The sequence below is a fragment of the Paenibacillus sp. J22R67 genome (genome assembly GCF_059692175.1).
In genome coordinates this window covers 1-106,747 of sequence record NZ_JCAUAX010000016.1, presented here as the reverse complement: position 1 = coordinate 106,747, position 106,747 = coordinate 1, and the positions used below count along the sequence as shown (strand labels likewise).

Genomic DNA, 106,747 nt, shown 5'->3' with positions numbered 1-106,747 from the left:
CCATTCTGATACCTTTGAATGGCCTTCAATTTCTCATCTAAACTGAAATTAGACAAAAAAACTGCACCTCCATTGTTAGTGGTGTCTAACAAATGGGGTGCAGTTCATTGCAGGCTGCCTTTGTTGTTGTATTTATCACCTATACCTGGGTATATAGTCAAAATAGGATAAAAGAAGTAAACTCAAACGTATCTTTTGCGAATGGGATTAGCTTCTTTATATTCTTGAAGGAGCGCTATCCAGTCATTCCCACTCATTACGGGTGGATTTGTATTTTGCTCAGTAAGATATAAATGCCATAATTCTTTCCGCGCATGAAACTGCATTCTATGTTGATCAAGTAGATTCGAAAGCACAACATTTCTGTTTGCTTCAAGTGCTACTATTCCAGCAAATTCTTCACGTTTATACCTATTCCAAGGTTTCTCTAACTTCTTAAGAACTCAGCCATTTTTGACTTTGGCATTTCTTTATTTAGCAGGCTAGTAATGACTTCATCTTTTGTCCACATAATAGAACCTTCTCCTTGTTTTCAATTATTGCTAGCTTCGTCTATTTATCTAGGTTTTAAACAAGGAGGGCTAGTCTTGTATTCTATTTTCAGTCTTGCGAACAGGATCCTGCATATTTTTTGCTTTTGTCACCTTTTATTTAAATATCCTCATATGTTCAAACCATAGTCTTTGCTTATCAAATCTTTTTCAACACTCACATGTACAATGTGTTCCCTTCCAACATTCCATAATTCCGCTAATCTTCCCTTGTTAGCACTTCCACCGCAGATATGTTTGCATCTCATAATGTTAAACTCTATCCCCTCATTATAAAAAACATGAATATCCTCGCTCTTTGTTAATTTGTTTAATTTTCCAACTACGTAATATAGAAAATCATTTCCTTTACAAATAAATGTTGTTATGGGGTTTCCATCCGTGCCAAAGCTACCAGTAAAGGCATCCTCGTTTTTACCCAATTCAGTAAAATTATCTATAATCAAATGGTATATAACAAAATAATTTGACCTGTCCACCTCATAATCAACTTCATGAACCTCAATTGTTTTCGTTTTGATTCCATTTATGAGCTGTTTTAGTATAATTTCCTTAGTCCAATAAAATGGCAGCTCCATATCTTCCCCGTATTCCTCTTGAATTGCTTTTTGCATAGCCTGACTCCATGTAAATTCTTCTTCCTCTTTTTCTTTATAGTCCACTGCTTTACGAAAAACATCAACAGACCTATCATTTAAACTTTGGTTATTACCAATAATTTTATGCTTTTGAAGTTCATCTCGAAATTGTTCTACTGTTCCTCTTTTTTGGCCTGTTATTTCTACGATCTCGTTTACCGTTGGCATTTGTATATCCCCCTCTAGTTAACTCGGATTGGACTTTGATCAGACTATACAAACTCGGATTGGACTTTGATCAGAGTACATCTAGATTATATACTAAAAAAATACTGGTAACAAGTCCCACAAAAAATTCAATTGTTACAGTTTTATATCTCATGGAAAAGGACTATATTGTTGTCGCAATAATATTCACGACAACAATATAGTCCTTTTCATCATTGCAGCGGCGCTTAAATTAAACGGAAATCAACAACTTAAACAAAGCTGAATTTCTACAATTTATAAAGAATTTAAAAATAGAGCCTCTATGGAAAATGTTCCGGACCTCTTTATAATACGCAATAGCCTTAATTTTTCGGCGCGTAAGATCGATCGATGAACGTCTAACTCAGTCACACCAGGTACTTCCTCTAAAACGCTGGCTACTGCCTCGGAAAGTGAAACATTATCTTCTGACATACTACTCAATAACATCATAATGCAGAACTCATCAATCGATAATCCACGGTCTAAAAATAACTGAAAAACATCAATTTCAGGAGGTTTTATCAATTCAACTCCTCACCTCACTTTCACTTATTTTAAAAACCGTATTCCTAGGATATAATATGGGAACATGCTTTCGTATATGGGTGGTGATTAGTTTTGTATGGAATAACTCATCGAGAAACAGCGGAATATGTCGCTCGTTATTATAAGGATCGATACGGTCTAACTATGACCGGTGAGGATTTTTTGCGTAGGTACCCCTGGCACGAAATAGTCTGGGAAAAATTCTTAGCTTACGCCTACTACAAGGTAAAGGACTATTACGAAAGCTGGGATGACGTTCCCACACCTATTGAGGGGATGTGCGTAAATATAATCTCTTACGAATTGCTTGAACATTATCAATATCGCGGCAGCCGATGGATGAACCTAGGATCGGTAACAGCTGTTTGCTGGAAGGAATAAACGAAAGCCCCCTAGTCTTTTAAGGCAAGGGGATTTTTTGGATGCTGCATGAATTTATTATAATCTTTCTTTTATTGTCCAGCGACACAAATATACTCTAGTAGTTCAAATTCACAGTATAGCTATCGCCCTAATTCAGTCCGTAATAAAACCCTCTCCATTCTGAATACAATGCATCTACTTCCATAGGAGATAATTTAGAAAACCTTTTTTTATCCATAAGTTTAACAATAATCAACCACTCTAAAAATAAATGATCCTCTTTTGAAAAAACCAAAAGCATCTACAACTCCTTATTATCATGCTCAGACCAACATTCATCACAAGCAATATAAATTTTCTCACTACCCTCTATAGGATGTTCATAATAAGTGGCAGTTTTTTCATTGCAACTGTAGCAAATACCAACGTCGCAAGGCATGCGAACTGGAATATACAAACGGACACCTCTCTTCATTTTGATAACTAAAATTTTCTTGCAAACTTAGCCATCATTTCACGAATTTCTTTGTTTCGCTTACGTTCTTCCTCACTTAGCTTCTCGTCGTTAACATCCCATGCTCCTGCTTCTGCATGGTCTTGATATAACCCACAAAGAAAATTAATTGCTTCAAAATCTAGCGGCGAAATGTACTTCATTTGCCCCTTTCGCACATGTACACCACCTATTCACTTGATATATCTTCCAGGTCATCCTCAAAAACCAAATCATCGTACCATCCTGATTCAATTTTTTCTTGCGAATCTCCCTCAGAGCCTCTACTTGATTTACCCAAAACAGACACCCCTTTTTATTTTGTTACCTTAGTTGTAATCACCAGTGGTTCTTTGCGTTTAAAGAATGCCCAATGCAAATCATTCGTTACACATATTTTCACCATTCACTATAAGCAATGAAGGGGAAAAACAAACAGTACATTTCATTATAGACAACACCACCCCTATTAACAGGAAAAAAATACCGTTATATATATCATACAATAATTACATACTATTGTAAATAATATTACATACTAAAGTTTAGACGTTTATAGCAATTCTTTATAAGAATATCACTATCATCGCCTTCTCCTGCAAAGTAAAAGCAAAGTTTAAGACGGTGCTCATATGAATTATTTAGCGAATGTTTTCACGGCAACAACAATCGAACATAGATATTTCATAAACGCCATGGGGCTTGCCACGGGATTGTCGATTGGAGTCATAAGGTATAAAGAAATCTTTCCGGAAAAAACAGTGAGAAAAGTGAAAATCATATCTGGATGCTGCATTGCGGTAAGCGCGGCGGTCATCTTATTTTCTTATGTTCCACCGCAACCGTAGTATTAGATCGAGCCAACAAAATGCCATGAATATGATTAAACACCAAAAAGCTCGGGGATATCTACCCTCGGGCTTTTGTTTTGACCACTGTTCTGAACTGTGCGATTTCATTTCCTCAATTCAAGCTGCTGCTTCCAGGCAAAAACCATCATCGGAATGTAACCCTTATCCACCGATAATTTTATCTTGCCACCTGTAAAGTGTAAGGTTCGATTGGCCACATCAAAACGTACAACATGATGTAAACTAGCAATTCCACTCTTTCCTGCCGGGCAAAACCATATATCCCCTGCTTTGGTGGGCTTATCAATTGTGGCCAGAAGTGCAGCCAACAATTGACCGTTTTCTATACTACTATAATCGTTATATTCCATAGTTTCTGCCCCCATCCAATAACTAATTTCTCTTCATCTACCATCTTCATAAATGAGAATATCTCCCAGCGATTCATAAGTGATCCCAGGAGTCATAACTAAGTACTGCAGTTATCGCACTTTTAGAAACTCCATACTTTGCTGCAAGCTTACGGTGCGACCATCCGACTTCCATTACATAAATCCTCCTTATTTCTCGCACTTGCTCTGTATTCAAGACAGCTCTAGAAGCACGTTCGCCGCTCATTTTTAGCTTCCTATCTTCCGAAAACTTCTTACCTTTTCTTGCAATACTCAAACTAACACGATGATTTGTCGATAATTTTTTGCCTAAGTGCGCAGCTCTTATTTTTTCGATAACTTCTAATGACCGTTTACGGCCCATAAGAGAGAGTCTTATTTTTTCTTTTACTATTTCCGATCTTACCCTGCCGTGCGCCGATGTACTAATTTTTGCTGCCCACTCGGAGGTGATAACTCTGCCCTTTAGCGCTTTGCTTAATTTTATCCTAGTTTCCTTAGTTACTACTCTGCCCTTTAAAGCTTCACTTTTCCTTTTTTTTGTTTCATCACTATCTTTTGATCCCATACGACTTCTGCTGATCTTCGCCTTTGATTCTTCACTATGTTGTTTCCCTTTCATGGTAAATCTCCCTTCACGGACAAAGGAAATTAAAAAAGCTAAGATCCCCTCTTCGGTTCACCTAGCTTTTGAATGTATGAATTATTACAGCTTCAGCACTTCGCCATCAGGCCCAATCCTGCTTTGTTCAATCATGGTTCAAGAAACATGGCTCGCTTATCCGTTCTAACTATTTACAATTTTATAGGATATACTTCAATTTGACAAGGCTCATTTCTATTTAATAAATCCTTATGTCAGAAATGCTAAAACGGAAAAGGCAACTTGCGGATGTCTCTTCTGTTTAGGCTCACCTCATATAACACATGTTATATTGATAACCCACTCCGTTATCACAGTAAATCTATGAGATCCACTCGTAAACTCGATCCGTTTGATTAATCGAAATAACCTTACACCTGCTTGTATGTATATATGACTCGATGTACCAACATACCGGTACATAAATTTTTGGTTTCTCAGTTATAAACCTCGCGTCACTGGTTAATCCATCTCTTATCAAAAGTTCACAAATGATTCTTGCGCTTTGAACACCGCTTTGGAGATAAGACAATACAGCTTTTTTAGAAGCGTCTGATAATTCTTCGACTACACTCCTCTCTGACTCCTCCGAATGATTTTCTTTGTAAGTGAACAGATCAACCTCATTTTTTTTTCCTTTTGCTTTTTTAATCGGCGGGACAGTAATTCGACTTTCAAACACGTCTGAGGCTCGTTGCTGATTAGTTTGATATTCAGCGATTAATCTCCTAATTCTTGCAATTTGTCTGTTCAAAAGCGGCAACTGCAAATCTACGTGTTGTTGAATTTCATGTGGCAGCTCTATATTTGAAAGCGAAGGTAACATAGCATCATCCAAAGTCCATTGTTCTTCAATTTTAATCAGTAGTTCATCCAGCTCCAGATCGATTTTTGAAAAACCATTACGTATTTCTGCGACTGTTTTAGCATCGATGCCAGTATGAAGCTCTAAATGATCAATACCGAATTTACGCTCTTCTCCACTTTGCTTGTTGATTACATGATACTGGTATCTTAGACTTCTCCCACATTCGCATTTTAGATCGGATGAAACCACTCCGCCATCTACATAACCAATGAGAACCCATGAGTCCACAAGATGTTCAATATCTTCAAACGATGCGTTATCTGGCACTGATAGTCCCTTTTGAGTAGCAATGGTATTAGCAAAAACAGTTCTTCTACCTCTTTTTAACCCATCTTTTAAAAACAGCACTTGTTCGTTATTTATCGTCTCAAAAATAGAATCGCGTTCTTCTTCTGTTAGCTTCAAATCTTCATCTCCTAAGCAACTTTTTCACTAACATTAACATTCAACGAAATGTGCTTATATCCTTGAATATTCGACAAAATCATTTTATTAACAAATGGATTCCTAAGCTATCGCAACTAAAATACTTGCATTATCGATTACTCAAACAAGTAACTTTATTTGTGTTTTATTTTTTTTATCTGTTTGTTTAAATTCATAATGAACATGAATAATATATGAATAGTTTCACCAAGATTTGGTCATAGTTAGTATAGACGACAGTTAATTTATGCCGTTAATTATTTGCCAGTGGGTTGTAAATTCATCTTCTCATATCGCTTTACTATAGGTAATAAAGGAATAAAGTAATCAACCCCAACATATGATCTTACTAGCATATCATTTATAAATTGGCTACTTCTATGACAAAATTCCCATTCGTGTTATTTAATATAGGCAATTGCATATATTAATACAAAGAGCACTAATCATAGTTTTAAGAGAGGAGGTGGTTCCTATGAATGCAAAATATACAAATAAGGAGGTGACACAAAAATGGATTTTGATGATATCGTAGAATGGCTATCGGAGAAAGCAGACACTGTAAATAAGGTTGCCAGTTACATGAAATTCTACAACGCTACACGAGACCTCATATCTCCTAAAAAGAAAAAAGAAAAGCCCTCTCAGCAAAGCCAAGTGGACTCTTCCTCTTCCGATAATAACAGAGCTTCTTAATCTGGCTTCGACTCCAGGATCAAGAAACTAACTCACCGCCCTGATAGCTGTAGGAGGCTATTGGGGTGGCTTTTCATTCATTATAGTTGGCATTTACCGGCTTTGCTATACACTTGATAACCATTATATGAGCAGGTTTTTCCCAATATAACCATTCAAAACACTTTATTCCCGCGCATGCGCAACTTAACAAAACACGTGTTACATCCACCACCAAGTCAAAATATTCAACTCCATCCTTCTTAACAGTGTGACCTCAATATATTTCGGGAGTGTATAACTTAAATGGTACAGAACTCCTCAAATTTTGGTGATCTAAGTTTACCATCTTTAGTAAAGCATTGTATTTTCACCTTACAACTTATTAGCGGATCAAGAAACACCCAATCCTTATTTTGTCCTTTTATAAGCTGCTTTGAGATTTTATTGAAGGCTCTTATTGCATCAGAATTAGGCGGGAATTCCAATATCCCAACATACTCTCCATTCATTGACAAACCCCAGCCAAAAGGACCCTTTCGACGCATTGAAAATATCTGACAGACCGCAAATTGATACGCCTTGACCTTGTATATGACATTTTTTTGAGGCCTCTCATTTAGATAGTAGAATGCGTCATTATTGTACTGTACTATCCCCTCCATACCCATCTGCTTCGCTTTTCTAAACAAATCTTCACCGTCTTTATACAACGGAGTGACGGATAGCTCGTCAGAGTTTTTAACAACAGCATTTAGCTTATCTCTTCGCTCTATAAAGCTCTTCTTAAGCAAAGATTGACCATCCAGATACAATATGTCCCACAAAGGAAAATGCGCTCTTAAAGTCATTGAGATTCGTTTAACAGCTGCAACATTTTTTGTATTAAATCGAGACATTGAATCTTCCCACCATAATCTGCGTGGTTGTTGATCATCTGGCTGCATTGGCTGCTTTAAATCAAATACGATACACTCGCCATCAAACGTCCCCGTTTTAATAGGAAGATTAATTTGCATAAGCTCAGGAAATCTGTCCGTAACCTCTGTCCCATGCCTGGTGAATGCTCTTACCTTTCCATGATCATAATGTATAATTATCCTAAATCCATCCCATTTCAAGGAGCTAGAATAATCTTTTTTAATTTCAGAAGGAAGTAATGGCTGTAATAACATTGGTTTTATCGGCTGATTTAGCATAGGTATAACCCTCCATTACGACCTTACCATGGAAAGTCCGTAATAGGTATAGGGAAACAGTGGACGTATTGAGAATTATCTACAATACCATGAACATACATAAGCTATTATAAAAAGAAAGAACCGTCGAACACCTTCAGGTACTCGACGGTAATTGAATAGACTGCCTCATTTTCCAACACGCTCACGATTCCAGTTAATTGTACCAAAAATTTGAGGTATTTCACTTTGGCGGTAAATAATATCGATGATTTCAGATCTTAATTCTGCTGTAATCGGCGTCGATTCTTTATGGTTAAATAATTCAATTTCATACAAGTATCCGAGTGATGAAAGGTAGACTTCATAAGAGCGGTATCCATTTTTTCCTCTTTTGAGAAAAAATACGATGACAAAATCTTGTCTGATCGGATTCTCTACTCTACAAAATGCATACAATATACGGTTTTTTTTATGTAGTTTAGCAAGTACTTCGACATCATCACTATGTTTCACTAGCATGTTAAGTCTCAACCCCGCCTTTACATACATTCCTATTCCTTTAATCTCGGCCTGTTAAGGTTGACATTAGGATCTGTCTTCCAGTCCCACGGCCTCCAATCGACCTTATCTTCGTGATATTCTTCCACCAAATCTTTAAGTAGGAATAAGAAGTTTGTTGCATTTTCAAAATTTCCTGTCAAGCAACCTGCAGAAAATTGGTGACAATTATCAAATAATAAGTTATATTCCCTTTCTTGGTAACGCCGTTTGAAGTGTACACGATCAGAAGCTCTCCCGAATGCGACTGGGAAAGCAATCGCCCAATCTTTCTTTGAGTAGCAAGGAACATATATCTCATGATTGAACGTCGTAATATGATCGGTAAATTCAGGCAGACTTACCTCTTCTATTTGACCTTCACCATTCAGATGTATGACTGCATCGAGTCCGGTGTAGATTCCTGAGTGTTCCATACTGCCAAAGCCCAATTCAGTATACACAACTGATCCCACTTGAGGAGCAACGTGTTTCTTTTTATTAAAAAACATTTTATAGACTCACCCACTCGGGTAGTATTTAATTCCGCACTTGCCAAAATATGTTTTCTTAAAAGCCGTGAATCGCAATCAGTCTTTAAAAGGATTATGGAGCGAAGTATGCTAGTGTCACCTGGCGAATAATTAGAAGTTTTGAGAAGTAATGGGATACGGTTCCCTACTTCGCTAAGAACACGCGGTATTACTGTATATGTAACAGTTGTTTAATATACAGCACTAGCATTGCTGATCCTGCACTTGATACAAAATTAATTACCTTATCAATTACAATCTTCCTTACCTCGCTAGGTCTATCTGGGTCCTTAATATCCGTTAAAAGACCGATTACTTCATTAGATATTTTATCATCAAGTCCTTCTTCTTTAACAATCTTTTCAATTTCATCTTTAATAGAGTCCCAATCTCTGATTAAAACTGCTATCTGTCCACCCTCTATTGTTGAGTCATTCGCTACGAAATCGCTATCTTCAGTTAGGGCAAGATCTGCACCAATTTCGCCACCTTTGACTTGCGTGCCATTAAGCTCAATTTCTTGTTTGCCACTAGCCTTGATTCCGATTTTGCCTCCCACAAGCCCACCACCATGAAACTTATACGCCATAATTCCAACTCCTTCCTTTTTATCTAAATATAATCTTCTGGTAGAAAAATAGATAGAGATAACTACGAGCTCACCCTTAATATTCCATATGTTAAATCAGACCTTCGTTTTTCAGACGTTCTTCAAATCCTTCCTTACCAAGCTTCTTTTGCAGGATGGCGATGCAGGTTTCATTTATTTTTTCGATCCTAGTTACACTTTCTGGATCAATGGTAGCAGTTATCTTTAAAGCTTCGAGCTGCTGACGTTTCAAAAACAAATATTGTAGCTCTTTAATCTCAACTTCCCAATAGAGAGCTGCAATACGATCATTATTTGATTCAAAGTCATCAAACAATGCTTCTCGTTCTCTTTTCATCGTGCTAATCTCTTCCAATTTCGACTCCATTTGTTGCTTTAACATATCCATAAAACACGCTCCCCACGGTCATTTTTGCTCCCTCTTCCTTTTCGCCTGTTCTTGCAGAACACGATTCACAATCATGTATTTTTTAATAAACAAACTTCTCATTTCTGTCAATGTCGTCAATAGCTTCTTGGAGAAGGGGATACTTCCGATCAACATAAAAATAATGATCGATATAGTAACCAATCTGTTCCGGTTGTGCATTTTGTATAACTGTAATATCGTACCCTTTATGCCTATATACCACTACATGATTCGGCATCCTTATGGACTCCCCTTCCGTATTGTCATCGCGGCGGATTATTATCTCTGCAATTGTTTAACAAACTCAATAGCACTAGCCGCTTTCTTTGGCACAAAACCATCCGCTGCTAAGTGTTTAAAAGTTTTCTCTTCATACATTGAGGTGATGTAGAATTTCGCTTTCGGGAAATGGTGATCGATAGTTTTTCGTGATTCTAAATCTAGATCTATGAGTAACATACCACTTACAAGTAGAATATCAATATCTTCCTTACCGTTCAATTCAAACGCTTCCTCAATAGAACCAACATAGAAAGCGGAAATGACACTCGGATCGATAATCGCTTTCCAAAGTCCTCCTTCAAGAGCATTATTCTTCTTTTCAACGATTAGCAAATTAAGCAACTATAATAGCCCCCTTTCCTATTTTTAACTGAATTGTCCAAATACCTCATGTACAAGACGGCTAGATATGTCAAAGAGCAAATAATCATATCCAAAGATCCAAGTAACAAAAATTGCGACAATCGCAAGCAATATAGCAAGCAATACTATTCCCCATATTTGCTTCACAAAATTATCTTTTGCAAATTCCCACATCACATTTACCCCCTCTTCACAACGTTTAAAGCCCCTAATTTGCACTCAGCTGCCCCGCTATTTAAAGATGTTATGTAAAACTTTCCAAGCAACATCTTCCGTATCGCGATGCGAACTATTCACTTCTATTTTTATTTCAACACTATCGTACAAAGGTTGTCCATCATTCGGATCAATAAACCTCATTAGATATCACAGTCGTCAGTGTCATTATCATAGTTAAATCATACATTAAGTATAGCCTTTTGTAAATAATTTTATATACATAACCATTCTGTCCAGCGCTGCTAAATAAAAAAAATGCGTCCGTTTGAAACTGATTTCATCCGTCAATACTAGATTTATATAATAAAAGAATGCGAAGTGATATGAATGAGATTGACATATATAGAGCAACTAGTTGAAGGTTATATAACAGAAATTCCTCGATTTGAAAAACTGCCAGATGATGCGATCCAGTCGCTAAATGACGTGCCCATTGAGCGCAGAGAACAGTTCATAAAGACACTAAACTATATGGCAATGAAATGTGATGCCTGGGCGAATCATTGGAGAGAGATCAGTCAACTCGTTGAGTCGCAATCTCTTATTCGGCGTGTTAAATAAACCGCATTGACAGGCCCAGACATTTATTTCGTGATTGGGGGAAGTTCACATGGAATGTACAGACTGTAACAAAGAAATTAAGAAGATAGTAAATGATTTCAATTTATGTACAAGCTGCTACAGAAAATTCGAGAAAAAGTGGGTGAAGCAAGCTTTCACTTACATGGACAAATGTAGTAAGAAAAAGATTAAATCACACTCTCATTCATAGCGCATCTTTCCGTTTTCAGTAACAGGATATACTCGGTATTTTTCATTTTTGTTGAAACGATTTTGAAGTCTCATCACATACTCCGCTGAATTAATTGCTGACTTTGTTATGTAATCGACCAACTCAGACTTACTCATTTCACAACTTGTCGCGAGCTTTTCCAGCTTTACATCCGTATCATAACTAACACTAATACTAAATCTGGCCCCTCTCTTCTCGTCCATCTTTTTAACTGCTGGCATTATTCACTCGCCTCCCAAGAAATTTATATGCGGTTCAGTGAACCACTACACCACTACATCATATGCAGGGTGGGGGAAGGCTATCACTCGAAATTACCTTAAACAGAAAACGAGCAGGCTAATTATTTCACTAATTAGTCCGCTCGTTTATTGGTTACGTCTGCACACAAATTACTACTTCTGACGATTATAAATCCAATGAACAGCCCAAAAGAAATCGCCAATATGACAATCCCCATAATTATCCGCTCGTTCATTTAAACTTCTCCACAAACCATTATTCTAAGCACTTGCGGGACAAAGACTTCAATAGTTGAGCTGTACTATTGTATTTGCTCCATAACACATGTTATAAATTCAACCTACCTGGTCAAATACAATAAGTTTAACCTTTCCATTTTCGTCTCTAAGGACTTTAGACTGGAACTGACCATAAGGATTCACATAATAATTAGCGTTTGCTACAGAGTCCTCCTTGATCCTCTCCAGCTGAATCATTTCGCAACCCTTGGATGCTTTTGCAACTCCATTATCGTTTTCATAACAATGCTGATTTTTTAGATACCCATAGAATCCTTTTTTATTGACTCCAGTTCGTATATATATGGATACATTATCAAAAAGTGTAATTGCCCCCGTTGATTCCGTAATTTGAAATCCATTGACTTTAACCCCATCAAATGATCCGTATTTAACATCCGCTAATTCATCAGTTTTCTTGTTAACAGCAGCACATGCCTGAAGCAATATAAGTAAAATTAATCCAATAAATAATACTCTAACCTTCTTCATACCCATCCCCCTAAACTACAGCCCGTTTTCTGTAAACAGCCATACGATACATTCCTTTTCCTATGTATAGCGGCGGTTCAAACAATTCTTTAACCCGGTCGTTACGTTTGAATAATCCTCCAATAATGGTTTCAGATGAAGACTCAGCATAGTTAAGAAGAAAACCCAGCCCCCTTACCATTACATTATTAAATTGCAAGCTTAGAAACCTTCGCTTATAAGCATCAATAACGATACAACCGCCTTCCGAAAGAACCTCAGCATACTTAAGAAGTGCAAATTCAAGAGCCTGACTTCTGGATTTCATCAACATTTTTCCCGCGACATGATGCCATAAGAATCCTTTAATGTCCCATATCACATTAACCTGAGATATGCCTTTATCTTTCAGAAGCAAATCGATTTCTGCTGCATCGACACCAGGATCATACGAAAAAGTTAAATTGGACTTACCTTGTAAATTTTCAGTTGAAACTAGGGATACGGAAGAAATGTCTGAACAAATAAAGTTATATTTAATATTTTCATTAGCCGAAAGCTGATCGGCCATATAAACTTCATACTCACAAGCATTTGCAGAAGGACTTGCTACAATTAGTTCACCTTTTACGTCCCGAAATACTGAACCGTCTTGTACAAGATTTTGGACAACACGATCAATCCATTTCTTCCGCTTGTTAAATCTACGAGTAGCCTTGCTCCACTTTGATAGACGGCCCCAGCGTTCATAATCAAGCCCTAATAAATAATCCTTAATAGGACGTATAGCTTTAGCTTGTCTCGTCAACGTATGTACGATGAAGTCAAATTGCATGAGAAAAACAAGAAAAATCATAAAGAATACCGAAATATTCGAGAAGACTGTATACTGGCTAAACCAATAATAGATTGACTCACTAGGCTCTCCAATTGCAATTAGACGAAACGTAACAATCATAGTCAAAAGAAGATAAAAAAGTATAATAAGCCAGCAGCAAACTCGGCTGCTTATGCCTGTGAGGATTTTAAATGTCTTATGCAGCTGGTGATGCGGCAACGCATAAACAAATACTCTATTCAAGATGATCGAAAGAACAAAGCCCGCTAGTAAAGGCCATTTAAAACTCAAAAAAGTATTAATCATTAAATCATTCCCGTTCAAAAAAATCCTCCTTTAGTTTTCTAGCTCCCCTTCTCCACCGTCAACGAGTGGAATTAACTCAGGGTTACTAATCATTTCTCTGGACAATACAGGCAATCGATACGCTAACTTCAAATATTTTGCATATTGTGCGCTCTCTAACAAGGCTGGAGAAAACAGAAATCTCCGGCGTACTACACTACTTTCAGGCAACAAAAATGTCACCCCATCAATCATCGTTCCTAAAATAACGGCAGATCTCCGCGAGATATCAAGTAATTCCTCCATTTGACGAGATGAAATCCAGCTTTTCTCCATAAACAAATTCATGCATTCTTCTCTCGTCTGAGGATGAAGATCCCCATAACGCAAACTCATACGATCAACCTGGAGGGCTTGCTTGCAATTCTCATATTTCCGATAAGTTGTATCTCGAAATGGTTTATCAAACTCAAAATTTTTAAGGCTTACATGCTTTTGCTCATAAGTCAGATCACACTTCTGAATAAGAAAATCCACTAAATCCTCAGCTTTGATATACAACCGGTCACGCGGAGCGGATAGCTGTTCCTGACCATTTTCCTTAACTCGGGAGAACTGAATGTCATAATGAACAAGACCATGTTTGAGAAACTTGTTCTCTACTGTCGGCCGCGTAAGATCCAAATGCTCACCAACACTGCGAACCGTAACAATCGGCTCATGGTTAAATTGCTCCTTAATTAACCCCAAATATTTATTTAAGCGGCGATCCGTGATCTCCCCAGTTTCTTCCTTGAATATATTAACGGTTTCCATGTCGATTTTCTTTACAAGACGATTCATAAAATCCCTTCCTTTCTGAAGATATTATATACAATATTATGTATATAAGATAGAAGGAAGACAAAGAATTATAACGCGTGTTATAGTTCCTTGTTATAATCGAAAACTCCATAGTTAAATTGAACCTGGCCACCGTCTGCAGAAGAAGCTAAAACGTAACCATCATCAAAACGAACACCTTTATACGATTGTTCATCCATCGTAAATTGAACTTCCTTAAGAGCAACACCTTTAACTCTCAATAGCTCATTTAATTCATCTAGTAAAGACTGAATCCGATCATTGATAACCGTTTCAAATTCAGCAGATAACGGCAAATTGTTTGGTTTAGTCATTTGTATAAAACCTCCATAATTTTAGAATTAGTAGGGAATCGATCCGGTCCGCAGTCACATTTCTTTGGCATAATCAATAAAACATTTGCACCCGTTTAATGCCCCACTTCCGGGCTTGATTCACTAGGTACATCAAAGTGAATGCAAATACACATATAGCAAAAGAAGATTTCCATTCGAAAATACTATAAAAAACAGTTTCCAAAAGACCATATATAACGGCAATAGGTATAAGGGATAACAAGGCTTTGCAAGCTGCTATCAAGAACTCCAGTACAATTATTAATATACGTTTACTCATTATCAATCTCTTCCATCGCTTTCATTTGGATTTTCATAAGTACTTCACGATGCTTCCTCTGCTGCTCCTTAATCATAAGCAATTGCTCAGCGTCTGTATTATCCTCAATAAAATCTGTGATGATCTGTTGCAGCTCCAGTGGCGGCAAGGCATCAAGCTCCCATGAATCCATACCATATGCTTCAATGTATCCCGATGCACGCGGATCATCTAATTTCGCTGGATTCGGCGGTAGGTTACAAGCTTGTATCTGGTCCATCGTAAGCGCACATCCCTGTACTCTCACGTGCTTGAATTGATAGTCATTTCGCATAATATTTTCGATTGCTTCAGGAATCTGCTTCCCACTAGGATCATGATCTCCAAAATATAAAATGATGACATTTTCAATATAATCATGTTCTTTAATGGAGTCTAGAATCTTATTCGCCTGTTCAAATAAAGAAGAAGTCGATGGGTAGCCGCGGCATATAAACAACGGTAGATCATATTCGTCAGTAACCGGCTTGAAAACAGAACGCAGGGCTTCCTTCTCAATCCATACTTCTAAGTAAACAGACTGGTTTGTTCTAGTATTTAAAAAGTAACCCGATGGATCCAATTGATTATGTACAAAATCCCTTACATTATTGGCATACGAATTGCGATAAGAATACCGATTATCAGCAAATTCATCTAACTCTAAAACGTTGTGTTCTCTCATTCCGCCTGTGATTGTAATAATATTTTTATATTCACGTTCATTATTTGAAATTTCATTCTTGGATACCATCTGGTAATAGAGCTGCCGCAGCGTAAGTTTAATATTGTGCTTCTTGTACGCTTCTGTAATTTGAATGATCTTCAGCTGCTTAATAATCTTTAAAGCAACCTTCTTGCCTTTTGCAAATTGGCGGAAAGCTCGATCCGTGTACTCTAAAAAAGCTGAATTAATCGTTTGATAATCAAACCCTACTTTAACTAGCCCCGTGTAATTTTGGTCATTAAACTCCACCATGACTAATGCAATCATAATCATTCTATAGTAGGATCTATGGCTTCCTTTCATTCCATTTTCGTACGGGATGTAGTAATTTCCCTTCAACAAGTCACATGAAAGAACAATATCTAGAAGGTTTTGGTCAAACTTATAACTTTCCTTTTGATGCTGCATAAAAAGATTTCTCATTACTGCCACATAGAGCTCATTGTTACAATTACAAGCATCATATAAACTAAGCGCAAGTTGTTTGAATGAAACAGCAACTTTATTCTGAAGCTCGATGAATTTTAAGCTCACACGGCTCTTTTCAGCGTTATTAATCACACTCACCTCTCTACTATTCTCCCATATTTACTGGTGTTTGACCAACCTGGAAGCAATAAGACTATGCCACGCTAAGAACCGGTGCAAGTCCCGAAATTACTTCTGCTCAGCTCCTACGCCATTGAAATAAGTATAACATAGTGTACTCATTTTGTAAATATTATTATATACAAAATAACAAATAAAAAACCACCTAATTAATAGATGGTTTGGACGTGACTAATTGTTCTTCGTACCACTTCCCATAATGTTGACCGCTTTGGCCGCTATGTAATTCGATAGGGAAATTGGTTAGCGTTGCTCGTTCAGTAATTACGTAATGGTTAAAAATGTTCTTGGCTGTTAATGTAATATCACGGTGCTGTTGGATCTCGAAATTAAAATTTGTAGTTAGGGAAAAGCTTTTAATTGGTACGTGTCTACTAAAACGCTGTTCTGTAGAGAAAAAGCGTCCTGTTGGGCTTGTAAATTGAAATTGCAGCTGGATTCTGTGTTCAATGATAATACTCTCATCGATGCACCATCGAAGTAAAATCGGCAGTTCGTCGGGAAAAACCTCCTGTGGTCCAGCAAGTGGATAAAACCCGTAGCCACTTTTGGTTCTACCCTTCTTTAGTCCCGCAACATAAATACGCTTATTGGTATAAGGTGTCGATACAACTAACGAAGCTGGTACTGGGATACCCTCAATGCTGAGAGTTACCTTTTTACCGATCAGATCATCCGGTACTTGAAGTTTAGGGAATAAATGAAAAATAAAGCTGTCCTGCTCAATATCTGTTAGACCCCCAAACTCTCTCATCATGTACTCATGATAGCCTTTAGCAAGCCGATTTGAATGTCTCGGAACTACGAACAGTGCAGCAGCTTCCTCCACCGTATAACCCGAATGGAAAAATTTCATTACTGATATTCCCGGCAACGCAAGCTGTCCTTGTTCAATGAGACTGTAGGTTAGCTGCTCGTTATACGTTTTATACTCTGCAGAAAAATGATCCGTTAAATAGATTGTTAAGGATAATATCCCTTCATTTGTTAAAGAAAATCTCCTGCCTCGATCTGTCATCTCTAGAAGAGTAATGTAATCTTTGTTTAATGCCTCATCGATTAGAGTATGAATCGCGATCGATTGATTTTGATAAATGTTCAAACCCTTTGCAATGATTTCTTCTTTAGTCTTCCCTACACGTTCGGACTTGCAGTTTCTTAGCACAATATCGGCCAAGAGATGTTCATGTAACGTGCCAAACGAGTGCATGATTTTAAGCAAATAGCCCATTGCCGGCTCCATAGTTCCCCTCCTACTTAGATATGACAATTCGATGAATGGATGATTTCCTATTAAAATCCACGTCACTAAACAAACGAATTTCAGAACCGGACTCTCCAATGGCATAGTTTTCAAATTGCTTAGGTGAAATGGTGCTTACTTCTTGCTTCGTAATATTCAATTTGTCATCGACAGAAAAGAACTTAAGCCTCCTGTCTTTATCTTGATACACATAACGCATTTCACCTTTAATAAAGGTTCCCACTGCTTGCGTGCTAGGAGCAAGCTGCGTTGTTTTGTCCTTGCCATCCTTATCGTAAATAAGGTCGCCAGAATTAATATTGAGCTGCTTCACAATATTTCGTTGATACAAATTCAGTAGTCCATTCTGTCTATCTAGGACATACTTCGCATCCACATTTGGCCGCAAAAGGATCTGATTTAAATCTTTAATATCTATGGTGGATACAGATGCAGTCGTACTTTCGTTATTGTCTAAATAAACTTTCAAACCTTCTTTATCGCCAAATAGCACTCCATTTTCTTTTGTTGAGTAGACTTGGCTTAAAACCTCCGGATTTCTTACCGCTCCAGGATATGTCGAAACGCCGCGGCTAACAATATATCTTTCGTTTGTTACAATTCCTTCGCTATTGATCTTGAGCTGCTTCACACCTTGCATATCGCGCCAGTAAATATTGTTCTCTGAAATTAGGGATAAGTTTTGGATTTTTGTATCTTTTGGAAACGTCCGGATAAGCTTTCTTTTAAACATCCATTTACCGTCCTTGGCAACGGAAACATAGAAATTAGTCGTATTATAACTAACTGTTGGTGACTTTACCGTTTGGTTCTGGCTCCAGATCACATACAGATAACCATCTATTTCCGAAATGGAAGGCTTGGACTTTCCTAGAAGATCCGAGTAATTTTCAGGATCATAACTTTCATCGCCAATTTGTGGTGACTCTGAATACAGCTCCAAGCCCTTCTGAATGGCAATCCTATAGTTAGTTGCGTCCCACGTCACTCGTTTACCTGTAGCCTCACTTATGAACCGTAAAGGCACCATGGTATTTCCATCAATAATAGCTGGAGCAACTTCAAGCTTATAGGCAATGCCATCCACCGTTGCATTAAGGCTTCCTATTTGCAATTGGATTTTGGAATTACCTTTGGTCCCGACAATTCGTTTTAGTGCTGGATCCCAGGTTATCTCTAAGCCCATCTTTTCAAAAATTGGACGGAACTGAACCAGCGTGTTCCCGTTATCAATGATGGGATCGACATCAAATTTCATTGCTGTACCATAATAATTCACTTCAATTTTCTTCTCTTCCGCCGCGACTACCGCACCTGGGAGCAATCCCGCTAGTAAACTTAAACCCAAAACCACTTTAAACATTTTCAAAACACGTCATCCTCCTAAAATTAACTCTATCTCTTTGCCCTTTGATATAACACGCGTTATACACGCTTACACTCAAATAGATTTGCGTCTCACTCTGAAAACAAATGAATACATAATCTCGACCAATAGCGAGATCAGGACCACAATTAGAATTAAGTGATATGCACGCTCAACGCCTGGTGTCATAAGATTTCGAAACACGTAATTGCCAATGGCGACAAACATTAACCAAATACGGATGCTACGAAAAATCATAGTTTCATAAAAGTACTTATCTCTCGTCATCGTTGCCCAACCGGTATTCCGAGGTGCCTTCGTCCATTGAAAAGTAGCATAGAAAATATTGAAGAATGAAAATAAAATGACGAACATCACAAAAAATTGCATCGGGTATCCCCCTGTCTAATTTAACATACAGAATCTAATTTGTAGGTATATCAATCTATGAATCTGGTAATACTTCATAGTAAGAACTGGATAAGTGGGCAACCAATCCAAAGCTAATGATGAAACTGCCGAAACATTGTAAACCCGGGACAAGCGGCAGCAAGTAATCAGAACCAAGGAAAGGCTCAGAAATGAGGCTCATGATGAAGGTTTATATACAAAGTGCGCGCGCTCATGTATTACATATTGGCTATTTCATGGATATAAGAGGCTCAATGGTCGATAGGAGATAGCTAGAGAGGGAGTTACACCTCTCTGGCTATTTGTGCTGCCATAACACATGTTATACGCTTATTGGAAGCTCAGATTTCTCAATGCGTCTTCCATTTGAGAGATATACATATTTGGTTCCAACTTTTCGAACATCGATGAGCTTATCATTTAAGCAGATCTTGTCCATGTAATAGATTTTTCCCTCTTCACGCTCATAAACAGGGGAGACGGCCGGCAAGTCGTTTTCATACTTCATTGATAATCGGTGGAGCTGCGAAGTACTTCCATATTTAATCCCAAATTGACCAAGAAGCTCAGACAATAAACTGTGTTTTTCAGGATATTCTTTACTACTCTGAATGTACCCAAATAAGCGGTAAACCAGCTCATAGTCAATGGCTATGGAATAATATCTTTTTCCCTTTCTAACTGCCGCATAATGCGCCACAATACGTTTGAACTCCATGTTTGTCTCCAGCAATCGATCAAAACAATCATTTTCATCTTGTATCCGAATGGCCTCTCGGATTTGGTCAATGCGGTTTGTTGAACAATACAGTGGTTTTGTAAAAGAAGTAATAAAGGCATCGTCGTTACATTTATGTTCATTCAGAACCATTTGCGCTTGCCATATTTCATCTTCTTCTTCTTTTGTAGTAAAACACCGCCACTGGCTCCCCAGCTGCTTCTGCCAAACTGAACGACATTCATAACCATCCGCATAACGTTGAATGATCAACTTATGAAAAGATTCAAGTTTTCGGATTGAAGTCAACTTGTCGCGATCACGAAGCTCATGTCTTTCCTCTAGATGGGCATCTCGAAGTCGTTTAAAGTACATCCATATTTGTTCGAGCACGATATTGGTAGGCGTATAACCAAAACTTTGTTTTAAACTTCTCTTAATTGATTCGGTGTCTGATTTATCCGTCAATCGTATGGTAGTGTACAATCGATCAAATTGATCTTTACCCGATGCTATGAAATAAGATTCCATTCCATAATAATAAGTGTCGCATTCATATTTCGTTGATACGTAGTCAGCAATGGTAATATTTCTAAATGTCCATTTTCCACGAATATCTACAAATGAAATCTCCCCACTAAATTCCTGTTCGTATGCATTACTTCTAAGATGACTTTTTGAAAGAAAGGAAGAGCGAAGCCTCCTAGTCCCATGCTTAAGATATCGGCCTGTTTTGGGATGATAATGCAGCAAAACGTAATCAGCAACATCACGATAAATGATCCTAACTAATCGTCCATCCTGAGTTTTGATATCTAAACAATGACCAGAAGACTTAACTTCACAAGGTATAGGGAAATTGGTTTCATCTGAGTATTCAACAATAGTGAATACGCCTAGCATTTTTTTGACGACTTGAACGGGATCTTTTCCATTATTCAATGCTAAATGCAAGCTAGAAGTGAACACCTCGCCTCCAGCTCTAACAACACACGAATGAATAATCCATCTTCTTTCTTCTGGTGTTAATTGGTTTTTTGTCATAGTGCAGGAATGACCTCCGGAAAGTACACATGCACCACATCGGTCCTGGGAATCGGAAAAGGCTCTTCCTTTGGTTTAGAACCAACGATTTTTTCAATAATCAATTCATTATCTTTGCAGTCGATCACCGCAAATAATTCCCATTTCTTATTTCGGATGACAACATGACAGCCAGTATAAACCAAGTCTCCAATGACTCTAAGAGGGGGTTTTTCCGTCTTTTCCATCCCATCGAGACGAACTTTGAAGTCATAAAAGCTCGATACCTTGCAGCCGGGGAAACCAAAAATTTCTCTTGTTTGATCCAGGACAATAGTTGCTATCCTCTTGTTCTTTTCCGAATCGATCCAGCGAATGTAACCCGATTTATCACCATATTGAACATGATCACCGATTCTTAGCCGCTTGCTAGAACTTTGCCTTATGTCTTGGCTGGGATCAGGAGAAAGAAAACCAACTCTTTCAATCGCCTTTTCAAATCCAGTTAGTCGAACTTTCTCCTTACGCTTGCGATCTAAGCTCGACTTTACCCTAGATCCATGCTTGAGATACCGGCCAGAAGAAATGAGATAGCTCGTGAGAATATGCTGTACAACTTCATCATATGAAATCACTGACTGAAGCCCATTCATTTCAACATGAATACCTTTTGCATTAACACGAATAGATGCCTCATGGTACTGTAAAAAATCCGAAGGTAAATTAAAATTGCCTGTGAGGAACCCATTAATCCTAAACTGCCCAAAATGCTGCTTGATTTCATTAGCGGCATTCTTCCCACTTTTGGACGACCTAGCTGCACATTCTAAAATCTCCACAAGTCGGACCTCCAATAAGCAGCGATGAATAATCCCCGTTTTATATTCACTTGAGATATTAGAAAGGCTCATCATCAAGATTCACATCCAACTAAAAAATCTTCATCCTGTAGAGAAGTCACATCATCAACGTCCCCAGTTGGCACAAATGAAGGAAGATCATCAATCGCGAAACAATCATGTTGTCGTATTCTCATTATTTGGTAACCTCCAAACTAATCATATTCAATTTAATTATAATATACTTATGTTAAACTGTAAATAATAATATATACAAAATAGCGAACAATAAACGTGTGTTAAAATAGAGAGTGTTTCTTTTGAAAAGCACTCTCCATGCATAACATGTGTTATAAATTAATGTACCATTTGAATCTCCGTCAGCTCTTCAAACCCTTCAGGCTGTACCCATACATCCGTGTGACTTGTCGCGTAATAACCAATACTGTTTCCCATTAGGGCTACTAGCATGACCTCGGCCATAGCCTGAGCCGCTTTGGGTGGAACCGCATTTCCAATGTACTCGCGCGCCTTTTGATCAGAACACTTCTCCAGTTCAAACGGTCTTCCGTCTGGTAAGTACTGTGGAAACGATTGAATTTGGCTATTCTCATATGTAGTAAGCGGCCTGTGAATAGTCCCATCCAAAGCTAAGATATAAAACACACCGCGTTCCTCATCTTCTGGGATTCTTGGGTCTGCCACGGCTGCCGCCGCCGCATGAATATCACCACTACCGATTATGGTTTTACTCGGCTCATCCCATCGCTGAACCCCCATAGTGCCCGATCTTGGCTTACACGTTAATCTTGCATCCGCGATTAGTGGAGCACCACTTTGAACATCCGCCGCGCTTGTGATCGTGCAAGCTGCCTCATCCATAGATTGCATTTTGAATTTATCTGTATACCTCCCAGGACGCTCCGCGATACTCGGATCTGAGATAGCCGCGCTTAATCTTTGATCTGCCACACACAAAGCTCCACTTCCAAACCTTGTTCCCGTAATCGTTGGACTCGTTTCATTACTAGCAACAACCTGACAAATTCCCGGATGTCTTGAGGAACGATCTTTCATTCTTGGATCACCGATACAAACGGCACCGTTTGACGGGCCAGCTGCCCCAGTTAAACAAAAGGCAGGCTCATCATATTTCTGCACCCTGTAAAGATTAGCCTTTCCTTGCTTCTCTCTTATGTTAAGTCGGGGATCAGCCACCGCAGAAGCTCCGCTGCTTCCTGTAATTTTTGAATTACCGATGATTGTATAAGAGGGATTGTTCCAATCCTGAACCCCATAAGCCCCTCCGCCTCTCGGCTGAAAAGTAATCCGATACTGGGTATGATCGATGTTGTTCAAGTCCCTCCAGTCTCCGCCAGCTGGTATCAACGCCAAACGCACCCATGTTTTCCATTGCAGATTCATCATTCGATGCATTTTTCCACCATTCACAATATCACCCGGCAATGGAAGATCGTTTAGAACCTCACCAATTGTTTTTAATTTCTTCTTCTCTGGCCGATAGACAATGGCGCCCATTTTTTCTAAGTTACGGGCAATCAGGAGGAACCTTTTTCTTCCTTGCCCAAGTCCGCCTATTTCACCACAGCAATGAGATTCACGTTGCACCGCATAGCCAGCTGCGATTAGCATGGCCTCGATCTTCTCAAGAATCTTCTTTCCTCGCGTCATTATTCTAGGAACATTTTCCAAAAGCAGAAGACTTGGAAGGTCATGAGAAAATGCTTCGAGCATTAGTTTAACGCCTCTCATTGTTAATTCATTTAACGCTTGGTACTTCGCTGTTTTAGACGTTGCTTCTGGTAGAAGTCCCGAGAACCCTTTGCATGGCGGACTTAGAAATCCAACGTCCGGTACCTCATAGTTACAAGCACGCAGGATATCATCCGCATTGGCTTCTCGCCAATCTGCAGGAGGCTCATGGCCGTGAAATTTAACGTACTGGCTTCTAGAAAAGAGATCCATGCACACCGCTTGATCCCGGGTAATATTTTCATAATTATGGCATGCAACCGGATCATAATCGATGGATGCAAGTGTTCGAAAACGTCCTACTTTTCCAAGTAATTCTCCCCTAGCCCATGAAAAACCAAGTGATCCGCCCCCAATTCCTCCAAAAAGATGAATAACTGTAAACACTTTCCTCATTCCAAAAACTTTATTTTTAACGTCTTCCCCAGCATCAAACTGTGAAATCTTCTTGCTGCTTCTAGGTAAATCTGAGTAATAAGCTGTCTTCATCGGATTCATTACTTGCCGCACCACCCTGTATGTTTTCGAACTTCCTTATGAATTAATAATATCATAAATTTGTTACTTTGTAAATAATTTTATATACAGATATGCAAAATAAAAACCGACTATTTTAAGTCGGCTTTATCTTTTTTCTTTATTAGTATGTACGTTCCGTAGCTTATTGCACCTATCACAAAACAATTTGCAGCACCTGACCAATCCTTATTCCAAGCATTGGCGACACCAAAACCAAAAAGCACAACTAAGCAGGAAGGATAAATCGCATTGTAAAATTTACTGTACTTCTTTTTAAAATCATGCATATCCATGGGTGCTCAATCCTCCTAAGAAAACATGGATTATATTATTTAGGTATCCCCAGGCTTTAGATGCAAAGATTCAATTATTGTATCCTGATCGGTGTTTTTATATAATTCGATAACGGCACTTGGATTAATTAAAAGGTCGCTGCCGTCCGATTTACTTATCTTGATAAATCCTTTTTCATACTTTGGCTCATTCGGCAAAAGCCAATACTCCCCATCCCTGTCTTCGTGCAAGTTAACAATCATGTACTGGTCAGGTGATCTCTCATTAAATACCCGCTCATATCCTTGCCTTAGCAAAGTTAAAATAGCAACAACGGAAATTACGGCAATGACATAAGACCATTTTTTGCTAAAAATCATTGAGCAATTCCCTCCAAAAGCTTTTGAACATACTCACTTTGTTGATTACTATCATCAATTGAGGGGGTTGCTAAACTAATTCCTACTATGAGAATTACCGCTATCATGAGAACAATTGAAAGAAGAAATACAGTACTATTTTTCCCTTTGTAGAAAATACTAATCTCAAAATTAATTATTGATTTGAAACTATGCGAATGATTTAATTCTTTTTCACTTCTACTGTCTTCTCGGCCTAACTCATAAAAAAAAGCGTTAGAAAGCCAGCTCATATGAAAACCCCCTTACGCTCTTCTTCATTGATGTTCTATCTTTATTATCCATGATAATGCTCCATTTTCCAACTATTAAGAATCAACAGCGAGCGATAAAAATGTTATATCACTACTTTTCACTTTTGGTCGGCATTTCCGGACTCTCGGCTGGTTGCGAACATTCACATTCAATTATTCCGCAAACATCGCATTTGAACAATTCCATAAGCTCAAGCTCATCGGAGCACAATTTACTTAATGCCCTTTCATATTCAGCTTCTGTCATTGCTGTCTCTTCTGCGTATTCCTCAAACGTCATTACTGTTCCGCTAACAATAACCATCCTATTTAACCCCCATTTCTACAGACGGTTTCCGAACATGTACCACATCACCACAAGGAAAACGATAGAAAGAATTGTTACCATGAAGGATTGACCTGCTTTTTTAAAGTTATTCTGTCCGAATGCAACGATAGTAGCAAATAAAAAAAAGATCGCTAGGATGAGGATGAGTCCCAAAATAATGTTTTCAAAGGTTGAACCTGAGTAGAAGTTAAGCATAATGCACCTCGTATGATTAAGTGTTTTTGAATCAGCTCAGTCGGAATGTCTTTCAATAGATAATGCGCCCGAAACTCTTCATAATCCAGAGCAGCATCCAAGCATTGTTGAAATGCCTCTTTTCCTTGCGTAGTAATAAGCTCAGCTGCATCTAGGCCAAGCGGTAATAAAACAACCTTCACTTTATACCCTAGCTTCACCAAAAGCTCCCCTACGCGAAATGCGGCCGTCTGTCCCTGCCCTAATGAATCAGGATCGAAAATTAAACGAATACACTTTGGATTGATCCGTTTAACAGCAAGAATATGTCGTGCTCCGAACCGTGTACATCCACCAGTAGCAATTCCATCAGGGAAGCCAGCACTTTCCGTAACCAGCTTATTGATAATGGATTCGTAAAAATCTAGATATTCGGCTCCTTCGACTATATCTTCATCCCCGTAAGAAATGGGCGCGGTATCATGGTTTAAATGCTTGCTACTGTCGCCGTCGTCAGTTCTTCTCGTATAAAATCCATAAACAAATTGCCTATCACCGCTTTTTCTCATCAGCGGAACTATAATACGCTGAAAATAGCGATCTTTATATTTGTTGTTCAAAAATTGGTGTTGAAAAACGGTTTCTTGATTATATCCTTTTTTAATCAGGTGATTTTTGAGCCGATCAAAACCTGGCGCGTAGCCAATCCGCCTTTTCTGGATCACTTCCTCAGAAACGCCTCGCTGCACTAGATAATTGGAGTCTTTAGCGCACTTTTCGTAATAGAGCATCACTTCCCAAAATAGCCGGAACTTATTTTTCTCCTCTGCGGTAAATTCAGCTTTGGGGAGCTCGATGCCTTTTAACGGTGCTAAGAATTCAATAGCATCAGCTAGTGAAAAATTGTAAACAGCTTGCAACAAATTAATTGGCTTTCCCTTAAAATCCTTACCTAGTGCATCACATCGCCAGCACTTGAAAAAATTCCGTTCTAGGTCCATTTTTCCGTTATCAAAATCCCCACCGCAAAATGGACAAGCGAAGCCGTTTCCTTGGACACGAATTCCGACTGCTCCCATTGCCAGATTGATCGGATACGTGTTAATTTGCTCTTGGATTTCAGGTGAATAAAAAGGCATTAACCAGACACGCCCCCTAGCACTTCGGCAAGCAGTCCTTGCAAAATAACAAGGGCATCCCTGACGTCATTCGGCACCTGTACCACCCTTTTAATTTCCCTTTGTTGTAGTTCTTCTAAGAAATTGGCAGGAGTAAATTTCTCAGGACGAATCGTCAACTCGTCAATAAAGTCTAAAATGGCCATATTCATTGGAAACACGATTCTTCCATAAAGGGCTTGCGCAATCGTCGCGTCATCACCTTTAGCCAAGACTCGCAGCTCTTCATATTCGGACTTTTCATTCTTCAGAAAATCGTATACATCTTGTGGAGTGGTCAACTCTAGAGGCGGATTTATATATTTAAATGCCCTAACGGTAAACCGATATCCTAAAAATGCCATGCCTGATATCCTTCTTTCTTATCTGTAAAATTAATAACACATGTTATAGAGGAGAAAGTCGAGCGGATTCGCTCGACTTATATCGCCATGGATTTTCTTAATTTATGATCAGCTAGGCTTATTACCTGTTCCGCTGTATGAACATGTTGGTGTAGTAAAGCCCGTACATATTCACTAGCATCTTGAAAATCACTATTTTCTACTAAACTAATCAGTGCATATTCTACATCGATCGGCAGATCAAAAGATAGTTCAATACGAGAGCTGCTCGAAGAATGGGTACGAGCTTCATCGATGGTAACAGCATTAAAATCTTCGAAAGCTCCTTCTTCGTCAAGTTCTTGGATAGCCCGATATCTTTCAACCAACTCATTACGTTTTGTCATAAAATCATTATCGGTATAAAGCCCCGAATATGTAAGAAATCCTACACACGACACGGAGAGTTCTTTAAATGCTTTTTCCTCTAATCCACCCTCTCGCTTTTCACCCATTTGTTCAGAGAATTCCCGTAAAGATTCTATTTCTTTAGTCATCTTCACCCTAACTAAACCTAGCTCTGGATCACGATCACTAGCTTGCTCCTGGATCTCGATTACCTCGTCATCCCCTACAACTTCTACATATTTCACATCGATCTCAACGGGAACTAAACGCCCCTCTCGCATAATTCTCACAATGACCGAACAGTGATTATTAGTAAAACCTTCAATTAGAGCAACAAGCTTTCTTTTTGGTGTGTTCAAGTTTGTGGTGGCCTCCAGCGGATCTGGAAATCGAACCTTCTGATCTATAGTAAGTACAGGTGCAGCACTAACTACTTGAACAATTTCGTACTCTTTTACTTCATAGGTAACATTATTTCTATTACCGACATACACAGGACTATCCTTCTTTATTAACCATTCAATCCGAACAATCGGACCTGTTTGAAGCATAACGGTATCCCCTAAGCGGTATCCATTGGGTGATAGATATTGTTCTTTCGTCGCGTCTGGCGAAATTGGAATATCTTTCTTTTGTCTTATCGCCGCGGCAGCTTCTTTATCAGCCATCTTCCGACTTTCTAGGCAACTATGATGATACGGGCCTTTACTAGCACTATCATATTCAACGTCATCATTTAATTTTTCCCAGCAGTAAATACATTCCTTTTCGTCAGGCATGAAATACAACGTTTCATACTCTTCTCGCAAAACATCAGCCTGTTGAATAGTGGCAATTAATGCAGCATGATCCTGTTCCTTTGGTACGCTGTCTCTGAACGCAGCTGCACGTTTCTGATAGTCTAATAGCGCCATACCCTTTTTTGTTTTAAGTCCTGCATGAGAAGCCGTAAGAACAGCACGCTCGATCACGCTACGAACAGAATGGAGTAACATATCTCTTTTCTCTTTAAGTTCTTCAAGCTCTTTGTCATCCAGCGAAATTAGTAAATTTATGAGTAAGAGACTGGCCTTTTCTTTTTCCGTTTTATACAAGTTAAGAACCGGCAATAACTCACCATTATCTTTTACTCTCTGAGTAAGCTTGTACTTAGACATCATTGAATCCAGCGTTTCGCCTCTTCTCTCTAATCTCAAGTCAAAATCGGAAGACTGAAAAGACATGGTTGGTAAGCTCTCAAGGGAAAGTTTAAAGTCCTCCTCCGATGGAAAATGTAGCAATCCCCAAATTGTTTTGTAAACGTCAATAGTATGATTTTGCAGTAGGATAAGGACAACTTTTGCATTAACGGAAGATTCAGAAGAAAAACCTTGTAGCTCACTAAGCTGGATCAGCCCTTTATACATATTTACGAAGCTTTGCGCTTTAGCAGCGGTTAACATGGTCAAATCAGGAATCAATTTTATTTGAATATCTTCTGGCAGCTGCGCAATAATTCGTCCTATGGATTGATTCAGTTCACGACTAAGGTACATATCTTGCAGTTTAGGAATAAGGGAAAGTAGACTTATCATCTGACTCACCTTTGCTTGTGTGACGCCAAGCGATTTAGCAACTTGCAACTGAGTCATTTTTAAATTTTGCATCATCATCTGGATACCGCGTGCTTCCTCAATCACATTCACGTCTTCACGCTGAAAGTTTTCCATGATCGAAGCTGTAGCTGCTTGCTCTTCCGTCATGTCAGAGCGAAGTATGACATGGACACGTTCCCAGCCAAGCTTTTTAATGGCTCTCAGCCTTCGTTCACCTGCTACCAATACATAGCCGCCAGTTGAAGTTAAACGGACGACAGGCGGCTGCAAAAGGCCTGATTCTTTAATAGATTGAGCAAGCTCACTAATCGTTTCATCATCAAATGTCTTCCGTGGCTGGTACGGATTATCTCGAATGTCCTGAACCGTGACCTCGCTCGAAACGTACTGTGAACTACTTTTTCCATTTTCCTGTTCCACCACTTGTTTAATGGCATCCATCGTTAGATATCCTAACTCCACTTCCGTTTTAACACTCCGAACGGATACCGTTTTTAATCCTGCATACTTTTCAATAATTCGCTCATTTTCCTCTGCAATACGGCCTATGCCGATGTGTTGCATGCCTCATTCACTCCTACATCTTTGAATTTCGGTCTTGGATGCCCGCCGATGTTCAAGCGCCCATCACCGTCATAACATGTGTTATAAGATGGAGAGGGGGAAGCCCCCTCCTTGCTATCGACTAATCCCAAGATTCATGCCTCAGTTTAATTGTAATCACCGGTGCTACCGTATCACCTGGGCCAATGAGTGAATCAAGATTTACCGTTTCACTTTTATGATCCTGCCCTCGGTATACGGAAACTGAGAAGTTAAACCTGTCAGTTGAGCATCTTACAGCATTTGCCCTCCATACCATGAGAACGTCCCAGAGCCTTCCTGATTCGCTCTGTCCTGCTGCTTGATCCTTTGGATTAACCGTAATTGCTGTGTCCCATGCTGCCCGTGTAAGAGCTACAGGAAACTTAATACCTGCCTCCTTTAACAATTCATCAGCAACCGCAACTAGCGATCCATCTTCAATCATGTTTGCTCTGGTGTAAGCGTGAATGATATTTGCATTTTCCCACATCGGCATTCAAATCCTTTCGTTTGTTATCCTTACCAATGATTTAATTATATCATAATATTGTTATTTTGTATATAATTTTATTTACTTAAAAACGAATCACCCCCTTTACTTTCCCTATTTTTACAATAATTTTTTTTCTAACTTACTTCTTCTCCCATAACCAAAACCCTGTCCCCGCATTATAAACGTGATGCACTTGACCATTTACTTCAATGTCGTATCCGACCATGACCGCTTTTTCACCGTCTGTATCAATAAAGATGAAAGCGTCCTTTTCTGCGTCAAATTTTCCGCCCATGAAGCGAATAATGCTATCAAGGGATTCCCGAGTAAAGGATGGCATTTCCCACTGCTTCCATTTCTCTCCTTTTGTGAACCCTTCTACAATTAGTTCGTCAATCTCATTTATCCCAAAATTAGCAAGGTGATAACCACGACTGTCTAGAATTTTTTGCTTTGCTTTTTTATAAGCTTCTTTTAAAACTTCTACATCTTGGACAGTTGATGTAAGAATTTGTTGCTCTGACACCGCACCGTACACACCAAGCAGGCATTCTAGCGCTGATTGTACTTGTTCTTCAGTAGGCACTTCGCCACGATCTACAAAACTAAAAAATCTGTTCAAACTAGCAAAAGCTGAAAATTGGGATGTTGATGCTGATGGTGTGATTGTTGTCATTCTTTCTTACCTCCAAAGGTTATTTTGTTTTATTTCTTAACTTCATTATAACATGTGTTATTCACTTTGTATATAGTTTTATATACAAATGTACAAATTATTTTTATGCTTTTCTACACTCACTCTTCCACTTTTCTACGGCCATTTCTACAAACACCTCTGTAGGAATGCCGGCCTCTCTGCACTCGTCTGAGAACTCGTCTGGGTACGAATATAGCTCTATTCGATTAGAATCAAATATACGGGCATCATCTGCCGATCCGTCGAAGCCAGCCCGATACAGCTTATCTAGCATGGTGCGAATACCCTGTTCTAAGTCTGATTCAAACTCAACATCACATACGATGCCACCTTCTGCATAAACCAACAAAATATCGCTTGCTTTTTCAACTCTTTCTTTGGTATACAAGCCATCCACATTATTTTGCTGCAATGTTTGCGGAATTACATTAGCCAGTAAGTAAAATTCGATCCCTCTAGCAGTTTCCTCCGCTTGTTCAACCGTAGCCTTATAATTTGCGGCTATGTACTTTTCTAAGAAAAGTCTTAACTCACTCATTTTGTTGCATCCCTTCCTCTCTCAATGTTTAACTCTCTTGCTTGATTTAATTATATCAAAATTAAGTTTTTTTGCCTATAATTTTATATACATTATTTTAGAAAGTAAGCCCCCCCTTATAGAGGAGGCTTTTAGCTTACAGGTCAGTACTACCAACGATTACGTCTCTTACTATCGGTACGATTGTTCCGTCAACTTCGTGTAAATACTTCTGATTATTTAATTCATATCGATAGTAAGCCATTGCTTGGGATAGGGTCGCCACATAATAGGATTTATGTTTTGCATCGGCTTGCTGATAAATCTCTTTGATCTCCTCTTTATTCTTACCTTTAAACTCTGGAATGTAGCGTGTGAATTTTGAAGAGTAGTTCATTAACAGATTTAGCATTACGTCAAGCATAACCATTTCAGTATCAATATTAGCGACTTCTACAAGGCTTGCTATTTTTTCATCGTTCGGCTCATAACCAGCGCATGTAAAGAGGTCTACACCATCTGCTTTATAACGACTTAACGCATTCACTTTTGATGATTGGAATGCATTGGAATTACAACGTCCTGCATATGTATCAGCTTCGGCATTGAAGAATCGGCAATTGTAGCACCGTTCAGTTAATGCATGGGAATCTTTTTGGTGCTCCTGAATGATTTGTAAAACGCGCTCCGTTTTATTCTTCTCAGGCTTATGATTAAGAACAGGAATAGGGGAAACATTCTGTGATTTGGCTTCTGGTTGATCTTTACCCTTTTCAGAACTTGTATCATCAACATGCCCTCCTGTAAGCTCTTTCCCTTGGTTCTGTTCGTCTGCTACATGTCCTGTATCAGCAACAGCAGTTCCTGTTGTGCTACTTTCAATATTCGGCTCATCATCTTGCTTTGTTGGAGAAGAAGGATTTTCATTATTTAACGGTGAAATGGGTTTGCTATCGTCCGAAGCATTGCCAGTAAAAGTATCTGCTTGATCCAGTTCCTGTTTTTGTTCTTGAATTGCTGAAGTATCTGTATGCTCTTCTTCTTGCTCATTTTCAGTTTCATCAATTGGATAGTACAGATTCATAAAATCATCAGTGTACTGTATGAATAGGGCGATATAGGTTTCATCTGAAAGATTCGGATATAATTCAATCGGATGCGGTTGGTAACAATCATCAAGCAAGGCTTCATAAAACATATCGTATTTAAAATCATCTGGAAGGTAATTTCCAAAATCATATTCATATCCTATTTGCTCTTGCTCTCGAAGAAATTTCCATTTCCAAATCGATTCATTAAGTGAAAGATAGATGTCAATGATTCCTTGCTTATGCATGAACTTAGCAAACTTCACGCTCATTGAATCTTCTTCTTGCATTTCCGCACTTAGGTGACCAAGAACAAATTTATAAAGATTCACATATTCCTGAACATCCTTAACCGTTAGTGTACCTAGATCATTTGCGCGGATATATCGAATTTGAGTATCCGTATCGAGTGAAGCAATGCGCTGTGCTATGGACTGGCTGAGCTCATTTCTCTCTAACATTTCTTGAAGTGGCTCAGCGATTTTAAGTAAGTTTAGATACTGTGAAACCTTTGCTTGTGTAACCCCAAGTTTTTTAGCAATCTCGGACTGAGTGCCTTTAAACTCCTTCATCATTCGGTCGATTTCACGGGCAACGCTGATTGGTGTTACATCCTCACGTTGCATGTTCTCAGTCAGTGTTGCAGTCGCTACTTCTTCATCCGTTTTTTCAACAATTTTGAGTTCGATCATCGGAGAACCAAGAAGCGTAACTGCACGCCATCGGCGTTCCCCTGCAATCAGTTGATAGCGGCCATTTACGAGACGTGCTACTGGTGCTTGCAAAAGCCCGATCTCTCGGATCGAGTCCGCAAGTTCTTGAAGTAGAGCTTCATCGAAAACCTTACGCGGATTATATGGATTCGGATCAACCAAGCTTAAGGGCACTTGCGCATAACCACTAGCTACAAGCTTAAATTCCGGTTGTTCCTGAATTGGTTGCTCAGCGGCAACACTGTTGATTTCAGTTACTTTATCACCCTGTTCCAGTTCTTCTGCTGGCTTATTATCAAGTTCCCCCAAGTATGTATCCAACTTTTCCTCGTACTCTTCAAAGCTTTTAGAAGCAGGCTCAGTCTCTTCCTTCATCCACTTGTCAACCGTTTTAAACGCAACGCCCAAAACGTCAGCCGCTTTCTTTACGCCGTCTTTTAGCGTTTCCTCTTTTGAAATGATAGCCTCCAATTTCAATTTGAATTCTGCCCAACGTGTTTTTTGTTCTACTGTCATTTTGAATCGCTCCGTTTCGTTTTTTGGTTAACTTCTATATTTATATCTTATCAAAATTACGTTTATTTGTCAATAATATTATATACAATAAGACAAAATAAATAGATATTTAAATTGCATAACACTTTTTAGCGCAATCGATGGACTGGCTGGCATCCATATTAAGTAAAACATCTAATTCTTGGGATACAGCAATAACCTCGGCATCGCTGAAATCAAAACCCTTGCTTTCTGCTAAAGCAACCAGTTCCATCCGTTTTTTCTCAATAAGTGACATACCAGTCCACCCTTTCAATTAGAAAATGCTTTTTTTGAATTCAATTAATTCATTTAATAAATCTAATGTTCGGTCGAGATCATCACCAAACCCTTTACGGTAACAAGCCTCCTTACCGTATTTATAAATCTCGTCAATATCTGAAAATTCCCGAGTACGGTCTTTCACAACCTCATGCAGCTTATCGAGTTTAAACTTACATAGAATTTGTATAATGCCATCTACTTGATTTTTCAGATCATTGTTAGCAATAGTGGCTCTTTCCGAAGTCTTCAACTTTTTCCAACTGCTTTTGTTTACATGCAGCGGATAGTTAGAAGCTAATGTTCCATAGAAATTCACGACAACTTTTTCAGCTATTTCGATGGGTCGGCCACGGATCGATCCGTATGCCGAATTTCGTAATAGTGCATCGTAGATAGTCGTTTTTGCTCTGGAATCCTGGCATCATGTAAGGTTACAACTTGCCCTCTAAAAATTAGTTCCCGACTCATTACATGTTCCTCCAATTTCATTTAGTTTTTGACTGAACAAAGTATTTGCAACAGATTGTAACTCTAGGAAATCTCCCCTATGCTCATTTCCGTCTAAATTCCCTTTCTGTTCGTCTTCATAGGTTGTCATAGAAAACGTTCCGTCTTCATGCATCCATATTTGTGAAACTACCATTCCGTTTACTTCATCCACCAAATTAGCTACAACACTTAAGCTATGAGGAGTACCGGTTGCTGTCTTCCAAACATAAGCCATTCGTTAGAACCTCATTTCCTATTAAAGTGTGATGGCCCTCGCACCGCCAAGCAAGCACTTCCTATCTGATAATCTTATTATAGCATACTCACAATCGTTTGTATATAAATTTATATACATATATTTAAAAAAATATGTTGTTATTACTCTTTATTTTTTCTATATGGCTGATACTTCTCCCGTAATTCAGGCAATTTTTCATGGCGATCCATTACATCACGTTTTAAAAAGATTCCCCTTTTTACTTTGGATATCTTGCCACTCTTATCCAAGTCACTGACGGACTTTCTGCCAATTCCAAGAACCTGTTCAATTTCAGCGGTTTCTAGTAATTCTGCTTGAAGAAGGGATACTAATTCCTCTCTGTCTATGGCGGCAAATATCTCATCTAAAAGGGCTTTACGCTCTTCTCTGGATAGACTCTTAACATGATCTTTGATTTCCACCGTTCCGCTCTCCCTCCTTGCATAGAATCATTAAAAACCGTATAATATAACTATCAAGAGAGGAAAGTGGGGCTTTCCTCTCCCGTGGAAAAAGACTTTCGTGCTTACTCGTGCGGGGTCTTTTTTTCTTCTTTCTCAGCGGCTTTTTGCTGAATCCATAGGAACAAATCAACTAAAGCTCTGATAGCGTTTAAGACTCCGATTAGTAGTGCAAGCCACTTTTCCATGTTTATCACCTCCCCCAATGGGTTAAGCAGGTGATCCCCACACATATAATATATCATATCCACTCACATATGTAAAGGGGTTACAAACGTAACTAGAAACTTTATTTTTCAAAATTTGCTATAACACATGTTATAACCAAACCCCTCCCCTTTTAAAACTAATCCCTTAAAATCGGTTTTAAAAAAGCACCCTGAGTGGGTGCTTTAAAATATTTTCTTTATTTGAATTATTCACGAAAAAGAACCTTTATCCGCTCACTCTTTCATTTGTTTTTCAAAGTCAAGAATGCCCTCGTACGTCAACCATTCTGGCTTCTGACCTTCAGGGAAGGAATTGTGAAGATTCTTCATTGCCTTAATATGTTCCTCCACGCTATCGCCACACAAACGGTTCTTGTTCCTGTATCCATACCCAAGATAGTATTCACAGTCAGTTTTTAGCCTACTTAGCATCATGTAATTATCCCTATATGGGCTCTCTTCGTACTTGGTCTTGTAGACCACAACCAGATCATCCTTGATAGGCGAACTAGGCTCGCCGTCGAACTCATTGTTACTGGAGCTATACAGATTAGGTGTATCTCTCTTGCCCAGTGATACATCCTTCCACAAGCTCCCATTTTAATACACTTATAAACGGGTCTGTCCCAGAAATCTTTCCCAATAAACTCCATCGTTTTTACGTTATCCGTTTCTTTCATTCTAAGCAGCTCCATTCTTTTGTATGAGGGGAGCGGTAAGCTCCCCAAAAGATTTAAGTCAACTAAAACCCTTATAATTGAAGTGCATCACACCATTGCCATTCGTTGGATTCTTGAATAAAGATGTTACAATATCCGTCACTTTCAGCGGCCTTCTGCGCTCTGTATGTTTGCGCCACTCCTTGTTTATCTTTTGCTGTAAATTTGTGAAAAGATAAATCTGAGTCGGTAACCTTTACAATGCCCGTACAATTCATCCATTCTTTCATATAGCTCTTTACCTTGTTTGCGGTAACTTCTTTTTTTGTTACTTTTGTTAAAGTAGTAGTTGTCATTGATTATTACCCCTGTTCGCTATGTGATAATAATATTATAACATAGAAACGTACTTTTGTATATAATATTATATACGTTAGTTTAAAAAATATGGTATTATCGCCTTTCCTCTCAAAATTGTGATCTCCCCATTTACGGCGACTTGGATAATGTTATCGCTATTAATTATCAGGATTGTATGCTTCTAGAAATGACAAAATGGTCATGTCTTTAGTGGTGACTTTCGCAATATCAATAAAATCCCTAACTTCCTCCACCCTCTCAAAAGAGACATCCAGTAGAGTAAAATCTGCATCCATATTAATAAGGTGTATTGATTTGTTATTGGTTGCTAATGTTACTAGGAATCTCGTACCTTGCTGACTGGTGATGATTGATCCGCTTGTTATATTGAGCATGCTTTTAACATCTCCTATTATTTATCATCTGTCCCAAGCCCAACCCCCGAAGGGGTCGAATGCCTGCGGCTTGGGTTTTAACAATGTAATTTGACAATAATTCTATGCTTGTTCTCTACAATAACAACACTAGCTCTACGACCATGAAGAAGTTTTGCTATACGTTTTGCTTTCTCTTTCTTTTTAGTAATAAAGTACAATACACCCTTACGACCTTGACACCAGATGTTTTTATTCACTTTGCATACCTCCTAAGAAATTTTTACCGATCCTTAAAGTAAATCTAGGAATAAGGAAAACTAAATACCTTCGGCTTGTAGTGTATAGGCAATATGGGCAAAGGTTATATAGCCCATACATGGTTGCCAAATAGTTTGATAATCAATGGAAATAATGGTTATCTCTTGATTATCAATGCACTGGTTATCTTCTAGCCATGTGTTGACGATCTTTGAAATATCGCTATCAGAAGAAATCTCTGTTTTAAGCTGTACAGTTTTCAGCGCATAGGCTTTGACGTTAGTTTTCATGCAATCACAATCCCCCTAGAATTTTTAATTGTGCCAGTGGGGGAATTCTCCCCCATTGGCTGTGAAGTTTAAGCCGCGGGTATAAGGTCTCTTACGAAATCCTTAAGTACGGCATGTCCTGCCCAATAATTGAGAATGTGGAAACATCCAGTGCGGATGTATTCCAATTCAATCTCAAATTTTAATTCCCTAGCTAACTCAGGGCTAAGGTTGACTCTGTAAAGAATATTGTGTTCGCTACCATCCACGAACTCATAAACCTTGTTCAGAATCCCTTTATTAACAAGGGTTTCGAAAGAATGATTTACTTCGGACTCCTTACCTCTCAGCAAGTCCTCACCGATTAGACCAACACGAACATTTAACATTGCAAGATTATTTACTGTTTTCATACTAACAACCTCCTAAGAATGTGGTAGATACAAGGTTCTTCGCTTCGTCTTGGCGTAGCCTTCTCGGCGTCTTGGTCGCTCTCCCTTTCGGGGTCGTGGCGTACTCCGCTCGGAAGCGAATACCTTTTTTTTATAAATGGGCTAGCCCATTCCGCTCTCTATGCTATGCAAATCCAACAGTGACCATCTTTCGAAACTTGGTTACTCGGCATATGACCATCGCAGGATTTACAAACGATGATAGTAATCTCAACTTTCATTTTTTTCTTAAAGAACTTCATTTTGTTCGCCTCCGCTTCTCTTAACCTCTTGATAATATTATAACATTTCTACATTCGTTTGTATATATAATTATATACAAATTACTAAGTTTATTTTGCTATTTTGTATATAATTTTATGTACAAACGCTTTTAAAAATGCTATAATTAGGTATACTCAAATAATTCAATTAAGGAGAACTGATCATGATGGAACAAAATGGAACACAAAAAACCACAAAGGAACAATTCATTGAGGAGTTTAAAGCGGCTGTCCTAGCTGACGATCCAAAGGAGAATAAACAAAAGGGCATTGAGTTTTTTAAACTATATAAAAATGCAAGCAAGCAGGAAAAGGTATTAATTGATCGAGTAGTCGCTGAACTCTGCGGGACTGGAATTGATACCTTGCTCGAAAGAGCAAAGTTAACAAAATAAGGGAACATACACCACAAACGGAGAGGTTAATGAACCTCTCTTTTTTGTCTTTTTAAGATGCCCCCTTTGAAACCATGCTTTTAAGTCGGTTTTAAAGGTTTTCTGTTTTAAATCCTCGGGGAACGACGAACGTGTCTAAAGCTGGCCTGCGGCTGCGTAGTATGCAGCCGCGGGCCAGCTTCAGCTCGGAGCGGCGATGGAGCGGAATACGAGTGTCGGCGCAGTGTGCCGGCGCCGTATGCAGCGGAAATGCCGCGGACCTGGCTCAAAACAAATATCATCCGCTTGGCTGTCAAAGGCAGCCAAGCGGATGTGAAGTGACCCCTTAAAGTTAGACAAATGTTTTATGCAACCTGTTGGGCATGAGCTCGGTACTGTACCGGGCTCATGCCTTTTAGTTTTGATTTGATACGTTTGTGATTGTAATAATCTATGTATCGTGCTAGTTCTTGCTTGAAGTGATCTACACTTTCAAACTCATTAAGATATAGAAACTCCGACTTCATAATGCCAAAGAAGTTCTCCATTACTGCATTATCGTAACAATTTCCTTTGCGTGACATGCTCTGACTAATTCCTTGTTTCTTCAAAGCATGTTGATACTGCTTCATCTGGTAGTGCCAGCCTTGATCCGAATGCAGGAGGAGTTCGTCCTCTTCAGATAAGCGTTTAAAGGCCTTATTTAGCATCTCGGAGACTAAGGAATAGGTAGGGCGGGACCCTACTGTGTACGTGATAATTTCACCGTTAAACAAGTCCAAAACAGGTGATACATACAGCTTTTCTCCAAACAATTTAAATTCTGTAATATCGGTAACCCATTTCTCATTTGGTTTTTCCGCTTTAAAATTACGGCCGAGAACGTTAGGTGCAATTTTACCTACTGTTCCTTTATACGAGCGATATTTCTTCATACGTACTACTGATTTCAAGCCTAATTCTTTCATGATACGCTGCACTTTTTTATGATTAACTTGTTCTCTCCGATTCAATAGTTCATCACGGATACGACGATAGCCATAACGGCCCTGATGCTCCTCGTAAATGGATTGAATAAGGAGTTTAAGGTCTGCGTCTAGATCGGGTTTGTTGAACTGCTTTACCCAGTAATAGAATGTGCTACGGGGGATGGCAGCGAACGCTAGTAATGTAACCACCGGGAATTCATGCCTTAATTCATAGACTACTTGTGCTTTGTCTTGTTTGGTGATTTTTCCTTGTTTTGAACTAAGGCATTCAACTTTTTTAAATAGGCGTTTTCCATCTTCAAACGTTCTATTTCAGCTTTTAGAGCTTCGACTGAACCCTCCGTAGGTTCTTGTTTCTTTGCAATATTTTCTTTGTTAGTTGTCATGAGTGAACGCCCCTTTTTCTTTGATTTCAGGGCGTCCTTTCCATCTTCATTAAATTGATTGCGCCATTTTCTAATAATCCCTGGAGAGGAAATTTTGAAGATGACAGCAGCTTCATTTGGAGACGTCCCATACTCATTCATGTAGTTGAGTACGTCTAGTTTAAATGACGCGGTGTAAGCTGTATAGCTCTTTTCAAAAGCTCTTATCCCGTGATATTCGTATTGCCTAATCCACATACGTAAAACTTCATGATTTATCCCTAATGATTTTGCAATACTTTTGACTCCTTCAGTACCATTCTGATACCTTTGAATGGCCTTCAATTTCTCATCTAAACTGAAATTAGACAAAAAAACTGCACCTCCATTGTTAGTGGTGTCTAACAAATGGGGTGCAGTTCATTGCGCGCTGCTGTTTAAAAAGCGAATTTCTTTTTAAACAGCAGCGCCGCCCGGATCCACCGGGGCAACGCGCTATTTAATCTGGTTATAGAACCATTTTTTCAAACTCGCTCCATGAACCAAAAGCGCCTCCGTAGGGTCCGTTGTCCATTTCACACTCTTTTAGAATCTCATTGGAATACAGACTCATATAACACTCCTCGGTGCAGGGCGAATCCTGTACTAAAGAACGTACAGGGCTTGAAATGGTTACAAATGACTGAAAATGCTTGCCACATTTACAAATACTAATTTGTGGGACATAATAAAATTTTTTCATTTTGCGCACCTCCAAGCTAATTAATAATGGGGGGGATATCCTATCCCCCCATTTTGAGAATATGTAATTACTCCAACTTCCTCAGTGCTATTAGTGGGTTTTCAGAATCACCACAGAAGCAATTTCCGGCAAACGCCCACCCTTCTGGTGTTTTCTTTAATGTTGCGAAAGTCGGACGCCCGCAAACATGGTTAAATGGTTCACCCATCTGTAGTAGATTAGCGGTCCAACATGCAGGGGGCAGAAGGTTTAGGAAATGATCGAACATTTCTTCATCTACCAGATCACCGACTTGCAGGTACTCGTTCAAGCTTCCAGTCCAATTAGCATAAGTTTTAATCATATTAATCAATCCTTTCAAAAGTGGGTTTATAGGTACAAGGTTCTTCGCTTCGTCTTGGCGTAGCCTTTCGGCGTCCTGGTCGCTCGCCCTTTCGGGGTCGTGGCGTACTCCGCTCGGAAGCGAATACCTTTTTTATAACATGTGTTATACTTCAGCAGGTTCCATTGGAACCATTTCATCAATACATATTAGAGGCGAAGAATTTAGCTCCTCGATCTCATGAGCGTATAATTCTTTTGTCGCTGTTCGCCAAATTCCGAAAGCACAGCATGTGAACGTTACTTTGTATTTCATTTCCCTCACCACTCCTTCGAATTTCTTAATTTCATTATAACATGAATTAAATCATTTGTATATAATATTACGTACAAATCAGCAAAATAAATTTAGTTGTTTAGTATGTAATGTTATATACAAATGATTGTAGAAATGGTATAATCTTATTAAGAGTTAAGAAAACAACTAGTGAAGGGATTGAAAGAAAAAATGTCGAATGCCATCTATGAATTGATTACTCAGCGAATGATTGAACAACTTGAAACGGGGGTTGTTCCATGGCGAAAACCTTGGGTCAATCGTGGAGGCGCTGTAAATTACATTACACAAAGACCATATAGAGGCATCAACGTTTGGTTACTTGAGCCGGGAGAATATGCGACGTTCAAACAAATCAATGATGCAGGCGGTAGAATAAAGAAAAACGAAAAACATCAAAAAGTTGTTTTTTGGAAAAGAATTGAAATAGAGGATGAAGAAAACCCAGAGAAAAAGAAAAAAATAAAAATAATGTTCATGAAAATTAGTCAGGTTTGGGAAATAAACACTCAATGCACAGGGCTAACAAGTCGAAGAAAAGAAGCGGAATTTTTTGAACATGATCCAATTGAAGAAGCAGAAAAGATTATAGATGGGTATGTAGGCGCTCCAAAGTACATAGAAAAAGCAGATGAAGCAGTATATTACCCAGAACTGGATTTACTCAGTATGCCTCCTAAATGTGACTTTGAAAATATTCATGAATACTATTCAGCAATGTTTCATGAGATGGCACATAGCACAGGACACCAAAAGCGGTTAAATCGCGAAGGTATCGTGAATTTTGATAAATACGGAAGTCAAAGATATTCAAAAGAAGAATTGATAGCTGAAATGTGCTCCGCAATGCTTTGCGGGATGTCTGGAATAATAAACGGCACAATTGAGAATAGCGCCGCCTATATTGATTATTGGCTAAAACGATTAAAGGATGATAAACAACTAATAATACAAGCATCCTCACAAGCCCAGAAAGCCGCTGATCACATTCTAGGCATCACGTTCAATAACAGCACCGAAGAAGAAGGATAAGCCCTCTAGGGGCTTCCTGCTCCTTCTGGTAACGGATGAGAAACGGAGAGGAATCACCTCTCTGATTTTCGCCCCACCTTAACAACCGGATCTTTTAAATCGGTTTTAAAACGCATGAACAAATAGGAATAGGGAAACACCCCCCCTCAATCGTAGAGAGCGTAGGACAAGCCTGTGGCTGCGTAGTAGGCAGCCGCGGGCTTGTCCGAAGCACTCGCGGCGGAGCGGAATACGAGTGACGGCGCAACGTGCCGGCACCGTATTCAGCGTAGCCGCCGCCCTTAAAAAAATTCAAGGCGAATTGCAACGGCAATTCGCTACCATTTCTGACCTGAAGGGTCAGAAACCCGACACGGAAGACGTTTCCGTGTCGGGCAGTCCCTTTCTATCAGACCGCAAATATCTCCATTAGCACACAGTCTTCGCGATAAATTCCTGCAGTCTTCAACTCTTCGATCGCACGCAATTCAGCATCTGCTTGATCCGTAGCCTCTACGCGAAACACAAGTGTGTAAGCACCCGATAATACAAAGGTCATGTCATAGGACTTCAAACGTGGCACGACAGCTTGTTGAGCGTCTACAAGCCCTTTGACGAGCTCAGCGTAACTATCTGGATAACTCCCCAGTAAATAACGAACCAATTCAGCGATATCTTTCGACTCACGATACTCAAACATGACATTCGGGCACTCATCGCAAATATAGATATAAGTACTTCCCATCTCAATTAACTTCATTGGACGTTTACAGCTCGGGCACTCATGTGCTTGAATTTGTTGAACAGACTGAACATCGACCACTTTTTCCATTGTTAACCGCCTCACTCTTCTTCGTTTTGCCTTGCAAGCCAAGCGGACCATGCAAGCAAGCGAAAATGCCAGGCGGTGCAAACAGAAAAATTCTGCAAGCTGGCGTCTGGCAGCGTAGCGGATTTTTATGTTTGCACCCCCGACCAACGGGAGGGTTTGCCTTGCATTGGAGCTGCGGCATGGTAAGCTTGGATTGCAAGGCAAAACGCCGCCGAACAAATTTTAATCTAGCGGATCGAAATACGAGTGATCCAGCCCCATATGCAATGAAAATCCACGCAGCACTTGAAATACATCAAGGCGAATTGCAAGGCAATTCGCTACCATTTCTGACCGAAGGGAAGAAAGAACCCCTTCACGGATGTTCCTACCGTGAAGGGGCGCGCAGCGACTCTTTTAGTCACTATTCTCTCCGTTTAAAACATCGATCAGAGTTGTCAAAGGAAACCAGTAATAGCCAATCAGCTCCCCATTTTCAAAACCCTCAATATTCCATGCATACCTTCCTCCCGGTGAAAAGTCCCACTCGCTATGATTACTAAAATCTGACTGATATTCATGATAAGGACGTCCATCATCTCCCGTGTAGTAGCCTGAGACGGATTCCGGGATCTTCTTCTCATCACCGTAAGTATCAGCTAAATCTCCATCATCGTCCCAAGCATCGGCAGCCTCGGTACGTATAATACTAAGCAATGGAATCTCCTCATCTTCCCAATCCACACTATCCACTATGTAACTGTTTCCTTCCAAACGAAATGTAAGTCCTTCGATGCCAACAGGGAATTTCAGAAATCGTAATAAATGTTGCTCTGAATCTAACAAGCTAAGCTCTTGTTTAATTTCATTAACTGTTCTCCAAGTACACTAATTACCTCCATGTGCGAACACCGACCTTTGCTTCGTTTTGGCTTGCGCGGAAAAGCGCATCATGACGCAAGCGAACAATGCCAGGCTGAAATAATGAGAAGCCCTGACAGCTGGCGCAAGTCAGCGGCGGGCTTATCATTATTTCACCCGACCGAAGGACGGGCTTGGCCTGGCATTTGAGCTGCGTCATGATAAGCTTGGAGCGCAAGCCAAAACGCCACCAACAAGACAACCAAATCGGTTTTAGGTTCAAGAACCCAAAAAGGACAGATCTTATATTGAAAGAGGGATGAAAACAACCTATATTTTCACCTGCTAATATGGTATAATTTAAGCATTCGAGTAACAAAAAAGTGAAGCCGCTGCAAACGGCTCCACCAATCAATTTAATACTTTAGCTGAAAAGTCTACCCAATTCGTTTCGACGCGATGGTAGGCTTTTCTTTTTGTTGTTCTGGAAAATGCATCCCATTGTAAGACATAAGCTGAACGTGTTCTTTGCGCTCTAGGTTTGTCTCGGCCTTTGCACGTAATTCTTTTTGAGCATCCAAGTAGCAGTAGATAACTCCAGACAAGCAACCAAGTACGATTAGCGCACTCACCATCCCCCACGCTTCCGTATTGACTAGGATCATCAACGAAAGAGTATAAGACAGGAACCAAGGAATTGTTTGAAATACTTTTTTCATATAGTTTTCACCTCCTTTCTAGCATCATTTTGTAACCGTACTATATCTTCGTGAATCTCCTTAACAATGTCCATGAACCCTGATTTTGCTGCTAAATGGCCAACTGCTTTATCTACGGAATATGAACCTCGGAGCAAATTTCCTAGCGCAATATTACGCTCGATCTGGTATAAATTCTCAAGAGTTTTATTTGCCATCGATCGATAATCACTGCCTTTCTTCCTTCTCTTCTTCTCTTCTTCTCTTCTTCTATTGAACTTATGATCTAATTATATCATTAATTTGTTATATTGTAAATAATATTATATACAAATATATAACACATGTTATTTTTATTGGGCCATCCCTGAGTAGGAGTGGCCTTCATGTCCTTCGTTATTCAGAATATTCATCAAATTTAAATCGAAGCCGCTAGCGAAGGTGGGGTGCCACCGCACCTGCCAAGATAGCCCCACGGGCAATATTTTTGGGAATTATGTGTCGTAAGTGCGCACCCTAATGTCGTTGATTGCAGATGATAAAGGAACTGTCATATCGTAATGCAAGAATAAGAGAAATCTGCTACCGCCTTTTAATGACTCGAATATTTCCCCACAATAATGAAACATAGACCGTTCCCATTCCCCATAATTCGATATTCATGATTTTCCGTTAGCCCCAATGTCCGTGACGCTTCAAAATCTCGATCACTTCGTCGGCATATGGTTCGTCAGTATTGACGACCAAGTACGTATTCGGACATTTCCCTGAAATAGCACGATGCAAATTAATCGCTTTTGTAATTTCAGTTAGTTCTACTTGCCCTTCGTAAGATAGACCGTTCACAATGTCTTCATTTTTGAGGACTGTAAACTTGTTCGCCATACCATCCGTATTTGCCTACGCTTTTCTCGTTCCTCTTGGAAGATAACTTCTTTACCTTCGATAAGCATTTTCTTTATGTCCTTATTGGTAATTTTCACTTCGAACATCGCCTTTTCATTTTGATACTTCAGATCGTTTCAATATTTCTCTGTGGTAGACATATTTATCATAGTGGTAAGCTACTTGCCTAAAAGTATATGTATTTTTCGAACGCCAAAAATGATAACCATACCAGAATTTATGCCACAAATTCACAACTACACCGCCTATTAAAAATGTTACTTCTTCTTTACAATTTCCAAGAACTTCTTCGAACTTATTAATGCAATAAAAAGCGTGAATCCAAGCGAGAAGAGTATTTCAAGTACCACGTAACCACCCTATTCATTTACGTACTTTAAGACGTGATTTCCTTAAAGGTTGAAATGCCCTGTAGAATAAATAAAAAAGAAATACTTGTAGCAAAATTCTTAAAAATAACGATACACTGAAAGTCTCATATTTCATAAGATGTTCACTTAAAATAGTGGGTTGAAACCAAACTATTACAGTACCTATAAAAACGAAAAACAGTATGAAATAATCAAAAATCTTATACAACTTCAGCTCATCCTCCAAGTACAAAGTTATTCATTATGTTTCTAAAACGCCGTCGAATTTACCGCCACACATAGGGCAAAAATTAGGAATCTGCACACCTTCGTATGGATAGCCGTAGCCGAACCTCTGACAGTCTCCAATAAATATCCAGTGACATTTCATACACTCACAAAATGTAAACGACGTTGCACGTTCATCATCCGAAAGGTCTTCGTCTTGTAAAACAACATCAATCACACGCAAAAATTTAACTTTTATCGTTTCGACCACATTGTACACCTCGTATCTTCGATTTCAGACTCAACCTCTGCTAGGTAACCCCACGGACTTAATGACATTGAAACAAACCTCCCAAAGTTTTAATGTTCGGGTTTTACCCCATTCTGTTTAAATTGCATTTAATGTTCGGGTTTTGCTATGAACATTCGTATTCATTTTGGTACTTGAGGAAAATTACCGTTACCTTCTCCGAGTTTAAATTCATACAGGCAATCTTGCATTTTTGACCATTCTCCACATCCCGAACATTGCCCATCGAACCCAAGAAGAACTGACCATTTGGAACTAAGACATTTAGGGCAAAGCACAATAATCTCCATAGAAACGCTCCTTATTTATCTTGTCCCTTATTCGATTCTCTCAACTTATCTTCTGCCCAACCTATAAGATACGAAACTCGTTTCATTGCTTCCCTAGCACTAATTTCGCCAATATTATGACTTTGAGTAATTTTAGATATGTGCCAAACTACATCTTCTGGAAGCAACTTTAAATTAAGCCCATCAATATTAGGATATTCTTTTTTCACTCGTTTTCTAAACCACATATTCATTCCCCCTATCGGACACTTTATTCATCGACGTACATGACCTTTTCAGCAGCCATGTTCTCTATACGTTTTACAAATCCTGATATCGTGATTGGCTTACCATGTTCTACGCAATCACGCACATAGAATTTGAACCCTTCTCCGATATCGGATAGCCAATCGAACCGAATCCGCCGTTATACGCAGATTGTTCATAGGCTTCTAATTTTTCGAGTAGCTTTTCAGCCTTCATTCGCGTTCCCCTCCTGACGGACAAGTTTATTCAAAATGATACTTCACTCAAATTCCCGATCTTTTCCAGCCACACCTCTATGATGCCCTCATGACTTCTAGAAGCACGCCCATGCATGATTTACAGAAACTTCTCGCATCTATGTTCTCCTTTATTATCAAAAATGTTAATGCTGAATGAAGTTCACACCCGTAACAATAACCTTCAATTTGTAATATACTTTGTTCTCGGTTGTTGTCTTCAATCACTCCAGCTTCTAACATCATTGCTAGAATGTCATTCAACACGTTGTTGCTGCTTATACATGCCCCACACGCTCCATATTCGTCGCATTCATTTTACAACTAATTTAATGTCTTCCAAATCTAGAAGGTGAAATTCCTGGTGAATCACTCCCCAAGAAATTATTAAAACAATTGCTGCATAGGCTATAATTTTATATTTCATTTTTGCATCACTCAACCAAATACGGATAATTACAAACAGTAAAGCAGAAGTTGCGATACAAGCTATGATAGCAGCGAACAGATAAGGGACAGCAAGAAAAGCTATTATTATGTATTTGTTTAGTGGCAAGTCATTATCATTAAAGACAACATCAGAAATTTTGTAATCTAGATCAACTAAGTAAGCAGCGATAACGATTGTAAAAAACAGAATAAGGTTCCATGCAATGAAGAATCTCTTGATCTTTTTCAAAATGCTCTCCCTCTATTTTAATCGTTATATTCAAAAAATTACCACCACCAGCCCCAGTCCATGCCCATCGCTCCTCTCTTTCTTTTGGATTATATCAAATTCGCGCTAAGCTGATAGTAACACCTCATCCAAATCAAGGAACCGGCACTTTTAAAATATCACGTAAATTAGTAGAGAAAGAACCTGCAGGAAGACTTTTTAAAATAGCCTCTCCAAACTGATAACGAATAACTCTGGGATCTAACAAAATGACCGCCCCTCGATCATGGATCGTGCGAATGGTCCGGCCGACGCCTTGCTTCAATTTCAGAATACAAGATGGAATCATAAATTTTTCAAAAGGATCTAAACCCGTTTCTTCAAGCTTCATACAACGTGCTTTGACAAGTGGATCCGTTGGAACAGGAAATGGCAGCTTCGGGATGATAACAAACATCAGGTCGTCACCAGGAACGTCGATACCTTCCCAAAACGATTCAGCTCCGAACAAAACGGTTTTTTCTCCATCCTTAAACTGTTTGAGCATAGAGTCACGATCCGAATTTCGAGCCTGTACAAAAGCAGTAAAACCTTCTTTGTCAAACCATGGCTGCATCTCATCGGCCATTTGCTTCATCTGAAAATAGTTGGTAAATAAAACGAATGTCCTTCCTTGACCATGAGTAACGATCCTCTTTACGGCATTAACTGTATAAGCAAAATGTTCTTTCGTATTCTTAGGTAACGGTGCATCAGCTGGGACAATGATATCAAGCTGCCGTTTAAAATCAAACGGACTCCCCACTTGGTAACCCTGAAATTTCTTCATGCCTAACCTTCCCGCCACAAAATCAAAATTGCCCGAAGTCGTCAACGTGGCCGAAGTCATAATGACAACTTTCTCTTTAAACAATGAAGATTGTAAGACAGTGCTTGCAACTATGGGGGCTGCCGTTAGAGTCGTCTGATTAGCTTCCGTATCAGCTGGAAGCTCCTCCCTCTCTAGCTCAGTATTGCCCACTCGAACATCAATCCAATTTGCCCAATTTGCTCGATCACGATTAAATAGTAAATGATCAAAATCCAACCGGAGACGTTCAATGGTTTCTATTTGATTCTCCAGTCCGCGCTGGATCATGGGGATACTTGGGCTCGTTGATAAAACTCCTTGAAAGTACGCTGCAAACTCATTTAGCCCCTCATCGAATGGACTTTTTTCGATTAGTGGCTCTTTTAATAATTCATTGAAGCTGTCAATTTGTTTTTCCTTCTTAAGCTGCTTCATCCGCTTTGTAATTTGAGAAAAGACGGAAACTGCACGCTTCATCATTTTTGCTTTTATGGCCAGAATGTCTTTCTCCATCTCTTCATCGATGACCTCTTTGGCCCATTGGCTTCGCTTTTGTAAAACTCGATCAAACAGATTTTCCATTACGCGGACAGATGCCTTTTTCTGAAAATACTTAGAGAACACATCCTCGATGCGGTGTCCTTCATCAAATACAACAGCATGATAATCTGGAAACATCCCGTACATACCCTTTTGCTTCAAACTAAAATCAGTAAAAAACATAGCATGATTGGTCACAATAATATCCGATACCTTCAGCCGATTCCGCGCACCTTGTATAAAGCACTCGCCATGAAAAGGACTATTCTCTGATAAACAATCATCTGTCTTTCCTTGGATCTCTTCCCACACTTCTTGCTCTACTGTAAAAGGAATTTCAGAACGATCGCCAATCCACATATTGTCTAATTGATCTCGAATATCGTCTAACTGTTTCAAATATGGAGAACCATTTTCTAAAGCGTATCGATAATATTCATCTAGTCGTCTTTTGCATATGTAATGTCCCCGACCTTTAGCCAGCTCGTAAGTCAAGGTAAGATCTAGTTCTTTGAGTACATCTTGAACAAGTGGAAGTGCCTCATGAATGATCTGATTTTGCAAGCTTGTCGTAAAGGTGCTTATAACCACACGTTTATTAAAAATCCTAGTGTATAAGGCTGCGGCGAATAAGTAACCGAATGTTTTTCCAGTACCAGTGCCGGCCTCAATCATGCCATGTTGAATGGGATCTCCACCTGCATCTCCAGCTTCAAGAACGATGGATAAATTAGTTGCCATATCGATCTGCGGCTGCCGCGGCTCATATCGATCAGAAAGCTTAGCCAGGATTCCACCAGCTTTAAAAACATCATCAAGCATGCTGCGGTAACGTTCCTTTAGATCATTCCTACCTTCTTCTTGAATCAACTTTTCACTTAAACCCTTATCAGTGATTTCCAATACGCAAGCCTCCACCCTTAACATCTCACCAGACGAACAAAACGCATCCTATGGAGCCTTATTCCGCATAACTAAGAGTTACGTACTTCTAAAAAAATAGTCTTTCAGAAGCCATTTAAGTACGTCATAATATTATACGTAAATCATATGAGATTTCAAAAGAAAAACCTTTATAAAGGTTAATCTTCAATCAAAACGCCATTATATTTAACCGTCACATATTCCACCATTTGATTATCCATAATTAATCCTTGTGATTGATAATCACGAACTAATCCTTTTACGGCCTTTACATCCTCATCTTCAAGGAAGTAAATCGTTTTGTCGCCAACTTTAAGCTTTTTCGTACCAAAAGCTTTTTTCCACTCCCGTTTAATCCATTCCCTTAAGAGCTCAGTTTTATCTTTCTCGTAATGATCCTTAAGCTGATCAAACATTTCTCCGTACATCGCTTCGAGCTTAAAACCTTCTCTTGTAGACTCTGAATAAAGCTTGCCTGCAATTTCCTTTTTTTTGTAATGCTTTCGGTCCATAAGAATCCTAATCCTCCTTTCTTTTCAAAGAATTAAAATAGCCCAATTATTTATTTGACATGATCTTTTGACAAATAAAATTTGCCTTCTTTTTCAATAATCTGCCTAAAAATAAAAACTTCTGTGAACGGCCTATTTAGTAAACTAGCCCATTTGAACGCGTTTTCCAAACTCATGCTCGTGCCGGTTACATTTGTCTTACTTACCATCTGGAACATATCCATCCGCGTTTTTGGTTCACCCCATTTATCGCCCCATTTTCCTGCCCATTCTTCGTAAGTGTTGACCTTGGTATATTCATCCAAACGATGATTTAGCCCATTGTTTGCAAATGCAAGTTTTTCTTGATCAATATGTTTAATACCTTCAGCAGTTGGAGTGACTTCACCACAGTTGTCGCACTTCAAAGCAAGTATATTTTCTACAACGCACGTCCGATCAACTTCAACTTTTTTACGATTAACACGCACAACACCTGGTATATTATACTCTTCGTTAATTCTAGTCAGGGATAGCTTACCTTCCTTACAAGTGTTGCATGTGTCCATAAAATCAAAACCTCTCATTTAGGAATAGGGAAACAAAACGTTAACATACTATCTCTAGTAGATTATAAAAAACATATGGTAAATCCGTCAATAAAATTACAAACAAAAGGACAAAATTAAGCTATTAGAACTATGTTAGAAAATATTGTCCCGCCTATAGTGATCCAGTGACATCTTCTATCGCTTACACAGGAAAGTACTTGCAATATTTGTATTATTATTATTCACTCTCGTAATAATAATTTTCTTGCTTGTTGTTGTTTTATATCTTATACGTATAATATCACAATTTAGTTAAATTGTAAATAAAATTATATACAAATACTCACGCCATCTCTATCTCTATAATAAAAAATAATGACTCTCTTATTGAGAGCCACTTAATTATCCGCACTTTGTTTGGAGCAGCCGCGCTGCCCCCCTTTTTTTATCTACACTGCCGGCAACATATCGTAGTACTCCCAACAATACCCGGACCAGTACATGACTGCAAGCTCATGACGATTTTCATAAGGCACAGGCATTATGCAAAAGTAACCGACTTCATCTGCCTCAGTTTTGTATTGAAAATCAGGTACCTCTTCATCTTTCCAAACATCCACATCCACACGAATTACTTCAACGATATCTTTGGTTATAACATCTTTAACCATCTCAAGCCAAGTCCGCATATAATATCAACCTCTTTTTATTTAGAATGAGAGAAGAGTGGGAGTTAACTCCCACTCAGTTCCAATCTGAGTTCAGCAGCTTGGCGTTCTAGCGCTTCTGCAAGTTTAAAGTCCAAGTCGGCCTCCGCATCTCTTACATTACACTCCAGTAGTTTTATTTCTGCTCTCATTTCTTTTCTCTCTCTTGGCGTCATCATAGTGCATTCTACCTTTCAATTAGTTGTGGTTGACTTCCTATATATAATATAACATAAATTAGTTCTTTTGCATATAATATTATATACAATTACACAAACTTTTTTGCCTTTTTTTTAATAGACAGCCATAGAAAATGAAGTTAACCCGGCCTAGATCCCGGGCCGGGTTAATGATAAAATTATAATATTCATTGAATTAATTGACCTGTCACTTAAAAACTTCTAGCATACATCATTTATTATCATTGAAAAATTCCATCGATTTACGCTCCAACTCCCGCTTGTTTCTACGTGAAAAATACTTAGACTTGACGTTATCCCACTCATCGGATATTACTTCTAGAAATCTGGTAAATTCAGAGCTTCCTAACCACTCTATTTTTTCTTTGGTTTGTTCAATAAAATCACTCTTCATAACAACAGCAGCCTTTGGATCATTAACTAAATGCTGATTTAATCTAATTTGATCAGATCGTTTGACCATCATATCCAGCAGAAGGTTATCAATGTAATGAATTGCAGAGGCAACTAGAAATTCCTCAAAGAAGCCCTCTTTACGAGTAAGTTCAACCAATCGATCACGTAATGCTTGTATCACATATGTCGTATCTTTTCCTTTAAAATTACTCGGATCTTGCCCAAGTTGAATTAAAAGCAGTTGAATGTAACCTTCAAACTCTTTCTCCATCCCACTAAAGCTGGTTTCATTCCATTCGCTAATTGAGCTAATAAGTTCATCGATGTATAAGGTCTTCATCATGTTACACTTCTCCTCGTGACCGTTTTTTACAATTATAAAGAAGAGTATAGGTACTGTCTATATCTTCCAGTTAACTATTGACTACTGTCCATTTAAATAAAATATTAATAAGTAATAACACGTGTTATAAAAAAGAGTAGGGAGATGCAGATGCCTCTCCCCTACTCTTTCTGTATTTATTCTGTTACTGTACTTTCTTTTACCACTAACTCCAGCTCTGTTTCGTATAAGACGGCCAGTTCATGCCATAATGCAACGTCTTCCACTTCCTCAAATATCTCATGATCATCCAACGACACAATTTCAAGCGGAAACACTAACTCATCAGGAAAGTTCACTTTATGTAAGAAAATGTAACTCTTCCCTTTGTGCTCTGATTCCCACACGATTGAAAATACGGTTTTGACATCCTCGTTATCTAAAAGGGTTATATAATTGCCAATACGATCAGACATGGTGAATTACTCCTCCTTTTTAAATGACTTTTTCTGTATCCCAAACATTTCAGATGCAATATCTCGACGTAACGAATAGTCTCTGAAAATGGCATCCAGACGAACGGCACGATCTCTTAATTGAGGTTCTTGATCTTTTGCTTCAAGTCCAACTTTCCGATATGCCTCTTCTTTCGCGTTAAATGCTTGTTTAGCTGCTTCTTTTAGCGCGGATACGTATTGTCCTGGCGTATAACCGCTCACATCTTGATGAGAATTCCAGTCATTCACAACGGATTGTCTTAACGCTTCGTCAGCTTTCCGATCTAATCTAACCTCTTCTATCGGCATCCTCATTATCTCTGAATGGGACTGATCATAACTCTTTACTTCTATTTTACTCAGAGCTTGAGATTGACCCATTGAAACTGGGACTTCCACAAACCGTTTTGTAGCAAGATTAAATTCACTTGAAGCAACTTCTGCTTTTGTTACAATTTGTTGATGTTTCATTTCCGCCATAGGAATTGCTTGTTCTAATGTCATGCCACTAGATAGAATTGTTTCAGCACGTTTTTGAATGACTTCCGGTAACTGTGTTCCTGTGCTTTGAGCTTTTTGGTACATTTTAAGAGACTGAAGATTAGCGTATGCTTCTTGCTTTTCTTGTTTAACAGAACTAACATACATAGCAGGCTTCACACCTACAGATTCCATCCGAACTTGAGAAATGATTTCTTGATGTGGTATCGGAGCTGGTGAAGAATCATTGCTTCTAGTTATAGGAGTAACATCAATGATTTCTTGCTGTAGTGCCCTGGCTGATCCAGCAACTCTTCCTCTAGCTTTAGGAGGAATAATCTCAACGATTTCTTGCTGTTGTGCTGGCGCCGCTACAGAAATGTTGTTACTAGCTGTAGGTGGGGTAATATCAGTTGCGAAACTAGCAGTAGCCGCAGTTTCTTCTAATGATCTAATCTGAACATTAACTCGATTCAAATCGCCTTCCATATCACCAATTTTTCTCATATCGACATTCTCAGCAAATCGCAATTGCTTGATTTCGCCTCGTAAACTATCTCTCTGAGAATATAAATTTTGTAGTTCTGGAGTAGCTGGTACTCCATTTAGTATTTGAGCTTCAGCTCTTGCTTTACTTGCATCTCTGATTATTCCGTTAACTTCTTGCTTATACTGTGCCTCTTCAGGCGTATCAGGTATCTTAGGAGCTGAAACTTTTGATTGTGATACCTTTGGTTTATCTGTTGGATTTCCGCGCTGAGTCAAAGTCGCTGCTCTAGCTGCCTTTTCAGTATCAACTAAACTACTTTTTGTAGGGCCAGTAGTTTCTGGATTCGCGGCTTGCTGTGCTTGAAGTGCCCTTGTTTTCTCGATGATTTCACGCTGACGATCAGACAATTGAAGATTCTCAAGCTCCGGAGTTCTTGGAACAGCTAATTCAGCTGCCTGCTCACGTTTTCTCTGAGCGTAGGCTTCATCCATGAACGGTTTTCTTGCAATGCCACCGCCACCGCCACCGTTGCCATCATTCTCATCATCATCATGTAAGTGCAATCGATGCGAACGTAAAGCCTCTGCGTTGGCTTGCTGAACGTTTCTAGCTTGCTCGGATAAGTTGATAGGTCGATCCTCAAAACCCTGCGCAGGCATAGCCTCAGCCTGCCTGATAATGTTCATTCGTTCATCTCTAGCCGAATCAAATTTATTTCTACGTTCTTTAATTCTTTGATGGTATCTTGAAGCTTGCTTTGCATATTCCTGTGGATCTTTCGTACTAATGCCAACCGGATTATAAATACGTTCAACTTTACCGCCTTGTTTCCTCACACTATAAAGCTCATCGACGGCTCTCTCACGTTGATCAAGGTTATATAACGGCAAACCTTTCTCCATATTGGCATTCACAGAATGAACAAAATCACTATATTGTACGGGGCTCCCCGTTGCCTGAGCTTGTTGTTCTGCATCAACCTTCTCGGTTTGATACTTGTAATTCAAGTAATTATCAACATAAGGACTTACTTTTTTCCTAGTTTGAAGTTCACTGAAGCGTTTCCCGGCTTTCATCAACATACCTGCCGTTGTCGTCGCGCCCATCGCTCCGTTTAAACCATAACCAGCTGCCATTCGTGCAGCTCCTATTGTTCCACCAGAATAAAGATTTGCGGCAGCCATACCAGCATTGACCATTTTTCCGAGATAGTTAGACTTTTGATTTGCCACTTCTGCTACATGATCGCCACCGCGCATGATACCGGAAAACATCCCAATGATCCGATCCTTCTCCATGACGAGTGCTAAAACAACAATAATTTGTACGATCATATTGATTAGGAATAGGGAATCGAATATTCGGAAAAATGTTTCGGTAACCACTAGCATAATTGATAACAATATACTTATAAGAACTTTATAGAATATAGCGCCAACGACTCTTTCAAGCCATTTCTGTATGATCCGAAAACCAAACCCAGGGATAAGGGAAACAATCATAATGCAAGCGGCGATGGAAAGAAGAACTAATGGCACAAACTGCGCGATAAGCATAGCCATGGCCATAATAAGTATGACCAGAACGACGATGAGATCATAAACAATGGTTAAGATCAAGAAAACAAGCCTTGCTGTATAGAGTCCCGCGGGTGTCATTAACCAGTTACTTTTGGCTTCGACACTGGTCATTTTTTCTCGGTCTTTATTTCCCGGATCTAGACTAAGGAAGCCAGCAGCCTTGTCCTTTCCTTCCGATATCTTTCCGAACTGCATATAGTACCATGGATAATTAACCATATGGTCCCATAAAGAGTTACCCGAAACAACCACAGCATCTTCAATGGAATTGACATTTCCCTGATACATTGGCATAACTCCGCTTAAAATAGAAGCGCTGGTCTCCTTCGAAATGGTATTAAACCCATTAAGAATTTGAGCAGGATACGTGAAAAATGTAATTGCAATTGCAATGTTCAGCACAGTCACAAAGAGCTGATTCCAACTCTTTGTACGCTTCGCAGCAAAACCAGCGTTATAGATCATATAAAGACCAGTTAATACTAAAGCAGTCGTTATTAAAGGATCCCAAACAACACTTTTTATGGCATTTATAAGATCAGCCACCGAATTTGAAATATAACTCATGATGTCGAGTGTAAAAGCTTGCTGCAATAACATAATCGCCATTCGCACAATTAAAACCAATATTAGAAAGATAGCACTTAATACAATGTTTACAGCTGGAGTTACCGGATCGAACATTCCTGAATCTGTATCAAGAGTATAATTCCACATGTTGTAATCATCATAAATGGCGTTTACACCGCTTTGGACTGTCGGAATCATATCTCCAATAATATCTTCTTGCGCATGTACAGAATTGACAGGGCTGAAAATTAAGACGGCTGCTAACAAAATAAAAGATAGGGCTATCCTAAGTCTTTCTTTCATTAAGACGCCTTCTTCCCGCCTGGTGTTGTCTTGAATGCTAGATGTACATGTTCGAAAATAGTAAGAATGTCTACAATACCACAGTGACCGTCCAGATCAGAGAACAAAGGTCGTCCATTTTGAATGTGCTTGATCATGGCCACGTTCTCATCCGTTGCTTCTAGATCAAGAAATTTAAGGACATTTACAACTTCATCGGAGTCACCGGACCTAAATACAAATTTAAATCCTAGATTATTCTTAATTTTCTCATCCAAGAGGTCATTGGCATTTTGCGTAATGATAAACACAGCGGCATTGAATGAACGTCCTGTACGAATTAAGCGCTCAACAAGACGTTTCCCAGCCCTAGTACCAGAAAGTGCCCAAAATTCATCCATAATAACGACCGTGAATTCATTAGTATCCTCTTCACAAAAGCGAGTAGCGAATACACAAATGGACATCATGAGAGCAACAGACATAATTTGAGATGGCCCCGTGGGCTCTTCACCATGATCCGGTAAATCCATTCCTGAAATTTGTAAAATGGTAACACGATTCTTTAAGCTAATCGTATTTAAACTACCATCATGGAAAATAAGCTTGGCAAAAGGGAGCTTACTAAATGATCTGTACATACGAGCCAACTTCTTAGCGGCCTCTTCAGGCATGCGGTCAATAGCCTCTACAACAGCCATTTGGGAGCGACGTCCATCCTTTAAGGTTTTAACTAACTCCACGGCCTCTGATAAAAATACAAATTCTTCATCCCTCGGTCCAATTCCAGCAATAAAGGCAAGTTGGTTAATTGAGGCTCCACCAGCCTCTTCAGGATTTGGCAAGAACCCCCATGGATCAAGTTTTCCGTAATCTTCTTCTCTCGTAGACAAATTAACGATTTCCAAATCGTCTCCGAATTCGTGTAAGTAATCCTTCCAATCTCCCCGATCTCCTTTTGGATCAAAGATCAGAGTTTTTGCACCGTAGACAGTAAGCAGATAGCATAAGAAGTTAGCCGTATAGGACTTCCCTCCACCTAGCGTTCCAATAAAGGCTCCTGATCCACTTCTATCTCTCAATGGTGCCTTGGATGGATCAAAAAATACAGGGTGATTAAGAATTCCGGTTGATCCGATAAAATGACCTTCATCATCTCCCAAACGCTTTGTTGCTGCAATCATAGATGCTGCCATTGCATGAGGAGATATACGATGTACATAATCCGCTGAACATAATCTAGGTCCAGCTGGCATAAACTCGTTGAACAATTGCCATTGATCACCTGCAGGGTTAACTAAATGCATATGCATACCCTTATAATAGTCGCGAATAGCATCTACACGTTCTAATAGTTCCTTTTCTGTAGGCGCGACAACTTCAAATACAAAGCTGGCATCAAACATCGGAAACTTATTATCATCCAGATCTTTTTCTAGTAGAAGAGCTTCGCTACGAGCTTCCATTAGGGATATGGGAAGATCTACACCAGCACTACCGGTATGATTGGATTGGTCGTCAATGTCCATTTTTTTCATTCGTACTTTTTGCTTTACATCATCGTTCCCAATAGGTTCTAAATAGATAGAAACGCCTACAGGAAAATCTAGATCGTTTAGCTTGTATAAATACTCATTTCCCGGAATATAAAAATGATCTGGCAACTCGGCTATAGTCAAGTATGCCGAAAAACTGGATACAATCTCATTACCTACAAGCTGTGAAGTTTTAACCATTCTCCGATTGTGCTTTAAATCGATATCACCTTCAGCTAGATTAAGATATTCAGCAAGTCTAGGTCGAATCATTTTCTTGTTACTTTTTACAAGTGGATGCGTACCTTTTCTTATAGATTCTAAATCCTCTTCAATTTGGTTTCGCTCATCATCAACACGTTTACGTGCATTTTTAAGATCCCTTGCAGATATAAGCTCCTGCTCAAAAGCAGCAATTTGCACCTGCATAGCACCATCCAGCTCAGTAAGCTTTTTGGATAGTCGGCTTCGTTCTGCTTGGACAGCATCTGTGATATCTTTTAATGCACGTCCCGTCTTAACCGCGATAGCTTCCCCATCAGGCCGTTCGTTATCTGGAATTTCATCCTGCCACAAAAAACGCTGCGGTGGCTGGGAGATTCCTTTCCAAAAGTTGCGGCGAATCATCCACTCAATATTTTTTTCTTTTAGCTTTCGCATGGGCAGAAATTCACTCATCCGATTACGCACTCGCTCTTCGGTATCTTTAAGCACTTTCACGTCAGTCTCAGCTAATTCAAGGCCGGCAACATCCGCAATTCGCTCCACTTTATTTAGAGTATCTTTAAAAGAACCAAAGAGTTTATTCTTAATATTCTTCACGGAGTCAATAAGTGAAACATCTGCGTCTATGTTCACCATCACATAAAGTTTGTACTTTGTTCCCTCTTTACCAAGTGCCTCCTCTAAAAATTTTTTCGTTTCATCGGCGTGCCACATGGCATAAGGAACGAACGGCCCAGAAGCCCGGGCCTTTAAGCGTTCAAAGTGTTCATGAAACGTGTATACTTCTGGAAGTAACATTAATCTTACAGAGCGCTCCATATTCCAGAAGAAACCAAGCAAGCGTTGATACAAAGATTTTTTTGTGTCGGTGGATTTATAATCATACTGGAATCCAATCGATTCAAAGGCTGCCCAACATTTTTTGTCTGGTGTGAAAATAATGTTGTCCTCAAAATAGGCTATAGGAAATTCCACTGAAATCCCCCTTTCGAAGTTTAGAAAACCGTCCCTTAAAACTAATTTTCTTTTGAGTACATTTCGCGAAAAGTGCAAGAACCATCATAACGTTGTTTACTCCCCACATGAGTACTTCCCTGATAGCGGTTATAGTACATAGGGCTCAAATAGTATTTGATTTGAATAACAATCCATCGATGCGGTGCTCTACCGTCATGCTTAACCTTTGATAAATAAAAGGCAATTCCCCCGGGAAGAAAAATATAACGCAACATCCCTGGCATCCATCCTAATAAGAAAGTCTTCTTATCGATTACGAGAACAACAAGGAAAGCAATAATGAAATAGAGAACCTGCCATATGGTTATGGGTCTTGGCAGCTTTATTTTGTCTAGCTTGTACAATGTTCGCTCAATTTTCCAAACCCGTTTATACGTGAGAATCCGAATTGGAGCAGATTCTTCTTTCATGCAACCACCTACTTAACACCAAGCATTGACTTAATCATGCCAGTAATGAAATCTTTAAATGCATCCGGTGTCGCAACAACGAATAAGACAACGCCAGCAAGAATAAGAAACCAGATTAAATTCATAACTTCACGTTTCCACAAGAATACCAAAACAAAAACGACGATTAAACCTAGTGCTAAATCTAAAACCTGCTCCTCCAAATACTTTCTAATTGCTGTACCTGGTCCGTCTGCTAAATACATTACACCTTCTGCTAGCTGAGTTGAATGCTCAATGAATGTCATTGTTTATATCCTCCTTCAATGTTTGAAATATACCAACGATCTTGTGAGTACTTTAGAGTAATTGTTAAGTGTTGAATCTGTGCGACACCGTTTGTATCTTTCCAAGCTGTTTTTGTAAAAGCTTTTACTAGTTCAACTGGAGCAGTATCTTTAGAATCTACATTACTCTTATCGATAACCTGAATTTCTTTAATGCCTTCATAAGTAAAAGTGCCGGCATACCCATTAATTTCTTTCCCATCAGCCATAAAATATTTGAGCTGAGAAGGTTCTTGATTAGCATAAGCTTTGAAGAAATCTTCTAGAGTTGCGGTAATCGTTTTTTTGATCCCATCTGTTACTGTTGTTGAAATTGAAGTAGCAATTTCACCATCTGCTTTACTTTGCATAGGTAACACGGTAGGGTAATCATAGACGTAGTAACCCTGTCCGTTCCATGCTACTGGAACTTGCAAAAAACGAATTGCCAACGCTATAGGCCCGTTTTTGTCAGCCTCTTTTTGCTCTTGAACTTCAACTCGTACAACAATATCCGCATGGGTTTCATCTGTTTGTTTTACAGACCAAGCAATGGTTCGTAACCCTTTGTAATTTGCTCGATTAGCTCGAAGATCGCGACCCACAGATTCACTTAGCAAAGACTTGCTTACATATGGGGCAATGTTTTCATTAAACTTTTCTGCATTAGAATAATCAAAAGTATAGTACGCTTCAGCAAATGCTTGAGCAAATCCCTGAGCTGCATCACTCATAACTTCCGGAACCTTATTGATAGCTTCTACTTGGTTTTGCGGATAAATAATCGAAACAATGCCCCGAAGCATAATAAACCCTAAAATTACCCAAAGAATATACTTTTGAGCTCGTTTCGACTTAACCTTCTGTGACTGCCCAGGTGGTCGTATTTTACTGCCGCCTTTTAACTTTAATGACTTAAAACCCAGTGCTGCCAAAAATTCCACCACCTACTCTTACATTTTGTTAGGACTTACGATTTTTTCTTTGTAGATCCAATATAAAATCATCCGCCTTTCTCTTGCGTTCAGTAGCATAAATATGACCAGCGACCGCAAGAAACATAACAGCCACAAAAATAATTGCTGCGAACCACCCATGATCTCTCACGATTCTAAAAAACCCTGCATTATGCCCAGACAGCCTCTCTTCAGTCACCTCAAAGTTTAGATATCCCTTTCCATGAAAATACCAAAATGCCAAACTTAAGATCGCAATACTTCCGATGATTGGGAACATAAATTTTGAACCTTTGCTGCTCTCTGAACGCTTATCAAGTTTCATCTCTTCACCTCCCTTCATATAACACATGTTATAAATTTAGTAGGGCGTCACGCGACCATCTTCATTTGGAAGCAACCAATGAGCTCCATATGGGTCTCGTCCTACCAGTTCCCTACGCGATATAAAAACCTCACCTATTTGATCTGAAAAGCTTACGGAAGAAATGATTTTAAGTAAGTCGTTTTCCTGTTCCATGGTATCCACAATAATTAACAATCTTGGTATATTCTCACTTGCAAAGGACTTTGCTAAGTCATAATGATCTGATAACTTCCCTTCACTTGTTACCTCAACAAGCAATTGAATCTCATCATAAATGGTCTTGCTAAGCTTCTCTTTTGGGAAATATCTCACGATATAGGATGCATGGATGTTATTATGAACCAAGCTAATTATTCCATCGAATCTCAATTTCAACCTTGACGCTCGATAAGCCGGTACAGGTAATTTTGAGAATGGAAGATCCCCAATTTTTTGTTTTATGGCTTCTGCCATGAAGCACTGAATAAAATTAATTTGCTCCAATGTAACCGGTTCGCTGGATAGACGTTTGTAAACTGGTGCCAGCGGATACTTCTCTACATCACTTTGAATAGCTACCAGGACATCTCCATATCCTCTACCATCTTCTCTGTTGTAAAACCCTATGCTGTTTTCCGTAATCCGATCAATGCGAAATTTGATGCCCTCCTCACTTTCGCAATAAATTAAAAACACTGGAGGAACATTCACATCATTTTCTTTCATAATATTATGATGACGGTAATAACCCTGACTGGCATACTCAGCATGATTCTGTAGCTTATTCAAAACAAGATTCTTAGATTGCCGTGAATTCCTCTCATACTCTACAAGCCATGGAACTGTCCAACTACCGTAGCGCCAAAAAAGAATTGCATCAGGTTTAAGAAAGTCTTTCAAAATTTCTTTATCTTTATTTGGCTGATTTAAAAGTGTGTTTACTCCTGGTATTTGGTATTTTCCGGACAGCTCACCGACATAATCATGTAACGTCCCTTCTTCAATCTGCTCACGATATAAGCAGGCATAAAGATAAACATTAAGGTGATGAATGATAAACAAATCCTTCCTGTCTTTCCTTCCAACGTCCCAATCCAGTTCAACATCCCAGTAGTCCGCCATTGCTCGAAGCCCTTTTTTCGTAAGCGTGTAGGCATAATTCGAATGACCTTTTACACCTGATCTACGATTAGAAAAAAACGGAACGGCAGCCACATAATCAGCATCTCGAAGAGCACGCATTCTTTTGTTATAAGTAGCTCTCGCGATTGTTTCTGTTTTTGAATGGTAATAGAATCGCTTCTTTGCACACTCAAAATCTGAATAGTAGAATTCGTAAATATCTCTCAGCATTGAATAATCACGTTCATTCAGCTGAACTACCTTGCTTTCCGAAATTCCAGCCATTTTTACCCTTACCCTTTCCTTGATCCGATTTTACGGCTGTTTCTTGTGTACTTCCTTCCTTTCCAAATGCTTTGAAGTTAACGATGAATTCAACGTCATCAGCAGCTTCATCAACAGTAGGTTTTGTCGAACCATTTTCTTCCTTGTCGATTATAGCATTTTTTTCTAATTCTAAAGTCTCATTTTGTATTTTATGATCAGACTTTTGCCCTACTTTTTGACTCTCATCTTTAACTTCAATTTCTGGATCGGCATGCAGTATGTTCTCCGATTGATCAACGTCCTTATCCTCTTGTTCGAGTGAAATTATGCTACTATAACCCTCACCCTCTTCATCCTCATCTTCTACATCGCTATCAGAAATGTCCGTATCCGTAATAATAATTTCTTCATCTTCTTCACTATCGTTTTGGTCACGCTCTCCGTCTTGAATTGCACTTGCCTCTGTCTCGGCTGCAGCTGCTACAACCTTTTTCGCGTTTGTTAACTCTTCGGAAACTTCAATGGCATCATCGTTCGTTTCTTCATCTTTACCTTCGCTCGATACCATTGGTCGTTGCTTATTGTTCCTTGCTTCCAGCTCCCGAACCATAGCTCTGTCGATTGTCATAGCCACCAATTTTTTAATAACATCTGGATCAGCATCTTTATGCTTTGGTGCATTCGTTAATAAAGAAAATGGTAAGCTCGTGCTTCGCCCCTGACTCAAACGTGCATAAGCATAGTTCTCAGGAGTATTCTGAAAATCACGTCCTGATAAATTAGGATTATTGAATTGCTTTTCCAAGAACTCTGCATCAGCTGGATGGTTCAAGCGAAAGGCAATATGGGTTCCAAAATTCCGCGCCACGGCATCAGCTACCGATTTTTCAAGTTGTGTTACAATACCTTGCGAAGCCATCACTAAAGGCACTTTTTTCTGCCTTGTCGTATCCGCCATTTCTTTAACTACTTTTTCATTGGTTTCAATAAACATGTGGTACTCATCCGCTGATAACAAATAAAGATCGAGATCATCAACAGAATTTCTTGTTACAGCTGCTTGTTGATTCATTGTTAAAGCTAGTGAACCATACATTTTCTTTTGCTGGTCGTTCTTCAATAGTGATAAATCCAAAATATTGAGCAGCCCATTATTCATACTTTCAAGCCATCGAAACCCAGACGTTGCTGCACCGAATGAAGCATGAAACAAAGGAGACAAACTGAAATTTGAAAGCTTATTTAAAGTTGAATCTGTTAAGTCTGCTTTCATCCGTACATCGGCCGGCTTCTTCGAAGATGACAAAACAGCTATTTTAGCAAGATACTCGTAGATAACATCCTTTTGCTCAAAATCTTTTTGACGTTTAATAAACTGAGCGACGGTAAGGGCATATGCAGGATTTCTCAAAAGCTTGTCTAGATTAATAATGCTGGCTTCACCAAAATGCTGGAGCGCTATTCCCCCAAATGAAAAGTTATTCTCAACCCTTGGACCAACATTATCGGGCCAAATACGAGCTATCGAATCATAAACATTTTTTGCAATACTATCCTTTGGTGAAGGAAAATCAACATCATATAGATTAAATGGAAAATGTCTATCTGCCATCGGATCTGGTTGAACGTAATTTACTAAGTGAAGTAAATCCTCCGGAATATTCGTTCCCAACTCCTGGGCTAAACCGCCTAACGGATCTATAAGAAAAAATCCGCATCGCAAACCTTTTCTCCGCAGTTCACATATTTCTAAAAAAAGACTTACCAAGAAATTGGTTTTACCAACACCTGTACCACCTAGTACCTCTAAGTGGTTACTCAAATTATGTAGATCCAGATAGATGTTAGACGTCTTCATCCGAAACGTATTTGTCCCCAAATGAACAAATCTAGCTCCTTGGCCATCTGCCAGAACTTTCCGTGAAGCTTCTTGTACCGGCGGCGGTGCCTCTATAGCTTTCATTCGCAACCTAGTTACTTTTGCTAACTCAACTTTATTGGACGGCAACCTAACGATCCCAGACAACTCTTCAATATTTAAAATCAGACGTTTATTCTTACTACGCATCATCGGAAACAAACGATGCTTGATATCAAAAAGCAAAAGCGGTTTTATGTTCATCCATCTTTCAACTGGCACAAAACCATTTAGCGCTTCGCTTGTAAATTGTCCGAAACTCCGAGAAATTTCAGCAAGCAGCTGACGAGCATCTTGTTTCCCTTTTCCGCCAATCATAATTCTCAGACCGCAATCAGCTAATAACTTTGTCTGCTTTGCATAAATTGCATTCTCAAATAATTCCCTCTTTTTAAAGTCATCAACTTCATCCCAGCTTTTAACGATTTCAAGCGCCTTGTCAAAACGGTTCTGATATTTTAATGCTGGCTGCATGACGATCTGGATCAAACATTTTTGACCAGGCTTCAGATCACTTACCGCATTTACTAAAGCTGACTGCGTATCAATAATTTCATTAAAGAAACTTTTAATAGGAACTGGATAATCCCGATCAAGTTTCAATCGACTTGCAGCAACAAAATTGGATTCCGAAAAATCAACCGCTTCTGCCATAACACGTGTTATCTCCATACTCGGGTGCTTACCTAAAATTTTCTTCCTGATCTCTTCTCCTACAGATTCGCTCGGAGCCCAGAAGAAATACAAAACCTCAGTATCGCTTGCTTCAATTTCCCAAGCAAATCTCGGCCACTTAATCAACCTTCTATACCACGGCCTTCTTAAAACTTCTAAAATTTCGCTTATCATCGTTTCATCTTCGAAATAATTCATTACATGATCATTATGAACCAACATCTTATATCGAACGCCAGGCTTCCTTAACGGCTTAAACAAATGGTATCTCAACTTTTATCCTCCTCTTCCATTCATACTACAACTCGGTTTACACCTTCTAATCTTAGCTCTACGCATTTCCAACCTCTTACAACTACAACCTAGCTGATCATATCAACCGCTCATTCAATTTCCCTCAAAGCAGCTCATAGCATCTTCCCGGCTCATCCAAACACTCTTAATCGTCTCATCACTCAATTACATCCCAACAACCAACATTCAAATCTCACTTTCCCAACAGACATATCCTTCATCATCCAATCCATACTCACTCCCATCAGCTCATCTCACTCAACTACTAAACTCTTCAATCTCACTTTCCAGCAGCCATATCCTTTATCGTCCAATCCATATTACACACCCATCAGCTCATCTCACTCAACTACTAAACTCTTCATCTCACTTTCCAACATCCATATCCTTCATCAACCAAACCACACTTCCCATCCACCAACTCATCATCTATACCATTCCAACAATCCACATATCTTTTCCAATCAAATCTCATACCCCATTTCACCAAACTCACTCTCTATAATTCTTTAACCCATCATTCATCTTTTATCTTTTTCCAATCATCACCTCTCTACTATCTCTCATCTCCCTCATCTCATTACCTTCTCTCATCTCTCTTAACTCTTTCAACTCCCTCTATCCTCATCTCAACTCTCTACTACTTTCTACACTCTTAACTCACTCACTTTCACATCTACTCTATACATACACATTCATCATACACACACTCAAACACACAACAACTCAACTACACCACAAACACTAACCATACCCTCCAACCCACACCGACCACCGACCACCGCCCCCGCCCTATCTCTTTCTTTCTTCTGTGCGTACGTCGCATATATTTCTCTAGTTCCACAACATCAACTCGCGCATTATAACGTAGTGGAGAGGCGCGAGTTGATGTTGTGGAACGGCCCCAGAAGTATTGCTGTATAAGGGTTTCTTCGAAGAATACTATAGCGGGGGCGGGGGTCGGAGCCCACTCTTTAAGAAGTATTTAAAAAACCTTAATAAAGTATTATTTAAGCCATAAATAAATCATTAAAGCGAATAGGTCTATAGGATCTATTTTACACTATTTTCCCATATTCGACAAGAAATTATATACAGAAATTAGTACTAAATATCTACGTATTTCAGGGGAACCACCCCCCGCCCTTGAATTATAATTATTCCCTCCTACGTATAGTTATTCACAACGCTATCAAGAAGAATCAGGTGGATCAACAAGGCCAGCTCTCTCCCCAGAGTTACCCACAAGAGCATTCCCTCCCTCCTTCCCTAGAATACTTTTTAAAGATTCTATACGTTTAAGGGTCATTACATGACGAACAATTCCTTGATTTTGAGAACTATAACGACGGCCAAATAAAGGGACGATTTTGTTCGTCTCTTTATCTTTCGGACTAATTTCACTTCTATCAAGCAAACGGTAAATAGTAGTCGCTGCTTTGCCGCGGCCAATAACATTCTTTTCAATAACCCCATTATTAATAAGCTCAGTAATAATCTTGTCTAACATGGCTCTACTATTAAGATCAAGAACCTCACACAGCTGTCGATTGGATATCTCCCATTGGCCTCCGTTCTTTGAAAGCAACTCTAAAAAGCACGCAGTCCATTGAGCTGGTGTACTATACTTACGTTCTTCCATTAATTTTTTACGAGTAAAATACAGCGATGGCTTAATACCGGTCAGAGCAAAGACATGCCGTGGATCAGGACCACCAAAATTTCCTGAGTATGCGTCCGATACTTGGCGTTCAACTTGTTTCCAAGTAAATGCGTGGCCAGAGTCTTTAGTCTCCAGTCCTTCATACCAACCAACTATGAGTGATAGTGCGTCATTGTAAGTAACATTGAGTGCATAATATGTAAGTGCAATTGTAAATGCTGTCTTTCTACGTTGCCCTGGATCTGGCTGCATAGAAAATAACACCGAGTAAGCAGGGTCTTTTTTCAGTGCAGCAAAAGGAATATACATGTTTTTGTTTTTTTGTTGCTTTGTTGCTACTTTTACCGTAACTGAAACCTTTTTATTAGCCCCGTTTGTTTGTCTTTTAATTTGGGAAAACTGATTGATAGAGTACTTAATACCACTAAAAAACACTACATTCTTTGGAATACGAATGTACCGTTCAGCTCCGATTAAGTTATCTGTACCGCCTTCGGCTGTCGGGAATCTCTTAGAAAAAGCTTCTACTAGAAACTTATTAATGTCATTGTAGTATTCACCGGCTCTGGTCAAGCTCTCTTTGTTTTTGTGTGGCCCAACAACGTCCTTTTCCAGCACAAACCACACATGATAACCACGTGTTGTCTCGTTAATAAATGAAGGTGTTACACACAATGACTCACTGTGAGTCACTATGTCTTCTAAAGGCCACGACTTACTATCGATATCAATAACAAAAGCATGAGCACTGTTAATGTTCTTACGATTTCTATCCCAATGTTTCCGGGCTTTTGTATTAAATGTGGCAAATGTCATGTAGTCATAACCATTTGTCGCGCATTTCAAGAACGTATCGTATGTTCTAACGAATTTTGTATCACGCTGATCAGCCAGATCCTTCTTGTCTTTGCCCACATGAATCCAACCAGGCTGGAATGCATTATAGTACCCCTTCGCTTGGAATGCTTTTTTTGCAACCGGAGTAAGGCGTCCATGAAAAATAAACTGCATGATTTCGGAGAGCTGCATGGGCTGTAGATCCTGATTAGTCGCAACCATATCCGTCTTATAATGAAATACGGGCCAAGAGAACTCATTTTGTATAGGACGTGCTAGTGCCTGGGACATAAATTCAAATCACCCTTCATTAAGATAGTATAAAAATTGGAAATTTATATAGGAAGTTTTGTCTTTATTTGTCGAAAAAGAAGTATTTATGTCGAATTAACGTTTGTCGCCCGTTGAACGAAAAAATAACATGTGTTATAATTTGTTTATATAAAAAAGGTAAAGCTGATTTTGGCAGCAAAAAACCAGACCTTCTTGCGCTAATTTTTAAAAAATTAGGCAAAAGGAAAGCGACCTCTCGATTTCCGTTTTTTAAAACGGAAGAGAAGCTAATGTTGATTAGTTTTAAGTTTTGTTTGTAAAAGTTGTTCAATCTAGAGCTGGAACTCTACTTGAACAAAGCAACTCGATCCTTACCCAACCCGACAACTAAATGCTAGAAAGTCATCTCGATACCGCTGGAACGGTGATCGGGATTTTTTCTTTTGAGAGAGATTATTTCCCCCTCTAAAACCAAAAAATGCGCATGACAGGGGCATAATACCCACCATCATACGCATGTAAATTTTCGAACTCTCCTACTAATTTCCTAAAAAATAGTTACTTAGGATAGAAGGAATTTCAAAACAAATGTCGTATACTTATAAGTATCAACATTTAAATTACATTGCGCCTGGTAGTGGTGTACCATGCGTGATCGAAGCAAGAGGATTCTTGCTTCCGAACAAAGGGCCTGCCAGGGCTCTTTTTTCGTTTTTAGCATATATTACATATTCGACAAACTTTTCAGAAGTCCTTCTTTTTCCAAAAAAATATCCACAATTTCTCTTTTTAAAATAGTTACCCACAAAAAAAGCATCTATGAGCACAACTTACAACGCTCATTGATGCTTTTTTGTGTGGATAACATATGATGAATTCTCTATAAGAGCAATTAACTATTTACGGTTTAGAAAGAAGTTATTCTGAGCTTTAGGTGCCTCATTAGATCCACCTGTGGTTGTTCCTGAATCTTGTTGTTGAGAAGTCGCTGGAGCTTTAGCAAATGGATTCCCTCCACCCGCTCTGCGCGTTGTGGCTGCTGCTGAGGAGTCTTTAATCGGTCCCCCAAGATTCATACCACTGGCTTGTCGCTCACGCTCTACGCGCTTGCGCATAAGTTCTTCTGCTTCCTCTTTAAGATTTATGGCTCGGATCGGCAAACCTGCTAGAGCTGCCATCGTATAAATGATTGCGTTTTTAGAAGATCCCCATGTAGCAAATCCGATATAAAAGCTAACGTCCGGTAATTCCTCGTTTAAGCGACTTCTAAGTAGCTCTAAAGTATCTTGATTATAATCCTTTGCGCGGCCACGCGGCAGCACTACACAAATAGCCATGCTACGTAAATCACGGTTATAGTCAAATCCATTAGCAAGCACATTCTTCCCTTTGTATGTACTGAGAACTTGATTCACAAAATCTTCTTCTGTCCTAGCTTCTTTATCAAGATCAATCTTACGTTTAGCGTATGTAATAATGCTACCAGTTGATTTTACGTTTGTGCTTACATCGGCTGCATCAAGTGTAATATCACTTTCAAGGCTCGTTACAACATTCCATTCGTGTATGATACTGGCTACTTTATAGTTACTGTAGTAATCCCATGTTAAATCCGGAGCTTCTGGATCTTCTCGATGATCACTTACAATTTTTTCATTATCTAAGAGAACAATCTCATCCAACAATCGGTATTCATTGCCCTGCTCGTCCGAAATCAAGTTTGTTTTTGTTGTTAATTCTGCAAGAGCATTGAAAGCATTTTTACTTTCAATTTCGTTTGGTCTCGGCAAAGAAGCAATAACCGCTACTGGGATACCTAATCCTTGTGCTATGGCTTCTACCATCAGGTTAACTGCCCCAGTACCTGTTCCCCCGCCAAGACTAACGCACAAGTAAATTTTGCTGCATTTAGAGAAAATGCGCATGATATCCTCAAAAATCTCAGCACCGTTCTCTTCCATAGCCTGTCTGCCCACTTCAGGACGCTTACCTACTCCATTCTCGAATCCCTTTAAACCTTTTTGATGTGTCCTGGGTACATTTCGCAGCGTGCCCATATCGCCTAGATTACTATTAATAATCATGGTAGGGTATTCGGGATCTCCTGTCCTAGGATTTCGAATGCCGGCAACAGCATCCACCATCTTAGATCCGCCTTGCCCTAATCCAATGAATCCATAACTTTCGCTTGCCTTTGCTTCCTTTTGAGCAATAAAATCCTCCAGCTCCCAAATACTATCGATCTTAGTTAACTCACGCTCTTTTTCATTTCTCATTGTCTATCCCTCTCCCATCAATAATTTTTGTGTAACCTTAGCTCGAACTCTTTCAAGCAGTTGCGGATCGTCTTCAATCATTCGGCCAATTAGATTTGCTGCTGCATAACCTCTCTCGGTTAATCGATATTCATAGGATCGGCCACGGCCATTATGTATATTTTCAACAAAGGTAGTGCCTTCAAGTTTGGCAATAGCCTCTGAAATTAAACTCCTATATTTAGTTGGGTTACCTTGAGTATCACCAATATACTCCATAAAACGCTTGGTTATATCGATCTTAGAAACAACATTATCTTTTAAGATGATTGAAAAAACATCTAAGACCTCTTCCCGTAAAACTATTTTGCATATCTCATCAATTCCTACTACAAGAGGCATGTCTTCATCATGTTCGCTCAATGATTGTTCGTAGTCCGTTTTCAAAATTAGCACCTCCCTTACTCACTCCATATAGTAATAATTAGAAAAGCGGCAATAATTATTGTGAGTAACAATTAGTATTAGTGACAAATACTGATTGTGAGTGACAATTAGTATATATTAAATATACCAAAATTTAGGCTTAAAATCAATAAAAATATGCATATTTTACCTAAAATTAATAGTTATAATAAGTGATTGTGAGTGACAATCACTTCCTAAAAATAGCCGCGATTAAACGCGGCTATTACCCCACTATTTTCCAAACAACTTCTGTATCCAACTCTTTTTTGTATCTTTCTTTCGCTTTTGAATATCCATCATTGCATTCATGTATGCTACAGGGTCCTTTTTCCGCAACTCCTGCAGCTTTGCTCGTTGATCTTCAATATCCATTTCTCCAGCCATGGATTGTAATTCATGCATTTCTAACAGCATTGTTATCATTTCCTGCTGTTTGACTTGTTCCTGGCTGTTACGTTCGACTTCTGTATGCAATGTGTCAATTTGCTTAGCCGCGCTTTCATTTGCCTCTCTAGACATTTTTAGTTCATCTTTCAAAGCATTTATTTCTTTTTCAAAATTCTCACCACTTGGTAATGCGGCTGCTTCACTCAACATTTCCTTCACTTTCGCTTCTACCATCTCTTCGATCTTCTTTAGCATCATTTCAGGAGACATCGAGCTGCCGGCATCTCCATGATTTATCGAGACAGACGGTTTATATCGATCAGGATCATATTTCTCTGATTCGTTTAAAATAGTCGGCTTAAGTCCAACTAATTCTTGAATTTTTTGCAGTGTTACATCTTCTCTTCGTAGTATTAACGCCATCCGCAATCGAAAAACAGCTTGATAGTTGAGGCGATAATTACGATTAGGTCGATCCGGTTCAATATAATTAATCAATGATTGAAACCAATTCTTCATCGTGGATCGATTACATAAATAATCAGCCTTTTTCTTTTCGTCGCAATACCATTCTTCAATATCCCCAGTTTTATATTCCTTAAATTCATTTAAATCAGCCATAAAATGATCAATTAAATCAGCGTCAACACGAAGATTTTGACACAATTGATATAGTTTATCCTGAGAAAACTCTATTTCTAGCTTAGAATGCATATTTGTTGGTTGAAGATCACTCAATTTATATTACACCTCTTCTTCAATTTCATCATATATCTACTATACCACACTAAAAATAGAGTATAAATAATTTAAGTTAGATATAATCTAACTTATTTTAACTTTAATTATTATATATTAGATTTTGTTTAACATAATTTAATTATTTTCTGGCTATTTTTATACAACTTCACTAGTCAGAAATAGTCAGAATGGATTTTCTGACTAAAGTCTTAGTCAAAAATAACCAAAATAGATGTTTGCGGCTAAAATTTAACCTTTTTTGGGGATAATAATTCTGGCTTTTTTTGACTTTATAAGTTATCTTAAAATAGTTGAATTTTTATATACATTATTATGTATATAATATATGTTATTATATAAACAAGACGAACCCAAAACAGTTCGTCTTGTTTAAATGATAAGTTCATGCTACTTTTAAATTGGTTCTTCATTTTTCGAAGCTTGGAGAACCGTCCCTGATAGGCGCCTGACCAACCACAATTGGAGCAGGCGCTTTATTCCATTCTAAATTCATAAAATACAAAGGGATTGAAAATTCTGTGCTTGTGAGATTCCTTACAAATGCATGTGTAGCAACTCCTCCAATTACTCTGCAACATCTAGGGCAAACTTCAATTCGAATTACCTCTTTTGAATCTTCGCCGTCATCCTCAGATTTAATAGGCTGAACACTAGTACCAGTATAATTAAATAAACCAAACTGTGAAATTGATTCACAGCCACATGGGAGGGCAGTACGGCCGCCATTTAATGTTATTCTATTCTCACACAAATTCATGTTATGACACCCAAACCTTTCTTTTCTCCGCCCATGACTATGGTTGAAAATAATTCAATGGGTTTTGCGGAACATCGTTTATCCGTATTTCAAAGTGAAGGTGAGCCCCAGTAGTTAATCTTCCACTATTTCCTGATTTAGCAATAAGGGAATTTTGATCCACTTGATCGCCAACGCTCACAAGAATTTTACTTAAATGCAAATATCTCGTTCGTTTTCCGTTACCATGATCAATAGTAACAATATTTCCACCGGAATCTGTGTAATCTGCGAAAACGACTCGGCCAGCAGCAGCCGCTAAAACATCAGTCCCCATTGGCGCACCGATATCTAGACCAGCATGCATTTCACCTAGTTCACCGGTTACTGGATTTATGCGATACCCAAACGAGCTTGTCAAAACATATATGTTTGGTGCAGGCCAGCTAAAGTCATGAATAGTCGGTCGCCATCCAGAAGCAGGGAGGGAGTTGTCTCCATCAACACCGTGGCTACCATCACTATCTGAAGATCCTGTTAGTGCTGCAATATAATACGCATACATCTCTCTAAGGTTTTCAACGTCTCGCTCATCAAACTCCTCTGGTGGGATTGCTAGTTTATCTAGCATTTCACTCAGCGTATGCACATGACGGACATCATGCCTGCAAGTTTTCGATATAGTTTCACCCGTATCTGGATCTGTTTTATCGCAATCATATTCTTCTCTCGTGTAGTAAATAAATAATTGTACTGATGATTTTACAGACCTCTTTGTTACTTTCAAATCCTTGATATTAAAATTTCCTGTACGGTATGTATCATAGATCATGACATTTATGGCTTCAACTTGTTCCAGTTTAGCTTCTGACACGTAATACAAGATATACTTGCTGGCGCTATCCATATCAAGATCTTCCTCACCACCACCGCGTAGACTTAATATTCCGCCTGAGCTAGTAACCATCAAGAAAAACATAATTGCAATCCCCATAGTCAATAAAAACGACCCTAGAACGGCATATATAATAATCTTCTTGTTTTTCCAAGCTGCTTTTGCAATCATTAACTCCCACATGGAAACATCACCTATATATTTCTGTAGTAATTAGTATTTTCTTATTTGCTACGATCCCAAGCATTGGTGTTCGAATCGGAATAGTAATCTCCGCAATAATACCAGGATACATCATCGATCTTCCATATTGATCAGAGTAGGGGACTTCACTTTCATGAACAACTTTGAATTGATTTATCTCGACTGCTCCGTGAGCAACGCTTCCAACAGCCGGTGTAAGGGAAGCTGTTAGCCGCAGCCGATCTTGCAAGCCCTCCACAAACAAATCATACGCCTCGTTATCATCTGTGAGCTTAAAACCTGTCGTGTCCGCAGTGTACTTCACATCCAGCAGTTGATAGATGTCTAAGTTTAGATCATCCAGCACTTCTGTAGTTTCCGCATCTATTGTTTTAACCGTCCAATGATCAAGTAGCGCAAGCCCGGCACCGATCATTAAAAGAAAAATAACGAAAAAATAGATAAGAATATCTACTCCTCCGCGTTCATTCTTCCATAACCATGATCCAACATTTTTCATCGTACAATCCCCAGTGCAAATACATTGATACGTTTTGAAATCACTTCATCTTGGACCGTGATAGTAGGTAAAAGGGAAGAGGCCTCACTAAATATTGGAAAACGGTATACATACGAGATTTGGCCCTCCATTCTGGATCCAAACGGCTGCGGGGAGAGAGCACCAGTAATACTAATTCGGCTGCTATCCATTCCTTTATTCACAAGAACTTGTTCTACAAATGCCTCTGTAGAAGGGGTAAGCCCATTATTTACCTTCATGGCATCTCTCATAACCGTATCACCAACATCGATTAACGCTTTATGAACGGTAATATATCTGGTCATTTCCATCCCAAAGAGTGAAAATGTCAGGAGCATTGCTGCGCATCCTATATAAACAATGAGTTGACTAACTCCTCTCTGATCCTTCACCAGGAACGTCAAAGCCGCCGAAATGCATCCCAAGTTCAATTTGTTCCCCTTCATCCTGATTCATACCACCTTTAGCTTCTTCGACCTTTGTAGTCCAAACTGTAATTGAATTTGCTTTTAATACTACGTAGTGCAGCCTCAACGAATGAATTGTCTTTCTTCTTGGAATCTCGTTATAACGCACCGTGACAAGAGCACCACGCGGAATATTCTCTACTTTAACAATTAACTCTTCAAGCCAAGATTCAAAAGGATATTCAAACGACTCATACTTCTGAGTCGAAGTATTCATAAAACCCTCACTTCTAATGTGAAAATTGATAACTCTTTGTTTACTCTCTTCCATAACATGCGTTGTAGAGCTCCTAAAATAGCCTGTAAGCTCGAATTCTCTCAAAAGGCTCCAACTCCTTACTGAAAATAAAAGAAAGCAGGACAATTCAATGTGATTGTCCTGCTAATGCTTGTAGCCATATTACAGTCCAGATACAGTAGTAAATGTGTCAGTTACAGTGCTAGTCACTGTGCTTACGCCAGAATCAATCGTTGGATTGATGGCAACGTAAGCTGCGCCAGAAACGATAAGACTGAAAAGTACAAGCAAACCATAGACAACCAACTCAGAAGCGCCTTTTTGACCAGAAAGATAATTAACAAATTTTTTCATTGCTTTTTTCATCCTATTCACCTCCTTAAATTAGTAGAAAGATTACCCAATGCTCAATTGAACACCTAACATCTTCATAATCAGCGGAACTCCAACCATTAAAGCTAGATTCACCAATATTCCTATTGAAACTATAGTAATCGTTAGATTCTTCTGAATCGTTTGCTTATCAATCATATGATCGACTTCATTCTTTGCCGAATCATGAAGTGCTTTGATTTGCTTTTCGATCCGAGTTGTCAACGAATATTGGTCCAGTGAAACGAGTATGGAATCAAACAATTTATCATTAATCCGGTTCTTAATAATTCCCATTGCCTTCTTTAAGTTGTGATCGATTAGTAACTCCTTATAAGCAGCATCCATGATAAGTTGCAGCTCGCCGTCTAATTCCTCTCTGGCCGCGCCAATTGCATTTTCTATGCTTCCTTGCCCGTAAACTAGCTCAGACTCCAAAATGTCTACAAAGGCAGGCGCTTGATAAATAATCCTTGCTCTGAAGTCCTCACGCTCTGATTTGAACTTTAAAATGGGGGCAAAGGGAGCAAAAAGAAAAATTAATATCCCTATAACCAAAAGAAAAACTGCTTTATCTGACTTTAATGAAACGAACAATAAGATATCTATGAACGCTACAACACTACCAAGCAGAAAAGAAATCACTATACTTCGAACTGCTTTTCCTACAGACCAGTTGTACCCTTGCCCTGTTTGAAATAGTAAGTTTTGCAACCACGTATAGAGCGCAGGGGGGAGGTTTTTTCTCAACCAAGCCTCATATTGTTCAGATAAGTTCTGATAATCTTCTGGTTCATCCTGGCTTTTGCTTCGCTTCGCCAAACGTCTTAACCCTGGAAGGGCTAACTTTGCTATTTTCTGATACGCCATGAAGACAAATACGAGTACAAGCAAAAACAAAAAAACGAGTAATATGTCCTTCATTTCATCACCCCTCCGACAGCAAGATAAGTCTTTGAGCTGATAAAATCATAAAACCGGTAACAGCAATAATAACAACTACCGCCATCTTCCCTAGGGGTGAATAAACAAAGTACTCAAAGAGATCCGGTTTAAACAAAAACATAAACGCTGCAATAGAAAACTCGAAGATAATACCGCCATAAATAATGATAATACCTGCATATGTTTCTATTTTACGATTGGCCGCCTGCCTTTTCCGCGTTTGCGTCCTGTCAATATGTCGATCTAAGCGAACAGATAAAGATCCACCGCTTCGCAACTCTTCAACAAAGTCATCTAGAAAGCTTCGTAAAATCCTATTCCTAAAAAACCGCTTTGCTCTTTCTGTTTCTTCGTAATCCTCAGCACCGTTTATCAGCCGTCTATGCAAAACATCAAGGGTACGCTGATAAGATTTATCCGCATGAACCAATGCTAAACCAAGCGATTCCAGCGGTTTATCGAGAGTGTTAAAATAGTTGCTAAAAGCAGAGAGAAAAGTAGGGGCATCTGCATCGATCCTTTGGCTTTTCCATACACTTCGCATAATGATAAATTGTTTAGATGCATAGATTAGAATACCCGTTAACATAATCGCTGCAATGGAATTGTCCATAATACGATTGAAGCCTGCTCCGATCGCCAATGCTATCATTGCACATAGAAGAAAGTACATTTGAATAGGAATTCCGATTCCGCTGGTGTTGTAATATACATACAATGGCGGCTTCGGATTGGAGTAATCGTCATACGCTGATTCATCGATTTTTTCATATGTCCATTTATATAATGTCCATAACAATACCAACAGCGAAACAATAAGTAACCATCTATTCAACTTCACACCCCCTGATATAACACATGTTATGCCAACCTCAATTCAGGAGGAGGAGATGCACCGTTCAATCTTGCCTTACTAAGGATCTTCGGAGCTAGTTTTACATTATAATCTCGGCTCCAGTTCCCAATCAGCTCATGCCGAGACTCTTCCTCAATGTCAAATTTAAATAATGTTTGATATTCAGGCGTATATGTATTTTCAACGATATTTCCCGTAAATTGAACAACTTCTCTAACGCGCATACGATCCATAATTACAATTAAATCCATATGGCTTGTTAGCTGCTGTATTAAATACCTTACATCATAGCCAGCTTGTGCTTGGTTCATCATAAATATGAAACTTTGAATGGCTCCATCTGGATCATTCGCATGGTATGTAAAGCAAGCCTGAATTCCTAGTTGTAAAATGTGAAGCATCGTTAGCGCTGCTTCATCCAAAAACTCACCTAAACCTAAAAATTGAACCATTTCTTGTTTCATAAACTTCAACAATTCAATTTCTGTGATTGGACGCCCACGTTCACCTACGATTTCTCTGGTCAGACGCCTTCTCATAAAAGGATGAACTCTTTGAATTTCGTTTGAAGATTGAATTAAACCACCATGTTTTGATGCAGGTATCCAACTGAGATAAGAGCCCATAATCGTGGTTTTTCCGCTACCAAACGGTCCAACAAAGCCAACTGTAAGGCCGGCTTTTGCAGCCCATCGCATAAATGACTCTATACCTTCAGACATTGCGTAACGAATTTCTTTTGGCCCTAGCGGTTCTTTCCGCAGTTTTCGAATAGAAAGAGTAGGAGAGTCTGGACTTACATCAAATCCACCAGCACGTATGCGTAAATTCCATTCGCTATCCTCTACTTTTCCTAGTGGAGTATCTAAAGAGAACCTACCGCCGAGCCGATTAAAGATTCTATGAATGTAATCCTGCAGTAATTTTTCGCTACCAAATGTTATTGGTTCTCTGCGCCAATGCAGCCTTTCCATAACCCAGATTTCATTAAAGTTTTCCACTTCAATGTTTGTAATTAAATCATTGGCAACAAACGGATGAAGATCCCGATAACCAGTGATAGAGTCAACAACCATTGAAACTAACCGATCTTCAGGAACACCAGGAATACGGAAATCATATTCGTATACAAGCGCCTTAACTCTTTGCAGTAGCATTTTCTCTTTTTTTCTTTCAATCTTCTCATCAAAACGATGTACAAGCTCCCTAGTTATGATGCTGGTGATATCGGAAAATGAGTTGCGATCTAACAGAATATCGTCATTTCGTTCTTTATTCTCATTTATCAAATGCTTCAAACTAATTCTTCGACGCAAGCCAGCCTGATACATATTTTCTCATCACCTTCTTGTAATGCGTCCATGATGGTTGGAACACATTTTTTGATTTTGATGTTTTACCAGTTACTCGAAATAAAATCCGTTCGATCTGACTTCTGACCTTAATTGCTTTAGGATTATGACGTAATACAGCGGGCTCTTCTCTTTCTCCACCCAATAAAACATCTATTGAGTAGGGGACAGAAGCAATCACCTCAAGTTTGATATTTTTCTCTAAGTCTTCCACATCGATGCTTCCACCCTCACCAGCTTTGTTTAAGATAATGTCAACCTTAGCAAGTGGAATTCCGTACTTTTCTTTCCAACCAAACACCGCAACTCTTGTCTCTTCAGCTACAGAAACATGCGTTGTGCAAACTGTAAAGATATGATCTGCAAGCATCATAATAGGCAGTTTAGCAGGGGAAAAGCTGCTGATTTCAGTATCAACAACGATTATGTCAAAGTGTGGCTTCAAAATTCGAATGATAGAAAGAAAAAAGTCATCTGGCATTTCTTCGCTTTCTTCCGTTGCCTCAACACCAACTAAAACACGTAATTCTCCTTTTAAATCATCTCGATACTCTTGACAACAGTCTAATAAAGACTCTATGTAGAGCTGCTTATTAAGGTAAAGTTCAAAAGCAGTAGTAAGCTTTCGTCCGCGCCGGTACTCCAATCCATATCGGCTGGCCAAACTATCATTCTGTAAATCAAATCCGACATGTATTGTTTTAAACCCCGATTTCGCCGCATGGACAGCAAAATTGATTGAAACGTCTGTTTTACCAACTCCGCCGCTTGCCGAAGTGAACACAACAACTTTATTAAGGAAATTGACAACCTCAAAACGGGATTCCGTGGCGTGACGCCAAAATCGCTGATCATCCCCGTCTTTATCAGCAAGGTACATCGCATACTCTTGATCATCCGCCTCTTTACGCCATTCTTCCTGATACTTCTCCGAGACTAACTTATCCTCTTCTGATACTACATTCTCAGTCGGTTTACTTATGGATTCAATCGAGCTTGCAACAATCTCGGCCCCAGCTGCCGCTTCCAAGTTCATAAAACTCATATAATCAGGTAGGGGCGTGCGACCATCGATGTACTCAAGCACTAAATCAACATCATCTTTGAGAATTATCACCATTACGCCAGGATAAACAGTACGTACTAGATTGTAGAATTCAGAAAACTTTCGTGTACCACCTAATCCTTCATGCGCAATTAACACGGCATAACTTAAGCTCATTGATAATGCATTTAGAACTTGTTCTTGCGAATTCATATTGGTGCTACAGATAAAATCAGCATCTAATACGGACTCAACTTCTTCGTACAGTTTGCTAGGCAATGAAAGTAAAATGTTATTTTTCATCATTTGTTAGCATTCACACCCTTTTTCTTAAGGAACAGCGATAAAGTACCATTTTCTTGGTCATAAGCTAATTTTTTTGCCGTTTCTGTATCCACCTTCAAAACGATTGCAAAAGGCTGATTAGATAGATCGTCCTTCTTAGACTCTTCTACATCTTTTCCTCTTTGGTTACGAACAGAGATAACCGTAACGTCGCGCGCAACGATATCCCCTGTAGTTTCCGTCATCTGAATACCTTGATTCGGGTTACTGTTTTGTCTCTTTACCCAAATAACATCAACTACATCTTCTACTGCAATTTTTCCGCCATTTTGATACTCTGGCTTAGCTTTTACCGCAAATTCACCTTCATCGTCCTTAAAAAACAATTTTGTTTTTTCTGAGAAATCCGATGAATCAAGAAAACGTCCGGATTGAAGCGTTCGAACTGGCCTCATGTTCTTAAGGGTTTCAAGATCCTCAACCATCCATTCCTTCGGCCTAGTTACATCAGCCTGTATATAGTGCTTAGGATCGAATTCCTCACCAGCTGCCACCATCTCTTTAGTCATCCAGACTTTAACTGTAGCTTTTTCGCCACTTTGTGGTACAAAAACATAAACAATACCTACAATAAAAATAACCAATAAAAGTGCAGCAAAAAAGCGGTTTTTCTTCACTCTAAACCTCGCTCCCTCATATGATTTTTTATATTAAAATCATATCATAATGGTGTTGTAGGAGCAAGAAAATTTTGTTATAATTTGTCTAAAGATGTATCTCATGTAGGATGTCTGAGAGACTATCTAATATATATCGACGTAAAAAAGTAATCCTAAAGAACTAAATTATTTGTTTTATCAATTAATTCTTGACTAAGAAGGAAGGAGGGCCAAAAGATAGGGTGGACTTAAAACGTAGGTATTTTAGCGCAGCAGAAATATCAAGAATGCTAAAGATGGATTATCACTTTACTCGCAAGCTTTTGAACGAATATCACGAACTAAAGCTCGTACGCAAAATTGATAATCGCTATCACATTGGGGAATTCCTTACGCTCGCATACAACCAAGAAAATACTCCAGTTTTGGAAACTTTGCGTGGGGGAGTTATTACCATTGAAGAGGCATTTGAGGAAGCAACTAAACACAGCACGAAAATACACATTAAAACATTTGGACGATTAGTAAGGAATAAAAAAATATCCGCCTATCAATTTAAATTATCTAATTCGACCAAGTTCATTTACCGGATTCCGTTTGAAACTTTTTTTGCCGATATGATGAAAGCAATATCTGACAAGGAATAAGGGAAATGGTTGGAATACGTCAGACGTCTATCAGGGACGTATAACGCGTGTTATAAAAAATGTGCAAAAATAACAATGTCGGGCGTCTATCAGGGGCGTTTATAACATGTGTTATAGCTGGAATTTAGAAGAAATATGAAAATGGTGAGATTTTAAAAGGAGAGAGGTTGATTGTATGAAAAAGTTAGCAATCGCGTTAATGACTACAGCTTTACTTACAGCATGCAATTCCGAATCAAGCGCTGCTGTTGCCGAGAATAAAAATATAGCAACCCAATCACTAATCAAATTGACGGATGTAACCGGTCATTGGGCAGAAAAATCTATTCAAACTGCACTTCAAAAAAAGTACGTTGATGGTTATGAGGATTCAACGTTTCGTCCAGAAGTCAATGTTAGTAGGGCCGAGTTTATTAAGATGATTATCACTGCAACAAACATCAATGTGTCAGGCGATACGTCTGGATCAGAGTGGTATAAACCATACATATCCGCGGCGATGAACGCAAAACTGCTTCGAGAAAATGATTTCTCTGATAATGACATGAACAAAGCAATTTCGCGTATTGAAATGTCCAGAATCGCACTTAGAGCATCAGATAAGAAATTACAAAACAACGCTATACAAATGGATGATCGATCGATCATGTTTAATACAACCAAAACCGGACTTATTCAAGGACTTTCAGGTGGAGAATTAGGCATTAATAAATCAACAACTCGGGCCCAGTCTGTAACTATAATAGAAAGAATTTTGACAGTTCTAGGAGGCGGCAAGCTAGAGGTTGATAAATCAGCTCAAAGTCGCGCCGAGATAGATCTTAGAGGTAGTAACTTTGAAACGATGTGGGGAATTCGAGTTATAGATCTTCCGTACTCTCATCATTTGGGTGAAGGTCTAGATATGGTAATTAACAAAGTTATTGTGATCGACCATTCACAATCCAACTCAGCCTACAATCCATATGAAAATGCTAAACTTGGTTTTGGAACAAACTCGTATACACTAGCATTTGATATTACTATGAAAAATACGACCAAAAAGGATCACTATGCATTTTATCCAAGACAGTCAATTTCACTACTTGATTTCGGAGGATCTTATAAACCTGAAATTGATTTAGAACCATTTTGGCTGGACCAAATTGGAGAACATCAAGGCTGGTTAGGGTTTAATGTAAAAAAAGATAAGATTGAAAATATACTAAGCCTTGGAAACTCACCAAGAATTGATCTAAAGGTTCAATCAGAACATATTGACTTCATCATTGGGAAGTGATTTTAGTGATGTACAAATACAAACGTATAAACTATTTGATTCTCTTCGTGGTAATATGTCAAATGTTCCTACCATTATTTGACTTTCCAGCTTCTGCTGCAACTCTACAGCATAAGAAAATCTTTATTAACTTCGATAGTTATTCTACTGATCCCAATCAAAAAGAATATGTTTCTCCTGAAAGCAATAAAACATTTTCTTTTAAGTTAGATGGTCTAGTAACAGGAGAAATTAAGGATTGGAAATTAACTGTTAACAATTTGGATAAGACCTCAAAAGCAAAAATTAATGGTTATACTCTAAATGTCAGCAATTTAGAGGGACAACTGGGTCTATTGTACAGTCAAGAATCTACAAATCCTGGTCATCATATTTATAGGCTACCCAATGGTGATGCATGGGAACACACTGGAAAATATACACCTATAATGCAATTTGATGCAGATAGTTCTACTTATGACGGGCAAAGCTATTCTCAATATCCTGGACTTGTTCCTACTCAGGGGCATGCAAGAAATAGCACTTCTATGATTTCTTATCCTGACGATCTAAGATATGACGGTTTAAAGGGAAAAGCTCCAGACTGGAATGGATATGGTGCCGGCGTTACCGCATCCTACGATCCTGCACCGCCGACTAAATTCTTCAAAAGCAAACAGGATTATGAGAATAATAGTAAAGACTATGTACAACTCAGCAATGTTGTTAAGGACTCTATTACTATTACCGGAGGATTTAGTATTGAAGGAAAATATACAAATGATGTGATTCCTTATGACTGGGGAAAATACAATGGGGAGAATTACATTAAAATTTTCAGAAAGTTTGAAAAAGGATTAATAGAAGGGATAGACGTTAACTCATTAAGAGATCCAACAGGTGATCCATACGGCAGAGATTTTAACTATCTCATGGAAGTTCAAACCGAATGGTCTGCTTATACATATTATTATTCAGGCTATATCGATGTAACGTACCAAGAGTTAGATAAACCGGACCTAACTATCTCTGATATCGTCCCGGCCGTTTCATGTTTCCAAGATGGTGATACAGTCAATTTTGAATATCAACTTAGAAACATGGGAACCGATACTTCTACACCTTTTAAGGTTGAAATAAGTGTAGATGGTGTCTTATTAAAAACTGATGATTGGACCGGAGCTGCTGCTGGTATTCCACTTGGGCGAACCTTCAGCTATAAGTTCACTTCCCAGATTGAGAAGTCAATTACAGTTAAGGTGGACTCAACAAATACGATTGACGAGGCATCAGAGGACAATAACATTACAACTAAAACTTTTAAGCCGCAAACAAGCTGCGGTCCTGACCCATCAGAACCAGAAAAAGTTAACGGTGACTTTACTATCGAAAAAACGAGACTTCCCTTTGGAGATGATAACACCGTAAACGTAATAAAAGTTTCTGTTACCGGAGGTAACGGATGCACGTACTTATCCAGTGAAGCTAAGTTTAGTCAGGATTCTAAAATCTATATAACCACTACAAACGGCAAAGTATTTCCATTTAACGGACTTCCTTACCCAAAGGCGATTGGCATTGGTTATGTACAAGTTAGTGTTTCTATAAAAACAACCTGTGGAACAGTAAAGGATCTCGGGACAAAATCATTTGAAATTTATATTGATAATTCAAAGCCAAATAGTCCACCAGTTTTTACTCCTGGTTTTGTAAATCGCGGAAATGTGAACGCGATTGAACCTTTAATTAATGTTCAGGTTGGAACAATGATTGACCTTCAAGTACTACATACACCAGCATTACCGCCTGATACAAAAGCAACACCTTATGATCCAGACGGCGATGCAGTCATCTATATTTGGGATTTTGAAGGATCGGACGCTGATTGGCTGAAAACTAAGTATGCGGATATGGAATGGTGGCCATACGACGAAAGGTACACTTACTTTATACCGGATAAGTTGGGTACATTCCGAATAAACGTAACAGCCATGGACTATCGCGGCGCTTCTACCACAAGAACAGCGACTATTAACGTCATACCACCAAACCCAATACCAGTAATAACAATTCCACCTAAAATCGTAGAAGGAAGGCCATTTACACCAGATATTTCAGGAGCAGGCAGCTATAGTCCTTTTGGATATAGCATTGTTCAGTACATTTGGGGCAATAAGAAAACAATCTATCCTACAGCTGGACAAGAGACTGTAACGCTAGATGTCGTGGATTCGAATGGCCTTCATGCACTAGCACCTGCATCTAAGACATTTCCAGTTCTCCCGGACTTGCCGCCAGTTGCAGAAGCGTCGATTGCATCAAAAAGCATTCGCGGAGTCCCGATGAACATAAGCGATACGTCTTACAGTCCCGACGGCGACCAAATCGTACAACATACAGATAAAATCGTCTGTGATATTAATTTTAATGGCAGCTTTAATGATGATCCCGTTACCAATCTTGTACCTGATGGAAATGGCAGTCTTACATTCAATCCAACCGTACTTTCAGATTGCAAGCTAACTGTATTTGTTAAAGAAGATTGGGGTAAATCTGCAACCAAAGATTACTCTTTCACCATTATTAATCAACAACCAATAGTGGCCATTGATGTAAAAGGCGATCAACCAACAATGCCTTCTTTAAACGGGACCAATTATGATATGTCTACCTTGCTGGTAGATCGTTCTCGCTTCAATGTTTCGGATTATTATAAAGCATCCAGATATTCTGACATGTTTTATGATCCTATCGAACAAGCGTTGGGATCTCCCGACAAGACGAACGGTGTATATCTCGCCCCAACTAAGAATGGTTTTACCAATACCAACCCAAAGATTGTGCCTGCATATAATAACCCATCTATAGGTCAACGTGCTTCGTCTAATTTGTGGTACAACTTAAATTATGGTAGTTATTGTGGTGGACAATTGTATTGTACTCCGTATGGTTTTATACTAACGGTTACCAATACCACAACCAATACTTTCAAGACTGTTAATAAAACTAGCAATCGTGTTGATCATGCGGAAGTTAAGATTAACGGAGAAGCTGATATTGTTTGGGTTCGTTATAGTAAAACACAGCTCAGTGGAACATTTGGTGGATATCGGGACGAATTGTACAAGCTGTCTTCATTGGCAACTGGTAATGCCAGCCCGTACAAAACGATACCTTTCACACCAATAAATCCACATCAGCCTGGTGATTACATGTTTTGGGAAGTGGTAGACAACCCACCGCCACCGGATTGGATTCCTGTATCAACGCTAAAAGATGCACATGACGATGTTCCCTACACTTTTACTACTTATGGGTACCTTAACACCAAAAGTGTTAATACTGACGTATTCCCGAAGTTTAAGGATAGGGTGGGTAATTTTTATGCGCTAAGTTGTTACACGCAAAATATACCCTACGACACTACGGATGACAACGGTCATCCGATAGTTGCCTATTACGTTAAGTATGATTGTTCTATCCAGAAGGTGAATCCTGCAGGTGTTGTATTATGGACTAGTTCTGACCACTACACAAACATGTATACTTGGTGCCAACAATCTGGTTGTGTTGAAACTTGGGCTTCGTCGCCTCCACTTGTGAGAATGGGATATGTCACTACTGATAATAGTAGACTGTACGTTTGGCGAGCTACACTGGCTGAATATGGTGGATCCAGATCCTATCCAGCTAGAATTATAGACAATAATACAGGTGTTATTTTGGGTGACGGGTTCGATGTTGAGTCAGATAAAGTCTACAACGACATGGCATTTAAAACTTACTCCACTGAATACACTTACAGTTGCGGTAGAGATGGTGATGATATTTGTCAAGGCAGTGTAGGACACTTTCGTCTGACTAATCTGCAAACGGATCAGGTCGTATTCGATAGCATGTCACTTCCAGGTTCCAGTAATTCATCTGAGGTATTTGGATATTATAATTCCATAGTGTCATCTGATGGTAAGAGCGTATCATTGGGCACTAAGAACGTTAATGGTACTACTGTAAGAATTCTTCGTGTGATTAACATGGTCACGGGTGTGTACGAGTACGATATCGATAACGTGGCTCCAATTGTCTATCCATCACTTGGTTACACTAACATCTACCCCACCTTTGATGGCGGAGGAATTGTGGAAGGATTCGAAGACGGTGACAGTGGTTCGCAGGGTTTCACAACAACCGTACCTTCCACTATGCCGGCAGGTAATTTCAGTTTTGGTACCGTCGTAGACAACAATACTGATTTTTGGAATGGTTCTATTTATGTCTCCGCCAAATATATGAATTACAACTACAGTGAAACTACTGGGGTTGGTATCGTATTCAGGCAAGTAGACAACAAGAACTACTACCAAGCCTCTCTCACAACAAAAGGTGTCGTCTTGTATAAGGTTTCCGGTGGAACGCGTACCATACTGGACAAGCAAACTAATCCGTTAAAGATCGGCAAGTATAATGATTTGCGCGTCTCAGCAATAGGTAATCATATTAAAGTTTATGTGAACGCTGTGCCATTAATTGATATCTATGATGGGACATTCTCTCATGGTAAACAAGGTATTTTTGCTGATGCTCCAAACGTATATTTGAAAAAGTATCATATGGAAACAAGCCCAGCGGGCTTGGGAGAAATCGATAACGTTGCACTAGTTGATATGCCAATTAAGTATGATGTTAAATTCACTGACCCAGACAACGATCCTGCAATACCGGATTTAGGGAAGTGGACTTACACGAATACTGAGCCTCAAAAGTTCTTGAATGCAGGTGACGGTAAATCAGATACCAATGGTTCGAACAGTTATGTTGACTACACCATAAATTCGCCAATTTTGACACTCGGCAAAGTAGGTCTTTTCAAAATTTCCTTTACCGAGCCTGACGATCCTGCACCTCCAGGTAAAAGGTATCCTGATAACACATATGCAGCATTTAGACAGTTTGCAGATCCCGATACCAAGTTTGTTGTTGTTCACAGGCGTCCTGTTAGCTATTTCACAGTGACACAAAGCGCTGACTATACCTTAGCGTGGACAGAAGGTGGTTATGACCCGGACAGATGGTTAAGCCCAAGCAATTACTCCACCGAAAAACCAGAGTATATGGATAATCATGGTGTTTACCAGAGATTGTATGGATATACCGATCCGGATGGAAACGTGATGACTGGCAAGTTAACACGACCAACTAAGGCGGGAACTTACATCTTACGAGAAGCTGTTGCCGATGAATACATGGCGTGGTCAGACTGGTTCGAGCAAACCCTTTATATCGATGCTGTAGCACCGAATAATCCACCAACTGTTGCTCAAACGTTCCCAACTGGAACACAAGCTGTACCAGATTATGTAAACACTTTGACTCCTACGATTACTTGGAACCAGTGGGACCCTGACGTGGGAACTACCTTTACTGGCGCTCATATCCTTATAAAAGATGAGTGGGGAAATGTTATTATCGATCGGACTGTGCCTCAAAGCACTACTGCCAATTCGGCTAGTTGGCCACTCGACACTTCATTATCTGCAGGGCAGAAATATCAAAGCCAAGTACAGGTTCAAGATGATGGTGGAGCTTGGTCCGCTTGGTCTAATATAGGATGGCTTGTAACGAATCGCCCACCTGCTGCATTAATGAAGGATCCTGACGGCACACAAACAAACCCAACGATAAAGAACAGTCTACGGCCAACGTTACAATGGACACAAACTGATCCTGATCCGGGCACCGTATTTACTTACTTTCAAATTCAGGTCACAAACGAAGCAAATGATGTCTTGATAATTGATAGTGGACAACAGTGGCAAGGATCTAGCCTAGCAACAGGAAATTGGGCGGTTAATACGGACCTTCCCGCTGGCCAAAAGCTACGGGTTAGAGTAAGGGTTTTTGATGGATTTGTATGGTCTGACTTTTCTCCTCAAACTTGGATGTACATTAACCGCAAGCCTACGGCAATCTTTAGTGCGACACCAAATCCAGCATTTGAAGGAGACACCATCACGATTACTGACGCTTCAACAGATCCAGAAAACGATGTGTTAACCTATGCTTGGGAGATCACCGGTCCAAATGGTTACGCTGCTACTTACGTAACCAAAGACACAAGTATTCCAGACTTCCAAACCATTAACAATCCTGGTACTTATGTAGTCAAGCTCACGGTCACTGATCCTTACGGTCTTAGCGACACGACTACAAAAAATGTCATTGTGAATCCGCTCATACTTGACGTATCACTTGCACACACACAAACATGGATTGATTACTTTAATACTAACGGACTTAACCTAGGTAAATTCCTAGCTGGTGAGCCACTTGTAATCAATGCATTAACAAGCAGCAACGGATCATTTGTGCAAGTTGCAGTAAATTTACCGACTGCAACAGTAAAAGTGCCTGAACAGTTTTTATATGATCCTAATGATACCCCATATCCTAACTTTTCATTTACTTCACCTCTAAGCACAACCAACAATACAAATTGGAGCTTAGACGCGTGGAGAAAATATTGGATACAAATTCCGGACGGAACATACTCAGTCACCATAACTGCGCGTTATTCAAACGGCCAGATCAAGTCGAAGAATCTGCCTTTTGAGATCCGAGATCATATCTGGTACAACAAAAAAGAAGCAGACTCAAACCGCGGATAACAGGAATAAGGGTGGACCACTTGGTCCATCCTTTTTTACTTCCACTTAGTGGAAACGTTTGCCTATTTATAATGCATGTAATAAAATAATCTCGTAATGAAAAAGGATAAATGATGATCTAGAACGTAATAATAAAGAGAGGGACTTTAGACCTATATGAAACATTGGAATGGGGAAGTTTAGATGCAAGAAGTTGATCTTAAAACATATTACACCATAGAAGAGCTTGCGCGCTTAACCGGCCTAGAGCCAACTGGTTTTTATATGTTAAAAAAAGAGCTAAAAATGGATAAGTTTTTATTCCCCAGCGGTCGTCAAGGTTATGGTATTTACTTCAGGGATTTAGAAAGCCTTCTAGATCAATCAAAAAGTTATGACTTTGAAATACCCGAATACAAAAAATACCAAGATAAAAAGAGGCCCATCCAAAGGCAATTCCTTTCAATTCAAGAAACCACGTTATTCTTAAAAGAAATTGGCGATGAACGATCCATTTTCACCATTAAACAACGGGTAAGAGACAAGCAAATTCCCACTTACACAATAAAAAGAAAATACCTAGTTCCCATTCTATTCCTAGTAAAGCGATACGTACTACCGGTAAATAAAGATTTAAATCAGATTATTTCTAAAGTAATTAACGAGCCTTATAAATTCAAGATATAACACACGTTATAAAAAAGGCTTACCTCCGATTTTGTTCGAAAGTAAGCCCTGTAACAACTTTTATTATCCTTTGATTAATTCATTAATTCCTCATGTAAAGACATTTTCACTTCAAAGTACGCTTCAAGATCCATCCCTTTTGGATCACTTAAATTACGAATAGCCTGTAACTTCATAACCTCTTTCACACACGATTTACAGCTACAATATACAAAAGCTTTTGTTTGATCCTTGTTTGGAATAAACACGGAAATGCCTCCGCCATTTTTCACATCGCGGCCATACAGCTTAAATGATACACCGCAACGCGGACACTGCTCATTGTGATAATCAAGAATATCTTCAACAATGATGTAATTGCTTTTCTCTAGATTGGTACGAATCATCTTCAATTGCATGTCGATAATACGCTCATATCGGAGACGACCTGGGAGACTATCCATTGATTACACCCCTCCCCTTTTTGATCTCTCTATTCATATTATCGTTAGCCATTTCCTTTATAATGCGGTTCATGTCCCACATCTCAACACCATTAACTTCTGCCAATCGCTTAGCTGCATTAGTAAATCTATGAGTAGCAACGACCATCATCTTGTCTGCTTTATAATATGCTTTAGCAGCCACTATTTCTTGAACCGCTGAGGGCCCAACTTGACTCCCCCAACGTTTACTTTGGACTACAGTACGCACGCCATCTTTGATGAGAACATGGTCCGCTCCGAAATCACGAGTCTTCGGCGTTGGTTCTACACGATATCCGCGACCTTCGAAAAATACGGTCACTAAATCCTCAAACTCGCTGCCGGTCATCTTAACGATATCGTGAAAACCGGATCGCAGTAAACGGCGACGATAAGAAATAGCGGTCATGATCTTGAAAGTAAATAATCCGCAAATCGTAACGCCAATCAGAACAAAAATCCAGCCCGAGTAAAGACCTTTTAATTTATCAAAATGAATTACACGTTTTATCTCATCTGTAGCCGGTGATTGAGTAAACAGCAACACGATTCCAATTACATACAGTCCCCCCGCTAAGAAAAACACTCTTCGAATAAATCGATTTAAATCAGTAAGAAGACGATTTATGAATCTACGAAATTTCCACCTCATGCTTGGTTATCTCCTCCGATTAAAATTATGAAAACAATCGATTTATAAATGGAGCAAACCAGAACGATGATGCATACCAGGACAGAGATCCTAAAAATAAAAATGGAGCAACGGGGAATTCAGTGCGGAATTTGACTTTTAGAATAACAAAACGAATCAGGCTAAACAGTAAAATAAATACACCACTCATGATAAATGAAAACACTGAACCATAACCACCCAGCATTAAACCTACAAACAACATTAATTTTACATCCCCAGCTCCCATGCTTTTACCTTTTGACAATGCAGCTGCTAATAGCGTCATAAACATGGGAATTAGTCCGTAAAGAAAGTAGTATGAAGCGCCGAACGGATGGTGAAAAATTCGAATGATAAAAATAAGTGCAATGGCTGGGAATATGATCTTATTTGGGATGATCCTAGATTTAATATCCGTATAAGCTACCCAACACATCACGAACAGAAATAAAACAAGATCAAATAAATTGATAAAACTAATGCTTCCTTGCATAGGTACCTCTCCCTTTTCTCTTCTAATTTATGTAAAAATGGTGGATCTACTATGGCTTAGAAATTACATCTGCAAGAGGCAGAGACGGCTTCCCATCTTCAATATCCTTAATTGCATGTACAATAAATCCTAAATTTGCAGCGTTCCATACGCCAAATACTACCCATGCTGGCGCAGTCATGAGAAGAGCTTGCTGTTCCCTTAATTTCTCCACACTATTTGAGTCGTGTTGGTATACAAGGAGTAGATTCAATAGCCCTGCCGTCATACCATAGAAAATAAAATTAAGGAAAAACTGAACAATAGTTATTACTATTATCGTCTTTTTTACCTTCCTTCTGAATCTGAACTTATCAAAAGAATATGCGATACTTGGCTCTCGGAGCATAATCATTGAAATCCCTCCCGTTAACACGTGTTATATAACCGAAACTAAAAACTGCCTAGCAGCTGATTGACTGCCGCTGCAAATACGTCCAGTTTAGCGAAAGCAAACCAAACCGCTATTGCAAGAATGACAATCACCAATAAAAAACAACCGAATCCCTTCATCTTCTCCTTACCCCTTTTATATTAATATTGGACTGTTTTATACCATTACTAATATGTACGTAAATCATATGAAAGGACTCAATTTAACAACATCAAGTTAACCTCCTAGTAATCCTCTTCTCCTACAATTTAATTGTAACATTTTAACAACTAAATGTACATAATTTTAGATACTTATTTTGGCATAAAAACAACTTTACCGAGCTACTTTATCATTACATAGGAGTTTGCTTTAAACATTCACATCGTTTATAATGAGAACAAATATTCCCCTTTTAGAGGTGTCACTCAGAATGAAGCAAACGAAAATAAGCCCCGGCAGCAACGGCCTATGGTCCTCAAAATTCGTCTTACCCGAATTAAGGACTGCTTTAAATCAGTATGAAAAGGACAAAACGAAACGTAGTAAACCAACTCTCGATGCTCAAAAGATGGATGAACTTTCACAAAATATTGGTGACTCCCTCTCTTTTCAAGTTCCCATAAAAATTCATGTCTTTGATCCTTTCGAGAACAAAGAATATCGAGGAATAGTCACGCGTGTAGATCATATTCAGAGGCGCATTAAACTTGATACGACAGAATGGATAAAAATGAATGACATTCTTGAATGTGAATCCGATTAGACCGCCTCATTATCTGGAACATAAATTTTATTATTGAAAATTCCACAATACTAAAGTTGTGAGTTATGCTTTTTATCAATCATATCAAGTTCAACAATATCATCAAGAGTGTGCTTCCCTTTTAATATCTTTCCACCAATTTGTTTTTGTCTTTGTACGTCAGCATTAATGCTTCTATTGAGAACATTGTTGTTTTTATCGACAAGATCATCTATTCCTTGAAGCAGCATAGAGCCAAATTTCTTTATCCCTTTTAACAAAATTGACCAACTTTCCATCAGAAATAATAAAGCAAATGTTCACTTTCAAAGCTCCTAAAGTAGGCGATAACGATCCACTAACGAATTTTTAAATTCCTTCTTGATTCATCTCTGAAAAAAATACGATCTTGTTTTTTCCGGATGTCTTGGCCTTGTACATAGCTGTATCGGCTTCCTGGATAATTTGAGCTGCTGTGGCTCCAGCTGAATAATAACTTACTCCTATGCTTGTAGTAACGATCGATTCTGTTTCAATTCGAAGACGTATCCTTTCTGCCAATGCCTTTCCATCTACAGTAGGATCGCTTACTAAAACTAGCAATTCTTCGCCGCCGTAACGTCCAGCAATTCCGATTCCTTTGCTCTCTTCTTTCAATATTGAAGCGACTAGCTTTAACATTTCATCCCCCATATGGTGCCCTTTGGTATCATTTAATTTCTTGAAATTGTCAATATCTGTAAAAATAAGCATAAATTTCACTTTTTTATTCACGAGCTCTTCCAGCTTCTTATTGAAGTACTTACGTAAAAAAACACCTGTAAGTCCGTCCGTAACTGCCGATTTCGCAACCGATCCAAGGATACTGACAACGCGTGAAAATAGAACAACACAAAGTATATAGTAAAATATTACCGGCAAAGCCACGGCGATCCATCCAACAACAAGCGGCAAAGTTATGCTTTTACCGAGTATCACTATCATCAAGCTTACAAAATAACAAATAAGTGCAATTCGGAAAACAAGCCGATGAGAAATTCGGGGAGCAACCTTTAAATAAATGATCAACGTTACTGCTGCAGAAATTAACATTGGCAGCTGTGTTTTAAATGATTCCTGAAATGCTGCTGGGATCCCCAGTAGCCCTGGAGCAACATAGCCAATTACAGGAATAATGACAGTGCCGATTGAAATTACGAGAAAAAGCATTCTCATTGATTTTTTAGGAATCGTATGAAGTTCCAAGAAGGACCAATGTAATGACACTAGTGAAATCCCAAGAAACCATTTGAAAATAAATTCACTTAACGCATTACCAGTAATCATCGCTGTAACCCCGAGTACATACGATACTACAATTAGGGATAGGGAAATTACCAGTCGATAAAATACATTTTTCCGGCTATGTACGAGCAGCCTAACGCCCATGGCCACCATGACAGAAAGCAGTACAAAAATAATAGAAAACACGTAAATTTCAAACGAAAAAAAAGCATTCATATCGGTTCGTTGTCCTTCATTTTTTCTTTGCACTTCTGACCCATAACCAAAGCCTTTAAAGCTTCAGATTTGGCTAACAACAACGTTGCTATTATTCCCTCATTATTCGAGTCCCGAACCTTATTATCAATTTCTGCGATATGTTCAACAATCATTTTTAATGCATCCACTACATGCTCCTCCTCACCTTGTTTACCTTAAATTTTCCAATGGACAGCGTAAGCTTCTCTCCTAGCATCATCAATCATGGCTACCTTGAAGACTAGACCGGACGCCTCATCTTTAATCTCTTCATCCACTTCTGGACGATATGGAATTGTGATAGAAGGATCTTCAAATCCAATTGGTCGGATTTTGTAAAACACTTCTTCAACGTTGCCAATCCCATCCGCCGTGGAAGAATTAATCTCAGTCTCCATAGCCAGATCTAGTGCTTTTTGCAGCTTCCCTGGTGTAAGTCCCAAAGCCTCCATCATTCCAACGCCGGCATCACCGAAAATGAGCTTTTCCATTTGGTTAACAGTTCTTTTTACTTCAGGATCACGATCAAGCTGCTTATATTTAATGTCTACGACTTTTTCACCATTTGAATCTTTCCTCAGCTCTTCGTTCAATACCACAAAATATTCATCCAGCAACTTTTGAATTCCTTTATACAGCTCACCTTCTTTATCCAGCTTTTGGTGCTTTTTTGCAGGATCTTCAACCTGATTTGCGAATAAACTTGTATCCAAAACTGGCTTTCCGTTTTTGACTTCGAAACGAAAAAAAGTGTTACTAAAATTATTTACCTGAATAACACCCCATTCGTCATGTTTAACTGGCAGTTCAATCTTTAATATTTTTAGGTCCATAGCAACCACTACCTTTCACAATAATTATTTGGAAAGTCCGCATCGGCATCATAACAGATAGGAAATAATGCAAAACATTTTATTAATCTATCCCCTTAGCCATCAGATAGTTCCTTTTCATCGACTGACATCAAGATCAATGAACCCCGTAATTCCGATTTTTTGTGTTAACTGCAAACCTCGTTCAGACGCAATAATCTGCGCATGTTCTATCATTTCATCAAGATCATAATCTCGCTTCTCTAATGGATTGATAGACCAATTGATTTGATGATTAACAATAAAATTTACGGCACGCAACGCATGGAAATATTCAGAAGTTGAACACTCGATTCCATTGACAATTCTAGTCCGTTTCAGTTCCATACAACACCCTTCCAACGATTAATCATCCGGGTTTAAAGCAACTTCCCCGGTCATTATTTATAACACACGTTATATTTAGTTTTGCATTAACATGATATAAGAAACCTTCATGTTCGGATACAGTTGTAGAATCTGTCTTTTAACTTCAGAAATATCTCCTAACAGAGCTATTTCAAGAGTGGTAGGCTGGCCTTCACTATCGGTCAGCTTTACTCTATACATCTTAGATCCAACGTCCATCGATGCATCAGCTGCTAACGATACTTCTACTTGTTTTTCTGTTCCTGTCAAAATGCTTTCTGAAATGCTAATGGATACTTGAATCCTATTAGCTCCTACCTCTCTTATCATTTTCGCCTGATCTTCTAGAATTCTAGCTACAGAACTTGCGTCATAACTGCCTCTTAATTGAAACACTGTTCACTACCGCCTTTTCCCTAAATAACAATTATAAATTCATATTATTACCAACCAAGTAGCCAAGCCAGTAAAATGAGTAATGCCCCCACACATGAAATGCCGATCATACCTAAAAAGATCGTTTTTTTAAAAACCTCTTCCTTCAATTAATCCACGCTCCTCTCTATTCAACGTGTCCATTACTCCAAAGCATTCATGATAACCAATTGGTCACCATCTTCTAATGCTTCAACAACATCGTCTGGTAGATCATTTTCATACTCCCAAGCTTTATCCAATCCGTGGTATCCAGTACCATCTTTTTCGTATCGCTTAACGTAGATATTTCCTTTGTATACCAGACTTTCGGTCATGCCTATGCTTGTGATCGTTCGTGTAAATGAGTTCATGTTCACTCATTCACACTGCGATTAAGAATGGACTTGCTTTAGTAAGGGGAAATTTGGTAATATAAGATTAAATTATTTGGTCCTTGTGACATTACCATTCAAGTTCAGGTCCCTATGGGAACTTATTACAAACGATCCTTCGTTAAGAACTTATTGCATTACCTTCGAAAGTGACTACCAGCTTCTGTTGGTAGTTTTTTTTAATTTGCATACCAGGATGATCCTTTTCATGTCATTCAATATTCAAACGGTGTTCATGCAATGCGAGACAGACAGCCTTCTTCGTCTTCTTCGATTTGTACAATATAATCATCCGGCCCTAGATGTTGGCGAGCAGCTGCTTCGGTATCAAATAAAATTGCATGGCCTAGATCGTCGGTGAAACAATCGTCGCCGTGCGTCTTTCGCATGTACTCTTCGTCCATTAGACTGAGGTAAGCTACAGCATAGTGAATCTTCATATAAACCCTCCCTATGTACTTAAATATTCATTTTGATACGTCAACAATTAAAGCTTGATCTGCTTACGTTGACCGTTTGCCCCAATCTGGTATCTCACACAATAAATCGACCTAGCCAAAAGGTCTGCGCACATAAATTTCACAACAGCTTCTGGAATACGAACAGTGTGAACGTCTGACTCACCAACCCAATCATGCGTTTGTAAAATAAGCCATTCACCACCGCCCCATTCAATTACAGCTGTCCTTGTGTAAATCAAATGATCTGGCTCTCCACCAACACTATCGAAGAAGACAACGTCAAGGGTTTCATCATCGTTCATTAAATTTTCGATTTCCTCTAACAATTTCGTATGTTTACCATCCTCAATATTTATCCGTTCCATATGTAAACCTCCTATTCATTGAATTACATTGTCCAGAACGAACCTTTGCGTCCGCATTTATAACACTCGACCTGTCCAAACTCCCTTTTACTTGTGTGCCAATGATCCTTATGAAACAAGCGGCAAATGATCTTTTTCACATGAACACCTCGTATTCATTATGTGTCTTAACCATCAATTAAAAATTTCCACTTTTCAAAACTCAGCGGCGACATTTTATTTTGGGTACATAACTGACAGTAATATTGGTAAGCCTTCCAATCGTTATCCATTTATGGACACCTCGTATTCACTCAGATACTTGACCCTCATATTCAAGGTCAACTTGCTCATTACCTGGCATAACATCCTTACCGCAAGTGACGTGCCGACCACAGTTATCATAATCCTTTGTGTAAACTTCGCATTCATAGCAAACTAATGTTGGTTTCATTACTTCCTCCCACAAACAATTTTATTCATTGAATTACTTCGCCACTTTGATGTTTTTAGCGTGTAGTTGAATCATTCTACCGCAAGCAATACATGAAAGAAATTCAGGGCTTCTAGTTTCCTTCATATCTGTACTTCCGCAACAATCACAAGTAATTAAAAATTTCACAATAACATCTCCTTTACCTTTACGGACAAGTTTATTCATTTTGATTCATAACGAGATGTCAAATATTCTCGAGCAATTTTAGCCAAACCCCCTAAAGCCCAAAACATAAAGGAAATCGCGACCAATATAACAAATATTTTGTTTATAATTGTGTTCACCACCTTACTTCGATAACCGAATTAAAAACCCGATTAACATAAAAACTAAAAAATAAAAAGCTATTATAAAAGCCATCATGTAAGTTCCCTATTCATTTTGTTCCGTAATATTTTTTAAGCTGCTCTTCATACCATTCCAAAGCTTCTTTTAAAATCACCATGTACACCCCCTGTTGCGAGACTGCTTAGGAAGATGCGCCCCCTGCAGGAGCAGGTCCCGTCTTACCCTGAGCGGACAATGTATTCATTTTGTTTCGTTGATACAGTGTATACAAACGTTGTTCTAGTCGACGATTGCAGCCTCAAGGCAGATTTTACAAATATCCACACATTCTTTTTTCATACGCACACCTCTATTCATTTTGATACCCTTAGTAGAAAATCCTAAAAGCACAATAACAAGCGATTAACGACAATATCCCTACAAAAGCAAGCTGCACCATTTCGGATTTCGAAGCTTTCACCTTATTCATTATGTTTCTTTACGCCATTTCGAAACATTTTCATAAGCTTCATTCGAACCTTCATGACGACCACGAAAATAAGCAGATTCAAGCATGCCAGCAATCCATTCGAGCGTATGATCTGGAATATTAGTATCTTCGTACTTTTCAATATCTTTTTTAAGTTTATTAATACGTTCCTCAATCCATCTATCCATTTCCATACAATGCACGCTCCCTATTCATTTTGTATCTTCGAACTTTAATCCAAGTAATTTGTAAAGCTCGCTCAGTTCTTTTTTAGCTTCTGCAACCTTTTGACTCGGCGTTCTGCTTTGCGCATTCAAAATTGCTTTTAATGCACCCAAATGCTCGAATGTTTTCATAGGCACCTTTGCTTCCATCTCATGCACGCTCCCTATTCATTGTAATACTTAGGTCCCGTTCACACCTGAGCGGCCAACCTATTCATTTTGTTACGTCTCTTTTAACTTCGGTTTTATAAACAATCAAAGCCATACTGATGATTCCCCAAACATCAACCTGTTGTAATTCATCAGGATTTTTACCTTGCATAGCAGCGATTTCTTTAATTTTTCTCAAATCATATTCTTCTAATTTGACATTTAATAAATCCATGCTCATGCATGCTCCCTATTCATTGAATGACTTAATCCTTTTCGGATGCCATCTCATCTATCTTTTTAATAAAGCCTGCAATAGTGACGGATTTTCCTTGATCTATACACTCTTGAACATAGAACTTGAATCCTTCTCCGACTTCGGCTAACCAATCTGTACCATAGCCACCATCGTAGGCAATTTGCTCATAGCTTTCTAATTTTTCTAGCAATTTTTCAGCTTTCAACTTCCTTACCTCCTACGGTCAGGTTATTCATTAAGTTGTATCGCTTCGACGTTTTTCTATGTTTGTAGCAATATCTTTCGTGACACCCTTAACCATACTGGCGATTCTGTCACCTTTTGCCCTTAAATGTTTCAAATCACAATTTTTATAGCGTGTATCAGAAAGTTCGCGAGCTATATCAATCATTTGCTCACTTAGTATCCTGCACCTATTTTGAAGTTCATAAATTTCATCAAGTTTGTCCATCGCTTCTCATTCCTTTACGGACAAGTTATTCAACATGTTGTATCACTTCAATCGTTCAATTGCTCTTTTTGAGAATGTTGAGTAATCAAATCCATATTCCCAATCCATTCTTTCAATAAGCTTTAGATACCTGTCCTGGTATTTCTTAAATCGGATAAATTCATTCGTATTGATCATGTCAATGAACCAACAAAGTTTCATCAAATCCTTGATTTCGGAGATAGGCGTATCTTCGATCACATCCACCTTACGGTACAAAAAACCTTCTTTTACTTCGACATTAATAACGATCTCATTTTCTGGATGTGACAAGCTAAACAAGAAAACCTTTTTTCGCCTCGGCGTGTTTATTTCAAAATTGATCACGTTATTGATCTCAAAAAAGACATATCCGTGATCAAACTTTTTGTTCCATCTCCGGACTCGATGAGTATTATCGGTTACTAAGGATCTCAAGAAATCGCGTGCATTAAAAAACAGAAATTGTTCGTCAATGCTTGAATCAGCTTGAAGCGAATGCTTCTTTTTTCTTAACTGGAACATGTTCTATTCTCCCAAATATTTTCATTATGTAAGTCGTTCATTCTCTTCTTGAGTTGCGAAGTAATCCTACATTAATGACATAAAATTACCCACTCACCAAAAAAAAGTAAAAAGCGGACGATATAAAAATAAGAAAAAATAACATGTAAACAATCCATGGAAGCCTATCCGACAATTTTTGGACAAAACCATACGCTTCTGACGCTTTCTTTGATTCTTCCATTGCAATCTTCCATTCTTTGTACCTTAGAGGCGACACTTCATGTTTATTACATAAGCTACAGTAATCTTGGTAGGCTTTAAATTCAGTATTCATTCAATGCACTCTCCCGAAAAATAACACATGTTATAAGTTCAAACTTAACACCACATCATCTAATTCATCCTGGGTGATTCCAATGTAAGCAAGAGTAATACTCGGAGCTGAGTGATTCAATAGCTTCTGAATTTTAGTTATGTCCACGCCATTTTGAAAAGCATGATACCCAAACGTCTTCCGCATTGTATGAGTCCCGATCCGGTCCGTGATCCCTATATCTTTCGCAGCTTTATTAATAACTCTATAAGGCTGGTCACGCTGCAGAGCTGCCGGTTCTCCATCTTTTGTTTTCCTAGAAACAAATAATGGCTCGATACTCGAATAAACTCCTCTTTCAGAAAGATACTCATTTATCGCTTTAGCCGAAACAACCCCTATTGGAAAATTACGGGTCTTGTTCGTCTTGTCTTCCCGTAAAACGATTCGGTCCCGGATCTTACCATTCTCATCCAACACATCCGATATTCGTAGCTTCAATAAGTCACTGACACGCAGCCCTGAGTTTATCCCTAGCGTAAAAAGGCAATAATCCCTAATACTGGTCGCTTTTATAATTTTCTTCATGGAATCTATTTTCTTCTTGTCTCGAATCGGCTGTACGAATTCCATTTTGACTCACCTTTCACAATCATTCATAACCATATTATACCACACATTATGTATGATTCATAGCTAGACTTATAGAATCGTAGATTCAGGAATACGGGAAACCCCATACGGGGCAAGGGATTGCGGGTTTTAGCGAATCATACACAAGTACATTGTGTATGATTCGAGAAAACGACCTTTATTGACTTTGTAGTTTCACAGATTCATTCAATTCAAAACAACTTTAAAATTAAAGGAAACATGACCGCTGAAATGAATCACCAAATCATGCATGCCGTGTGAGAGAAATATTTTCTACTACTATTCTGGCCTCCTGGATTATTGGAAGCAATACAACATTACATCAATTCATGTTGAAGGTATAAGCTAATCGGCAGCAAAAATAAGAAAACTTTCAATTTAGGACATCTTCTTCCTAAGCTGCAAGCTTCCCCGTTTTTGTACGTTGGTAGCTATTCCTTTATTGTGATTGTGAATCAAAATAATCACGGTTTACCCAATCGATAATTTTTCCACCATTACTACGTTGTAACTGGTATTCCATTTTCACTTTTTTGCTAGTGGAATGCGCCAAACGAATGTCACGAATTCGATACAGCATGCCGTCACTTTTAAGACGAACTATCTTTCCTATTTCAACATCATCATTCGAATCGACCTTGTTACTAAATTCCATTCTAATTTATCCCCAATAGTTATTTTTTTTGCCTGGTTACAACATCCCGTTTAATCATAAAATTTGTGTTCCCTGTTTTGACTAAGCACGATGAACAATACGGTAGTCCCTCAGAATTTCTTAAAGGTACGCTGTTTACATTTGCACATTTTGGACAGACATAGGTTTCGCCTGCCTTTTTGTAATTTTTCTTATTCCATCTACCTTTTAATTTCTTAGTTTTATGTGAAGTCCCATTAGATCCTCTAAATCCCATTCCTCTTCTCTCCTCCCTTATTTACTTACAACATCGCTTTTAAATCTAGCGTTTATGTTTATGACCAGCAATTACCACACATAAACCCTATATCAAACTTCTCATAAGGAATATTATTATATAATGCTTGAACTATATAATCATTAAATAGAAAATGATTCCCTATAAAAGAATTACACTTATTGCAAACATGTGCTAAGTAGGATGATTTAGTTGTACTGCTATATCTTTTTTGAATATTAACACCTTGCTCCAGAGCAAAATGAACTTCACCTCGATTAAATTCATCAACAGAATAGTGCCCAAAGTTAGAAACTACGATAGCAATTTTCATAGGGAATTCACACTTCCAACAATTTCCTTGAATTATATAAATTCTTTTTCTCGTCGTTGGTCCTCCGCAATTTTTGCATTTAGGATTAGTACAAACACTAACTTCAGTAGGATTCAAAATTCCCAAAGAAACTAAATGTATATCTTCGTCGCTTGTAAGCTTGAAAATTACTACTGCAACTTTATTTTCTATATAAAATTGAATAGCATAATCTTCTGGAGCATGAGTTACAACTATTTCTATTGAAATAATTAATTTACCACTGCTGTCAAACATTGAAATATCAGGTCTGCATCGTCCGAAGGTAAACTCTTTACGTACCTCAGTGGTTTTTCTAATTAGGTTATTCAAATGCATTTCAGAGCAGAAGTTGCATTTCCAAGTAATATTCACCTCTGTTTTTTTTGATATATTACTAGTCAATCGTTCATAAAGTAATTCTTTAAAGCCTCTATGTAGTGCAGATTCAGGTGAGCAATTTTCCGATAAACCCTTATGAACAAAATGGGGACGCTTCTTCTCTCCTTTTCTAACAATCATCGGCCCATTACAATCGAGACAATAATACATACTTCCTTTTACTGCCTGGTTCGCAACTGTCAAATTACCTTCTACATCTTTTCCTATCGAGTATAGGATTGCTGCCACAAATGCCTCCTCCTATTTATTAGGGTTGATTAAAGCTTGCATACTTGTTATATTTTAATTGTAGACATTTTGTAGACATTACTACTATCAGTTATAAAAAAAAAAAGACAAGAACGTTACCAGCGTTCTTGTCTTTTATACAACACTTGGAGTTCCTTACCAGCCCTTTAAGTTGTTAACGTGACCTACTACCCGATTAGCCCCGGCGGAGTAGGTTATTTTATTTGAAAATAAACGTCAGAAGGGCAATCAGAAATGATAAGAAACTAATTAATATTTTTATTGATTCCTCTTTTTTTATGGTCGCCACCCCCAATTCTAAATAATCGAGAATTGGGCTTGTCTTCCAAGTGTTGTACAAATATTATGATACAACACTAGATATTGTTGTTCGAATGACATAAAAATCAAATTTCTTTAATATTATAACCTTTCCACCTCTTTTCTAGGTATTTCTCGGTAATTCTATCTTTTTCATATTGGCTAAATTCTTCTACTAAGTTATCCAATCATTTATAAAGACATTATGTAGATTTCATTTTTCAAGATCATGGAAGTTGTCGCAATAATCACGACACTAATTTAGTCCTTTTCTTCCGTGCAGCGGCGCTTAAATGAATTCAGCACTCTTTATTCGATCTCTACGCTGCCACAACAATAACTTAACTACGTTCTTGCCCACAAGGTGCTATACTTACTAAGCTCATCCTCGGTCAATTCAAGTATAAATTTTGCTATCTCAGGATTTCCTTCACGAATCAGATAAGCCTCTCCATTCGGTATGCCTTCTTGAAATTGCGGGTCGAAATATTCCCGTAATTTAAAAGCTAAAACATTGGGGAAAGTTTCTGTTAAAACATGGCCTCGCTTGGAAATGAACTTATCGATTTTATTAGTTTTAATAATAAATTTTGTCTTTTGTTTGTTTGCTCTCTCGACGTGCACTATAAAATCTGAGAAGTTAGTATCAAAAAAAGTGGTGTTCCCCTCAATAATAACGTACTCGTAGCCCAATGTTGCCTCTAATTCGTTTATCATAAGATTCAAAAAATTTGTAACTTCACCTTCATCTTTACTAGTAAATGTGACATTAGTAAGACCTGGGTATGGATTTCCAAATGAAAAATCCTTCGCTGAAATGGATAATCCGCCTACAAAATGGTTGAAATGAACAATCTCATTGTTAATATCTATAGATAGAATCTTACTCCCGTCATGTAGAAGCTGATCCATAGTACTCAATAATGCTAGCACCCCCCCACTACCTAAACCCCCAGTTATTAGCAAGTTTTGTTTCGAAAGCTGACTATGTATCTGACGGTTTGTTACTATAGGTAAATATATCATCCATGGTGACTTTGGATCAGACGGATCTAGTAATTGAGCGGTTAGCTTTCCATCCTGGCACCAATTACGTATTTGACGTTCTGATATGGCAAAGATTTCAGCTGCCCTCTTTGTACTAATAATGTTTTCAAATGGATCAACCATGTACCCAGCGTTCATTTGCAACAGCTTATCTTCTAATGCCCTTTGAGCCTTTGAGTAATCTTCATTTCTACTCATAATCCGGTATCCTTGCTGAGCGAACGCAGGATAATCATCTGCACAAACGATTCTTACATCTTTATGTTTTTTGATTAAATAATTCATTTATCCCACTCCTCATTTCCGTAAACGGAATTAATAGTCTAATCATACCGCTTCCATAAACGGAAATCAATAGACTCTTAATCATTTATAAAGACATTGTGTATGATTCGATAGAATCACCTCTTTCCGATTAATAGGAAAACATTGACACATTACTTACTTTTTCTTACTATAGAAAGTAAGAAATAGTAAGTAATGAGGAGTGAGTGAGCAACATGCCAGTATCCACAATCACAAGCCGCGGACAAATTACGATCCCTGTTGAAATCCGAAATGAATTAGGACTCAAAGAAGGTCATGTTATTCAGTTTGATCTAAATCCAGATAATACAGTTACGATGCAGAAAGTAATTAATGAGCTCTATGCATCACAGGTCAGTATCATTGCCGATTTACTCCGGTCCAGAAAGCGAATGCTGGTTATCGGATCACCAGGTTGCGGAAAGAGTTACCTTGTCAATGAAGTTAAACAACATCTCGGAGAGGACGCAAACCAAGTTGCTATCTTTGACAAAGATGATAATTGGGAACACATAGCAAAGGACTTTAAATCATTCATGAAATCTACTACCGGTACCATCGCAATGACGCACTCAATCCCCGACTTCATGGAAGAAGCGAATATAGATGATGTTCGCTTTAATAGTGATATTGATTACTTTATTATTTTCGATCGATTCAGCCATTTTACGATTAAATCATCTTAACTAGAGAGGTGGAGAAAAGCATTGCTGACACTAATAACGTTACTAATCTATCTCCTAATCGGTTTCACTAGTGCACATAAACATGTGAAAGTGATTAAAGAATATATACTAGACGAAGAAAAGCTAAAAAAAATTATTCATGACCCTGAAAATACATCTAAAGAGCGCAATGAAATGATGGAAGCAATGCATGACATTAACTATCAAGAAAAGTTTATAGATAAAAAATATGTCATTCCCATTTTTTACTTTTCTACAACCCTATTCTGGCTTCCTATGAAATTAAAAGATTTCTACGACTTTATTATTCAAAGGCCAAAAGCATAATAAAGGATCAAGATAAAAAACTAGCTCCCAATCTCAGCAGAGGTTTGGGCTATTTTTTTGCAGCCAATTTGGATCATCACACTCCGCCATTTTTTAACAACAAAAGATCAATCTGCCGGTTCATCAAATAACCTTCAATTCTTGATGTTGCTTATTTTTTCCTGTATAATTCGATTAGGTCAAAGAAGGTCAAATATATATCATACTAGTATTTGGAGGGCATTTACATGGGAGCAACGGAAAATCTAACTTATGAAAATTTTATTCGTGACGCTTTTTCAATGGCAACAGGAAAAGAAGTAGGACGTTGGGGCGATCCAGCATCACTCGCTAACACAGATATATTTGATGTAGGTGAGCTGCACGAAGTAAAAGCAGGTATCTCATACAGCATGTTGATTTTCAATTCTATTTTACGTAATGACTATTCCGATCATCCGATTGTACGCGATAACTATGACCGACAAGATTCTATCGTGCAGGACGTATTAAATGCTCCGAACAAAATGAGCATTTATTCACTTATCAACGAATATACAAAAACGTACTATCCTGCTTTCAAAAAATAATAAATATTGATTAAGAAAAGGCAGCCCAGCATTGTGAAGTGACCCCTTAAAGTTAGACAAATGTTTTATGCAACCTGTTGGGCATGAGCTCGGTACTGTACCGGGCTCATGCCTTTTAGTTTTGATTTGATACGTTTGTGATT

127 protein-coding genes are annotated in these 106,747 nt (G+C 38.8%); 13 read left to right on the top strand and 114 right to left on the bottom strand.

What is annotated here, in order from left to right; genetic code table 11:
* Positions 1-661: 661 nt before the first annotated feature.
* The 6 genes from AC58VC_RS34810 to AC58VC_RS34785 all read right to left on the bottom strand — a co-directional run bounded on the left by AC58VC_RS34810 (position 662) and on the right by AC58VC_RS34785 (position 5,942).
* Entirely contained in the window at positions 662-1,357 is a 696-nt protein-coding gene (locus AC58VC_RS34810) for a hypothetical protein (protein ID WP_497376032.1), read from the bottom strand.
* Positions 1,358-1,633: 276 nt separating this feature from the next.
* Positions 1,634-1,906 carry a hypothetical protein gene (locus tag AC58VC_RS34805; RefSeq protein ID WP_497376030.1) on the bottom strand — a complete coding sequence of 91 codons (273 nt, stop codon included), beginning with the start codon at positions 1,904-1,906 and terminating at the stop codon, positions 1,634-1,636.
* Between the two features lie 867 nt (positions 1,907-2,773).
* Complete coding sequence (locus AC58VC_RS34800; RefSeq protein WP_497376028.1) at positions 2,774-2,962, bottom strand: hypothetical protein; 189 nt, start codon at positions 2,960-2,962, stop codon at positions 2,774-2,776.
* Positions 2,963-3,738: 776 nt separating this feature from the next.
* Entirely contained in the window at positions 3,739-4,005 is a 267-nt protein-coding gene (locus AC58VC_RS34795) for a hypothetical protein (protein ID WP_497376026.1), read from the bottom strand.
* A gap of 73 nt (positions 4,006-4,078) precedes the next feature.
* Positions 4,079-4,648, bottom strand: a complete 570-nt coding sequence (locus AC58VC_RS34790; protein ID WP_497376024.1) for an NUMOD3 domain-containing DNA-binding protein — start codon at positions 4,646-4,648, stop codon at positions 4,079-4,081.
* Positions 4,649-4,991: 343 nt separating this feature from the next.
* Positions 4,992-5,942: a DUF3895 domain-containing protein gene (locus AC58VC_RS34785; protein ID WP_497376022.1), complete on the bottom strand. Its 951-nt coding sequence runs from the start codon at positions 5,940-5,942 to the stop codon at positions 4,992-4,994.
* 534 nt (positions 5,943-6,476) lie between these two features.
* Between AC58VC_RS34785 and AC58VC_RS34780 the strand changes: the two genes are divergently transcribed.
* A complete protein-coding gene (locus tag AC58VC_RS34780) occupies positions 6,477-6,659 on the top strand; it encodes a hypothetical protein (protein ID WP_497376020.1) in 183 nt (60 codons plus the stop codon).
* Positions 6,660-6,940: 281 nt separating this feature from the next.
* On the opposite strand, the gene AC58VC_RS34775 is transcribed toward AC58VC_RS34780, so the two are convergent.
* The 8 genes from AC58VC_RS34775 to AC58VC_RS34740 all read right to left on the bottom strand — a co-directional run bounded on the left by AC58VC_RS34775 (position 6,941) and on the right by AC58VC_RS34740 (position 10,727).
* Complete coding sequence (locus tag AC58VC_RS34775) at positions 6,941-7,837, bottom strand: ATP-dependent DNA ligase (RefSeq protein WP_497376018.1); 897 nt, start codon at positions 7,835-7,837, stop codon at positions 6,941-6,943.
* A 168-nt stretch (positions 7,838-8,005) separates the two neighbouring features.
* Positions 8,006-8,332 (bottom strand): hypothetical protein, encoded by a 327-nt coding sequence (locus tag AC58VC_RS34770; RefSeq protein WP_497376016.1) that lies wholly within the window; start codon positions 8,330-8,332, stop codon positions 8,006-8,008.
* 38 nt (positions 8,333-8,370) lie between these two features.
* On the bottom strand, positions 8,371-8,868 hold the full coding sequence (locus AC58VC_RS34765; RefSeq protein WP_497376014.1) for a hypothetical protein: 498 nt from the start codon (positions 8,866-8,868) through the stop codon (positions 8,371-8,373).
* 190 nt (positions 8,869-9,058) lie between these two features.
* The gene (locus AC58VC_RS34760; RefSeq protein WP_497376012.1) at positions 9,059-9,478 is read right to left on the bottom strand and encodes a hypothetical protein; all 420 of its coding nucleotides are present in this window, start codon (positions 9,476-9,478) and stop codon (positions 9,059-9,061) included.
* Positions 9,479-9,569: 91 nt separating this feature from the next.
* Positions 9,570-9,887, bottom strand: coding sequence for a hypothetical protein (locus AC58VC_RS34755; RefSeq protein ID WP_497376010.1), 318 nt, complete (start codon positions 9,885-9,887; stop codon positions 9,570-9,572).
* 82 nt (positions 9,888-9,969) lie between these two features.
* Entirely contained in the window at positions 9,970-10,146 is a 177-nt protein-coding gene (locus AC58VC_RS34750; RefSeq protein ID WP_497376008.1) for a hypothetical protein, read from the bottom strand.
* Between the two features lie 41 nt (positions 10,147-10,187).
* Entirely contained in the window at positions 10,188-10,532 is a 345-nt protein-coding gene (locus AC58VC_RS34745; RefSeq protein WP_497376006.1) for a hypothetical protein, read from the bottom strand.
* A gap of 24 nt (positions 10,533-10,556) precedes the next feature.
* Positions 10,557-10,727: a hypothetical protein gene (locus tag AC58VC_RS34740; protein ID WP_497376004.1), complete on the bottom strand. Its 171-nt coding sequence runs from the start codon at positions 10,725-10,727 to the stop codon at positions 10,557-10,559.
* Between the two features lie 372 nt (positions 10,728-11,099).
* Here AC58VC_RS34740 and AC58VC_RS34735 point away from each other — a divergent pair, with 372 nt between their 5' ends.
* Positions 11,100-11,333, top strand: a complete 234-nt coding sequence (locus AC58VC_RS34735; protein WP_497376002.1) for a hypothetical protein — start codon at positions 11,100-11,102, stop codon at positions 11,331-11,333.
* A gap of 201 nt (positions 11,334-11,534) precedes the next feature.
* Here AC58VC_RS34735 and AC58VC_RS34730 read toward each other — a convergent pair whose 3' ends face one another.
* The 37 genes from AC58VC_RS34730 to AC58VC_RS34550 form a co-directional block, all read right to left on the bottom strand.
* Positions 11,535-11,786: a hypothetical protein gene (locus tag AC58VC_RS34730; RefSeq protein WP_497376000.1), complete on the bottom strand. Its 252-nt coding sequence runs from the start codon at positions 11,784-11,786 to the stop codon at positions 11,535-11,537.
* 134 nt (positions 11,787-11,920) lie between these two features.
* A complete protein-coding gene (locus AC58VC_RS34725; protein ID WP_497375998.1) occupies positions 11,921-12,043 on the bottom strand; it encodes a hypothetical protein in 123 nt (40 codons plus the stop codon).
* A 100-nt stretch (positions 12,044-12,143) separates the two neighbouring features.
* A complete protein-coding gene (locus AC58VC_RS34720) occupies positions 12,144-12,578 on the bottom strand; it encodes a hypothetical protein (RefSeq protein WP_497375996.1) in 435 nt (144 codons plus the stop codon).
* 10 nt (positions 12,579-12,588) lie between these two features.
* Positions 12,589-13,719: a hypothetical protein gene (locus AC58VC_RS34715; RefSeq protein ID WP_497375994.1), complete on the bottom strand. Its 1,131-nt coding sequence runs from the start codon at positions 13,717-13,719 to the stop codon at positions 12,589-12,591.
* Positions 13,720-13,731: 12 nt separating this feature from the next.
* Positions 13,732-14,523 (bottom strand): hypothetical protein, encoded by a 792-nt coding sequence (locus tag AC58VC_RS34710; RefSeq protein WP_497375992.1) that lies wholly within the window; start codon positions 14,521-14,523, stop codon positions 13,732-13,734.
* An 80-nt stretch (positions 14,524-14,603) separates the two neighbouring features.
* On the bottom strand, positions 14,604-14,858 hold the full coding sequence (locus AC58VC_RS34705) for a hypothetical protein (RefSeq protein ID WP_497375990.1): 255 nt from the start codon (positions 14,856-14,858) through the stop codon (positions 14,604-14,606).
* A 293-nt stretch (positions 14,859-15,151) separates the two neighbouring features.
* Entirely contained in the window at positions 15,152-16,471 is a 1,320-nt protein-coding gene (locus AC58VC_RS34700) for a hypothetical protein (RefSeq protein WP_497375988.1), read from the bottom strand.
* 187 nt (positions 16,472-16,658) lie between these two features.
* Entirely contained in the window at positions 16,659-17,756 is a 1,098-nt protein-coding gene (locus AC58VC_RS34695) for a hypothetical protein (RefSeq protein ID WP_497375986.1), read from the bottom strand.
* Between the two features lie 10 nt (positions 17,757-17,766).
* On the bottom strand, positions 17,767-19,140 hold the full coding sequence (locus tag AC58VC_RS34690) for a copper amine oxidase N-terminal domain-containing protein (RefSeq protein WP_497376034.1): 1,374 nt from the start codon (positions 19,138-19,140) through the stop codon (positions 17,767-17,769).
* Between the two features lie 78 nt (positions 19,141-19,218).
* Entirely contained in the window at positions 19,219-19,533 is a 315-nt protein-coding gene (locus AC58VC_RS34685; RefSeq protein ID WP_497375984.1) for a hypothetical protein, read from the bottom strand.
* Between the two features lie 343 nt (positions 19,534-19,876).
* A complete protein-coding gene (locus AC58VC_RS34680) occupies positions 19,877-21,316 on the bottom strand; it encodes a hypothetical protein (RefSeq protein ID WP_497375982.1) in 1,440 nt (479 codons plus the stop codon).
* Positions 21,313-22,134: a hypothetical protein gene (locus tag AC58VC_RS34675; protein WP_497375980.1), complete on the bottom strand. Its 822-nt coding sequence runs from the start codon at positions 22,132-22,134 to the stop codon at positions 21,313-21,315. Before AC58VC_RS34675 ends, AC58VC_RS34680 begins: the two co-directional genes overlap by 4 nt.
* Positions 22,135-22,208: 74 nt before the next feature.
* On the bottom strand, positions 22,209-22,331 hold the full coding sequence (locus AC58VC_RS34670; protein ID WP_497375978.1) for a hypothetical protein: 123 nt from the start codon (positions 22,329-22,331) through the stop codon (positions 22,209-22,211).
* 160 nt (positions 22,332-22,491) lie between these two features.
* Entirely contained in the window at positions 22,492-24,405 is a 1,914-nt protein-coding gene (locus AC58VC_RS34665) for a DNA cytosine methyltransferase (protein ID WP_497375976.1), read from the bottom strand.
* Between the two features lie 110 nt (positions 24,406-24,515).
* A complete protein-coding gene (locus AC58VC_RS34660) occupies positions 24,516-24,719 on the bottom strand; it encodes a hypothetical protein (protein WP_497375974.1) in 204 nt (67 codons plus the stop codon).
* Positions 24,720-24,758: 39 nt separating this feature from the next.
* Entirely contained in the window at positions 24,759-25,079 is a 321-nt protein-coding gene (locus AC58VC_RS34655; RefSeq protein WP_497375972.1) for a hypothetical protein, read from the bottom strand.
* Positions 25,076-25,351, bottom strand: a complete 276-nt coding sequence (locus AC58VC_RS34650; protein WP_497375970.1) for a hypothetical protein — start codon at positions 25,349-25,351, stop codon at positions 25,076-25,078. The genes AC58VC_RS34655 and AC58VC_RS34650 overlap by 4 nt, the downstream gene beginning before the upstream one ends.
* Before the next feature lie 112 nt (positions 25,352-25,463).
* Positions 25,464-25,676, bottom strand: coding sequence for a hypothetical protein (locus tag AC58VC_RS34645; RefSeq protein WP_497375968.1), 213 nt, complete (start codon positions 25,674-25,676; stop codon positions 25,464-25,466).
* A 155-nt stretch (positions 25,677-25,831) separates the two neighbouring features.
* Entirely contained in the window at positions 25,832-26,797 is a 966-nt protein-coding gene (locus AC58VC_RS34640; RefSeq protein ID WP_497375966.1) for a hypothetical protein, read from the bottom strand.
* A gap of 215 nt (positions 26,798-27,012) precedes the next feature.
* Positions 27,013-27,396 (bottom strand): hypothetical protein, encoded by a 384-nt coding sequence (locus AC58VC_RS34635; RefSeq protein WP_497375964.1) that lies wholly within the window; start codon positions 27,394-27,396, stop codon positions 27,013-27,015.
* Between the two features lie 77 nt (positions 27,397-27,473).
* Positions 27,474-29,942 carry a ParB/RepB/Spo0J family partition protein gene (locus AC58VC_RS34630; protein ID WP_497375962.1) on the bottom strand — a complete coding sequence of 823 codons (2,469 nt, stop codon included), beginning with the start codon at positions 29,940-29,942 and terminating at the stop codon, positions 27,474-27,476.
* Positions 29,943-30,063: 121 nt separating this feature from the next.
* Positions 30,064-30,453, bottom strand: a complete 390-nt coding sequence (locus AC58VC_RS34625) for a DUF6573 family protein (RefSeq protein ID WP_497375960.1) — start codon at positions 30,451-30,453, stop codon at positions 30,064-30,066.
* A 142-nt stretch (positions 30,454-30,595) separates the two neighbouring features.
* Positions 30,596-31,132: a hypothetical protein gene (locus AC58VC_RS34620; protein WP_497375958.1), complete on the bottom strand. Its 537-nt coding sequence runs from the start codon at positions 31,130-31,132 to the stop codon at positions 30,596-30,598.
* Between the two features lie 103 nt (positions 31,133-31,235).
* Positions 31,236-31,691 carry a hypothetical protein gene (locus AC58VC_RS34615; protein WP_497375956.1) on the bottom strand — a complete coding sequence of 152 codons (456 nt, stop codon included), beginning with the start codon at positions 31,689-31,691 and terminating at the stop codon, positions 31,236-31,238.
* 136 nt (positions 31,692-31,827) lie between these two features.
* Positions 31,828-33,987 carry a ParB/RepB/Spo0J family partition protein gene (locus AC58VC_RS34610; RefSeq protein WP_497375954.1) on the bottom strand — a complete coding sequence of 720 codons (2,160 nt, stop codon included), beginning with the start codon at positions 33,985-33,987 and terminating at the stop codon, positions 31,828-31,830.
* 109 nt (positions 33,988-34,096) lie between these two features.
* A complete protein-coding gene (locus AC58VC_RS34605; protein ID WP_497375952.1) occupies positions 34,097-34,264 on the bottom strand; it encodes an aspartyl-phosphate phosphatase Spo0E family protein in 168 nt (55 codons plus the stop codon).
* 18 nt (positions 34,265-34,282) lie between these two features.
* On the bottom strand, positions 34,283-34,606 hold the full coding sequence (locus AC58VC_RS34600) for a hypothetical protein (RefSeq protein WP_497375950.1): 324 nt from the start codon (positions 34,604-34,606) through the stop codon (positions 34,283-34,285).
* A gap of 14 nt (positions 34,607-34,620) precedes the next feature.
* Positions 34,621-34,758: a hypothetical protein gene (locus AC58VC_RS34595; RefSeq protein WP_497375948.1), complete on the bottom strand. Its 138-nt coding sequence runs from the start codon at positions 34,756-34,758 to the stop codon at positions 34,621-34,623.
* Positions 34,736-35,014, bottom strand: coding sequence for a hypothetical protein (locus AC58VC_RS34590; protein WP_497375946.1), 279 nt, complete (start codon positions 35,012-35,014; stop codon positions 34,736-34,738). Before AC58VC_RS34590 ends, AC58VC_RS34595 begins: the two co-directional genes overlap by 23 nt.
* Before the next feature lie 143 nt (positions 35,015-35,157).
* On the bottom strand, positions 35,158-35,460 hold the full coding sequence (locus tag AC58VC_RS34585) for a DNA-binding protein (RefSeq protein ID WP_497375944.1): 303 nt from the start codon (positions 35,458-35,460) through the stop codon (positions 35,158-35,160).
* Positions 35,461-35,564: 104 nt separating this feature from the next.
* Positions 35,565-35,687 (bottom strand): hypothetical protein, encoded by a 123-nt coding sequence (locus tag AC58VC_RS34580; RefSeq protein WP_497375941.1) that lies wholly within the window; start codon positions 35,685-35,687, stop codon positions 35,565-35,567.
* 255 nt (positions 35,688-35,942) lie between these two features.
* Positions 35,943-36,191: an LPD11 domain-containing protein gene (locus AC58VC_RS34575; protein WP_497375935.1), complete on the bottom strand. Its 249-nt coding sequence runs from the start codon at positions 36,189-36,191 to the stop codon at positions 35,943-35,945.
* Positions 36,192-36,459: 268 nt separating this feature from the next.
* Entirely contained in the window at positions 36,460-36,723 is a 264-nt protein-coding gene (locus tag AC58VC_RS34570) for a hypothetical protein (protein ID WP_497375933.1), read from the bottom strand.
* A 162-nt stretch (positions 36,724-36,885) separates the two neighbouring features.
* Positions 36,886-37,122 carry a hypothetical protein gene (locus tag AC58VC_RS34565; protein WP_497375931.1) on the bottom strand — a complete coding sequence of 79 codons (237 nt, stop codon included), beginning with the start codon at positions 37,120-37,122 and terminating at the stop codon, positions 36,886-36,888.
* A gap of 77 nt (positions 37,123-37,199) precedes the next feature.
* Positions 37,200-37,361: a hypothetical protein gene (locus tag AC58VC_RS34560; protein WP_497375929.1), complete on the bottom strand. Its 162-nt coding sequence runs from the start codon at positions 37,359-37,361 to the stop codon at positions 37,200-37,202.
* A 60-nt stretch (positions 37,362-37,421) separates the two neighbouring features.
* A complete protein-coding gene (locus tag AC58VC_RS34555) occupies positions 37,422-37,652 on the bottom strand; it encodes a hypothetical protein (RefSeq protein ID WP_497375927.1) in 231 nt (76 codons plus the stop codon).
* 68 nt (positions 37,653-37,720) lie between these two features.
* Positions 37,721-38,044: a hypothetical protein gene (locus AC58VC_RS34550; protein ID WP_497375925.1), complete on the bottom strand. Its 324-nt coding sequence runs from the start codon at positions 38,042-38,044 to the stop codon at positions 37,721-37,723.
* A 466-nt stretch (positions 38,045-38,510) separates the two neighbouring features.
* Between AC58VC_RS34550 and AC58VC_RS34545 the strand changes: the two genes are divergently transcribed.
* Together AC58VC_RS34545 and AC58VC_RS34540 are read left to right on the top strand one after the other, a co-directional pair.
* Positions 38,511-38,741, top strand: a complete 231-nt coding sequence (locus AC58VC_RS34545; RefSeq protein ID WP_497375923.1) for a hypothetical protein — start codon at positions 38,511-38,513, stop codon at positions 38,739-38,741.
* Positions 38,742-38,872: 131 nt separating this feature from the next.
* Positions 38,873-39,070 (top strand): hypothetical protein, encoded by a 198-nt coding sequence (locus AC58VC_RS34540; RefSeq protein WP_497375921.1) that lies wholly within the window; start codon positions 38,873-38,875, stop codon positions 39,068-39,070.
* 15 nt (positions 39,071-39,085) lie between these two features.
* Here the strand turns inward: AC58VC_RS34540 and AC58VC_RS34535 are convergent.
* A protein-coding gene (locus AC58VC_RS34535) for an IS3 family transposase (RefSeq protein WP_161409969.1) occupies positions 39,086-40,446 on the bottom strand; the annotation gives its coding sequence in 2 pieces (ribosomal slippage) (positions 39,086-39,990 and positions 39,990-40,446; 1,362 coding nt in all).
* Positions 40,447-40,883: 437 nt separating this feature from the next.
* Complete coding sequence (locus AC58VC_RS34530; protein WP_497375919.1) at positions 40,884-41,177, bottom strand: hypothetical protein; 294 nt, start codon at positions 41,175-41,177, stop codon at positions 40,884-40,886.
* A gap of 447 nt (positions 41,178-41,624) precedes the next feature.
* Here AC58VC_RS34530 and AC58VC_RS34525 point away from each other — a divergent pair, with 447 nt between their 5' ends.
* On the top strand, positions 41,625-42,506 hold the full coding sequence (locus tag AC58VC_RS34525; RefSeq protein ID WP_497375917.1) for an ArdC family protein: 882 nt from the start codon (positions 41,625-41,627) through the stop codon (positions 42,504-42,506).
* A 388-nt stretch (positions 42,507-42,894) separates the two neighbouring features.
* On the opposite strand, the gene AC58VC_RS34520 is transcribed toward AC58VC_RS34525, so the two are convergent.
* The 38 genes from AC58VC_RS34520 to AC58VC_RS34335 form a co-directional block, all read right to left on the bottom strand.
* Positions 42,895-43,317: a TFIIB-type zinc ribbon-containing protein gene (locus AC58VC_RS34520; RefSeq protein ID WP_497375915.1), complete on the bottom strand. Its 423-nt coding sequence runs from the start codon at positions 43,315-43,317 to the stop codon at positions 42,895-42,897.
* A 396-nt stretch (positions 43,318-43,713) separates the two neighbouring features.
* Positions 43,714-44,142, bottom strand: a complete 429-nt coding sequence (locus AC58VC_RS34515) for a hypothetical protein (protein WP_497375913.1) — start codon at positions 44,140-44,142, stop codon at positions 43,714-43,716.
* Positions 44,143-44,594: 452 nt separating this feature from the next.
* Positions 44,595-44,876, bottom strand: coding sequence for a hypothetical protein (locus AC58VC_RS34510; RefSeq protein WP_497375911.1), 282 nt, complete (start codon positions 44,874-44,876; stop codon positions 44,595-44,597).
* Positions 44,873-45,073: a hypothetical protein gene (locus AC58VC_RS34505; protein WP_497375910.1), complete on the bottom strand. Its 201-nt coding sequence runs from the start codon at positions 45,071-45,073 to the stop codon at positions 44,873-44,875. Before AC58VC_RS34505 ends, AC58VC_RS34510 begins: the two co-directional genes overlap by 4 nt.
* Before the next feature lie 454 nt (positions 45,074-45,527).
* Positions 45,528-45,740 carry a hypothetical protein gene (locus AC58VC_RS34500; protein ID WP_497375908.1) on the bottom strand — a complete coding sequence of 71 codons (213 nt, stop codon included), beginning with the start codon at positions 45,738-45,740 and terminating at the stop codon, positions 45,528-45,530.
* 633 nt (positions 45,741-46,373) lie between these two features.
* Positions 46,374-46,610, bottom strand: coding sequence for a hypothetical protein (locus AC58VC_RS34495; RefSeq protein WP_497375906.1), 237 nt, complete (start codon positions 46,608-46,610; stop codon positions 46,374-46,376).
* Positions 46,611-46,950: 340 nt separating this feature from the next.
* The gene (locus tag AC58VC_RS34490) at positions 46,951-47,166 is read right to left on the bottom strand and encodes a hypothetical protein (protein ID WP_497375904.1); all 216 of its coding nucleotides are present in this window, start codon (positions 47,164-47,166) and stop codon (positions 46,951-46,953) included.
* 109 nt (positions 47,167-47,275) lie between these two features.
* Entirely contained in the window at positions 47,276-47,401 is a 126-nt protein-coding gene (locus AC58VC_RS34485) for a hypothetical protein (protein WP_497375902.1), read from the bottom strand.
* 333 nt (positions 47,402-47,734) lie between these two features.
* A complete protein-coding gene (locus AC58VC_RS34480; protein WP_497375900.1) occupies positions 47,735-48,100 on the bottom strand; it encodes a hypothetical protein in 366 nt (121 codons plus the stop codon).
* 133 nt (positions 48,101-48,233) lie between these two features.
* On the bottom strand, positions 48,234-50,372 hold the full coding sequence (locus tag AC58VC_RS34475; protein WP_497375898.1) for an ATP-dependent DNA helicase: 2,139 nt from the start codon (positions 50,370-50,372) through the stop codon (positions 48,234-48,236).
* 179 nt (positions 50,373-50,551) lie between these two features.
* Entirely contained in the window at positions 50,552-50,905 is a 354-nt protein-coding gene (locus AC58VC_RS34470; protein ID WP_497375896.1) for a hypothetical protein, read from the bottom strand.
* Between the two features lie 50 nt (positions 50,906-50,955).
* Positions 50,956-51,453, bottom strand: a complete 498-nt coding sequence (locus AC58VC_RS34465; RefSeq protein WP_497375894.1) for a hypothetical protein — start codon at positions 51,451-51,453, stop codon at positions 50,956-50,958.
* Between the two features lie 431 nt (positions 51,454-51,884).
* Positions 51,885-52,124 carry a hypothetical protein gene (locus AC58VC_RS34460; RefSeq protein ID WP_497375892.1) on the bottom strand — a complete coding sequence of 80 codons (240 nt, stop codon included), beginning with the start codon at positions 52,122-52,124 and terminating at the stop codon, positions 51,885-51,887.
* 44 nt (positions 52,125-52,168) lie between these two features.
* Positions 52,169-52,294 (bottom strand): hypothetical protein, encoded by a 126-nt coding sequence (locus tag AC58VC_RS34455; protein WP_497375890.1) that lies wholly within the window; start codon positions 52,292-52,294, stop codon positions 52,169-52,171.
* A gap of 259 nt (positions 52,295-52,553) precedes the next feature.
* Complete coding sequence (locus tag AC58VC_RS34450; RefSeq protein WP_497375888.1) at positions 52,554-53,081, bottom strand: hypothetical protein; 528 nt, start codon at positions 53,079-53,081, stop codon at positions 52,554-52,556.
* 176 nt (positions 53,082-53,257) lie between these two features.
* A complete protein-coding gene (locus AC58VC_RS34445) occupies positions 53,258-53,536 on the bottom strand; it encodes a hypothetical protein (RefSeq protein WP_497375886.1) in 279 nt (92 codons plus the stop codon).
* A 6-nt stretch (positions 53,537-53,542) separates the two neighbouring features.
* Positions 53,543-56,980, bottom strand: a complete 3,438-nt coding sequence (locus tag AC58VC_RS34440; RefSeq protein WP_497375884.1) for a CD3337/EF1877 family mobilome membrane protein — start codon at positions 56,978-56,980, stop codon at positions 53,543-53,545.
* Positions 56,980-59,694, bottom strand: a complete 2,715-nt coding sequence (locus AC58VC_RS34435; protein WP_497375882.1) for an ATP-binding protein — start codon at positions 59,692-59,694, stop codon at positions 56,980-56,982. The genes AC58VC_RS34440 and AC58VC_RS34435 overlap by 1 nt, the downstream gene beginning before the upstream one ends.
* Positions 59,695-59,735: 41 nt before the next feature.
* Entirely contained in the window at positions 59,736-60,146 is a 411-nt protein-coding gene (locus AC58VC_RS34430; protein ID WP_497375880.1) for a TcpE family conjugal transfer membrane protein, read from the bottom strand.
* 8 nt (positions 60,147-60,154) lie between these two features.
* Positions 60,155-60,433, bottom strand: coding sequence for a hypothetical protein (locus AC58VC_RS34425; RefSeq protein WP_497375878.1), 279 nt, complete (start codon positions 60,431-60,433; stop codon positions 60,155-60,157).
* Positions 60,430-61,386 carry a conjugal transfer protein gene (locus AC58VC_RS34420; protein ID WP_497375876.1) on the bottom strand — a complete coding sequence of 319 codons (957 nt, stop codon included), beginning with the start codon at positions 61,384-61,386 and terminating at the stop codon, positions 60,430-60,432. The genes AC58VC_RS34425 and AC58VC_RS34420 overlap by 4 nt, the downstream gene beginning before the upstream one ends.
* Before the next feature lie 28 nt (positions 61,387-61,414).
* Complete coding sequence (locus AC58VC_RS34415; protein WP_497375874.1) at positions 61,415-61,732, bottom strand: hypothetical protein; 318 nt, start codon at positions 61,730-61,732, stop codon at positions 61,415-61,417.
* 36 nt (positions 61,733-61,768) lie between these two features.
* A complete protein-coding gene (locus AC58VC_RS34410) occupies positions 61,769-63,160 on the bottom strand; it encodes a replication-relaxation family protein (RefSeq protein ID WP_497375872.1) in 1,392 nt (463 codons plus the stop codon).
* Positions 63,120-66,008: a helicase HerA domain-containing protein gene (locus AC58VC_RS34405; RefSeq protein ID WP_497375870.1), complete on the bottom strand. Its 2,889-nt coding sequence runs from the start codon at positions 66,006-66,008 to the stop codon at positions 63,120-63,122. The genes AC58VC_RS34410 and AC58VC_RS34405 overlap by 41 nt, the downstream gene beginning before the upstream one ends.
* A 1,213-nt stretch (positions 66,009-67,221) precedes the next feature.
* Positions 67,222-68,751 carry a hypothetical protein gene (locus AC58VC_RS34400; RefSeq protein ID WP_497375868.1) on the bottom strand — a complete coding sequence of 510 codons (1,530 nt, stop codon included), beginning with the start codon at positions 68,749-68,751 and terminating at the stop codon, positions 67,222-67,224.
* A gap of 947 nt (positions 68,752-69,698) precedes the next feature.
* Positions 69,699-71,078: an FtsZ/tubulin family protein gene (locus AC58VC_RS34395; protein ID WP_497375866.1), complete on the bottom strand. Its 1,380-nt coding sequence runs from the start codon at positions 71,076-71,078 to the stop codon at positions 69,699-69,701.
* A 3-nt stretch (positions 71,079-71,081) separates the two neighbouring features.
* The gene (locus AC58VC_RS34390) at positions 71,082-71,504 is read right to left on the bottom strand and encodes a hypothetical protein (protein ID WP_497375864.1); all 423 of its coding nucleotides are present in this window, start codon (positions 71,502-71,504) and stop codon (positions 71,082-71,084) included.
* Positions 71,505-71,756: 252 nt separating this feature from the next.
* Complete coding sequence (locus tag AC58VC_RS34385) at positions 71,757-72,650, bottom strand: MerR family transcriptional regulator (RefSeq protein ID WP_497375862.1); 894 nt, start codon at positions 72,648-72,650, stop codon at positions 71,757-71,759.
* An 818-nt stretch (positions 72,651-73,468) separates the two neighbouring features.
* Positions 73,469-74,488 carry a M23 family metallopeptidase gene (locus AC58VC_RS34380; protein WP_497375860.1) on the bottom strand — a complete coding sequence of 340 codons (1,020 nt, stop codon included), beginning with the start codon at positions 74,486-74,488 and terminating at the stop codon, positions 73,469-73,471.
* Positions 74,489-74,495: 7 nt separating this feature from the next.
* Positions 74,496-75,008, bottom strand: a complete 513-nt coding sequence (locus AC58VC_RS34375; protein WP_497375858.1) for a hypothetical protein — start codon at positions 75,006-75,008, stop codon at positions 74,496-74,498.
* Positions 75,005-75,340, bottom strand: coding sequence for a hypothetical protein (locus AC58VC_RS34370; protein ID WP_497375856.1), 336 nt, complete (start codon positions 75,338-75,340; stop codon positions 75,005-75,007). The genes AC58VC_RS34375 and AC58VC_RS34370 overlap by 4 nt, the downstream gene beginning before the upstream one ends.
* A 58-nt stretch (positions 75,341-75,398) precedes the next feature.
* The gene (locus AC58VC_RS34365; RefSeq protein ID WP_497375854.1) at positions 75,399-75,818 is read right to left on the bottom strand and encodes a hypothetical protein; all 420 of its coding nucleotides are present in this window, start codon (positions 75,816-75,818) and stop codon (positions 75,399-75,401) included.
* Between the two features lie 78 nt (positions 75,819-75,896).
* Positions 75,897-76,100, bottom strand: a complete 204-nt coding sequence (locus AC58VC_RS34360; protein WP_497375852.1) for a hypothetical protein — start codon at positions 76,098-76,100, stop codon at positions 75,897-75,899.
* A 30-nt stretch (positions 76,101-76,130) separates the two neighbouring features.
* On the bottom strand, positions 76,131-76,976 hold the full coding sequence (locus AC58VC_RS34355; RefSeq protein ID WP_497375850.1) for a hypothetical protein: 846 nt from the start codon (positions 76,974-76,976) through the stop codon (positions 76,131-76,133).
* Between the two features lie 58 nt (positions 76,977-77,034).
* Positions 77,035-77,886: a hypothetical protein gene (locus tag AC58VC_RS34350; RefSeq protein WP_497375848.1), complete on the bottom strand. Its 852-nt coding sequence runs from the start codon at positions 77,884-77,886 to the stop codon at positions 77,035-77,037.
* A gap of 26 nt (positions 77,887-77,912) precedes the next feature.
* Positions 77,913-79,238: a hypothetical protein gene (locus AC58VC_RS34345; protein WP_497375846.1), complete on the bottom strand. Its 1,326-nt coding sequence runs from the start codon at positions 79,236-79,238 to the stop codon at positions 77,913-77,915.
* Positions 79,207-80,607 (bottom strand): CpaE/TadZ family protein, encoded by a 1,401-nt coding sequence (locus tag AC58VC_RS34340; protein WP_497375843.1) that lies wholly within the window; start codon positions 80,605-80,607, stop codon positions 79,207-79,209. The genes AC58VC_RS34345 and AC58VC_RS34340 overlap by 32 nt, the downstream gene beginning before the upstream one ends.
* Positions 80,607-81,266: an RcpC/CpaB family pilus assembly protein gene (locus AC58VC_RS34335; protein WP_497375837.1), complete on the bottom strand. Its 660-nt coding sequence runs from the start codon at positions 81,264-81,266 to the stop codon at positions 80,607-80,609. Before AC58VC_RS34335 ends, AC58VC_RS34340 begins: the two co-directional genes overlap by 1 nt.
* Before the next feature lie 224 nt (positions 81,267-81,490).
* On the opposite strand from AC58VC_RS34335, the gene AC58VC_RS34330 reads away from it, so the two are divergent.
* The 4 genes from AC58VC_RS34330 to AC58VC_RS34315 all read left to right on the top strand — a co-directional run bounded on the left by AC58VC_RS34330 (position 81,491) and on the right by AC58VC_RS34315 (position 90,484).
* Positions 81,491-81,895, top strand: a complete 405-nt coding sequence (locus AC58VC_RS34330) for a hypothetical protein (protein WP_497375836.1) — start codon at positions 81,491-81,493, stop codon at positions 81,893-81,895.
* A gap of 175 nt (positions 81,896-82,070) precedes the next feature.
* The gene (locus AC58VC_RS34325; protein WP_497375834.1) at positions 82,071-83,174 is read left to right on the top strand and encodes an S-layer homology domain-containing protein; all 1,104 of its coding nucleotides are present in this window, start codon (positions 82,071-82,073) and stop codon (positions 83,172-83,174) included.
* Positions 83,175-83,182: 8 nt separating this feature from the next.
* Positions 83,183-89,818: a CARDB domain-containing protein gene (locus tag AC58VC_RS34320; RefSeq protein WP_497375832.1), complete on the top strand. Its 6,636-nt coding sequence runs from the start codon at positions 83,183-83,185 to the stop codon at positions 89,816-89,818.
* Between the two features lie 183 nt (positions 89,819-90,001).
* Entirely contained in the window at positions 90,002-90,484 is a 483-nt protein-coding gene (locus AC58VC_RS34315; RefSeq protein WP_497375830.1) for a hypothetical protein, read from the top strand.
* Between the two features lie 74 nt (positions 90,485-90,558).
* Here AC58VC_RS34315 and AC58VC_RS34310 read toward each other — a convergent pair whose 3' ends face one another.
* Genes AC58VC_RS34310 through AC58VC_RS34295 form a run of 4 tightly spaced genes read right to left on the bottom strand, consistent with a single transcriptional unit; the run spans position 90,559 to position 92,508 of the window.
* On the bottom strand, positions 90,559-90,927 hold the full coding sequence (locus AC58VC_RS34310; protein WP_497375828.1) for a hypothetical protein: 369 nt from the start codon (positions 90,925-90,927) through the stop codon (positions 90,559-90,561).
* Positions 90,920-91,600: a restriction endonuclease gene (locus tag AC58VC_RS34305; protein WP_497375826.1), complete on the bottom strand. Its 681-nt coding sequence runs from the start codon at positions 91,598-91,600 to the stop codon at positions 90,920-90,922. Before AC58VC_RS34305 ends, AC58VC_RS34310 begins: the two co-directional genes overlap by 8 nt.
* Positions 91,601-91,625: 25 nt before the next feature.
* Entirely contained in the window at positions 91,626-92,114 is a 489-nt protein-coding gene (locus tag AC58VC_RS34300; protein WP_497375824.1) for a prepilin peptidase, read from the bottom strand.
* Positions 92,115-92,163: 49 nt separating this feature from the next.
* On the bottom strand, positions 92,164-92,508 hold the full coding sequence (locus AC58VC_RS34295) for a hypothetical protein (RefSeq protein WP_497375822.1): 345 nt from the start codon (positions 92,506-92,508) through the stop codon (positions 92,164-92,166).
* Between the two features lie 451 nt (positions 92,509-92,959).
* Between AC58VC_RS34295 and AC58VC_RS34290 the strand changes: the two genes are divergently transcribed.
* Positions 92,960-93,292 (top strand): YolD-like family protein, encoded by a 333-nt coding sequence (locus AC58VC_RS34290; protein ID WP_497375820.1) that lies wholly within the window; start codon positions 92,960-92,962, stop codon positions 93,290-93,292.
* Positions 93,293-93,342: 50 nt separating this feature from the next.
* Here the strand turns inward: AC58VC_RS34290 and AC58VC_RS34285 are convergent, their stop codons facing one another.
* The 19 genes from AC58VC_RS34285 to AC58VC_RS34195 form a co-directional block, all read right to left on the bottom strand.
* The gene (locus AC58VC_RS34285) at positions 93,343-93,570 is read right to left on the bottom strand and encodes a hypothetical protein (RefSeq protein WP_497375818.1); all 228 of its coding nucleotides are present in this window, start codon (positions 93,568-93,570) and stop codon (positions 93,343-93,345) included.
* Positions 93,571-93,640: 70 nt separating this feature from the next.
* Positions 93,641-94,597, bottom strand: coding sequence for a GGDEF domain-containing protein (locus tag AC58VC_RS34280; protein WP_497375816.1), 957 nt, complete (start codon positions 94,595-94,597; stop codon positions 93,641-93,643).
* A 170-nt stretch (positions 94,598-94,767) separates the two neighbouring features.
* The gene (locus tag AC58VC_RS34275; protein WP_497375814.1) at positions 94,768-94,941 is read right to left on the bottom strand and encodes a hypothetical protein; all 174 of its coding nucleotides are present in this window, start codon (positions 94,939-94,941) and stop codon (positions 94,768-94,770) included.
* Between the two features lie 27 nt (positions 94,942-94,968).
* The gene (locus AC58VC_RS34270; RefSeq protein ID WP_497375813.1) at positions 94,969-95,634 is read right to left on the bottom strand and encodes a hypothetical protein; all 666 of its coding nucleotides are present in this window, start codon (positions 95,632-95,634) and stop codon (positions 94,969-94,971) included.
* A gap of 108 nt (positions 95,635-95,742) precedes the next feature.
* Complete coding sequence (locus AC58VC_RS34265; RefSeq protein ID WP_497375811.1) at positions 95,743-95,991, bottom strand: hypothetical protein; 249 nt, start codon at positions 95,989-95,991, stop codon at positions 95,743-95,745.
* A 75-nt stretch (positions 95,992-96,066) separates the two neighbouring features.
* Complete coding sequence (locus tag AC58VC_RS34260; protein ID WP_497375809.1) at positions 96,067-96,408, bottom strand: hypothetical protein; 342 nt, start codon at positions 96,406-96,408, stop codon at positions 96,067-96,069.
* 182 nt (positions 96,409-96,590) lie between these two features.
* Positions 96,591-96,764 carry a hypothetical protein gene (locus tag AC58VC_RS34255; RefSeq protein WP_497375807.1) on the bottom strand — a complete coding sequence of 58 codons (174 nt, stop codon included), beginning with the start codon at positions 96,762-96,764 and terminating at the stop codon, positions 96,591-96,593.
* A gap of 290 nt (positions 96,765-97,054) precedes the next feature.
* On the bottom strand, positions 97,055-97,210 hold the full coding sequence (locus AC58VC_RS34250) for a hypothetical protein (protein WP_497375805.1): 156 nt from the start codon (positions 97,208-97,210) through the stop codon (positions 97,055-97,057).
* Between the two features lie 98 nt (positions 97,211-97,308).
* Entirely contained in the window at positions 97,309-97,647 is a 339-nt protein-coding gene (locus AC58VC_RS34245; protein ID WP_497375803.1) for a hypothetical protein, read from the bottom strand.
* A gap of 1,231 nt (positions 97,648-98,878) precedes the next feature.
* Positions 98,879-99,073: a hypothetical protein gene (locus tag AC58VC_RS34240; protein ID WP_497375801.1), complete on the bottom strand. Its 195-nt coding sequence runs from the start codon at positions 99,071-99,073 to the stop codon at positions 98,879-98,881.
* A gap of 18 nt (positions 99,074-99,091) precedes the next feature.
* Positions 99,092-99,253 (bottom strand): hypothetical protein, encoded by a 162-nt coding sequence (locus AC58VC_RS34235; RefSeq protein WP_497375799.1) that lies wholly within the window; start codon positions 99,251-99,253, stop codon positions 99,092-99,094.
* Between the two features lie 64 nt (positions 99,254-99,317).
* A complete protein-coding gene (locus tag AC58VC_RS34230; RefSeq protein ID WP_497375797.1) occupies positions 99,318-99,488 on the bottom strand; it encodes a hypothetical protein in 171 nt (56 codons plus the stop codon).
* A gap of 31 nt (positions 99,489-99,519) precedes the next feature.
* Positions 99,520-99,717, bottom strand: coding sequence for a hypothetical protein (locus tag AC58VC_RS34225; RefSeq protein ID WP_497375795.1), 198 nt, complete (start codon positions 99,715-99,717; stop codon positions 99,520-99,522).
* 30 nt (positions 99,718-99,747) lie between these two features.
* Positions 99,748-99,963, bottom strand: a complete 216-nt coding sequence (locus tag AC58VC_RS34220) for a hypothetical protein (protein ID WP_497375793.1) — start codon at positions 99,961-99,963, stop codon at positions 99,748-99,750.
* Between the two features lie 42 nt (positions 99,964-100,005).
* A complete protein-coding gene (locus tag AC58VC_RS34215; RefSeq protein WP_497375791.1) occupies positions 100,006-100,506 on the bottom strand; it encodes a hypothetical protein in 501 nt (166 codons plus the stop codon).
* Positions 100,507-100,852: 346 nt separating this feature from the next.
* On the bottom strand, positions 100,853-101,434 hold the full coding sequence (locus tag AC58VC_RS34210) for a site-specific integrase (RefSeq protein ID WP_497375789.1): 582 nt from the start codon (positions 101,432-101,434) through the stop codon (positions 100,853-100,855).
* Between the two features lie 460 nt (positions 101,435-101,894).
* Positions 101,895-102,110, bottom strand: a complete 216-nt coding sequence (locus tag AC58VC_RS34205) for a hypothetical protein (RefSeq protein ID WP_497375787.1) — start codon at positions 102,108-102,110, stop codon at positions 101,895-101,897.
* Positions 102,111-102,424: 314 nt separating this feature from the next.
* Positions 102,425-103,348 carry a competence protein CoiA family protein gene (locus AC58VC_RS34200; protein WP_497375785.1) on the bottom strand — a complete coding sequence of 308 codons (924 nt, stop codon included), beginning with the start codon at positions 103,346-103,348 and terminating at the stop codon, positions 102,425-102,427.
* A gap of 666 nt (positions 103,349-104,014) precedes the next feature.
* Positions 104,015-105,001 (bottom strand): hypothetical protein, encoded by a 987-nt coding sequence (locus AC58VC_RS34195; RefSeq protein ID WP_497375783.1) that lies wholly within the window; start codon positions 104,999-105,001, stop codon positions 104,015-104,017.
* A gap of 215 nt (positions 105,002-105,216) precedes the next feature.
* On the opposite strand from AC58VC_RS34195, the gene AC58VC_RS34190 reads away from it, so the two are divergent.
* The 3 genes from AC58VC_RS34190 to AC58VC_RS34180 all read left to right on the top strand — a co-directional run bounded on the left by AC58VC_RS34190 (position 105,217) and on the right by AC58VC_RS34180 (position 106,604).
* Complete coding sequence (locus AC58VC_RS34190) at positions 105,217-105,708, top strand: AbrB/MazE/SpoVT family DNA-binding domain-containing protein (RefSeq protein WP_497375781.1); 492 nt, start codon at positions 105,217-105,219, stop codon at positions 105,706-105,708.
* A 21-nt stretch (positions 105,709-105,729) separates the two neighbouring features.
* A complete protein-coding gene (locus tag AC58VC_RS34185; RefSeq protein ID WP_497375779.1) occupies positions 105,730-106,035 on the top strand; it encodes a hypothetical protein in 306 nt (101 codons plus the stop codon).
* A 227-nt stretch (positions 106,036-106,262) separates the two neighbouring features.
* Positions 106,263-106,604 (top strand): hypothetical protein, encoded by a 342-nt coding sequence (locus AC58VC_RS34180; RefSeq protein ID WP_497375777.1) that lies wholly within the window; start codon positions 106,263-106,265, stop codon positions 106,602-106,604.
* Positions 106,605-106,747 lie beyond the last annotated feature (143 nt).

Excerpts from the sequence above, each read along its gene's own strand:
- AC58VC_RS34810 (WP_497376032.1), bottom strand. The coding sequence starts at position 1,357 with ATGCCAACGGTAAACGAGATCGTAGAAATAACAGGCCAAAAAAGAGGA.
- AC58VC_RS34795 (WP_497376026.1), bottom strand. The coding sequence starts at position 4,005 with ATGGAATATAACGATTATAGTAGTATAGAAAACGGTCAATTGTTGGCT.
- AC58VC_RS34790 (WP_497376024.1), bottom strand. The coding sequence starts at position 4,648 with ATGAAAGGGAAACAACATAGTGAAGAATCAAAGGCGAAGATCAGCAGA.
- AC58VC_RS34780 (WP_497376020.1), top strand. The coding sequence starts at position 6,477 with ATGGATTTTGATGATATCGTAGAATGGCTATCGGAGAAAGCAGACACT.
- AC58VC_RS34775 (WP_497376018.1), bottom strand. The coding sequence starts at position 7,837 with ATGCTAAATCAGCCGATAAAACCAATGTTATTACAGCCATTACTTCCT.
- AC58VC_RS34765 (WP_497376014.1), bottom strand. The coding sequence starts at position 8,868 with ATGTTTTTTAATAAAAAGAAACACGTTGCTCCTCAAGTGGGATCAGTT.
- AC58VC_RS34760 (WP_497376012.1), bottom strand. The coding sequence starts at position 9,478 with ATGGCGTATAAGTTTCATGGTGGTGGGCTTGTGGGAGGCAAAATCGGA.
- AC58VC_RS34755 (WP_497376010.1), bottom strand. The coding sequence starts at position 9,887 with ATGGATATGTTAAAGCAACAAATGGAGTCGAAATTGGAAGAGATTAGC.
- AC58VC_RS34750 (WP_497376008.1), bottom strand. The coding sequence starts at position 10,146 with ATGCCGAATCATGTAGTGGTATATAGGCATAAAGGGTACGATATTACA.
- AC58VC_RS34740 (WP_497376004.1), bottom strand. The coding sequence starts at position 10,727 with ATGTGGGAATTTGCAAAAGATAATTTTGTGAAGCAAATATGGGGAATA.
- AC58VC_RS34735 (WP_497376002.1), top strand. The coding sequence starts at position 11,100 with ATGAGATTGACATATATAGAGCAACTAGTTGAAGGTTATATAACAGAA.
- AC58VC_RS34730 (WP_497376000.1), bottom strand. The coding sequence starts at position 11,786 with ATGCCAGCAGTTAAAAAGATGGACGAGAAGAGAGGGGCCAGATTTAGT.
- AC58VC_RS34725 (WP_497375998.1), bottom strand. The coding sequence starts at position 12,043 with ATGAACGAGCGGATAATTATGGGGATTGTCATATTGGCGATTTCTTTT.
- AC58VC_RS34720 (WP_497375996.1), bottom strand. The coding sequence starts at position 12,578 with ATGAAGAAGGTTAGAGTATTATTTATTGGATTAATTTTACTTATATTG.
- AC58VC_RS34710 (WP_497375992.1), bottom strand. The coding sequence starts at position 14,523 with ATGAATCGTCTTGTAAAGAAAATCGACATGGAAACCGTTAATATATTC.
- AC58VC_RS34705 (WP_497375990.1), bottom strand. The coding sequence starts at position 14,858 with ATGACTAAACCAAACAATTTGCCGTTATCTGCTGAATTTGAAACGGTT.
- AC58VC_RS34695 (WP_497375986.1), bottom strand. The coding sequence starts at position 17,756 with ATGGAGCCGGCAATGGGCTATTTGCTTAAAATCATGCACTCGTTTGGC.
- AC58VC_RS34690 (WP_497376034.1), bottom strand. The coding sequence starts at position 19,140 with ATGTTTAAAGTGGTTTTGGGTTTAAGTTTACTAGCGGGATTGCTCCCA.
- AC58VC_RS34685 (WP_497375984.1), bottom strand. The coding sequence starts at position 19,533 with ATGCAATTTTTTGTGATGTTCGTCATTTTATTTTCATTCTTCAATATT.
- AC58VC_RS34680 (WP_497375982.1), bottom strand. The coding sequence starts at position 21,316 with ATGACAAAAAACCAATTAACACCAGAAGAAAGAAGATGGATTATTCAT.
- AC58VC_RS34670 (WP_497375978.1), bottom strand. The coding sequence starts at position 22,331 with ATGAGAATACGACAACATGATTGTTTCGCGATTGATGATCTTCCTTCA.
- AC58VC_RS34665 (WP_497375976.1), bottom strand. The coding sequence starts at position 24,405 with ATGAATCCGATGAAGACAGCTTATTACTCAGATTTACCTAGAAGCAGC.
- AC58VC_RS34660 (WP_497375974.1), bottom strand. The coding sequence starts at position 24,719 with ATGGATATGCATGATTTTAAAAAGAAGTACAGTAAATTTTACAATGCG.
- AC58VC_RS34655 (WP_497375972.1), bottom strand. The coding sequence starts at position 25,079 with ATGATTTTTAGCAAAAAATGGTCTTATGTCATTGCCGTAATTTCCGTT.
- AC58VC_RS34650 (WP_497375970.1), bottom strand. The coding sequence starts at position 25,351 with ATGAGCTGGCTTTCTAACGCTTTTTTTTATGAGTTAGGCCGAGAAGAC.
- AC58VC_RS34645 (WP_497375968.1), bottom strand. The coding sequence starts at position 25,676 with ATGGTTATTGTTAGCGGAACAGTAATGACGTTTGAGGAATACGCAGAA.
- AC58VC_RS34635 (WP_497375964.1), bottom strand. The coding sequence starts at position 27,396 with ATGGCATTTTTAGGATATCGGTTTACCGTTAGGGCATTTAAATATATA.
- AC58VC_RS34630 (WP_497375962.1), bottom strand. The coding sequence starts at position 29,942 with ATGCAACACATCGGCATAGGCCGTATTGCAGAGGAAAATGAGCGAATT.
- AC58VC_RS34625 (WP_497375960.1), bottom strand. The coding sequence starts at position 30,453 with ATGTGGGAAAATGCAAATATCATTCACGCTTACACCAGAGCAAACATG.
- AC58VC_RS34620 (WP_497375958.1), bottom strand. The coding sequence starts at position 31,132 with ATGACAACAATCACACCATCAGCATCAACATCCCAATTTTCAGCTTTT.
- AC58VC_RS34615 (WP_497375956.1), bottom strand. The coding sequence starts at position 31,691 with ATGAGTGAGTTAAGACTTTTCTTAGAAAAGTACATAGCCGCAAATTAT.
- AC58VC_RS34610 (WP_497375954.1), bottom strand. The coding sequence starts at position 33,987 with ATGACAGTAGAACAAAAAACACGTTGGGCAGAATTCAAATTGAAATTG.
- AC58VC_RS34605 (WP_497375952.1), bottom strand. The coding sequence starts at position 34,264 with ATGTCACTTATTGAGAAAAAACGGATGGAACTGGTTGCTTTAGCAGAA.
- AC58VC_RS34595 (WP_497375948.1), bottom strand. The coding sequence starts at position 34,758 with ATGAGTCGGGAACTAATTTTTAGAGGGCAAGTTGTAACCTTACATGAT.
- AC58VC_RS34590 (WP_497375946.1), bottom strand. The coding sequence starts at position 35,014 with ATGGCTTATGTTTGGAAGACAGCAACCGGTACTCCTCATAGCTTAAGT.
- AC58VC_RS34580 (WP_497375941.1), bottom strand. The coding sequence starts at position 35,687 with ATGGAAAAGTGGCTTGCACTACTAATCGGAGTCTTAAACGCTATCAGA.
- AC58VC_RS34570 (WP_497375933.1), bottom strand. The coding sequence starts at position 36,723 with ATGACAACTACTACTTTAACAAAAGTAACAAAAAAAGAAGTTACCGCA.
- AC58VC_RS34565 (WP_497375931.1), bottom strand. The coding sequence starts at position 37,122 with ATGCTCAATATAACAAGCGGATCAATCATCACCAGTCAGCAAGGTACG.
- AC58VC_RS34555 (WP_497375927.1), bottom strand. The coding sequence starts at position 37,652 with ATGAAAACTAACGTCAAAGCCTATGCGCTGAAAACTGTACAGCTTAAA.
- AC58VC_RS34550 (WP_497375925.1), bottom strand. The coding sequence starts at position 38,044 with ATGAAAACAGTAAATAATCTTGCAATGTTAAATGTTCGTGTTGGTCTA.
- AC58VC_RS34545 (WP_497375923.1), top strand. The coding sequence starts at position 38,511 with ATGATGGAACAAAATGGAACACAAAAAACCACAAAGGAACAATTCATT.
- AC58VC_RS34520 (WP_497375915.1), bottom strand. The coding sequence starts at position 43,317 with ATGGAAAAAGTGGTCGATGTTCAGTCTGTTCAACAAATTCAAGCACAT.
- AC58VC_RS34510 (WP_497375911.1), bottom strand. The coding sequence starts at position 44,876 with ATGAAAAAAGTATTTCAAACAATTCCTTGGTTCCTGTCTTATACTCTT.
- AC58VC_RS34505 (WP_497375910.1), bottom strand. The coding sequence starts at position 45,073 with ATGGCAAATAAAACTCTTGAGAATTTATACCAGATCGAGCGTAATATT.
- AC58VC_RS34500 (WP_497375908.1), bottom strand. The coding sequence starts at position 45,740 with ATGGCGAACAAGTTTACAGTCCTCAAAAATGAAGACATTGTGAACGGT.
- AC58VC_RS34490 (WP_497375904.1), bottom strand. The coding sequence starts at position 47,166 with ATGTGGTTTAGAAAACGAGTGAAAAAAGAATATCCTAATATTGATGGG.
- AC58VC_RS34485 (WP_497375902.1), bottom strand. The coding sequence starts at position 47,401 with ATGAAGGCTGAAAAGCTACTCGAAAAATTAGAAGCCTATGAACAATCT.
- AC58VC_RS34470 (WP_497375896.1), bottom strand. The coding sequence starts at position 50,905 with ATGGACCGAAAGCATTACAAAAAAAAGGAAATTGCAGGCAAGCTTTAT.
- AC58VC_RS34465 (WP_497375894.1), bottom strand. The coding sequence starts at position 51,453 with ATGGACACATGCAACACTTGTAAGGAAGGTAAGCTATCCCTGACTAGA.
- AC58VC_RS34460 (WP_497375892.1), bottom strand. The coding sequence starts at position 52,124 with ATGCGGACTTGGCTTGAGATGGTTAAAGATGTTATAACCAAAGATATC.
- AC58VC_RS34455 (WP_497375890.1), bottom strand. The coding sequence starts at position 52,294 with ATGAGAGCAGAAATAAAACTACTGGAGTGTAATGTAAGAGATGCGGAG.
- AC58VC_RS34450 (WP_497375888.1), bottom strand. The coding sequence starts at position 53,081 with ATGATGAAGACCTTATACATCGATGAACTTATTAGCTCAATTAGCGAA.
- AC58VC_RS34445 (WP_497375886.1), bottom strand. The coding sequence starts at position 53,536 with ATGTCTGATCGTATTGGCAATTATATAACCCTTTTAGATAACGAGGAT.
- AC58VC_RS34440 (WP_497375884.1), bottom strand. The coding sequence starts at position 56,980 with ATGAAAGAAAGACTTAGGATAGCCCTATCTTTTATTTTGTTAGCAGCC.
- AC58VC_RS34430 (WP_497375880.1), bottom strand. The coding sequence starts at position 60,146 with ATGAAAGAAGAATCTGCTCCAATTCGGATTCTCACGTATAAACGGGTT.
- AC58VC_RS34425 (WP_497375878.1), bottom strand. The coding sequence starts at position 60,433 with ATGACATTCATTGAGCATTCAACTCAGCTAGCAGAAGGTGTAATGTAT.
- AC58VC_RS34415 (WP_497375874.1), bottom strand. The coding sequence starts at position 61,732 with ATGAAACTTGATAAGCGTTCAGAGAGCAGCAAAGGTTCAAAATTTATG.
- AC58VC_RS34410 (WP_497375872.1), bottom strand. The coding sequence starts at position 63,160 with ATGGCTGGAATTTCGGAAAGCAAGGTAGTTCAGCTGAATGAACGTGAT.
- AC58VC_RS34400 (WP_497375868.1), bottom strand. The coding sequence starts at position 68,751 with ATGGTTGCGACTAATCAGGATCTACAGCCCATGCAGCTCTCCGAAATC.
- AC58VC_RS34395 (WP_497375866.1), bottom strand. The coding sequence starts at position 71,078 with ATGAGAAATGAAAAAGAGCGTGAGTTAACTAAGATCGATAGTATTTGG.
- AC58VC_RS34380 (WP_497375860.1), bottom strand. The coding sequence starts at position 74,488 with ATGTGGGAGTTAATGATTGCAAAAGCAGCTTGGAAAAACAAGAAGATT.
- AC58VC_RS34375 (WP_497375858.1), bottom strand. The coding sequence starts at position 75,008 with ATGAAAAATGTTGGATCATGGTTATGGAAGAATGAACGCGGAGGAGTA.
- AC58VC_RS34370 (WP_497375856.1), bottom strand. The coding sequence starts at position 75,340 with ATGGAAATGACCAGATATATTACCGTTCATAAAGCGTTAATCGATGTT.
- AC58VC_RS34360 (WP_497375852.1), bottom strand. The coding sequence starts at position 76,100 with ATGAAAAAAGCAATGAAAAAATTTGTTAATTATCTTTCTGGTCAAAAA.
- AC58VC_RS34355 (WP_497375850.1), bottom strand. The coding sequence starts at position 76,976 with ATGGCGTATCAGAAAATAGCAAAGTTAGCCCTTCCAGGGTTAAGACGT.
- AC58VC_RS34345 (WP_497375846.1), bottom strand. The coding sequence starts at position 79,238 with ATGTATCAGGCTGGCTTGCGTCGAAGAATTAGTTTGAAGCATTTGATA.
- AC58VC_RS34340 (WP_497375843.1), bottom strand. The coding sequence starts at position 80,607 with ATGAAAAATAACATTTTACTTTCATTGCCTAGCAAACTGTACGAAGAA.
- AC58VC_RS34325 (WP_497375834.1), top strand. The coding sequence starts at position 82,071 with ATGAAAAAGTTAGCAATCGCGTTAATGACTACAGCTTTACTTACAGCA.
- AC58VC_RS34320 (WP_497375832.1), top strand. The coding sequence starts at position 83,183 with ATGTACAAATACAAACGTATAAACTATTTGATTCTCTTCGTGGTAATA.
- AC58VC_RS34315 (WP_497375830.1), top strand. The coding sequence starts at position 90,002 with ATGCAAGAAGTTGATCTTAAAACATATTACACCATAGAAGAGCTTGCG.
- AC58VC_RS34310 (WP_497375828.1), bottom strand. The coding sequence starts at position 90,927 with ATGGATAGTCTCCCAGGTCGTCTCCGATATGAGCGTATTATCGACATG.
- AC58VC_RS34305 (WP_497375826.1), bottom strand. The coding sequence starts at position 91,600 with ATGAGGTGGAAATTTCGTAGATTCATAAATCGTCTTCTTACTGATTTA.
- AC58VC_RS34300 (WP_497375824.1), bottom strand. The coding sequence starts at position 92,114 with ATGCAAGGAAGCATTAGTTTTATCAATTTATTTGATCTTGTTTTATTT.
- AC58VC_RS34295 (WP_497375822.1), bottom strand. The coding sequence starts at position 92,508 with ATGATTATGCTCCGAGAGCCAAGTATCGCATATTCTTTTGATAAGTTC.
- AC58VC_RS34290 (WP_497375820.1), top strand. The coding sequence starts at position 92,960 with ATGAAGCAAACGAAAATAAGCCCCGGCAGCAACGGCCTATGGTCCTCA.
- AC58VC_RS34285 (WP_497375818.1), bottom strand. The coding sequence starts at position 93,570 with ATGGAAAGTTGGTCAATTTTGTTAAAAGGGATAAAGAAATTTGGCTCT.
- AC58VC_RS34280 (WP_497375816.1), bottom strand. The coding sequence starts at position 94,597 with ATGATTACTGGTAATGCGTTAAGTGAATTTATTTTCAAATGGTTTCTT.
- AC58VC_RS34265 (WP_497375811.1), bottom strand. The coding sequence starts at position 95,991 with ATGGAACTGAAACGGACTAGAATTGTCAATGGAATCGAGTGTTCAACT.
- AC58VC_RS34255 (WP_497375807.1), bottom strand. The coding sequence starts at position 96,764 with ATGACCGAAAGTCTGGTATACAAAGGAAATATCTACGTTAAGCGATAC.
- AC58VC_RS34250 (WP_497375805.1), bottom strand. The coding sequence starts at position 97,210 with ATGCGAAAGACGCACGGCGACGATTGTTTCACCGACGATCTAGGCCAT.
- AC58VC_RS34245 (WP_497375803.1), bottom strand. The coding sequence starts at position 97,647 with ATGGAACGGATAAATATTGAGGATGGTAAACATACGAAATTGTTAGAG.
- AC58VC_RS34240 (WP_497375801.1), bottom strand. The coding sequence starts at position 99,073 with ATGGAAATGGATAGATGGATTGAGGAACGTATTAATAAACTTAAAAAA.
- AC58VC_RS34235 (WP_497375799.1), bottom strand. The coding sequence starts at position 99,253 with ATGGAAGCAAAGGTGCCTATGAAAACATTCGAGCATTTGGGTGCATTA.
- AC58VC_RS34230 (WP_497375797.1), bottom strand. The coding sequence starts at position 99,488 with ATGGATTTATTAAATGTCAAATTAGAAGAATATGATTTGAGAAAAATT.
- AC58VC_RS34220 (WP_497375793.1), bottom strand. The coding sequence starts at position 99,963 with ATGGACAAACTTGATGAAATTTATGAACTTCAAAATAGGTGCAGGATA.
- AC58VC_RS34215 (WP_497375791.1), bottom strand. The coding sequence starts at position 100,506 with ATGTTCCAGTTAAGAAAAAAGAAGCATTCGCTTCAAGCTGATTCAAGC.
- AC58VC_RS34210 (WP_497375789.1), bottom strand. The coding sequence starts at position 101,434 with ATGGAATTCGTACAGCCGATTCGAGACAAGAAGAAAATAGATTCCATG.
- AC58VC_RS34205 (WP_497375787.1), bottom strand. The coding sequence starts at position 102,110 with ATGGAATTTAGTAACAAGGTCGATTCGAATGATGATGTTGAAATAGGA.
- AC58VC_RS34195 (WP_497375783.1), bottom strand. The coding sequence starts at position 105,001 with ATGAATTATTTAATCAAAAAACATAAAGATGTAAGAATCGTTTGTGCA.
- AC58VC_RS34190 (WP_497375781.1), top strand. The coding sequence starts at position 105,217 with ATGCCAGTATCCACAATCACAAGCCGCGGACAAATTACGATCCCTGTT.
- AC58VC_RS34180 (WP_497375777.1), top strand. The coding sequence starts at position 106,263 with ATGGGAGCAACGGAAAATCTAACTTATGAAAATTTTATTCGTGACGCT.